We start from the raw sequence: 112071 nt of genomic DNA, 5'->3' as shown, positions 1-112071 counted from the left end.
TTGTCTCTTGCGACGGACAAACTGGGATCATGGCGACGCGATCAAGCGCGCCCACACCGGATATATCGCCGCCACCATGCCGAACGCCGGGCTGCTGATACCTTCCCCGCGTCGGTCAATTCGCCTTCCTGCAGGGCCCCGCATTGTTCAATGCGGCCTTCTGCATTCCATCGATGGCGAGTGACCAACGTAACGTCGGCAGTGCGAGATCGCGGCGGAAAATCGGAGTTTGGCGAGGGAATCCTGAAGTCATTTGGAGCGGGTGAAGGGAATCGAACCCTCGTATTCAGCTTGGAAGGCTGCTGCTCTACCATTGAGCTACACCCGCATCTCGCGTTCACCTAACACGGCCGGGCGGCGGCCTCAACTGCCCCGGCGCGCGTTCTGATTCTCGGTAAAGGAAACCATTTCGGCGCCATCCGGCCGGTTCCTGACGCGGCCGGGTCGGCTTGCGGCCTTAACAGCGGCGGATTCGGCACCTATATTGGGCATCCCATCAACAACGAAAGGAGGTGATCTAGTGTCTTGTCTCAAGCGCTGTCACCTCGCTGGGATCGCCCGCTAGGAGCTGAGCAATCAGCCTGGCATCGGGGCGCTCTCAGCCCTGGACCAGCGAGACATCAAAATCGGGGGCGCGGCGGAAGCTCATCCGCCGCGCCTTTTTTGTTGTTTTGGCCTGCGCGATTCGCCGCCGCCATGCCGGCCGCCGGAATACCTTGTCGCAACACAGAAACCGTGCGATCCGCTCCAGATGAAATGTCGGCTCGGATCGCCGCCAGACGTCCTTGGGCCTGTCGCATCAGAATAAGGAGCACATCAGATGCTTTATGCCATCCTGGCCTATCACGTCGAAGCCGAGGTCAAGTCGTGGAGCGCCGAGGAGGACGCTGCCGTGATGACGGGTCTGCGCGAGGTCCATCAACGGCTGAAGGGCAAGCTCGGCCCGGCTGCGCGGCTCGGCGATACCCGCAACGCCAGCACGCTGCGTGGGCCCGGCCACGGCATGGTGATCGACGGGCCGTTCTCCGAGACCAAGGAGCAATTGCTCGGCTTCTACGTGATCGATTGCGCCGATGAGGCGGAGGCGATCGCCGCGGCGCGCGACCTGCGCAGCGTCAACCCGTCGGCGGTCTACGAGATCCGCGCGCTGAAGCTCTACATCCCCGGCGCGCCGTTTCCGGAGACCGCGGGCCCGCGCGACGCGTAACGCATGATCCCCGCGCAAACGCCTTTGGCGTTTGTCGCGCGGGAAAACCGCTTGGCACTTTTCCGGATCATGCCTTAGCGGCTGGAGCGTTTCGGCAGCTTCGGCAGCTTGCTCGGGTCGAACTTCGGCAGCGGCAGATCCGGCGGCGGCTCGGGCGCCACCTCCTGGCTCGGAATCAGCGTCACCTCGAAGGCGAGATCGGGCACGGCATCCGCCCTGCCCGTGCAGGTCGCGATCGCGCCGGTCCAGATGCCCTCGAGCCGCACCACGAGGTCGTCGGTGCCGAACACGGTCGTGCCGTCCCTGGAGTGCCGCTGCGTGGTGAGCACGGCGGAGAAGCGCTCGCCGTCGACCTCATAGGTGCCGCTGTAGAGCATGACCGCGTCGCTGCCCCACAGCCTGCCATCGGCGACGTGCACGATGCCGGTGCCGTCCGCAAGCGACGTTCGAAACCACGCCGCGTAGGTGCCGTTCTTGAGCATGGAGCCGGTCTCCATCTGCTCCCGTTTCACAGCGCACGATCTGGGCACCGTTGCGTTAACAGGCGATGAAGGAACTCGCGCCTGCGCTCATTGGCCGTCGATCTGCCGCCCCATGATGGCGATCGCCTTCTGGTAGACGCCTGCTGCGTTCCACGCCTCGATCGCAGCGAAGTTGGGTTCCCCGGGCTGATAGCCGGCGCCGGCGCGCCAGCCATGGGCGCGCAGGAAGTTCGCCGTCGAGCTCAGCGCATTGGCCGCGACGTCGAGATTGCCGGTGCCGTAGGCGAGGACGTTCTTCGGCATGAACTGGGTCTGGCCGATCTCGCCATGCATCGAGCCGCGCGTGCTCCCGGACAAAGTGCCGCGGTCGACGAGCTTCAGCGCCGCATAGAGTTGGTCGGTGAAGAACTCCGGACGGCGGCAGTCATAGGCCAGCGTCGCGATCGAGGACAGCATGTTCTGATTGCCGCGCTGGCTGCCAAAACCGCTCTCCATGCCCCAGATCGCGATCAACGGTCCCGGCGGCACGCCATAGCGTTGCTGGATCGAGGCGAACAGCGCCGCCTGCGACTGCTTCAGCGATCGGCCGCGCGCCACGATGGTCGCAGATCCGCGCTTGGCCATGAACTGCTCGAGCGACAGGCCGAAGCTACGCTGGCCGCGATCCGCGGCAATCGTCGCACTGGCATAATGGGTCTGCATCAGCGCGGCGATCGCGGTGGCGCCGATGCCCTCGGCGCTCGCCTCGCTTGAGAACTGCTGCTTCCAGGCTTCGAACCCGCCGGGCCCGTTGCCGCACTGCGCCGCGTTCGCCTCCGCCCCCAGCGTTGCAACCATCACGACGATGGCGAGTGCCGACGTCGCAACCTGCCAGCCCCTGATCATCCGAAACTCCTTCGCAAATGTGCCGCCGCCCCTCGCGGGCGCGGCGCTGACGATGACCGGATTGACATGACCCGGCGATGAACGATCCGCCTCAGATTCGACCGCGGACCGTCACGATATGTCCCCGGCAGCGGATTGGCCATCCCGGCCGCCTCAGGCAGGCCGGGACATTTGGCCCCGGCGCCCGGAAGGCGTCATGCGCCGGGCATGACGCGGAACACGGCGTGCGCGACGATGCGTGGCGATGCAGATCGCGCGTGAGATCAGCGAAATCCGGCGGTGAAAGGTCTGCGATGTAGTAGGTTCTCCGCGGGGACGGCGGCCCCGCTGTCCTCCAACTTGGGAGGCGATGGCTATGATGAAGACCCTGTCACTTCTAGCGGTCCTGCCCGTTATCGGCGCCCTGTCGATGTCGACGGGCCACGCCGCATCCACATGCTCCACGAGCAATTTCGGCATCTCTGCGGTACCGTGCGGCAAGCGCTATGCGGTCAGCTACGAAGCCTGCCGGAAATACGTGATCGAGCATGGCGCATCGGCCGCCGAATCCTGGTGGTACTGCACCAGTCAAGGCTACACGAAATAGCCGGCATTTCCCGGGAGAGGTCTTTCGCCGCCGCGGACAGCGCGTTGAGCTGCCGCGACGCCGAACGCGTATGCCTGCCGATCAGCGTGTCAGAGCCTTTTCCGTTCCGATTGAATCGGAACGGGGCTCTGGATTTTTGTTTTGACGCGTTTTCTTGACGCGAACCGGTATCCACTTCGCTGGAAAACGCTCTAAGGCACGTCGCCTCGCCTCACCGGGCCGACGGTCTGCGGCCGGTTGAGGAAGAACTCACGGTTGCCGAGCGCGGCCTCGGCATACTGGTCGATCGCCACGATGATCGCCTGCACGTGGTGAAAGCACCAGCCTTCCCGCGTCGCCATGTGCCGGACCTGGGCCAGCGCCTTGATCCAGGGCGCGTGATCATCGCTGTCGTGGAAATACCGAAGCGGCTCTCTCATCTTTCCTCCGACACTTCACGTCTTGCAGCTCGGCGTGCAGCCGCCGCATTCCAAGCGCCGTCATGCACGCGCTTCGCCGGCGGCCAGCTCTCGCTTCGCCGGGCGAACGAAGGCCGGCGTCGCGGCGCGACGGCGCGGTGCAACGCCCGCATGCACGATGATCGGATCGCGGTCGCCCAGGACCTCCCGCTCCTCGACCAGACGGCTCATGACCAGCCGCATCTTCAAGAGGTCCCCGGCGACGAAGGCGCAGTCTTCATCGCGGTTGATCTGCTGGCGCATGATGGCTTCGGCCTCGAGCATGCTGACGCGCAGCGCCCTGATCTGCCTGCGAATTTCGCTGATGCGGTTGTCCATGGCGTCCTCCAATTCACGGTGGAGGGCAATTAGAACAAAACAAGAACATCGAGTCAAGCGGTGGAGTCGCCCGTCATGGGTGTTGTTATCACGACGCAACCGGGTGAATTCCGGTCTCCGGCCGTAACAGTTTCACGAATTCAACGTGAGGTACCAGACATCGAGCGAGATCAGGGAAGCCACGGCCGATCGCGCGCAGCGAGGATCGCAGCCGTCAGAGACAAACAGCCGACACACGACTGTGGAACAATGTGGCATCGAACTTGTCTACACAAATAGACAAGTTAAAATGAGTCGATTCTCTTTCGATCATTGCGCAGCAAATGCCCAAGTCCTCAAATGCCCAAGTCCTCCAAGCTGGTAGCCGCGAAGCGCGGCAAGGTTCTTCTGGTTAGACGCCGATCTGACGGGCTGTGGATGTTCCCCGGCGGGCGCAGGCGCGCGCGAGAGACCGGGAAGGATTGCATCAAGCGCGAAATCAAGGAGGAGTTGCCGAAGCTCAAGCTCGGCAGGCTCAGCCTGTGGAAGGAAGTGACGGCCAGGAACAAGCGTTCGGGCCGCAAGATGAGCGACGCGATCTTCATCGCCAAGAACGCCAAGGGCCGACTGGCGATCGGCGACAAGAAGGAGATCGACCGCGCCGCCTGGCAGAAGCCGCGCGGCCTTCGCCTGACGCCGACCTCCCGCTACATCCGCGACCGGCTGTTTCCGAGAAAGCAGCGGCGCCGGAGATAAGACGCACGATCGACCGCGCCCGCATCGCAGCGCGCGCAGGGCTTTCTTTCGGCTCTCGCGCAGGCCACCAGTTCCACCGCAGGAACACCGTACTGATCCGGATTTCTGGAAAGATAGGACGGTCGTAATACCAATCCTGCCGGCGTTACCCGTTCTTTGCAGAGCATTTTTTCACGACTGAGTTCTTACAGACCTATTGTGACCGGCAGAAAAGGGCCGCCGATGCGACGGCCCTTTTCGATTCAGTCCCGTGTCATTCGGGCGGCATCAATCCCGGTGAATTGGCCTTACCCATCTCAGTATCAGGCAGAATGAGGCCGCCAACCGGCGGCCTCCTTGTTGAGCGGCCCCAGCAACCTATGGGGGCCTGGGAGGGCAGGCGCTGGGGCCATCTACCGGCCCGGGTAGCGCGGGTCGGGCCAGGTGAGCGTCCATCAAATGAACAGAGCAACGGCAACCATTGCGATTGGGCACAGTCCCAACACGACGATGCCCGCTCGAACAATCACTTCGGACATGACACGCGCCCTTCAATGGGACGCTCAAAATACGCCGCGGCGGAAGCCGAGCAAAGTGCAGTTTGTGCCAGTTTTTCGCGTCCTTCAGTCATGCGTCACCGCGGCAAAGGACGCGCCAAAGCGGAGTCGTTCGGACACCAAAACTCACGCACGCCCCCCTGAAGATCACCGAAGAGTTGGCCCACAGCCGGTATCGCGCAGTTCGGCCCTGGAGTTTGGCGACTGCGCCCACCGTGCTGATTTCTTGAGCTTCGTATACCGCCGACGCGTGCTAGGAATGACGTGATCCGCTTCGTATCGGACCACGACATGAGCTAAGAATTCGTCAGGATGACCTTCCCCTCCAACCGCCAGAGGCGGCTGTTCAAACTAGTCTCCGCGCGCTGGCAGCGCCGGGCCCTGTTCTTGCTGGGCGGCATTGCGGTCGGTGCGGCGGCCGTCGCCCTCGCACAACTCGCGGATCTGGCGCAGATCGCATTTGGCGCAGTGGTATCCCGTTTCCATTATGCCTCGCTGGTGCTGACGCCGGCCGGGTTCGCGCTGTCGGTGTTTCTGACCAACCGCTTCTTTCAGAACGCGCAAGGCAGCGGGATCCCGCAGGCGATCGCTGCACGTCATCTGACCGACCAGACCGCGCGCGAAAGCCTGGTTTCGCTGCGCGTTGCGGCCGGCAAGATTCTGCTGACCCTGTTCGGCCTGTTGTGTGGCGCGTCGGTCGGGCGCGAGGGACCGACGGTGCAGATCGGCGCCTCGATCATGTTTGCGCTCGGCCGCTTCTCACCGCGGCGCCAACCCGGCCTGATCCTTGCCGGCGCGGCCGCGGGTGTTGCGGCCGCCTTCAACACCCCGCTGGCCGGGATCGTGTTCGGCATCGAGGAAATGAGCCGTGCCTTCGAGACGAGAACCAGCAGCCTGATCATCGGCGCGGTGATCGCTGCCGGCCTGACCTCGCTCGCGCTGATGGGCAACTATACGTATTTCGGCACTAGCGCGACGGCCCTGCGCAACGGCACCGACTGGCTCGCGGTCCCGCTCTGCGGCGTTGCCGGAGGTCTTGCGGGCGGCCTGTTCAGTCGCATCCTGATCGCAGTGGCACGCGGATTTGCCAATCCGGTCGGACGCGCGATCAAGCGCTATCCGATCGGCTTTGCCGCAATCTGCGGATTTGCGGCTGCGATTTGCGGGATTGCGTCCGACGGCGCGATCTACGGCACGGGATATCAGCAGGTCAAATCCGCGCTCGAAGCCGGAGCACAATTGCCGGCGAGCTTCAGCGTCTGGAAATTCCTCGCGACCACGTTCGCCTCGATCAGCGGCATGCCGGGCGGCATCTTCGCGCCCTCGCTCGCGGTCGGTGCCGGGCTCGGCTCCAACATCGCGCCGCTGTTTCACGGCGCGCCGCTGCCGGCCATCATGCTGCTCGGCATGGTCTCCTATTTCGCCGGCGTGGTTCAGGCACCGATCACCGCCTTCGTGATCGTCACCGAGATGACCGACAATCACGCGATGGTCGTGCCCTTGATGGCCGCGGCCCTGATTGCGCACGCGAGCTCGCGCCTGATCTGCAAGGAAGGCGTCTATCACGCCCTCGCCAAGGGCTTCGTCGAGCGGGCCGCGCCGGCGCAGCAGATCACCTCGATCTGAATTTCCGGCACCAAGGGAAAACGGAATCCGGCTTGAATAAATCTGGCCTGAAACAAACGAAATGTTTCAGTGACTCTTCATGCGTGAACGGAGTTCCGGGTTCCTCGGGGAGCGGACTTATCGCGGCGACGTTGGTCTATGGGCAGTCCCCGAGAAAAGGGGGGAAGCGCTATGGTCGAGAAAGTCATGAACAACCCCGCCTATTGGCGGGATCGAGCCGCCAGGACACGTGCCAAGGCGGATTCATTCAGATACCAAGACTCGCGCGCGAACCTTCTGAAGATCGCCGAAGAGTACGATCGGCTGGCAAACTATGCCGAGCAGCAATTGTTGCACGCTCCGACGATGAAACTGTCCGGCCAATCTCCGTAACGGCAGGAGCCTTTTGGACATTGGGCCGTCTCAGCCGGTGCGTGGGCCGCACGTCACGCTGCTTTCGGCCATCGAGCCTCAGCCGCGATACGCAAACAGCTCGATCGGCTCGCTGAAACCGCGCACCGAATGCTCGCCGACATGCTCGAGCGCGAAATCGTGCTCGACCAGATCGGCGAAGGCGCGCGACAGCAGCACGTTTCGTCCCAATTGCTTGGTCAGAGCCTCGAGCCGCGAGGCCATGTTCACCGCGGGGCCGATCACCGTGAAGTCGAGCCGGCTGCGCGATCCGATATTGCCGTACATGACGTCGCCGACATGGACGCCGATGCCGTAATTCATCGGCGCGCGGCCCATCATGCTGTTCTTTTCGCTCAGCGCCGCCATCGCCTGCCGCGCCTCGGACACCGCGTGCAGCAGATTGGCGCAGGCCTTGGGATCGCTGAGCGGGAAAATCGCAAGCAGGCCGTCGCCGATGAATTTCAGGATTTCCCCGCCATGCCGCGCAATCGGCTCCGACATCGCGTCGAAATAGTCGTTGAGCAGATCGATGACGTCATCGCGCGGCCAGCTGTCCGAGATCCGGGTGAAATCCCTGAGGTCGCAGATCATGATCGCGGCACGCACCGTGGTGCCGCTGCCGCGCCGCGTCGCACCGGCCAGGATCATCTCGCCGGCATGAGTGCCGACATAGGTCTCGAGCAGCGTCCGCGCCAGGCGGTTCTTCATCCGGATCTCGCTGACCAGCGCCAGCACCGGCAGCACCTTGCGAAGGTCGGCGATGTCGGCGTCATCGAAGCCGCCGGACCGGTCGGTCGCGAACGTCACGACATGCCGCTTGCCGAGCGTATGCAGCAGCGGCCACGCCACATAGTCGGTCAGGCCTTGCGCGCGCATCTCGTCATAAAGCGCATGCGTGCGGCCAGACGCCCGTTCGAGCCGCTCGCGCACTTCGCCGGCGCCCTGGTGGATTTCGTAGACCGGGCTGCCGATATATTCCGAGCGCTCCCTGACCTCGTAGTCGACCCGCGTGATCTCCGCCTCGCGCTTGCCGTCGCCCCAGATGATCCGGGCGCCGAGCCATTGCGGATGCTGGATCAGGAGATTCATCGTCGCCCGCTTGAGGGGAATACCCGTTTGCTGGAGCCGGACGCACAGTTCGGCGAAGATATTGTCGATGAAGCGCTCGTCGCGGGTCTCGTTGGTCAGCCAGGCCACCACGTCGTCGTCCGATTGCGGCATGACGGACTCGATGTTGGGGGCGTTCATGGCTTGCTCCGGAGCGGCGGGTGGGATCGGCACGCGATATGTCGTGCTTCCGGCCGGCAACGTCAACGTTACCAGCGGTATTGTGATCACCGGCGTCGGGGGGCGGGAACGGTGCCACCCTGTTACAACCCCCCTTCCCTGCCGCCGAGCACAACTCAACTGGTTAGCGGTCGATTAGTCGGATCGCGCGGACGTTGCATCGCGGGCACACTGCGCCTTGTTTCGCTGGGGAACGACAGGCTTCATTTGTCAGCTCACACTGAGTCACATAGCGTGATGCCCATCCGCTGCCGGCGAATGTTTGCGGGAATGCAACCTGCCGGGCGGCGGCAAGAACAAGGGGCTGAGCGCCATGCGCAAATGCATCGGGGCTGCGACGAAACCACGACACGTTGGTGACAATCCACTCAATCCACGCCGGACTGCATCGCCGTCCCGCACCTGCGCACAATTCCAGCGCCTGCTGCTGCTGAGCGCCTCGGTGGCCGCGCTCTCGGCCCTGTCCGCGGGCTCGGCCGCGGCGCAGACCTGGACCGGCGCCACCAGCAACGACTGGACGGTCGGTTCGAACTGGAGCACCGGTACCGCCCCCGCCGGCGGTGCGGTTGTCATTAGTACACCTGGGAACGTCGTCCTCGGCGTCAGCCCTGGAGCGACCGGCACAACGGGTAGTTTTCGGCTTGGTTCGGCAGGAACGACCAGCTTCACGATTCAGAACGGCAGCACGCTAGCCACCACAGGCACCCCCATTCAGATTGGCACCAATGCCGGCGCGACGACCACCATGACCGTGACCGGGGCCGGATCACAATGGACGATCGGCACCGGCACGTTCACCCTGGGCGGTGGCGGTACAGTCGTACTCAACATCAGCGACGGCGCGACCGTCGACAGTACGACTAGGCTCCAGCTCGGCGCCCCGGCTGCCCTCGGCACCGCCACAGTCAATATAAGCAACGCCACGCTGAAGGTCAGCAACATCGCCTTCTTTGGCAGTGCCAGCAATGTGGTGAACTATGACAACGCCACCCTCCGCGCCCGCGCCAACAGCTCTCCCTTCCTGACCGGAACCGCGAACCAGAACAATATCAAGGCGGGCGGGCTGACCTTCGATACCAATGGATTCACTGTCGTCATCGCAAGCAACAACACCGCCGGCTTCAGCGGCGTCGGCGGATTGACCAAGACCGGTGCCGGGACCCTCTCCCTCGCCGGCGGCAACACCTACACCGGCGAGACGGTGATCCAGCAGGGCACGCTCGCGGTGAGCGGCATCGCCGGCGCCAGCGATGCCCTGATCCATTCGAGTCGCGTGGTCGCCAACGCAACGCTGGATATTTCAGGCATCGCCAACACCGCCTCGCACATCCAGAGCCTTGGCGGCAGCAGCGCCGCCAGCGTCGTGCTGGGCACCAAGGACCTGATCATCGCCAATGCGAACGATACGTTTGCAGGCTCGATCAGCGGCACCGGCGGGCTCCAGCTCGCCGGCGGCACGCAGGGGCTGTCAGGCGTGCAGACCTACAACGGCGCGACGACGATCACGGGCGGCACGCTGGCGCTGACAGGTGCCGGCGATATTTCCGCCTCCAGCCAGGTGATCGCGAACGGCACCTTCAGCATCGCCGGCCTCTCCGGCGCGGGCACCAGCATCCAGCGACTGTCGGGCACGGGCGGCGTCGATCTCGGCGCCAAGACGCTGACCATCACAGCCGCGAATGACACGTTCGCAGGCGTGATCGGCGGCAGCGGCGGGCTGACGCTCGCGGGCGGCACCGAGACACTGTCCGGCGCCAACACCTATAGCGGCGTCACCACGATCTCCGCGGGCACGCTGGCGCTGACCGGCACCGGCTCGATCAGCACTTCCGGCCATGTGGTGGCGAACTCGGTCTTCGACATCTCCGGACTCACCAGCGCCGGCACCAGCATTCGGAGCCTCGCCGGCAGCGGCAATGTCGCGCTCGGCGCCAAGACGCTGACCATCACCAATGGCAGCGACAATTTCGCGGGCGCGATCGGCGGCACCGGTGGGCTCGTCCTTACCGGCGGCACGCAGATCCTGTCCGGCGTCAACTCCTACAGCGGCGCGACCACGGTCTCCGGCGGCACGCTGCAAGCCGGCGCGGCCAACGCCTTCAGCGCCGCCTCCGCCGCGATCGCCACCGCGGGCGGCACCTTCGACCTCAACGGCTTCAACCAGACCATGGGCGCGCTCGGCAATGCCGGCACGGTGCGGTTCGGCGCGGCGCCCGGCACGACGCTAACGGTTGCCGGCAACTATGCCGGCAATGGCGGCACATTGCTGTTCAACACCGTGCTCGGCAGCGACGGCTCGGCGACCGACCGCCTCGTCGCGGCAAGCACGTCGGGCACCTCGACCGTGAGGATCAACAATGCCGGCGGCGGCGGCGCGCAGACGGCCGACGGCATCAAGCTGATCGACGTCACCGGCGCCTCCAACGGCAGCTTCACGCTGGCGGGCAACTATTCGCTGCAGGGCCAGCAGGCGATCGTCGCCGGCGCCTATGGCTATACGCTGCAGAAGAACGGCATCGCGACGCCGGCGGACGGCGACTGGTATCTGCGCTCCAGCCTGGTCAATCCGCCTGGTGATCCTGCCGCACCGGCCAAGCCCGCGGGCCCGCTGTACCAACCCGGCGTGCCGCTCTACGAGAACTACGCCCAGGTGCTGCTCGGCATGAACGCGCTGCCCTCGCTGCAGGAGCGCGTCGGCAACCGCTACTGGGGCGGCAACGGCGGCCCGAGCGAGGCCATGGCGCGGATGGGCGTCACGCCGGCGGCGACATCAGACAGTTCATGGACGCAATCGGCGTTCTGGGGCCGCGTCGAAGGCGGTCAGACCAGCCTGCGGCCGTCGAACACGACAGGCTCGACCACCAACAGCGATGACTTCAAGGCGCAGGCCGGGCTCGATGGTCTCGCGCTCGAGAACGACTATGGTCGCCTGATCGTCGGCCTTACGCTGCAATATGGGCTGACCACCGCCTACGTGAATTCGTTGTTCGGCAACGGCCGCATCCGCGCCGAGGGCGCCGGCGTCGGCGCCACTGCCACCTGGTACGGCGACAACGGCGTCTATCTCGACGGTCAGATGCAGACCATGTTCTACCGCGGCGACCTCACCTCCGATCTCGTCGGCAGCATGGCTCATGGCAATGAAGGCCTCGGTTACGCGTTCAGCGTCGAGGGCGGCAAGCGGTTCACAATCGGCAACGGTTTTTCGCTGACGCCGCAGGCGCAGCTCGCCTATTCCAAGGTCGAGTTCGACGGCTTCGCCGACCGCTTCGGCGCGCTGGTCTCGCTCGGCAATGCCGACAGCCTGCTCGGCCGCGTCGGGTTGTCGCTCAATCACCAGAAGAGCTGGAGCGACGGCGCCCGCTCCGACCTCTACGCGATCGGCAATCTGCACTACGAATTCCTCGACGGCACCAAGGTCGACGTCGCGGGCACCGGCTTTGCCAGCACCAACGACCGGCTGTGGGGCTCGATCGGCGGCGGCGGCAGCTACAGCTGGGCGGGCGGCCGCTACACCTTGTTCGGCGAAGCGACCTATCGCGCCAGTGTGCAGGATGCTGGCGACAACCACAGCTACAAGGGCACCGCCGGCCTCCGCGTGGTGTGGTGAGGACGCTTCACCCGCGTGCGGGCCGCCTCGGGAGGAGCGCCTCCATGGCCTCTTAATAGTGCAATAATACCGCCAACTTGCCCCGACGAGTGGAGCCGCCGTGTCTGCCGACTCCTTTGCATGGGGTTGTTTTCGATATTTTGGCAGTCGCCCTCGCGACGGCAGGCCCTGCCGCTCGCGGGGCGTGAAGTGAAGCCTACCCGCCCAGCCGATCGACCTCGGCCTTGCCGGCCTTCATCACCAGCGGGATCTGCTCGCCCTGGCCGAGCAGGCACGTCACGTCGCGCAGCGGGTTGCCCTCGACCACCAGCAGATCGGCGAAGGCCTCCGGCGCGATGCGGCCGAGCTTGCCTTCCATGCCGAGCACCTCGGCACCGACAACGGTGGCGCTGGCGATCACTGCCTGCGGGCCCAGTAGTTCGGCGCGGATTCGGAACTCGTCGCTCTGCAGCCGCTGCGACGGGCCGAGCAGATCGGTGCCAAACCCCATTTTGACCCCAGCCTCGCGGTAGATCGCGAGCGAGCGCAGCCCGGCGTCGCGCACGTCGGCGATCTTGGCGACGCTCGCCGCAGGCAGGCCGTATTTCGCGCCCTCGTTTGCCAATGCTTCGTAGGTGACCAGCGTCGGCACCACATAGGCGCCCTGCTCGGCCATCAGGCGCGCGGTCGGAAGGTCGATCAGATTGCCGTGCTCGATGGTGCGCACGCCGCAGCGTATTGCCCGCTCGATCGCCTCCGCGGTGTAGGCGTGCGCCAGCACATAGGTGTGCCGCGCCCTCGCCTCGGCGACGATGGCGCGGATCTCGTCCTCGGAATAGCCGTAGGCGCCGATCGGATCGGTCGGCGACGCGACGCCGCCGGACGCCATGATCTTGATCTGGTCGGCGCCCATCTGCAGCTCCTCGCGCACCGCCTTGCGCACCGCATCGACGCCGTCGACGACGCGCGCGATCGCGCCGACCCGCACGCAGCAGGAGCAGGTCGGGTCGGCCAGATAGTCGGAGCGGGCGCGCCCGTCGCCGTGACCGCCGGTCTGGCTGAGCGCGCGGCCGGAGACAAACAGCCTGGGACCATCGGTGAGGCCGGTATCGATCGCCTGCTTCAGCGCATAACCGGCGCCGCCGGCATCGCGGACCGTGGTGAAGCCGCGCTTCAGCATGCCCCGCAGCAGCATGGTCGAGCGCAGCGTCACCAGCACGTTGGCCATCCGCGCCTGCTGCGACAGGTCGAGCTCGACGGCAACCGCATGCACATGCAGGTCGATCAGGCCGGGCATCAGCGTCTTGCCCTTGAGGTCGATGACCCGGTCGGCGGAAGCCTCGATCGGCCGATCGGACACTTCCTTGATCAGGCGATCTTCCACCAGCACGTGGTGGCCTTCCAGCAGATCGGGCCGCGACGGATCGAGCAGCGCGGCATTTTTGAAGAGGATGGTGGACATGATCGTCTCCTGGCCTGCGTGATCACGCAGCCTCGCTTGCGATGTCTTCGAGCGACCGTCCGCGCGTCGGCACGCCCATCAGCACGACGGTCAGCGCGCCGATCAGGAGCACCGACGTGGTGACGCCGAACACGCCGGCAAAGCCGAAATTCGGATAGAGATAGCCGACCAGGATCGGCGCCACGATCGCGCCGATGCGGCCGATCGCGGATGCGAGCCCGGCCCCCGTGGTCCGGATCGATGTCGGAAACACTTCGGCCGTGTAGGCATAGACGCCAGCATAGGTGCCGTTCATGAAGAACGACAGCAGCAGGCCGGCCGTCATGATCTCCGCATCGCTCTTGGCAAAGGCGAGCCCGAGCGCGCTGGCGCCGCCGAGCAGCATATAGGTCGCAATCGTCGCCTGCCGTCCGATCCGCTCGTTGAAGAAGGCGGCGGTGAAATAGCCCGGCACCTGCGCGCAATACATCGCGAGCGAATAGCCAAAACTCTTGGTGATGCTCATGCCGTTCTGCACCAGGAGGCCGGGAATCCAGACGAAGAAGGAATAGTAGCTGAAGGTGATCGACAGCCACATGATCCAGGTCATCGTGGTGATGCGCGCCTGCCGGCCGGCGAGCAGCGCGGCAAAATTGCTCAGCAGCGTTCCCGACGATGCGGCGGGCGCAGCCGGCTCGGCGACGGGCGACGGCAGCGCGCGGCCCTCGCGCGCGAAGCCGGCCTCGATCCTGTCGAGCACCGCCTCGGCCTCCTTTGCCCTGCCCCGGCTTTCCAGCCAGCGCGGCGATTCCGGCAACGATCTCCGCCACCACAGCAGCATCACGACCGGGATGGCGGTGATGACGAGCACGATGCGCCAGCCGTTCTCGTAGGCGGGCACGATGAAATAGCCGAGCAAGGCGGCGGCAACGAAGCCGAACGAGAAGAAGCCCGCCAGCGCGCCGGTGAAGGCGCCGCGGTAACGCCGCGCCACGAACTCCGCGAGGTACGGCGCGATGATCGCGCTCTCCGCGCCTGTCCCCATGCCGGCGACGACGCGCGCGGCAAAGAACGCCGGCCAGCTGTCCACCGCCGCGCTGACCAGCGAGGCCGCGCTGTAGAGCGCGAGCGCCGACATCATCACCGCGCGTCGGCCGATCAGATCACCCAGCGTCCCCGCGAGCAGCGCGCCGAACAGATAGCCGACGAAGGTGCTGGAGCCGAGCACGCCGGTCTCGACATTGGTCAGTCCCCAGGCGGTGCGCAGCACCGGCAGGATGAACGCCAGCACCGCGGCATCCATCGCGTCAAAGAGATAGCCGAGGCCGCCCATCAGCAGCAGGTGCACATGGAACCGCGCGAACGGCAGGCGCTCGATGCGCGCCGAGATCATCGACATGAAAGTCCCCCTCGCCCCGCGGTCGGCACGCGCCACGGGGTCAGCCGGGGAATGATAGACAAACCAAGATTATCCGAATAATTTATAATCGTTATCTGGCACATCACCATTGTGAATATAGCTCGTGTCCTTCCGCACGCTCGACCTCAACCTCCTGAAAGTCTTCGAGGCGCTGATGACCGAGGGCAGCGTCACGCGCGCCGCCAGCGCGCTGACCATGACACAGCCCGCGGTGAGCAACGCGCTCGCGCGGCTGCGCGACGCGCTCGGCGATCCCCTGTTCGTGCGCACCGCGAGCGGGATCCGCCCGACGCAGCGCGCCGTAGCGCTGTGGCAGCCGATCGGCGATGCCCTGGAACATGTTCGCCACGCCCTCGATGAGGACGCCTTCGATCCACGACAGACCCAGGCCGAATTCATCCTGTCGATGTCGGATTACGTGTCTTCACTGGTGATGCCGCGGCTGCTCAACCGCTTCAGCGAAGTGGCGCCGTCCGCGCGCATTCACACCGTGCCCAACACCATCCTGGAGATCGGCGACCGGCTCGAGGACAACCGGGTCGATTGTGTGCTGAGCGTCTATGTCAACGAGGCGCAGCAGCCGCCGGCGGTGATCCGCTCACGCTCGCTGTGGACCGTCGAGTACGCCTGCATGATGCGGCGCGACCATCCGCTGGCCAGGCAGAAGCGGCTCAGCACCCGGAGCTTCCTTGCCGCCAAGCATGTCGATGTCAGCCTCGCCGGCAAGACACTGCCGACCTACGACCAGTTTCTCGCCTCGCGCGGGCTGTCGCGCAATCTGGTCGCGACCGTCAACCACTACAACGCCGCCTACGAGATCGTGCGCCAGTCCGACCTGATCGCGGTGCTGCCGCGCGATCTCAGCGCGCAGTCCCGCCACGCGCCCCATCTGTATGCCATGCCGGTGCCGCTGCCGGCGCCGCCGCGCATCGTCAGCCTGTTCTGGCACCAGCGCAACGACACCGTTCCCGCGCAACGCTGGCTGCGCGAGGCGCTGGTGGAGATGTTCGCAAGGATGGAGTGAGGGGCTGGGATTGGCGCATGCGGACTAACCCAGCTCCCGGACACCCGTGATCCCCGTAGCGGCACGGGGATGCTGATTAACGCTCCCGCAACTCGGGTTTCGTTTCCGATTGACGCCATCGGGGACCGCGGTGGTAGGCTGTCGCCATTTCACGTGGCCATTTGAATGCGCGCGTTATTGGAACAATACCAGCTTTTGCTGGCGCCCCTGATCTTCGTGCCGTTCGAGCAACTCTTTGCAGCGAGGCAGCAGAAGATCTTCAGGCGTGGTCTGTTGACCGATATGGCCTTCCTGTTTCTCAACGGCTGGCTGGTGTTCGTCGGCGTGACCGCGATCATCGCAGTGGCGACGCTCGTCAATCAATCGATCCTGCCCTCGGCAGTCAAGCAGGCGGTCAGCGATCTCCCGTATTGGGCTCAGGCACCCATTGCGATCGTGATCGGGGATCTCGGCATCTACTGGACCCACCGCATCCTGCATGTCGTGCCGGCCATGTGGCGCATCCATGCCGTTCATCACGCCGTCGAAGATCTGGACTGGCTCGCCGCGATCCACCAGCACCCGCTTGACGTGACCTTCATGAAGGTTGGTTCGCTGTTTCCGCTGTTCGCGCTTGGTTTCTCCGCTGAGGCGATCGGGACCTATCTTGCGATCTACTACTGGCAGTCCTGGCTCGCGCACGCCAACGTGCGCCTGGGCTACGGCCCGCTACGCCATGTCCTGGTGTCGCCGGAGTTTCATCACTGGCACCACAGCAGCCAGCGGGAAGCCAGGGACAAGAACTACGCCGGGCTGTTCTCGTTCTACGACGTGCTGTTCGGCAGCCTCTATCTTCCGGAAGGGCAGAAGCCGACGGCATTCGGCGTCGATCATCCGATGCCCAAGAGCTACTTGGCGCTCTTGGCCTATCCATTTTTCGCCTGGGCCTCGATGCTCAAGCGCGACGATCCGTCGGGCACCAGGCACCCGGTTGGCGCGGAGGCTGTGCCCGGCACGGCAACACCGCCGGCGCACCAGGACGGCTGATCCTGACGTTCTTCGCGACTGTTCGCGATCGGAACACTAGCCTCCGACGGTCGCAGATTTTCGCAACTCCTCGCCTGGAGCTGTCTCGCCGGCCTCTTGCCGGTATCTCATCCAGATCAGCGCGATCACGGTTGCGCACATCATGGGGCCGAGAGGCGTGCGCACGAACGGGAAAGCGTATCCCAGCACGAAGATGACGCTGACCGCGATCCGGAAGGCGCTTCGACCCGAACGCGACGCGAGGCGGCCCGCGGTGTCGTTCATGAGAAAGAGCAGCGCGACCACCAGGATCGGCATATCGTAGATCGCGAAGTAAGGAGAAATCAGCGGCGTTGCCGCCAGCAGGCTTGCGGCCTTTACGGCGAAGCTGACATGGCCGCGCCACAGGATCAGCACCCCAATCGCAACCACCGATGCGATGGCGACGTGGACCGCCATCGCCAAACCGTAGCCAAGGCCGGCGTCTCTCAAGAGCCCATAGATACTCTGAAGTTTGAACCATGGCAGCGCGCCACTGAGGTGAAATTGCGTAGTGGCGAAGGTGGCGGCGGCGCGGAATCCAACGAAGGTATCCCAGCCGAAGATCAGTCCGGCGAGCAGCAGCAGGACCGGAATCACCAGGGCGGCGGTGATGACGACGCGCCAACGCCCGGTGGCGATCAGCACGAAGGGAAGCAGAACGCCATATTGAGGTTTGAAGATGAGCAGCGCGATCAGGGCCCCGCTGAGAAGCGGACGCCTGTCCAATGTCAGCAGGATGCCGCCGAGCAGCGATGCGGCGAGCAGTGCGCTTTGGCCGGAAATGAAGTCATAGAATACAGGCGGAGCAACGAGTGCCAGCAGCAGCGCGCCGAAGCGTGGCCGGATGGCATAAGCGACCAGCAGCCAGCAAGACAGCTTTGCCGCGCTCCAGACCCAGAACGCAATCGGAAACGGCAACAGCGCCAGCGGCGCCAGAACCAGGAAAAACACCGGCGGATAAAAGAACGGAACCGGTACCTGATCGTAAGGATACGGAGCGTGGTTGAGGGATTGCACCCGGAGAACAAGGTGCTGGTGCAGCTGCTCCCAATCGTAGGCCGCCGCCGCATGGCCTTCGAGCGCCATCGCGCCCGCGCCCCAGAAACATGAAAAATCGATTCCGGCCTGGCCGCCACCACCGAAAAATGCCGGTATCGAAACCAGGATCGAGACGCCAAGCAAGATGACGCAGGCAACCGTCAGCGCCGGGTCATCTCCTGCAGAAACGTCCCAGTGCACAATTTTCTTCATGTCGTCTGAAACGGCTCAATCATGAAATGGCGCAATCTACCATTGCACTCGCGGGCCGAGCAACGGAACGCCGGCGGCGGCCGGAGATGTTTGCGCGGATAGAGTGAAGACGCAGGTGTCGAATGGACGAGCAGGTTGTGGCCGACCTTCGCTTACCTCGCTGCGATGGAGTTTTCGCGGCTTGTCGAGCCGTGGGGCGCGAATGTCAGTCCATCTTCGCTTCGCTGGCGCTCCAGCTACGCCGGACACGCTTCGCCCTGACGGGGCCAGCGTGGCTGCGCCACGCGTAGCCCGTCGGGGCGAAGCGTGGTGGGGGAGGCAGGACTCGAACCTGCGAAGCCATGAGGCGGCTGATTTACAGTCAGCTCCCTTTGCCACTCGGGACACTCCCCCGTCCAACAGCATCAGACCGGCCGCGCGAGTGGCGGCGGACCGGGTCATCGAAATGACGCTGATAACCGGCATCGACCCGAAGCGGGTGCGCGGTCGGGCGCGTTTATGGGGGAAGGCGGTCCCCAAAGTCAACCAAGCCGGCCGCCTATTTGCCGGTTAAATTGCCATTCTGCGATATCAATGACACAAGCCTCACATGAGCGATCGCGACCGCAAACCCAATTTCCGAGGCAAGGGCGGTAAACCCTTCCAAAAAGGGCCGAAATTCGGCCGTCCGCCGGCCTGGCGGGACCGCGAATCCGGTTCCGACGGGCCGGTGATTCTGTATGGCTGGCACACTGTGTCGGCGGCGCTTGCCAACCCCGACCGCCATATCCGCAAGCTTTACCTCACCGAGAACGCGGCCAAGCGCCTCGCCGACGAGAACATCGCGACCCGCGTCGCCCCCGAGATCGTCCGGCCCAGCGAGATCGACCGGCGCCTCACCCCCGATGCGGTGCATCAGGGCCTCCTGGCGGAGGCCGATCCCCTGCCCTCACCCGGCATCGACACGCTGGCGCTGGAGGGCATCGTGCTGGTGCTCGACCAGATCACCGATCCGCACAATGTCGGCGCCATCCTGCGCTCGGCCGCGGCGTTCGCGGTGAAGGCGATCGTCACCACTGCCCGTCACAGCCCGGAGGCGACCGGCGTGCTGGCGAAGTCCGCCTCCGGCGCGCTCGAGTTGGTGCCTGTTGTCACCGTGCAGAACCTGGCGCGCGCGCTCAACGAGTTGAACGAGCGCGGCTTCCAGACCGTCGGCCTCGACAGCGAGGGCAGCGAGGACCTCGGCAAGGCCGCGCTGCAAGCGCCGCTCGCGCTGGTGCTCGGCGCCGAAGGCAAGGGCTTGCGGCAATTGACGCGCGAGACCTGCCGCCTCGTCGCCCGCCTCGACATGCCCGGCGAGATCAAGAGCCTCAACGTGTCGAACGCCTGTGTGCTCGCGCTCTATATCGGCGCCAGCCGGCTCGGGCTGATGTGAACGACAAACGCCCGCTCGCCAGAGCCCGTTCCGATGGAATCGGAACCGGGCTCTGGATTCTTGCTTTGACGCGTTTTCTTCACGCGAACCGGTAGCCACTTCACTCGAAAACGCTCTGGGACGCGAACGGGCGCTGATCTCTCGAACTGACGATCGGATCAGTAGTAGCGGCGCAGCACCGGATGGCCGTAGCGGCCGTAGCGATAGCCGTAGTGCGAACGATAGCCGTAGTGATGGCGGTAGCCGTAGTGACGGTAGCCATAGCGGCGATAGCCGTAATACGGACGGCCGTAGCCTTCGCGGTAGTACGGACGCGGTGCCCAATTTCCCGGACCGGTGTAGGTCGGCCCCTGGTTGACGTAATAGTACTGCTGCGCCGCGCTGGGATAAGCGGCATCCGGGTCGGGCAGACGTTCGACCGCGCCGTAGCCGTAGCCGTAACCCCCGCAACCACCGCAGCCGTAATTCACGACGGGCGCGGAATAGCCGCAAGGGTTGAAACCGCACGCCATTGCGGGCGCGGCCACCATGACGGCCACCGCCGCAATCAGTCCTTTGATCATTTGACGCATTACTCTCTCCTGTAGGTCTCTCTGTTCGTCGCGTAGCTCTTGATGGCTGTTCAGGACCCCCGTTTCGCGGAGCTCTTGATTTCGGGCAGCTGATTTCAGAATCCTCTAGGTCGCGGTGGCCGCGGGAACGGGCCCGGCAGCGGCCGCGGCCCGTTGAACTCCGGAGCGTAGATCACCGGCGGCGGATCGACCGGCACGTTGGACTGTGCCGGCAGCGGAGCCGATTCCGCGCCCCACGATTGATGATAGCTCTCGGCCGGCTTGGGCAGGCGGCGGTTGGCCGGCGGCTCGATCTCGAGGCGTCCGTAACCCGGCATGCGGCCGAGGCTCGGATAATAGTGGCCGACATTCGGCTGGGGATCGATCGGGCGGCCGCCATAGACGGTCGGCACCATCGACTCGTTGCGGGCGAGCCCCATCGCGCTTTCGACCACGGCGTAGGAGGCGTCGACGCCGTTAATGATGATCGGCACGCCGGGCCGCACCGGCACGACAATGTCGAAGCCGCCGCCGGCCAGCGCCGTCGAGGTCATCGCAGCCAATATCGCCAGCGCAAGACTTGCGCGCATGTTTACCCAGCGTCCCGAATTGTTCCACCCGCAACCTAATCCAACGGCTTGGCGGAAGGGTTAAGGACGCCGGCCAAACTGCCGGTAAGCCTAACGCGTAAGCATCGGCATCCGGCCAATGCGGCCAAGCACGATCAGAAATCGTTAACGGCCGACCGGGCGACGGCCGGGCGTCAGGTGAAGGCGTTCTCGACGATCGAGTGGACGCCGATCGCAATCGTGACCGCGCCGACCGCCACTTGCAGGCCGCGATTGGCCCAGGTCAGCCAGCGCGCCGAGGCTGCGAGCGGTACCGCGATCATGCTGGACAGCACGCCCATGCCGATCATCGAGCCGATGCCGAACAGCGCGACATAGCCGAGCCCGATCACTGGACTTGGGGCCTGCGACACCGTCAGCACCAGCAGCGCCGCCGAGCCGGCCATGCCGTGCATCAGGCCGACCAGGAGCGTGCGCCAGCGGAAGCCGTGCGCATGGCTGTGCGCGGCGCGGACGTGCGGCACGGTGGACGCAAGCGCCACGGTGGACGTAACCGCCACGGCTTCACCGGCATGGCTGTGGGCGTGGAAATGCGTGGTGCCGTCGCCATGCGAATGGGTGTGGAAGTGCACGCGGTCGCGCCACAGTCGCCACCACACGTGCGCGCCGAGGCCGACCAGCATGATGCCGACCGCGGTCTCGATCGGCTGTGCGACCGTTTCCGGGATCGCGCGCCCGAGCAGAATCGCGGCGCCGGCAAAGATGAACAAAGTGAGCGTGTGGCCAAGCCCCCAGGTCAGCCCGTGCTTGACGATGTCACCGACATGGGTGCGGCGGGCCGCGATGCTCGATACCGCCGCGATATGATCCGGCTCCAGCGCATGCTGCATGCCGAGCAGAAAGCCAAGACTCAAGATTCCGAACATCAATCCCCCGCGTCGGCACCCACATCAGTTCGCTCACCGCTGTACACGCAATTCTCGTCGATGGCAGCATGCTCCGGAACGCATCATGCGCACGGGCCCGCGGAACTTCACACTGGTTTGAACGCAGGGCAAGGCCGCGGCGGAACGAGCGCTGCACGGCGAAATTAGCCGTCCACCACGACGAGAGGAGGCCTTGCATGACACATATCAGAATCCTCGGCGCAGCAGCCCTGCTCGCCACGGCACTGGCGAGCCCGGCGATGGCGCAACAGACGATCGGCACCGCCGTGCGCTGCTCGAATGCCTGGCCGGACGCCCGATGCCAGACGATGGCACCGGCCGCCACCCGCACCGCCTATCACCAGCGCATCGATCGGCGGGACCGCGACTGGCAGAGCAGCTACAACCGCTACGACCCCGGCCCGTTCGCGCCTGTCGACGCCGCGGCCCGCGTGGCCGGTGGCGTCGTCGGCGGCGCGGTCGGCACGGCGGCTGCGGTCGCCACGGCCCCGTTTGGCGGCCCCGACTATGACCGCAAACCGATCGGCGGCGCCGAATATGCCCGGCAGAACGGCTTTGTCTGCACCCCCGGCACCTGGTTCCGTGGCAGCGACGGCCGCCAGCATCCCTGCCAGTAGCTCAGCTGACAGGCCGGGCACGCTCCGGCGTTCGGGCTCGTGGCCTTGGGGTTCTGGCCTTGCTTCTGGCTCTGGCGCGCCAAGTCTGCTATGCGAGCGCGCAAATCATTCGCAATTCGCCGGCTTAGCTCAGCGGTAGAGCAGCAGTTTTGTAAACTGAAGGTCGGGGGTTCAATCCCCTCAGCCGGCACCAATTGGCTTTGATTTCCGGCATCCTGGCCGCCGCGATACTGCTTCAGTCTGCCGAGATGGATCGCCGACCACAGCAGCCACGCCAGCTCGCAGGCGAATACGGCAGTTCCGAGCATGGGGAATCGTGCTTCGATGCTGCAGAGCTGTCCGGAGCATGCTTCTTCGATGCCGAAGCCGAAGCAGTCCGCTGCTGCAAATCTCTGGATGATCCCGTGAACGCCGAACGTCCTGCTGCGGATGTTGTCTTCAAACCGAAGTGCCTGGGCATCGCGTCCTCCATCCAGATCCACGTGGTTCACGCCGTGCGTCGCCCCCAGGTCCAATCCGAACACGTCGTTGCGATTCAATCAAAGCGCTTCGCTTGATTGCCCACAAGTACAGAGAGAACCGTATTATTCCGGTTGTCGGGAGCACCATCACGTCATCAATCGCGCATTTTCTCGGGACCTTCCGAGCGGACGTCGAGCGCGGCGGCTTCGTCGCCTCGCTGTGGATTCGGCGTACCCGACGCTGAGCCGTCACAGGAAACAATTACGTTCAGGCGATCCGCCTCACCGCGGCCATTTCATGGTTCCCGATTGCCGAGAAAGAGAGCGTGAATGTGGAGATCAGCTTTGGCGATCATGGTCATCGCCTGCATGATGTCGCGTGTCGCATCGGCGCAGGACATCATCTTGCCGGACCCCCAGAAGATCGATTCCATGACGAGGAATTGTGTCTACAACAGTGCGTTTTATTCGCAGGGAGCGATCGTCTGCCTCGGCGGAGGTCGCGGCCTCCAGTGCAGCAGCGGGAGTTGGGTCGCTGCTCAGGACCCCGCTGCCTGCAAGGACCAAACCCCCACACCATCCCCGCGGTAAAAGGGAAATTCCGGCGAAGTCATTTTGCGAACCACTTTTGCGGCGCTTTTGCTGAGCAATTCGTCGGCCTCGTTCGCCTACCGGCTCAACGTACCAGTCCGTTCGGCTGCTCGGCCGCGCGCGGCGCATCCTCCTACTACGGGTGCCCGGCTTGCTGGGCGGTTCCGCGCCCTGGCAGGAATCGTGGGATCCTTCCCGTAGGATCACCCATCCCTCGCCTTGCTTCTGTTCTTGCGGCCCCAAACGGGGTATGCAGAATGCGGGGTGGGACTCAGCCAATGACCTATTTGATCCTTGCCCGAGATGGCACCAGCCAAATCGTGCTGAAGCGCGACAGCGAAGACGCGGCCGAGAAGAAGGCACGCGAGCTGAAGGAGATGGGCTGGTTCGAAGTCGAGGTCCGCGAGGACAAGACGGGCCCCGCCGCGTCGGCTCCGCCGGCGGATCTCCCACCGACGCTGCAATGACGCCTTGATGAACCTTTGCGGGGTGGCCCTTACAGATATGTGAGGAGCCGCCACCATGTCCGACACAGCACATTACCGCTTCCAATCCGATCAGGCGCGACGGCTGGCCCGGCAGGTGACCGACGCCGCGGTGCGCGAGAAGCTGCTCGAAATGGCCGAGGAATATGGTCGCTACGCCGACCTGATCGAGGCGCGCAGCACCGAGCAGGTACCGGCCGCGGTAGCGGCCCATTAGGCCGAACCCCGCCCGTTCCTGCCGGCACACCGGTTCGCGCTCTCCTGATGCTCGTTCTTAAGACGAGACGAAATCCGCGCGAAAACGTCTGAGGATTTGTTCGGAACGTTATGCCCTCTCACGCGATTTTCCTCGCATGAGGGTTCGCGAATCCGACCGCAATTTGCTGCTTCTGGGCACGTTCACGCTGCTCAGCGTGGCCGTGGCCGGCCTCGTCGCCCTGCTCGATCCGACACCCGCGCCGGCGAACCCCGCGCCCCGGCCGGCCACGAATCAAGCATCGGCGGGCGGTCAGCCTCCGGTCCGGATCGTCGGTACCCCGTTCGTCCCGAACACCAATCCCCGTCAGCGCTGACCCGTCCACCATCCACCACACGCGGCCTGTCACAATTATGTCACCGCGCCTACCAAACAGGCGTCTTCGTCAACCATCATGATGGCGAGCGCTTGATTCCGCACGGTTGCTTTGCTGGAATCCGCGCGCTCAAGGTGCGCCATGAAGTGGATGAAAGAACGCGATCTCCTGATCGCGCAGACAATGGCTTTCGTACAGTCGGTGAAGGGCAAGCTGCCCGACGCCGAGCCGCCGGTGCCTGCCCCGCAGACGGCGGTGCCGCCTGCCGCAAAGCCGACCGCCGCGCCACCCGCAGCAGCACCACCTGCACCCGCCGCCACGTTGCCGACCGCCGCTGAGCAGGCCTTGGCCGAGGCGATCGCCACGTTCAGCGTCAAGCCTGCGGCCGAGGTGCGGGCTGCGGTCGTGCCGCCTCCGTTTCCGGTGCCGACCGTGATCGAGGGCCTGCCCCCCGCTCCGTCGCCTTTGGCGGTGACGGTCGTCGAAGTCCCGGCTCAACCGGCGCAGCTGCCGCACTTTGCCAGGCTCGACATCAGCGGCGACTTCGGATCCGAGGTGCGGGAGCGGGTTGCCAATTTCCGCGCCCAGCAGCAGCGCTTCCTGAAGGAGCGCGAGGAATACTGCACCACGACCATGGCCAAGGTCCGCGCCGCGATCAACGAGCTGCCGCGCTCGGGCAAATAGACGGCCCCGTTTCGCCGGATCGGTCCGGGTCCGTTGGGCTTCAGCCGCGCTCGCCCGATTTCACCGGTTCGGTCAGAAAGCGTCCGCCCGATCGCGTCAGCGTCGGCTCTTCCACTGCGTCGAGGGCAGGCTGCTTCCCCTCCAGCATGGATCGCAAACCGGCGATCGCCTTGGTCATGCGTTCGGCGTATTTGGCTGCGGCGCCATCGACAAACTCTCGATCCTTTGGCTTGGGCTTGGCGACCCGCAGCTCCAGATGCGTCATTCCGTCTGGACCGTCCAGAACGGCGCGAGTCATCACGATCCGCGGCGCGCCGGGAATTGGAAGCGTGATGCCCACCGTAAAATAATCGGTCGGGCGCCAATCGAGCATCTCCTCAACGACGGTATGGTTGCCGTGCATACAGTGGTTCTTGGTGCCGAGACCGCGTCGTCCCTTGCCCGAATCCTCGACGATGGCGTCGGCGTCCCACCACTTCTGCCATTGCCCGGGCACGGTGAAAAACTCCCACACCGTCTGCCGCGGCGCCGCGATGTCGAATTCCAGCATGGCGTAGGCATCGTCACGCGTCACCTGCATCCGAGTTTGCGCGTCTTCCTGCCGCCACGCCGCTTCGAGATCGCGCGCCCACAGCGTCACGTCGCCGATGACGTCGATGGTTTCGTGATGCGCGATGAGTCCTTGCGCGACCGGATCGACGCCCATCGCGCGGATGGCCGCGTCGCTGTAGAGCGCGTACGCGCGCCCGCCGATCTTCTCACCAATCGTGTTCTTGAGCAGCCGGTGGACCAGAATGACGTCACGCCCGGCGAGCTCCTCTCTGCCGCCCATCTTCTGCTTCACCATCTCGCCATGATGAATAACGAACTTGAAATCGAGATCGCCCATCGCGACGCAGGCCTGACACTCGCAAGTCGAGGCTTGGCGCACACTGCGCAGGCGCCGGCGGAATTTGAAATAGGCGCCCTCGATCGCGTCCTGCAGCAGCGAACCGTCGATTGTCTCGGCGATGGTGTAGACGAACGCGGCGTCGCCTTCGAACTTGGCGAGGCGGAATGGCGGGCGCAGCGCTTTCACCACCGTATCCATGAAATCGGCGATGATGTCCTGCGCATGGTCGAGTTCGACCGCCGCGAGGAAGTTGGTATAGCCGGAGATGTCGGCAATCGCGAAATAGGCCGCTTCAGCCTTCGGAAGCATGGGGACCTCCTGCGCAACCGGTTCGTGCGGATCAACAGTTTGTCATACCGCACGGCCCGCAGTCGAGGATCAAAGCAACCGCCCTGCGCTCGCAAGCTCGAAAGCATCTGCCTCTAGCGGCCGCCGATCCTCTCCAGCACGGGCAGCAGGTGCTTTAGAAACTCGCCCGGATTCTCGCTCATCGGGAAATGGCCGAGGCCCTTCATGATGGTGACCTCGGCTCCGGCGATGCTGGTCGCCACCGCCAGCGTCTCTTCCGGGGTGCAGGAATAATCGTACTCGCCCGACAGCAGGAACAGCGGGCAACGTCTCGTGTCGATCTCGGCGACGCGGGCGCGAATGTCGCCGTCGACCTTGTAGAAATAGAGGTCGCCCTTGAACACGCCGGGCCCGCCCTGCATGTAGTGCCACAGCGTCTCCCATCGCTCCTTGTCGGGCGCGTCGGGGCCGACGAGGCCCGAAACGATGGCGGCGGCGACCTCGCCGCCATGCACGTCCGGCCGGTGCAGGAAATTCAGGTCGTAATAGGGATCGACATGCGCGCCGGCCTGCAGGCCGATGATGGCGCGGAAACGTTCGGGATGCTCGAGCGCGAGATGCAGCGCGATCCGGCCGCCGATCGAGCAGCCGATCACGATCGGCCTGTCGAGGTCGAGCGCGTCCATCACAGCGAGGATCATGGTCGTGTATTGCGCGGAGGTGAGCTGGTACTCCTCGTCGTGCCAGCCCTGCGGCGGCGACGACTTGCCGTGCCAGGGCATGTCGAAGGCGATGACGCGGTGGTTGCGCGTGACCCGCGCATCGTTCATCAGGCCGCGATATTGCCGCCCGTCCGCGCCCGCGGTGTGCAGGCAGAGCAGCGGCGTGCCCTCGCCCGCCTCCTCGACATAGACGCGGTGGGCCCGGCCGAACAGCTCCAGATGCATGTAACGGCCGACGATCGGTTCGAACCTGGCGCTCATGCGGCCACTCCCTCGCGGCGCAGCTTGCCCAGCGCCTCCTTGAAGTAGCGCAGGTTCGCCATGAAGATCTGCAGCTCGCCCTCGGCCTTCAGCACACGGCGCTTGATCAGCGCCATCAAGTCGTTCGAGCCCGGCGGCGGCCGCTTTTCGCAGAACCGCTCCCACTCCTCCTCCGAGGTGCGTAGCGCGAACGACGACGACGGCATCACGAACGGGCCCTTCGTGACCGCGACGATCCGGCCCTCATGGATCGCGATCAGCCAGGCGGCGGCGCCGATCTCGAGCAGGAATGTCGTGGTGAGGTAGCGGCCGCGCCGCACCAGGCCAGCGTCGCCGTTGACCTGTTCCTTCAGCGTTTCGATCATATCGGCTCCCCTGATCGCGGCCCGTCCGCGCAGGGCGCAGCGGGCGCTTGTTCTGCCGGCAATGATGGGAGGAATGCAGGTGCCGTCAATCGCCAGGGGCGCCGCGCGGCTCCGGCGTTTTCGCGTGGCCGCCACATCCAGATTTTGGCGAGAGCCGGGAGATTCTAAAGCCAGGACCAGACCAGCGCCACGTTCGCGGCGCAGGCCGCGAGCAGCGCAACCGCAAGGGTGAGTTGCATGCGTTCGTAAGGGGACTGGTGGATCGCTCTCATGGACCGGAGCATCCGGCGATTCTACCCGGAGAGTCCCGGGGATTCTTTTTTCGGGGGTTTACCACCCGTTAAGGACTCAGGGCCCCTCCGCGAAAGGGCCGAAATGACTCATATTTTCAGATGCTTGCCGCGGATACTCGCTCACGGTTCCGTGACCGGAACGGCGATATTGCCTGAAACCCAGAACGGCTGCTGGCGTTGTCGGTTGTTTGGGGAACGACGAATGCCGTACGCGCTGTTTTATCAGGACGCCAAGCTGAGCAAGGCCTACCCGACCGAGGCGGATGTCTGGACGCTGGCCAGGAAATCGGGCTTGGTGGTGGATACCGTCTCCGAGGAGGAGAAGTCCGCGCCCCGCCCGGTGCTGGATAACGACTACGAAATCCGGCCGTGTCAGCTCGACCCGAACGAGGATCCGGCCAAGAACAAGGCCGATGCCGATCGCGAAGCGCGGCTGGAGCCGCGGTTGAACTAGCGAGAGTCAGTCGGTTGTGCCGGCGCGCAGCGGCGGACCGGGGATGCAATGGGTGCGGTCGCCCCGCGCCTACGGCGTTGCCGTCGCCAGCGAGGCCTGTTCGGCGGCGAGCGAAACGCAAATCTTCCGCCGATGCAGACCCCGGATCGCGCCGGTCACCTTGAGCACCTTGCCAGCCGAGCAGGACGCGTCCTGCACGAACACGACCTCGTAAGGCGCGAGCGCCAGGGGTTCGGATTTGAGGATAGTCTGGGCAAGGCACGGCACGGAGACCGCAGAGAGGATCAGCCCTAACGCAAAACTACGCATGTTCGTTTGTCCACCAGCCCGGCGATCGCATAATAGCGCAACACGATGAAAGTTCCGTGCAATGCAGGAATTATTTTTTGCATTGCACGATCAGGCGTGAACATCAGCTGAATGGGACAGCGTCCGACAAACAAAAAGGCCGACCCAAAGGCCGGCCTTTTCATTGATGCGATGAAGCCGCGATCAATAGCGGGAGCCGACCGGGCCGCCCCAACCGAAGCGGTAGTTGACCCCGAGCTTGACGGTATGTTCGTCGTTCCGGAAGCTCGTGCCGACGAGGTCGGCCGGGCCGCTGGTGAAGTTGGTCTTGCCGAAATTGTAGTACTGGTATTCGGCCTTCGCCGACCAGTTCGGCGCGAACATGTATTCGAGGCCTGCGCCGACCGTATAGCCGTCCTTGTGACCGCCATCGGTGGTGAAGGACGCCGGCACGCCGCCGACCGACGCGGTGATGTTGTTGTTGTCGCGCCAGGCATAACCGCCCTTGGCGTAGAGCAGCGCCGGACCCCAGGTGTAGCCGAGGCGGCCGGTCACCGAACCGAGCTGGTCGGTGTTGCCGGTCACCAGCGTTCCGCCCGGGAGCAGCACGCCATTGTTCGAAGAGCTGGGCAGCCAGGAATACTGCGCCTCGACGCCCATCACCCAGTTCGGGGCGAACTGATAGTCGAAGCCGCCCTGCACGCCACCCATGAAGCGCGCGTCGCTGCCCATCAGGTTGTTGCCGTCGGTGAACGCGCCGCCGACATGGCCGCCGAAATAGAAACCGGTCCAGTTGTAGACGACTGCGGGGGCGGTATAGGGCGGCGGTGCCTTGGTATAGGTGCGGGCCGGCATATCAGCCGCAAACGCCGGGCTCGCGAGAGCGGCCAGCGCGACCGTGCCGAACAAAAACTTCTTCATTTCTGGTCCCCGTTACTAACGCTGCGCTGTTAAGCCAAACAACGTGACCTCAATTAGGTTGCTTTGGGGCAATGCCGGACCCGTGATGTTTCCGAGCTGTGCCAGGGTCGCAACAACGCCCGTTTGTTCCTTGGCACAGCGAGATTTTTCATCGGTTAAGCAACCGCAACTCGGCTGGATGTAAGTCGCAGAGGGCTAAAGTGAAGTTCAACCCTCCCCGAAAAGTGATCGGATTTCGCTAACGGTTCGATCAGGCTTGCGACAAGCCGCCGCGCTTCACCGCGACATCTTTTCCAGTTCCGGAAATGCCGCGTAGGACGCGCCGGCGCAGGGCTCGGCGGGGTTGTCGAGGATGCGGTCGAGCCGGCCGTCGACAAACAGGACGCCGCGCTCCCGGGCCGGGCGGTAATTGCCGTCGGTATCCTTTGCGCTGTAGCGCAGGCACACGACGTAGCGCAGCCGGCCGCCGACCGTGCGCTGCGCCGGCTCGGCGATAGCAGCCTCGCGAACCCCGACCGGATTGTTCAGGTAGGTCCGCATGAACGCGAGGATCTGGTCGCGGTACCGGTCCGGGAACGGCTGGTTGGCGACGCCCCGATCGTCGGTGAAGGTGGTCGGCCCGCTGCCGTCATCGCTGGTGAGGCAGCCGGCGAGCGGAAGCGAGAGCAGCAGGATGGCTGCAAGTTTTGCTGAAGTCCGAAAGCGTCGCTGTTTCATGTTGCCCCGGTTGCGTCTCATAGACCGCCAGGCGGCGGAAGGGAATTCGCAACTCGGTTATTCCGGACCGGTTCACAACGGAAGCGGACGCACTCCGGCCCGCCGCCATTGGGGAAGCAATGGACGGACGGGCCGGTCTGCATCCAAACGGCGCAGCGGGGCAATGTGGATCGAAACTACGCCCCTCGGATCAGGGTCAGCCGCGCTTGATCAGCCACGTTTGGCTGGCGCGACGTGCTTGATCGCGACCTTCGCACGGACGTGCTTGGTCGCATGCTTCGGCGACTTCACATTCAGCATGCCCATGTGCTTGTGGTGGCGGTGATGACGATAGTGCTTGTGGTGCATCTTGGCGTTGGCGTTGCGCACCTTGGACGGCAGCTGCTCGCTCTTGATGACCGGGGCAGCCTTGGTCGCCGGGGCAGTCGTGGTCGCCGGCGCGGGCGCGGCAGCCTTGCCGGTCTCGGCGGCGAGCGCGGGCGCTGCGATCACGGACATGGCGAGCAGCGCGGCGGAAATCGTCTTCAGCATGATGGTCCTCCTCGTCGGGATCGAGAGGTTACCGGCCGGATGGTCGGCCTCACCGATCAATGCACGTGACCTTAGGGGCCGCGCACTGAACCCGTTCTGAAGGACCCTGACGGACTTCATTCATGTGCATGACATCTCTGTCATGTTCTCCTCTACCGCCGGAAAAGCAGGATCACGCAATCGTGGGATCGGCCGGGAATGTTCTGCACCCCTGGGTGTTCAAGTCATCAGGCTTCGGTGTAGGATTACCGAGCACGATCAGGAACGATCAGGAGCAACCAGGAATGAGCAGGAAGACGAAGTTTTTGGGCCTCGCAGTGCTCTCGATGACGCTCGCCTCCGGGCCGGTCATCTCGGCCTATGCGGCGGGCAGCGACAATCCCTCGCCGCCGGCTTCCGACAGCGGCAGCAGCAAGGGCAAGAAGGCGAAGAAGGACAAGAGCTCCGCGATCGACGATCAGAAGTTCCTGGCCGGCTATCGCGCCGCCTACACCACGATCTACGACAAGCACGACTACACCGCCGCGATCGGGCAGCTGAAGGCGCTCGGCCAGGATGATCGTGCCGACGTCGCCAACCTGATCGGCTACTCCTATCGCAAGCTCGGCGACTACAAGGTCTCGCAGATCTGGTACGAGCGCGCGCTCAAGGCCGATCCCGCCCATGTGCGCACCTGGCAGTATTACGGCCTCTGGCAGGTCGAACAGGGCAACCGCGATCAGGCGCAATACCACTTGAACCGCATCGCCCAGCTCGCCGGCACCAACAGCGACGAATATCGCTCGCTCGCCGCAGCGCTGGAGAAGCCCCCGGGCACCGGCCTGGTTTACTGAGCTAAGGCAACCGCTTTCGAGCCGGCGTGGTCGCGACGACTGCGCCGGCTTTTTGCTGCGCTGTAGGATGGGTAGAGCCAACGGGTCCGCGCAAAGCGCGGCCCCGTTGGCTCTACCCCTCCTACGAGTTGCGAGCGAGATCGGCCATTCTCGCAGCATACGCATCGAGCACATCGTCGGCGCTGTAGGCCTGGCGCGCCGCGAAATCATCGCGCAGGCCGAGCCGCGCCGATGTCCTGAGCCGCGCGGCGGTCGCTTCCGTCATGATCGGTTGCAGGCCGATCTCGCGCAGCCCATCGGCGACGCCATCCATCTCGACGGCGCGGCGCTCGGCGTGCAGCACATCGGTGCGCACGCACATGTCGACGAATTTGCTGTAGCGCGTCGCGTCCATCGGTTCGCAAATGCCGCGCAGCGCTTCGCTGCGCACCCCGGCGAGCGAGGCGGCGGTCAACGCCTCCACGATCAGCGCCTCCATGCCCTTGGTCACCACGCTCCGCAGCATCTTCACCGCGGCGGCGGTGCCGGCCTCTGGACCGGCGAGCTCGATCGTGAGGCCCAACGGCGCAAACAACTCGGCGAAGCGCGCGGCGCCATCGCCGGAGCAGTACAGCGGCACCGCCGCACCGTAAATGCTGACCGCGCCCATCAGATTGGCATCGACGAAGGCACCACCGTTCGCCGTCACCGCATCGCCCACCAGCCGCTTGGCCCTCGGCGTGGAGGCGTTGACGTCGACCACCAGCATTCCGGGCCGGACCAGGCCGGCGATGGCTTGGCCGACCGGCGCGGCGGTCGCAATCACGACGGCGGAGAACACGATGTCGGCGCGCGCCATCAGCGCGACAGGCTGTCCACCAGCTCAACGCCGCGCGCGGACGCGATGCTCCGGAACGCTTCCGAATATGGCGGCCGATTGGTCTTGCCCTCGCAAAACACCAGCGGCGCGGATTCGTGTCGGCCTGCGAGATGCGCCGCGAAGCATTGCGCGGCCTCTCCGAAGCCGACGAAGCCGATACGCCGTTGGGTCATGGAACCTCTCGCGTCATGGCTCGAGCGCACGCGCAGTCGCCGTCGCGACGCGCGTCACTTCACAGCTGATACAAGGCAAGAACCGTGCCTCGCTTCGCGGTGCGATGACGGGCCGCACGGCCGCTCAGCGAAGCAGCCACGGGCCGCAGGATCGTCACGACGTCGCGGCGATCCCGACGACGGGCCGACGGCGGCCGAGGATGGTGAGCATCACCAGCGCACCGATCGAGCAGATGAGCGCCACCTCCAGCACGGCGTTGCTGCCGAACCGCGTCAGCAGGCCGGCCAGGACCGGGGGCGCCACCGCCGAGATCAGGTTGAGCGGCAAGGCGATATGCGACGTCGCCTTGGCGAACGCGCTCTTGTCGTAGAACACCAGCGGAATCGTCGCGCGTGCCACCGCAAGCGCGCCGCTGCCGAGGCCATAGATCAGGATGAAAGCCGCAATCGCCAGATGGCTGCCGTGGCCGACGATCAGGAGCAGCATCGCGACCGGCAGCAGTGTGCCGGCGACGAGCCCCGTGGTGATGCCGTCCCAGCGGCCGCCGCCCAAAAAGTCGATCGCGCGTGCCGACACCTGCACGACGCCGAGCACCGAACCGAACGCGACCGCCTCGGGTACCGACAGCCCCTGCGCCTTCAACAGTTCGACCAGCACCGCGCTGAACCCGAAGCTGACGAAGGCGTTGAGCGCGATCGCCGCAACCACCAGAAAGAACGTGCTTCGGGCCGGCGGCGGCGCGGCCGACCGGTCCGGTGGCAATGCCGTTTCGGCCGCGTTGGCCGCCCGGCGCGGCAGCCCGAAGCTGTAGAGCGGCAGGCAGACAAGAACCATCGCCGCGGCATAGAGCAAGCAGGTGCTGCGCCAGCCGATGACTCCGGTGAGCAACGCGGTTGTCGGCCAGAAGATGCTGCTGGAAAGTCCGGTGACCAGCATCAGAGCGCCGATCGCCCCCTTCGCGTTCCGCCCGGCCACCTCGTTCAGCATGATATAGGCGGCCGTGCTCAGCGCCGCGCTGCCGGCAATACCGAGGACTGCCCAGGCGACGAAATAGAGCGCGGCCTGATGCGCGCGGGCCAGCACGACGAAACCGAGCGCCCCAATCACGCTGCCGATCATCATGACGCGCCGCGCGCCAACCCGCCGGAACGGTTCCGCCAGCAGCGGCCCGCACAGGCCCATCGCCACGTACAGGGTCGACGTGCCGGCAAACACCATCGGGAGCGAGATGTGGAGATCAGCCGCAATCCGGTGACCGGCGATAGCCGGCAGGCCAAGGGTCCCCCAGCCGAATACTTGCGCCACGGCAAGGACAAGAAGCACTCCGGCGGTCCGCCGATCCATTCCCGGGAATTGAGCCCGGTTCTTCCCCGCCATGAACCTGTCCACCTCGTTTCAGCCAAGCGCCTTGGCTAGCCGATGCGGCCTGACGGTATCATGACTGATGCCGGCCGAACCGGCTCGAACGCGGCGAGGTCCCCGGGATTCCGGGCGACTTACGGATAATGCTCGAGGCGACGATCGGGCTTTGGCGGGCGGCTCGCCCCCACCGTGTTGCCCGCAGCGCCGGCATCCGGCTTTGCCGGACGCGCGGCCTTCTCCACCGGCGGCCCGCTGTCGCCGGTCTTCTTGGCGCTGTTCAGCGCCTGGCCGGTGGTGGTCACATTGGCGGCCTGCCCGGCCCCCGCCGAGCCGGCCGAAGGGCCGGAGCTTTGCGCCAACACGGTTCCCGACAGCACCAATGCCGCCATCAGTATTGCCGCGTTGATTGTCATGAGGGAGCCTTCTGCACTCGAATGATGCACAGCAACGCGCCGCCGCCACGGACGTTCCCCCGGAGCCATCATTTAAGGTAAATGCGCGGCAAATTTCTGCCCTGCCGCGGCCCGTCGCAGGAAGCACCGGGCGCTTGTTGCTTTATCAGCCATGCGCCGCCGACGGGCTGCGTAGCGCGGCCTCGCGATATTCGGCCCATGCCTGCCGCAGGATTTGCACCGACGAGCTGAGGAATATGATCGCCATCACGGCGGCGACGGCAAGGTCAGGCCAGGCCGAGACCGATCCCCACACGCCGAGAGCGGCCGCCATCACGATGAGGTTTCCGATCGCGTCGTTGCGCGAGCAGAGCCAGACCGAGCGGACATTGGCGTCGCCGTCCTTGTACGGCAGCAGAAGCAGAACCGAGCCTAGATTGGCCGCGAGTGCCAACGTGCCGATGGCGCCCATCACCTCGGCCTTCGGCACGCCGAGCACGAACGTCTGGTAGACGGTCGAGCCGAACACCCACAGCGCCATCAAGCTCAGCGACACGCCCTTCAACAGCGCAGCGGAGGCGCGCGCACGCAGGCTGGCGCCGATCACCGCAAGGCTCAATCCATAGGTGAGCGTATCGGCAAGGAAGTCGAGCGCATCGGCCTTGAGCGCCTGCGATCCGGCAAGCTGACCCGCGATCATCTCGGTCAGGAACATCGCGCCATTGAGGCCGATGACCGTCCAGAGCACGCGCCTGTAGCGCGGATCGAGACCGTCGAAGACGGGAACGCCGCCTGAGCAGCCGCACGAATCGGCCGCGCGATCGCGGTTCCCCGCCCGCACACGAGCCTTGGCCGGCAGCGTCAGCGGCGGCGGTGCGCAGCATTCGGTCGTCTTCTGCTCGCAGCAATCGTTCATGGCTCGTCCTTCCAGGCGACAGGATAAGGCCGGCCACGTAACGCATTCAAGCCGATCCGTCTGGAACAGCTCTGGCGATCATGCGTCGCGGTCAAGGGCTGCCGGCTGGGTTCAGCCGACAGCCCAACCTGTTGATGCGGGCCGTCGCCTCACTTTGCCTTCTGGATCGCGGTGACGGTGTAGCCGCCGTCGCCCTCCTTGGCCTCGAACCGGACCTTGTCGCCGACCTTGACCTGCTTCAGCAGCGCCGGATCCTTGACCCGGTAGACCATCGTCATCGGCTCGTCCATGCCGAGGCTCCTGGCCGGGCCGTGCTTGAGCGTGATCTTCCCCGCGCCCTCGTCGATCTTCTTGACCTCGCCATCGATATCAGCGCCCTGCGCGAACGCCGCGCCCCACGGCGCACTCCATGTCAACGCCAGCGCAAGCGAGGCGGCGCGCGCAATCAGGATGATCCTGTTCATGGTTGTTGTCCTTTCTTTCGTTGATCGTTTCATTTCACGATGACGCGGCCGGTCATCCCGTAGTCGCGGTGATCCGGGATCAGACAGGAATATTCGAACGTTCCGGCCTTGGTGAATTTCCAGACGATCTCCGCACTCATCTTCGGTGCGAGGCGAACGCCGTTCGGATCGTCATGCTCCATATGCGGATGCTTCTTCATCACTTCGGCATGCTTCAAATTCTCTTCGGTGGTCGCGAGCAGGAATTCGTGATCCTCGGTGCCGGCATTGCGGATCACGAATCGGATCTGCTCGCCGCGCTTGACCTCGATGCGGAACGGCGTGAACTCCATCTCCTTCATCTCGACCTCGACCGTGCGCGAGGGCTTGCTCGGATCGCCGGGCTCGCCGGCCGAATAGGATTCGTGACCATGTTTTTCGTGACCGCGCGACGGCACTGCCGCGACCGACAGCGCAATCAGCGCGATGCCGATGCTGGTAAGTTGCTTCACTGGATTCTCCATTCCGTGTTAGATGCTTGTGGTTGGTGAGTGAGGGATCCGCTACATCTTCATTCCCTTCATCGATGGCTTGGCTTTTCGCCCGGGCGCCGCCGGCGGTTGGCGCGCGGGCTCGGCGGCGGGCGCCTCGACCTCATAGGCAACCGTGCGCGGCGGATATTCGTAGGGACCGGGGTCGGTGTAATCGTCGCGGCCGAGCCCCTCGCGGATCTTCATCACCGTGAACATGCCGCCCATCTCGATCGGCCCGAATTGTCCGGTGCCGGTCATCATCGGCAGCGTGTTGTCGGGCGCGGGCATCTCCATGTTGCCCATCGCCATGCCGGTCGATCCCATCACCATGGCGTCGGGCGCGAGCTTGCCGACCGCCTTCGCCAGATGCTGGCGCGACACGCCGATGAAGTTTCTGACGTCGTGGCCCATCGCGTTCATGGTGTGGTGCGACTTGTGGCAGTGGAACGCCCAGTCGCCCGGATTGTCGGCGAGCATGTCGAACGCCCTGACCGCGCCGACCGGCACGTCGGTCGTGGTTTCCGGATATTGCGCCGACACCGGCACCCAGCCGCCGTCGGTGCAGGTCACCGCGAAATTGTGCCCGTGCACATGGATCGGATGGTTGGTCATGGTCAGGTTGCCGATCCGCACTCGGATCCTGTCGCCGAGCCGGATCGGCATCGGATCGATGCCGGGATAGACGCGGCTGTTCCAGGTCCACATGTTGAAGTCGGTCATCTCGCTGACCTTCGGCAGATAGGTGCCGGGGTCGATGAGGTAGCTGCTCATGATGAAGACGAAGTCGCGGTCGACGGGACGGAACGCCGGATCGCGGGGGTGCACGATGAACATGCCCATCATGCCCATCGCCATCTGCACCATCTCGTCGGAATGCGGGTGGTACATGAAGGTCCCGCTGTGCTTCATCTCGAATTCGTAGACGAAGGTCTTGCCGGGCTTGATGTGCGGCTGGCTGAGCCCGCCGACGCCGTCCATGCCTGACGGCACGATCATGCCGTGCCAGTGCACCGTGGTGTGCTCCGGCAATTTGTTGGTGACGAAGATGCGGACCTTGTCGCCTTCGACCGCCTCGATGGTCGGCCCCGGCGCCTGGCCGTTATAGCCCCAGAGATTGGCCTTCATGCCGTCGGCGAATTCGCGCACCACGGGCTCGGCGACGAGATGGAATTCCTTCCAGTCGCCGTTCAGCCGCCACGGCAGCGACCAGCCGTTGAGCGTGACGACCGGCCGGTAGTCCGGCCCGCTGGTGGGATGCAGCGGCGGCTGCATCACCACCTTGTCCATGGTCGGTGCTTCGGGAATGGCGGCGGCCTGGACGCGGCCGCTCACCGCGCCTGCCGTGACCAGCGCCGCGCTGCCGAGAAATCCTCGTCGTGAAAACATGTGCTGCTCCATTCAATGACCGCCGCTCGCCGCGGGCTGCGCGGCCGAGGCGATGGAAGACGGTGTCGATGCTGCGCCGGCCGAGCCGCCGCCGTTGATCGCGGTCTGCAGCTCGGATTGCGCCAGCAGGAAGTCGCGCTTGGCGTCGATCGCCGCGCGCAGCGAGGCGAGCCGCTGCCGCGCTTCGGTCAGCAGCGCGAACACGTCGACCTGCATGCTGGAGAAGCGCAGCTGCATCTCCTCGGTGATGATCTGCCGCAACGGCAGCACCTCGCGCTGATAATGGCGTGCGATGTCGTAGGTCGAGCGGTAGACGCGGTAGGCGTCGCGCGCCTCGGAGCGGACGTTGACCGCCTTCTCGGTCAGGCGATTCATCGCCTGGCGGTAGGTCTCCGCCGCCTGGCGCAGGCGCACCTCGCCGCCGTCGAAGATCGGAATCTGGAACTGGACGTCGAAGCCGCGCTCCCTGAACGGCGGGGCTTCGGGATCGTGCGTCCGCTTGTCGATGCCGGCGACGTCGAGCAGCGTGACGAAGCGCGTTGCCTCGGTGAGATCGAGCGCCTTGGCGAGCGCGACGATTTCCATCCGTGCAATCTGCAGATCGACGCGCTGACCGACCGCGGCGATCTCGATCGATGGCTGCTGCAGCGGCCACTTCGGCAGCGGCGGCAACCGGTCCGGAAGCCGGAAGCCGAGATCGCCGTCCCACAAGCCGAGCAGGCGCGCCAGCCGCTCGCGCGAACTCGCCGCATTCTGCCGCGCGCTGGCGAGGTCGGCGGTGATCTCGGCGTAGAACACCTGCTCGCGGGCCTGGTCGAGCTTGTTCATGCCGCCGGTCTCGCCGAGCTTCCTGGCGAGTTGCGCGGTCGACTCCGCGGTTGCCTTCGCGTCCGTCAGCAGCGCGACCATCTCATTTGCCGCGACGGCCGCGACATGGCTGCGCCGCACCTCGGCGGCAAGCCGCAGGGTGGCGAGCGCGGCCTTGAGCTGCGCCTGACGGAAGCGCTCGCGCGCGATCTCGGAGCGGGCCGGAAGCGTCGCCAGCGCCAGGATGTCGCCGACCACTTGCCGCTCGACCTCGCTGGCGCCGTTTCCGGTGATGCGGGAGACCGAGAAGGTCGGGTTCGGCGGCAGGCTGTCGGCGACGTAATCGGTCTGCGCCAGCGCCAGCTCGTTATAGGCGGCCTGCAGCCCCTTGTTGTTCAAGAGCGCGACCTGCACGGCGGCATCGGCGGTCAAATTGCGCGCGAGCAGCCGTTTCACCGCGGCGTCGACGCTCGCCGCCCCCTCTCCGCTGCGAACGAAGGCGACGTCCCTGCCGATCGCCTGCTCGGTCACCTCGGAGACGACGCCCATACCGCTGTCGGGCGAGAACGACGCGCATCCCGCGAGCGCGGATGTCAGCAGCAGGATCGGCGCCATGGCCGGATATTGCATGGCGCCCTCCTACCGATCCGACTTCGAACTGGCCGGCGGCGTCACGCCGTCATTGCGCTCGCGCCAGGGCAGCGGCGTCAACGGACGCAGGCTGCTGTAGGGTGCGATCGTCGAGCGGTAGCTGACGCCAGCCGTCCCTGCCGCCGGGTTCGCCGGATCACTTGCGACGGCAAGCGGCCGGCCGTCGGCCATGCAGCCGGCCAGCGGCGCAGATGCGAGGACGGCGGCGGCCATCCGCGGCAGCAATGTGGGTGGCGCGCGCCGGCCAAGCCTGTTGGCAAGCCTGGTGGCCACGGCGGCGAGCCTCGCCCCGAGATGCGAATACATGGATCTGTCCCGATCATCAGATGAGCAACAGGCAGGCGCGCGAGCACGCGGCGCAGCCACGATGTCAGCGAACGATCAGGCGATGGGGGGACGATAGAGGCGCGTAGGCGCCTCGCTCCGCAGGCTCTGATGAGCCTCGCAAAGGCGCGTGCTGATCGGGTGCAAGGGCGTTGCGACGAAGGGAAGATCGGCCGGCAGCGCCGATACGCACATCAACGCGCAGCATGGCCCCGACGAATTCTTGCCGTCGTGGCTGTGCTTCGCGGGTGGTTCGGCGGCATCGGCCGCGTGCTGCATGTGCATGCCGACATGATCGTGGGCGGCAGCTTCGGCATGCGCCATCGGCATCGACGCGTCGTGCACATGCACCGCCACGCGCTGGACCTCATCGGTCAGGCACGGAAACGGCGCGCCGCACGCGAGCGCGAAGGACGGCGCGAGCACGCAGAACAGGTAGGCCAGGATGATGGAACATCCCGCCCGCACCCGCCCCGACCTCGTCAATCGCACCAACACCCGCTTCGCATCTCCCACCACCGGCAAGCTAACCGCAAATCAGCCCGCCGCAAACCGCTATCGTATATACCCCCGCAGGGTATCATTCAATCCGGTTTGAATCCGCGAACCTGCGTCATGGTCGCGTCACAACCGCGCCTGCTTGCGCACCGCGACCGCAGGGATATCTCGCTCCGATACTGCCGCGCGAAGCCCAAAGCCCTTCACGACGGCGAAGATCGCGGGAATCACGATCAATGTCAGCAGTGTCGACGAGATCATGCCGCCGATCATGGGCACCGCGATGCGCTGCATGATCTCCGAGCCGGTGCCGGTGCTCCACATGATCGGCAACAGCCCGGCCATGATGGCGACCACCGTCATCATCTTCGGCCGGACCCGCTCGACCGCACCCGCGATGATCGCGCGATTGAGATCGTCACGATCGATCGTGCCCCCCTCGGCAGCGCGACGCGCCGTGATCTCGCCCAGCGCCTGGTTGAGATACATCAGCATCACGACGCCGGTCTCGGCGGCGACGCCGGCGAGCGCGATGAAGCCGACCGCGACCGCAACCGACAGGTTGAAGCCGAGCGCCCACATCAGCCAGAGGCCGCCGACCAGCGCGAACGGCAGCGACAGCATCACGATCATGGTCTCCGCCACCGAGCGGAAGTTGAGGTAGAGCAGCAGGAAGATGATCGACAGCGTCACCGGCACCACGATCCTGAGCCGCGCGGCGGCGCGCTCGAGATATTCGTACTGCCCGCTCCAGACCACGTAGGTGCCAGGGGGAAACTGCACGTCGGCCTGCACCGCGCGCTGCGCGTCCGCGACATAGCCGCCGAGGTCGCGATCGCGGATGTCGACATAGATGTAGGTCGCGAGTTGCCCGTTCTCGGTCCGGATCGTGGTCGGCCCGCGCGCAGGCGCGATGTCGGCGACCTCGCCGAGCGGCACCGCCCCGCCCGCCGGCATCGGCACCAGGATGTCGCTGGCGATCGCGCCCGGATTGTCGCGCAGGTCGCGCGGATAGCGCATGTTGACGGTGAAGCGCTGGCGCCCCTCGACCGTCGTGGTCACGCTCTGGCCGCCGAGCGCGGTCGCGATGGTATCCTGCACGTCCTGCACCGCGATGCCGTAGCGCGACAACGCCTCACGGTTCGGCGTGATCTCGAGATAGTAGCCGCCGAGGCTGCGCTCGGCATAGGCCGACGAGGTGCCGGGCACGCCCCGCACGACCTGCTCGACCTGGCGCGCGAGCTTGTCGATCACGGCAAGATCGGGACCGATCACCTTGACGCCGACCGGCGTCCTGATCCCGGTCGACAGCATGTCGATGCGCGCCTTGATCGGCATGGTCCAGGCGTTGGAGACGCCGGGAAATTGCAGCGCCTTGTCCATCTCGCCGATCAGGCGGTCGAGCGTGAGGCCGGCGCGCCATTGCTGTTTCGGCTTCAGATTGATGACGATTTCGAACATTTCCGACGGTGCCGGATCGGTTGCGGTCGCGGCGCGGCCGGCCTTGCCGTAGACCGAGGCGACTTCCGGAAAGCCGCGGATGATTCGGTCCTGCATTTGCAACAGCTCGGCCGCCTTGGTCACCGAAATCCCCGGCAGCGTGGTCGGCATATAAAGCAGCGTGCCCTCATTGAGGTCAGGCATGAACTCGGTGCCGAGTTGCCGGGCCGGCCAGATCGAGACGGCGACGGTACCGAGCGCGAGCAGGATCACCAGCATCTTGGCCCGCAACACACCGTTGATGACCGGACGGTAGATCCAGATCAGAAAGCGATTGATCGGATTTCTGTGCTCGGGGACGATCTTGCCGCGGACGAAGATCACCATCAGCGCCGGCACCAGCGTCACCGACAACAGCGCTGCCGCCGCCATCGCAAACGTCTTGGTGAAGGCGAGCGGCGAGAACAGCCGCCCCTCCTGCGACTCCAGCGTGAAGATCGGCATGAAGGACACGGTGATGATGAGCAGGCTGAAGAACAGCGCCGGCCCCACCTCCGCCGCAGCCTGGATCAGGATCGCGACCCGCGACCGCCCGGGCTCCGCCCGCTCCAGGTGCTTGTGCGCGTTCTCGATCATCACGATCGCCGCGTCGATCATGGCGCCGATCGCGATCGCGATGCCGCCGAGGCTCATGATGTTGGAGCCGATACCGAGCAGCTTCATCGCGCCGAACGCCATCAAGACGCCGACCGGCAGCATCAGGATCGCGACCAGCGCGCTGCGGACATGCAGCAGGAACACGATGCAGACCAGGGCGACTACCACGCTCTCCTCGAGCAACGTCCGCTTCAATGTGTCGATCGCCGCATAGATCAGGTTGGAGCGGTCATAGACCGGCACGATCTCGACCGATTTCGGCAGGCTGGTCGCGATCTCCCTGAAACGCTTCTTGACGTTCTCGATCACGTCGAGCGCGTTGACGCCGAAGCGTTGCAGCACGATGCCGCTCGCGACCTCGCCCTCACCGTTCAGTTCAGCGATGCCGCGCCGCTCGTCGGGGCCGAGCTCGACGCGGGCGACGTCGCGCAGCAGCACCGGCGTGCCGCCATCGGTCTTCAGCACGATGTTGCCGAGATCGTTGATGTCCTTCAGATAGCCTTTGCCGCGGATGACATATTCGAACTCGGACAGCTCGACGGTGCGGCCGCCGACGTCGGCGTTGCTGGCGCGGATGGCATCGCGCATCCGCTGCATGGTGATGCCGCGATCGCGCATCCGCTGCGGGTCGAGGATCACGTTGTACTGCTTGACGAAGCCGCCGACGCCGGCGACCTCGGCGACGCCCTCCGCCCTGGCCAGCGCGAACTTCAGGTTCCAGTCCTGGATCGTGCGGGTGTCCGCAAGGTTCAGCTCTTTCGACATCACGGCATATTGGTAGACCCAGCCCACCCCGGTGGCGTCGGGTCCAATGGTCGGTGAAACGCCGGCCGGCAGCCGCGACGCCGCGCCGTTGAGGAATTCGAGCACCCGCGAGCGCGCCCAGTAGATGTCTGTGCCGTCCTCGAAGATGACATAAACAAAAGACACGCCGAAGAACGAGAAGCCGCGCACGACCTTCGACTTCGGCACCGTCAGCATCGCCGTGGTCAGGGGATAGGTGACCTGGTCCTCGATCACCTGCGGCGCCTGGCCGGGATACTCCGTGTAGACGATGACCTGGGTGTCGGAGAGATCGGGAATCGCATCGAGCGGCAGATGCAGCAGCGCGTAAAGGCCCGCGGCCGCCGCGAAGCCGGTGCCGAACAGCACCAGCAGCAGGTTGCGCGCCGACCAGGCGATGATGCGGGCAATCATCGGCGGTCCCCCGTCTTGTCGCCCTCACCCGTCTGCGCAGCACCGGCCTCGGCAAAGCCCTTGATCGCCGCTTTCAGATTGCTCTCGGCGTCGATCAGGAAGGTGGCTGAGGTCACCACCGCATCGCCCTCGGCGAGGCCGTCGCGGATTTCGACATAGCCCTCGCCGCGCCGCCCGAGCTTGACCTCGCGCGGCTCGAACCGTCCGTTGCCGCGGTCGATCAGCACGCTCTGGCGGCTTCCAGTGTCGAGGATGGAATTATCAGCCACGGTAAGTACCGGTGCCGCGCCGCCGGTGTCGATCTCGGAGTCGACATACATGTCCGGCAGCAGTGCGAGGTCGGCGTTCTGCAATTCGATCCGCACCCGCGCTGTGCGTGTCTCCTTGTTGACCTGCGGATAGATCACGCTGATCTGGCCCGCGAAGCTGCGGCCGGGATAGCTGCGTGCCCGCACCGTGACCTTTTGCCTGACCACGATGTTACCGAGATCGCGCTCGGCGACATCGACCAGTGCCCACACGACAGAGACGTCGGCAATCCGAAACAGCACGTCGCCGGGCTGGGCGCGCATGCCCTCGATCGCGGCGCGCTGCAGCACGATGCCGTCGCGCGGCGACAGCCACTGGATCGCGATCGGGACCGTCCGGCTCTTCTCCATCTCGGCGATGACGGGTTCGGGAACGTCGAGATTGGTCAGCCGCTGCTTGGAGCCGCGTCCGTAGGGCTCGATACTCGCGGTCGCCTTCGACGTGATGGTCGCGACATATTCGGCCGCGGCGGACGATATTGCCGGGCTGTAGATCTCCATCAACGGCTGGCCTTTTGTCACCCGGCTGCCGGTCGTGACGTCGGCGATTTTCTGCACATAGCTCTCGGCCCGCATCGCGATGACGGAGACGCGACGCTCGTCGAGTTGGATCGTGCCGGGGGCACGGACCAGCGTGCGGATGCGGCGCATCTGCGCGGCCTCGGACTTGACGCCGCTGCGCTGGATCCTGCCGGGCGACAGCGTGATCGAACCGTCGTCGCTGTCATCGCCGTCATAGACGGCGATGTAATCCATCCCCATGGAATCCTTCTTCGGCACCGGCGAGGTGTCGGGAAGTCCCATCGGATTGCGATAATATTTCACCTTGCGCTCGCCTTTCGCGGCGGGCGCGCTCACCTCTGCCGATCGCCCGGGCTCGCCGGCAGCGGCCTCGTCATCCGCAAACACCGGCAGATAGTCGCGCCCGTCAGGCGTCTTCTTCGGTGTCGCCGAATAGAGCGACTTGCCCTCGGGATCGCGGTAGTAGATCGGTGCAGCAGTCTCCGCCGCCCGCGCGGCGGAGACGATGGCAGCGGTCACCGGCCGCGGCGGCAGGTCGCGGCCGATCCATGCGGCGCCTGCCGCTGCGGCGATCGCAGCGGCGGCGCCGGCCCATGTTAAGGGGCCGATTGCGCGGCGGCTCATTGCTCGGCCGTGACGACGAGCTTGCTCTCGACCGCGCCGGTCTCGCCCTGCACCTTGGCGCCGAGCGACAATTGCCAGCGGCCGGCCATGCCGAAGGTCGCCTTGAACCGGTAGGTGCCGGGTTCGGTGCCCGGCATCGGCGTCACCTTGGTGGCCATCTCCTGCATGCCGTCGGGCGCCATGTCGAGCCGGGTCGAGAAGATGACCGCGTCGGGCACGGCTCTCCCGCTGGTCTTGTCGACCAGCCGCACCGTGACGATGCGATCGGCACCCGCCTTGACCGTCGGCTGCACCAGCTGGAATTCGTAGTTCTTGATCTCGGCGTGGGCAGCCATGCCCGTTACGGCAACGCCGATCAGTGCGGCGGCAGCGGCGCGCGCCAGGTGGACAGACTTCATGGTAAAGATCCTCGATAGGTCTGATGAACCGCGCGAGCGGCATGCAAAGGCACGCGCGCCGTCAGGCGCACGCGTCAGCGATCAGGCGCTTGAGCGCCCGTCAGACGTGGGTTCGAGGCGGATGGTCGGGAGGTCTGGCGCCAAGGCCGTCAAGCAGACGGTCGTCACGGGCGGCGATCCGGCTCCGCAGCGGCTCGCGCTCGACCAGCGACGCTGTGCCGGCGGGCACCGGTAACGAAACGCTCAGCATGCAGAGCGCGAGGAACGGACAGTCCTCGCAGCCCTTGCTTTTGCTCTGGTCCGGACAGCACGGCATGTCGTCGGCCATCTCCTGCCCGGACATGATCCCGTCGGACTCGGCCTGATGCGACATGGCCTGTCGAGACATGGCGTGATCGGACATCGCCTGCATCGCAGCGGCCGATGCATCCGGCATCATCCGGGCAAATGCCGGCGCCACGGGCGCGAGCAACAGCCCGGCCGCGACGAGCAGCAGAATCCAGAGATTGGCGAGCCGCCTCAAATGCATGCCCGCTTCTCGCACGGATCTGTGCACGGCGCAAATCCGTCCGGCTTCACGATCGCGCCAGCACCCCGGCTGACATTCTCACCCGCGGCTTACGTCTGCTTCAACACCGCCGGATCGACCGGCATCTTGCGCAGCCGCTTGCCGGTCGCCGCGAAGATCGCGTTGCTGATCGCCGGCACGATGCCCGAGGTTCCGGTCTCGCCCATGCCGCCGGGCGGCTCGGTGCTCGGGACGATATGGACCTCGATCGCCGGCGCCTGATCGATGCGCAGCATCTGGTAACTGTCGAAATTGCCCTGCTCGACGCGGCCGTCCTTGAGCGTGATCTCGCCGTAGAGCGCCGCCGTGACGCCGAAATTGATGCCGCTCTGCAGTTGCGCCTGCACCGTGTCGGGATTGACCACGGTGCCGCAATCCATCGCGCAGACGACGCGGTGGACGCGGACCGAACCGTCCCTGGCGACCTCGACCTCGGCAACCTGGGCGAGGTAGCTGCCGAACACGAATTGCAGGGACACGCCGCGGCCGCGCCCGGCCGGCAGTTTGCCGCCCCAGCCGGCCTTGGCCGCCGCGAGCTCGAGCGCCGCCTTGGCACGCGGCGACTTGCCGAGCAGCGCGCGGCGATAATCGAGCGGATCCTGCTTCGCGGCCGCCGCCAGCTCGTCGATCATGCTTTCGGTGACGAACACGTTGTGCGAGGGGCCGACGCTGCGCCAGAACGCTGTCGGAATGCCCGGCGGTTCGACCCGGACATATTCGACGTGGAAGTTGGGGATGTCGTAGACGAGATCGATCGCCCCTTCCGTCGTGTCGGGATCGAGACCATTGCGGAACGCCGGCGGCGCCCATCGCGCCAGCACCGACGAGCCGGCGAAGCGGTTGTTCCAGGCGACCGGCTTGCCGGACGCATCGAGGCCGACCGCAATCCGGTCGCACCAGTACGGCCGGTACATGTCGTGCTGGATGTCCTCCTCGCGGGTCCACACCACCTTGACCGGCGTGTCGACCTGCTTTGCGATCTGCACGGCGCGAATGACGCCGTCGACCTCGAGCCTGCGGCCGAAGCCGCCGCCGAGCAGATGATTGTGCACCACCACCTTCTCCGGCGGCAGGTCAAGCATCTTGGCGGCCACTGCCTGCACGCGCGAGAGCGCCTGGTTGCCGACCCAGATCTCGCAGCCGTCGGCGCGAACATGCACCGTACAGTTCATCGGCTCCATCGTGGCATGGGCGAGGAACGGCAGCTGATAGGTCGCCTCGACTTTCGTCGCCGCGCCCGTCATCGCCTTGTCGGCGTCGCCGATATTCTGCGCGACCGCGCCCGGCTTCGTGGTGGCGGCTTCGAGCTCGCGCGCGATATCCGATGTGGCGAGCTTGGCGTGGACCCCCTCGTCCCATTCGATCGTGAGCGCCGCGAGACCCTTCTTCGCCGCCCCCATGTGGTCGGCCACCACCGCGACGGCGTCGTCGAGCGTCACGATCTGGCGCACGCCCTTGACGGCTTTTGCCGCTGCATCATCGACGCGCTTCACCCGCCCGCCGAACACCGGCGACTGCGCCAGGGTCGCGACCTTCACCCCGGGCGGCCGGGCGTCGATGCCGTAGACCGTCGTGCCGTTGATCTTGGAGGGCGTATCGAGCCGCTTGGCCGGCGTGCCGATCAGCTTGAACTCGGACGGGCTCTTCAGCGTGACATTCTCCGGCACCGGCATCTGCGCCGCGTCAGTCGCCAGTTCGCCGTAACCCAGCTTGCGTCCCGAGGCCGCGTGATGCACCTCGCCGTTCTCGGCGCGGCATGTCCCCGGCTCGACGTTCCAGCGCTTCGCCGCGGCCGCGACCAGCATCGCCTTCGCAGTGGCGCCGGCTTTCCGCATCGGCTGCCAGGCACCGCGCATTGCGTTCGAATTGCCGGTGGCCTGCACGCCGAGCAGCGGATTGGCGTAGAGCTTGTCGCTCGGCGGCGCGTGTTCGAGCCGGACCTGCGTCAGGCCGATCTCGAGCTCCTCGGCGATCAGCATCGGGATCGAGGTATAGGTGCCCTGCCCCATCTCGACATAGGGCATGGTCAGCACGACCTTGCCGTCGCCGCCGATCCGGACGAAGGCGTTCGGCGCGAAGCCATCGGCGGTCGCCGCCTCGCTCTCGCGGCTCGCGAACGGCAGGCTCACGCTGAGCAGCAGGCCGCCGCCCGCGATCGCGCCGGCACGGAGGAAGTTGCGCCGCGACAGATCGGCGGCGCGCTCGGACAGATTGTCGATCAGCGTCATGACTCAACCTCCCGACTGCGCAGCTTGCTTGATCGCTTCGCGAATGCGGACATAGGTGCCGCAGCGGCAGATGTTGCCCGACATCGCGTCGTCGATATCGGCATCGGTCGGCTTCGGCTTGCTCGCGAGCAGCGCGGAAGCCGACATGATCTGCCCGGACTGGCAGTAGCCGCATTGCGGCACCTCGTGCGCGAGCCAGGCGTCCTGGATCTTCTTGCCCGCCGGCGTTTTGCCGACCGCCTCGATGGTCGTGATCTTGGAGTCGCCAATGCTGTCGATCGTCGTGATGCAGGAGCGCACGGCGCTGTCATCGAGATGCACCGTGCAGGCGCCGCACAGCGCCATGCCGCAGCCGAACTTGGTGCCGGTCATGCCCAGCACGTCGCGTAGCACCCAGAGCAGCGGCGTGTCGCCATCGGCATCGACCTGATAACTGGTCCCATTGATCGTGATCTGGAAAGGCATCCTGACACTCCTGTCCTGGTTCGAGGCCCCGCGCGGTCCGCGCCCCTCCGGGCGCGACCGGCCACATTCCAAAGCAAATCGCACGGATCATCGCGCCGATTGCTCACTTATGGTAATAAGTACAGTTCCAACGCCCTATAAGCGGTGCTTTGATCTGCAGTGAAATAACTATCAGTTTATAATCATGGATCGACTGACCAGCATGTCCGTGTTCGCCCGCGTCGCCGATCTGGGCTCCTTCACCGCGGCGGCCAAGGAGCTGCGGATGTCGCCGACCATGATCGGCAAGCATATCCGTTTTCTCGAGGACCGGCTCGGCTCGCAATTGATCAACCGGTCGACCCGGCGGCAAGGCCTCACCGAGCTCGGCCGCAGCTATCTCGATCACTGCAGGCAATTGCTGGAACAGGCCGAGGCCGGCGATGCGCTGGTCGAGGAGGCCCTGAGCGCGCCGCGCGGCAAGCTCCGGGTCGCGACCTCGGTCGCCTTCGGATCGTACAGCCTGGCGCCCGCGCTGGTCCGCTTCATGAAGAAATATCCGGAAGTCTCGGTCGACCTCATCCTCAGCGACAGGATGGTCGACCTGCTCGAGGAAGGGCTGGACGCGGCGATCCGGGTCGGCACCCTGACCGATTCCACCATGATGTCGCGCTCGCTGTCGCCCTATACCGGCGTGGTGTGCGCCGCGCCGAGTTATCTCGCCGAACGCGGCACGCCGACCCATCCGGCGGATCTCGCCCGCCATGAATGCCTGCGCTACCCCGGCTGGTCGGACGGGCAACGATGGACCTTCTCCGGGCCGGAGGGCGAAGTGCATGTCGACGTCGCGAGCCGCCTCTTCATCAACAGCGCGTTCGGCATCCGCTATGCGGCGCTGGCGGGCGCCGGCATCGTGCTGATGCGCGACGAGCTGCTTGCCGACGATATCGCCGCGGGACGGCTGCAGGTCCTGCTGCCGAACTACACGACGCGAGCCCGCGCGCGCCAGATCCTGTGGCCGAAGCACCGCAAGATGACGCCGAAGCTCCGCGCCCTGATCGACTTCATCGTGGAGACGTATGGGTGAGCCGGATCGATCCTTCGGTTCACGGTCGAAACGTGAATCGAGGTTAGTTCGTGCCTGCGATGATGAGAAGATTATTGAGTACCGGCGTGGCGCAAAACGCCGCCACAATAGCGATATTGTAAGGGTTGTTGCTGCGCCAAAGCAGCCACATCATGAAATAGGTCAAACCGAGCTTCGGGATAAGCCACCAGGGGCCGAGCCACGTCTGGGCGACATGCATGAACGGGTTCAACTCGCCGAGGCCGAGATTCAGGATCGTGTTGGTGGTGTAGAGATCGGCGATGCCAAGAAGCAGGACGGACAGCACGAGGAGCGTCTTGGCCAGGTAACGCGGCCCCAGAATAATCTCGTAGGCAAATGCGGCGCCCTCGGGAACGTTCTGCTTGAACCACGACTGCGCGGCGTCATTGGTCGCGAAGATTTTCAGATGATCCGGCTCGCCAACGGGCTTGCTTGTGTCGGTATAGACCCAGACTTTCATTCGATTGCTCAAATCACTCTTTTCAAATCACAAAAAAGTATCATCTGCCGAGATGGTCATCTCGGGAGACCAAGGTAGCTCTGCCGTCGCCGTAAGGATGATTCCGGAGAGTGGCGTTGCGTTGGCCTCGAGGTGCCGCTTCAGGGCGGTTCAATCGTTGCGGCGCTTCAGGTCCAAGCGTCCGATGCGTTCATCAATCAGTCGATTTAGTTTCTCGTCCCGCAGTGAATTCTTCCTAAACAGCCCGCCATGCAGCCGATAGGCAAGAAGGAGCAGGACAATAGCAGTGCCCCCGAGATAGTAGGACCAGTCCATTCTTGAACCGCGCCTCGCTGCAGCGATGGACGGAGCTTAGGGCCTGCCTGTCCTACTTGTCCAACGCTATCCTGTGCGCCGCATCTTGTCCGCGCCCGAATGGATTGGCCTGATTTATGCTTGGATGTGGCCACATACGGAGGACGCGCGATGAGGCGGGACCTTTTGGTGATTTGCGGCGGAATGCTGGCCACCGGCGCTATCGCCTGGATCTTGTTGGGCAACCCGGCGAGCGTGCCACGTATGCACGGGCTCCAGACGATGTCTGCCGATCAAGACGACCAAGACCTGAGACGCGTCTCCCAGCGAAGTCCGTATATGCGAGACGAGCGCTAGGGCCGTCCCCAGCGGGTGCCCCGCGAAATTCAATCACTGAGTTGTCCGACGGCGCAAGGCGGCTGTCGATTCGCATGCGTCCGGTCAGTGGGACTGAGCATAGGGTGCAGCATTCATCAGCAGCGCCCCGAAAAGCAGGACCAGGTAGAGCATCGAAAACACGAACAGGCGACGAGCGGGCCGCCTTTCCTTGTCGTGGCTTCGGCGTACCTGCCATGCGAGAAAAATCATGATCGCTCCCAGCGTCGCCGCAGCCGCGCCGTAGACGGCTCCCGCAAACCCCAGTGCACAAGGCAGCAGTGAGGTCGAAACCAGAAGCGCGCTGTAGAGAAGGATCTGGCGCTTTGTTTCGGTCTTGCCGGCCACGACCGGCAACATCGGCACTCCGGCGCGGGCATACTCTCCAGCAAGATTGAGCGACAGTGCCCAGAAGTGGGGTGGCGTCCAAAGGAAGATGATCAGGAACAGGATGAGCGGCTCGAGCCCGACATATCCTGTGACCGCGACCCAGCCGATCACCGGAGGGAGTGCACCAGCGGCACCACCAATGACGATATTCTGCGGGGTTCGGCGTTTGAGCCACATCGTGTAGACGACAACGTAGAAGAAGATTGTAAAGGCAAGCAGCGCAGCAGCGGCCATGTTCAGCAAGGTGCCGAGGGCGAGAACGGCGCACGTGCCGAGCATCAATCCGAAGACCAATGCTTCCGGGCGCGATACGCGGCCGCTGGGAATTGGACGGATGGCGGTACGTGCCATCACCGCATCGATGTCGGCGTCGTACCACATATTGAGCGCGCCTGCAGCGCCGGCGCCCGCAGCGATGCAAACAAGAGCAGCGAACCCGATGAAGGGATCGATGCCGCCCGGTGCGACCATGAGACCGACCAGTGCGGTAAAGACGACCAGCGACATCACGCGCGGTTTCGTCAGTGCGACGTAGTCTCCGATGTTGGCATAGCTCCGGCGACGAATTGAACGATTGATTTGCACGAGATTAATTCCTCGTCAGTTCGAAAAGCCATCGGTTGAAGGCCCTCTTCGCAGGGTGCCGGACGATGCGGCGAGGCCTCCGCCTTCAGGATGTCTTGCCTCGTCCAGCACGACCCATGTGGTCATGGCCGCCCCATTTCTAGCTTGCTGGCGCAAAGAACATGACCCGAAGCAGGTGCGTATAGTCGGATTCGAACACCATGATCCCTACAAAAACCAGCACCAGCACTGGCGGCAACAGGATGGCATAGGCCAATGCCAACCGCTCCCAGGCCATGTGCATGAACACGGCGACGATCAGGCCGGCCTTCAGCACCATGAACAGCAGGATGAGCGACCATCGCAGGTGGCCATGGATACCAAAATAGTCGACGAGGTAGGAGCAGGTGCTGAGCACGAACAGCCATCCCCAGACCACCAGATAGAGCTTGATCGGGTGCTGCTGGCCCTCTGCATGCGTGGCGCCTGATGCCACCGCACCATGCACATAGGTGTGTAGCGCGTGCTGTGCTGCCTGCCCTTCCACATGTACCGCTGCTTCTGTCATGCGCGACCTCACCAGAGATAAAAGAAGGCAAAGATGAACACCCAGACCAGATCGACGAAATGCCAGTACAGGCCCATGATTTCGACGATCTCGTAATAGCCCTTGCGGCTCGTGAAAAAGCCGCGCCGCTCGACGTCGAAGTCTCCCCGCCAAACCTTTCGCGCGATGGCTATCAGGAAGATCACACCGATGGTCACGTGGGTGCCGTGGAAGCCGGTGATCATGAAGAAGCTAGCGCCAAATTGCGGTGCGCCCCACGGGTTGCCCCAGGGTCGCACGCCCTCCATGATCAACTTGGTCCATTCGAAGGCCTGCATTCCGACGAACGTCGCGCCAAATGCCGCGGTGGCCAGCATCAAGGCTGCGGTTTTGACGCGATCCCGGCGGTAACCGAAGTTGACGGCCATCGCCATCGTCCCGCTGCTGCTGATCAGGATGAAGGTCATGATCGCGATCAGGATCAGCGGGATGTGCTGGCCGCCGATATTGAGCGCGAAGACTTCGCTGGGGTTGGGCCACGGCACGGTCGTCGACATTCGCGCCGTCATGTACGACAGCAGGAAGCAGCTGAAGATGAAGGTGTCGCTCAGAAGGAAGATCCACATCATGGCCTTCCCCCACGACACGTTCTTGAACGCGCGTTGGTCCGAGGCCCAGTCGGCGGCGATGCCGCGCAATCCGGGTATCGTTCCGGGCAGCGCCTTGGGGGTTGCGAGTGTGGTTTCGGTCATCGCGTCCTGCCTCGCTAGGTGAGCAACTGGCGACAGATGTCGACGAAATTGTCGGTCCAGCCCGTCAGCAGACCGAGCAGGACCAGCCAGACCAGCAACAGGAAATGCCAGTAGATGGCACAAAGCTCGACGCTCAGGCGCATCTGCGTCATCGGCGCGCCGCGCCACAGTCTTACGGTCGCCCTGCCGAGCGCCACCAGGCCGCCGGTCACGTGCAGCCCGTGGAGCGCGGTGATCAGATAGAAGAAGGAATTGGCCGGATTCGACGCCATGACATAGCCGGCGATGTTGAGCTGCTGCCACACCACGAGCTGCCCGATCAGGAACATCACGGCCGATGCACCGCCGACCAAGAGGCCCGCGATCAAGCCCTCATGGTCGTCGTGGCGCGCGGCCATCAGCGCCCATTGCAGCGCCACGCTGCTGATGACGAGGACGCCGGTGTTGAACCACACCAGCCTCGGCAGCGGCAGCTCGCGCCAGTCCACCATGGTGGTGCGCATCGAGTAGGCGCTGATCAGCAGCGCGAACAGCGAGCCGACCACCGCGAGAAAAACACCGAGGCCGATCTTCGCCGCCGGCACCGAAGAGCCGCGATCGCCGCGAAGATCGACGGCAATGCCCTGCTCCAGCCACGGCTTGGCGGCCAGCCGTTGCTGCGAGAGCCACCATCCCGCGATCGCTGCAATCGTAGCAATGAACAGGACGATGGCACTCACGGATGGGCCCCCTGGGCCAGCACCTTGGCCGGCGGTTCATTCTGCGGGATGAAGTCCCTGGCGGCACCGGGCACGCTGTAATCGTAGGCCCAGCGATAGACGACGGGGAGCTCCTTGCCCCAGTTGCCGTGGCCCGGCGGGGTCTCCGGCGTCTGCCATTCCAGCGAGGTGGCACCCCAGGGATTGCCGCCCGCCTCCCTTCCCTTGAGCAGGCTCCAGACCAGATTGAACAGGAAGACGAGCTGGGCGAAGCCGACAATCAGCGCCGCCACGCTCATGAACGCGTTGAGGTCATGGGCGGAGGCCGGGACGAAGGAGGTCTCGCCGATGTCGTGATAGCGGCGCGGCATCCCCAGCAGGCCGAGATAGTGCATCGGGAAGAACACCGCATAGGCGCCGATGAACGTCACCCAGAAGTGGAAGCGTCCGAGCGCATCATTGAGCATCCGCCCGGTGACCTTCGGATACCAGTGATAGATCCCGCCGAACACGGCCATGATCGGGGCAATCCCCATCACCATGTGGAAGTGCGCGACCACGAACATCGTATCGGACAGCGGAACGTCGACGACAACGTTGCCGAGGAACAGCCCGGTCAGGCCGCCATTGACGAAGGTGACGATGAAGCCGAGCGCAAACAGCATCGGCACCGTGAGATGGATGTCGCCGCGCCAAAGGGTCAGCACCCAGTTGTAGACCTTGATCGCGGTCGGGATCGCGATGATGAGCGTCGTGGTCGCGAAGAAGAACCCGAAATACGGGTGCATGCCGCTGACATACATGTGGTGCGCCCACACGACGAAGCTCAGCGCCCCGATCGCCACGATCGCCCAGACCATCATGCGATAGCCGAAGATGTTCTTGCGCGCGTGCGTGCTGATCAGATCCGAGATGATGCCGAACGCCGGCAGCGCGACGATGTAGACTTCGGGGTGGCCGAAGAACCAGAACAAATGCTGGAACAGGATCGGACTGCCGCCGCCATACTTGGTCAGCTGGCCCATCTCGACCAGTGTCGGCATGAAGAAGCTGGTTCCAAGGAGGCGGTCCAGCAGCAGCATCACCGAGGCCACGAACAGCGCCGGGAACGCCAGCAGCGCCATGACAGTCGCGGTGAAGATGCCCCACACCGTCAGCGGCATGCGCATCAAGGTCATGCCGCGCGTCCGCGCCTGCAGCACCGTCACTACATAATTGAGCCCGCCCATCGTGAAGCCGATGATGAACAGGATAAGCGAGGCCAGCATGAGAACGATGCCCCAGTCCTGTCCGGGGGTACCGGACAGAATCGCCTGGGGTGGATAAAGCGTCCAGCCGGCGCCGGTCGGCCCGCCCGGCACGAAGAACGTCGCGGCCAGCACCAGCACGGCGAGCAGGTAGACCCAATAGCTCAGCATGTTCACGTAGGGGAAGACCATGTCCCGCGCGCCGACCATCAGCGGGATGAGGTAGTTGCCGAAGCCGCCGAGAAACAGCGCCGTGAGCAAATAGATCACCATGATCATGCCGTGCATGGTGATGAACTGAAGGTACTGATTGGCATCGATAAAGGAGAATGTGCCGGGAAATCCCAGTTGCAGCCGCATCATCCACGACAGCACCAGCGCAACCATTCCGATCGACATCGCCGTGATCGAGTACTGGACGGCGATCACCTTGGCGTCTTGCGAAAAGACGTACCTCGTCCACCAGCTGTGCGGATGATAGAGCTCGACCTCACCCACTTCGGCGGGCGGGATGCCTGCGACCTGATCAAACGGGATATCGACCATCGGAATACCCTCCCTGGTCTTCCGCTCAGCGACGAGTTCACGTCATATCCGGCCGATCCTCGTCGGCATGTTCATTCGCTGCCAGTCTTGTACGCCGCCTTCGCGACGTTGCGCTGGCCGGACAAGGCGGCGAACGTGTGCTGCTTGTCCAGCCACGCGTGATATTCCTTCTCTTCTTCGACGACGACCTTGCTGCGCATCTGTGCGTGCGCGGCACCGCACAGCTCCGCGCAGAGGACGTCGAAGGTTCCGGTCCGGGTCGGCGTGAGCCAGTAGTAGGTCACCGAGCCGGGGATCATATCCATCTTCGCCCGGAACTCGGGCACGTAGAAATCATGCAGGACGTCGATCGAGCGGAGCAGCACCTTCACCGGCTTCCCGACCGGCAGATGCAGATCCTCGTTTTGCACGACGATGTCGTCCTGCCCGTTCGGATCATTGGGATTCAACCCGAGTGGATTGTCGGAGCTGATCAGGCGTGCGTCTGACGTGCCGAGCCGGCCGTCCTTTCCCGGAAGCCGATAACTCCACATCCACTGTTGTCCAACGACCTCGACGTCGGTCGCGTCGTCGGGAACGGTGACGAACTGGTGCCAGACGACGAGGCCGGGCGCCAGCATGGCGACGACGCCGATCGCGGTGCCGATGCTGAGCCACCATTCGAGCTTCTTGTTCTCGGGATTGTAGTGGGCGCGCCGTCCCTCGGTGTGGTGAAAGCGCAGGACGCAATAGGCCATGAACGCGATCACCGCGCAGAACACCGCTCCGGTGATCCAGAATGTCAGGTTGATCGTGTGGTCGATATAGCTCCAGTTCGAGGCAATCGGGGTCCACCACCAGGGGCTGTAGAGGTGAAACAGCACCGAGGCGACGGCAACCAGGAGCAGTAAGATCGCTACAGCCATCCCTCCTCCTTGCCATCGAAGGCTGCGGAGACGAACGAAAGGGCGGAGCTCACGTCAGAGGGATGGTCTTGCGTTCACCATCACCGTGGCTTTTGCCTCGCCCCATTCTGCCGGTCGCGACGCTGGGACATGACAAAAACTCAACGTCACGGCCGCAACCTCATCGGAGCTGGGGGCGCCAATCATCAACATGGTACCCATCGAGCCGGACGTCAATAGAGGAGTAATGCCCGCCGCTGTCCGGCGCGTGTTGGCGGGAATGCATTGGAGGCCGCGAACACTGATCGGCCCTCCCCCATCGCATGGTGCATCGCAAGACATCGTTTGTGCAGCTGCACAATTCTCCCGACCGCATTCGCCACCTTGCTTCTGCCGCGCATCGGACTAGTTTTACCGGACCGGTTGCGACGGATGTCGTCCGGCAAGCTCCTTCTGGTTGAATCTGATTTGCCGGACTCAGTCGCGATTTTCGCGCATGAGGCGGATGTGCGTGTGTTGATGGCGCTCCGTTCCCCTGCGGCCACAAGCAAGGAGACCGGAACCATGACCACGGTGTTCGCACGACCCAAGCTGCAATTGTTTGGCGTCTCTACCGCCTTCGTCGTTCGCAAGATCAGCCTTTCCGACCTGGGCGACGCGCTGCGCCTCGGCTGGGAAGACTTCAAGGCCATCCCGACCCACGCAATCGTCCTGTGCGTGATGTATCCCGTGCTCGGACTTGTCCTGTTCAGACTTGTGCTTGGCTATTCGGTGCTGCCGCTGCTGTTTCCGCTCGCCGCCGGCTTCGCCCTGATCGGTCCTTTCGCCGGACTAGGACTCTACGAACTGAGCCGACGCCGCGAACGCGGAGAGGAGCCAGGAGCCTGGGATGCAATGCAGGTGCTGCGCGCGCCGTCGTTCGGCGCCATGTTCGAACTTGGCGTTCTCCTGTTCGTTCTGTTCGGGGTCTGGATCGCCACCGCGGACGCGATCTACATCATGACGTTCGGCTATGCGCCGGCTGCGAGCATCCCTGATTTCGCAAAGCGCGTGTTGACGACGCCCGAAGGCTGGTCGCTGATCATCGTCGGATGCGGCGTCGGCTTCCTTTTCGCCCTGGTTGCCCTGTGCGTCAGCGTCGTCTCATTTCCACTGATGCTCGACCGTCATGCGACAGCGATTGACGCGATCCGCACGTCGATACGGGCCGTGATGATGAATCCAATTGAGATGGCCGCGTGGGGATTGATCGTTGCGGTATTGCTGGCCGTGGGCTCACTGCCATTCTTCGTCGGCCTCTGCGTCGTTCTGCCGGTGCTTGGTCACGCGACCTGGCATCTTTACCGGAAGGTGGTCGAGCCTGATCGGAATCCTGTGCAAGAAGAGCCCCGCCCGCCGATCGGTCACCGCTACGCGGCCGATTTCCCGGCCTCCCTCTTCCCGTGGAGCCGTGAGCGCTAGTGTTAGCGCCGCGAACTTGACCGCTAGAGCTCGGACAAATCAGGTCGCGAGAATGCGGTCGTATGACTCACAGACCGTGCAAACACATTCGATCTCGTCCCCGCTTCGCATGCTTTCGCAGGGACGACGGCCATGGGCGGGCGCGGGTGACGTTGTCCGACCCGCTATGTCCCCCCCTCACCTCATCAGCGCCTCGACCTCCTTACGGAAGGCCTGGCGCGAGCCGTCGCGGGAGTAGAACATGTGGCCGCCGGGATAGACCGCGAGCCTGGTGCGGCCCGGACCCGCGAAGGCCGGCAACTGGTCGAGGATGATCTTCGAGGCGAAGTACGGGGTGGCGAGATCGAACAGGCCGTGGCCGATCAGGAGTTTCAGTTTGGGATCGAGCGCCAGCGCCTGGCGAAGCTGCGTCACCGATTCCGCGGGACTGATGCCGTGACCGAACTCCCAGGCCTTGTTCACGCTCTCGCTGAGCAGATGATAGGAGCCGTCCGGCCGCCAGTTCAGCTTGCGCGTGGTGAGGTCGACGGCGGCGCTGGTCAAGGGCGCCATCAGGGGATCGCCGGACGGATCGTTGAAGCGGAAGTAGCTGGAATCCGGATAGGGATCGAAACCCTCGATCGAGGCATCGTAGCGGCCGGTCACCTTGCCGTTCTTGCGATCGAACTCGCGGCGGAATTCGCCGATGTCGAAGCGGCCGGCGAGCCTGCGGCTCACCGCCTGATCGATCCCGGTCAGGCTTGCGACCTTGTCGGCGAGCCGCGCGGTGGCCTCCGTGTCGGCCTGCCCCTTGACGAGGTCGAGCAGGAAATCGCCGCGTGCGTAGCTCTCGACGTCGGCGAGATCCTCGCGCGTCACCGGGCCCTTCGCCTGTCGCGCGACCGCCGCCATGGTCGGCAGGCTTGCGACATATTGCATGAGGCTGGAGCCGGTATATTCGCGGAAATCGAGCACCGGCGAGATCAGCACCAGGCCACGGACGCCGACGCCCTGCTGCATCTGCAGATTGCGCACCACCTTGGGCCCGCGAATGCCGCCATAGCTTTCGCCGACGAGATATTTCGGCGAAGTCAGCCGGTCGTATTTCTCCAGCCAGCGACGGATCACCAGCGCGACCGAATTGGCGTCGCCGTCGACGGTGAAGAAGCGCTTGCGCGCATCCTCCGACGTCGTGACGAAACGGCTGTAGCCGGTGCCGACAGGATCGATGAAGACGAGATCGGTGAAATCGAGCCAGGTGTCGGCATTGGCCTGCAGCTCGGGCGCGGCCGAGGACACTGCGCCGTCGAACGGCAGCCGCCACGGCCCGACATTGCCGAATTGCAGCCAGGCCGACGCGGAGCCCGGACCGCCGTTGAACAGGAAGGTCACCGGCCGGTTCGCCTTTTCGGCACCGTCGAGCTGGTAGGACGTATAGGCGATGTCGGCGAGCGGCTCGCCCTTGTCGTCGAACACGCGGATCGACCCCGCGGTCGCGCTGAAGTCAAGTGTGCGGTTCGGCAGCGCGACCGATTGCCTGGTCGTGGAGTCCGGCGGCAGGCGGTGCTGCTCGGCGGTCGAGCCGCTGGCCGCAGCGTTGGCGCCGGAGCCGGCCTCGCCGCCGCGTCCTGCCCGCCCCTTCTGACCGCTCGGGTTCTGGCCAGCTGGGTTCTGGACGCTTGGGGCCTGCGCGCTCGGCGACGGCGATGGCTGCGGGGTCTCGTCGTCGGCCCGCGCCGCGGTCGCAAGGCAGGCCACCAGCAACGCCGCGGCGAGCCGTGTCGCAACACTGTTAGCCATACCATTCACTCCCTGCGCCCCGATTTACGCAATCCAGCGGCAAACTACGCTAGTTTGGCGGCGTCGGCGTGGCATGCGGTCCGTTCCCGGACCATCTCGACAAGGCCGCCCGGGATGTATAGACGAGCGCGGCGTGTTCCGTGCCAAACGAGTTCGTGAGCGATGGCCAGCTCCAAGCGGTATGACAAGATCGCCTTCGTCGCCAGCGCCAGCGCGGAAGCGCAGTCGGCGCTCGAGCAGCTGACGGAAATGTACGGCAATCATCCACCCGCCGATGCCGACGTCGTGGTCGCGCTCGGCGGCGACGGTTTGATGCTGCAGACGCTGCACGCCAACATGCGCAGCGGCAAGCCGATCTACGGCATGCATCGCGGCACTGTCGGCTTCCTGATGAACGAATATTCGACGCATGATCTGCGCACCCGGTTGGCCGCCGCGCGGGAGTCGCTGATCAATCCGCTGCTGATGCGCGCCACCGACATCCACGGCGCCGTGCATCTGCATCACGCCATCAACGAGGTCGCGCTGTTCCGGCAGACCTACCAGGTCGCCAAGCTGCGCATCCTGATCGACGAGCACGAGCGGATGCCCGAGCTGATGGCCGACGGCATCCTGGTGGCGACGCCGGCCGGATCGACCGCCTACAACCTCTCCGCCCAGGGGCCGATCCTGCCGATCAACGCGGCGCTGTTGGCGCTGACCCCGATCAGCGCGTTCCGGCCGCGGCGCTGGCGCGGCGCGCTGCTGCCGAATTCCGCCTTCGTGGTGATCGAGGTGATCGAGGGCGAGAAGCGCCCGGTCGCCGCGGTCGCCGACCATGACGAGGTCCGCGACGTCCGCCGGGTCGAGGTGCTGTCCGACAAGACGATCGCGATGCGGATGCTGTTCGACCCCGGCCACTCGCTGGAAGAACGCATCCTGCGCGAGCAGTTCGGCTACTGACGACGGCTCCCCTTGCTCCCCCCCGCCCGGCAACCAATCATTAACCCCGGGCGGGATATGGTTAACGTCGGGTAATACCGCATTGGCGAGGTAATGCCCTATCAGGGCCGGACCATGTATCGCATCGATTTCAACAAGCTGCGATTTTTGATTTGCGACGACAATCCGCACATGCGCCGCATCCTGCGGACGCTTTTGCATTCGTTCGGCGCGCGCGAGGTGTATGAGGCCGAGGACGGCGCCACCGCGCTCGAGATGTATACGCACTACGTGCCCGACATCGTCATCACCGACTGGTCGATGCCGATCTTCGACGGGCTCGAGCTTGCGCAGATGATCCGGCAGCCGGAATCCAAGGGCAACCCTTACGCGCCGATCATCATGCTGACCGGGCATTCCGAGAAGCGCCGCGTCACGGTGGCGCGCGATGCCGGCGTCACCGAATTTTTGGCCAAGCCGATCTCGGCCAAGGGCCTCTACCAGCGCATCATGAACGTGGTCGCCAATCCGCGCCCGTTCATCAAGACCAAGACTTATTTCGGCCCCGACCGCCGCCGCAACACCACCAACACCTATATCGGCCCCGAACGCCGCGGCAGCGGCGAGGTCGAGGTGCTGCAACAACCGTCGCTGCTCGAAAAGGCGCGCTCGGCCATCTAGGATATCGCTATGGCGAAAGACAAACCCGGGACGATCGAGGTCAAGAGCTTCGGTACGCACCACGTGATCACGCAGCCCAATCCGCTGCGCAAGATGCTGCTGCGTGTCCCCGAGAGCGATCTCGACGATCCGGTCGGCCGCGCCGAAAAGGCGCTCGCCGGGCTGTCGGGCGAGTTCAAGGAGTGGATGACGATCGAGGCCGACCGTCTCTCCGCCGCGCATGCCACCGTGCTGCGCGAGGGCTTCAGCGACAAGACGCGCGAGGAGCTGTTCCGCGCCGCGCATGACATCAAGGGCGACGCCGCGACATTCGGCTATCCGTCGGCGGCCGCAGCCGCGGAGAGCCTGTGCCGCATCATCGAGCACGCGCCGGATCTCGGCGCCGTGCCGCCGCAGCTGATCGCCCATCACATCAACGCCGTGCAGGCGATCGTGCGCAACCGCACCAGGCTCGACACCGCAGTCGTCGCCGGCGTGCTGAGCAAGCAGCTTCGCGGCATCGCCGATGAATTCCTGACCCACGCCAACCGCGACCGGCCCGAGCACCTCGAGGCGATCCTCGCGCCGAGCATCGTGCCCGGCGAATAGCCGCGCGGCCGGCTGCTCGCGTTGCGGCAGCCACTCAAGCATCCATCGATCGGAAAGAATCGCGGCGCTCAGGCCGCGATAAGATCGTCGTCGTAAGGCAGCACCGCGATCGCGTCTTCCGCGGCGAGCTCCTCGCAGAACATCCGTGCGTCCTCGCGGGCCGATTCGGTCGCGAAGCGGCGCAGCAGGATCAAGAGCGGCTCGGCCGCGGAATGATCGGTCTCGCAATGCGTCAGCACCCGCTCCACCATGCGGCGATGCAGCCGCGCCGCACCGTCGCCGCTGTCGACATAGCCGACCTCGTGGCTGGCCTCGAGCGCGACGCGGAACGCGGCGTAGGTGGATTCCGGCAAGCCGGCGCGGCGCAGCAGCGCCTGCAGGCCGTTGCCGCCGCGGTCGTTCAACAGCGCGGAGACGCGGCCATAGGGCAGTCCGGACAGTTCGGCGAGCGCCGCCCCAAACAAATCGAGATTGCCGGACAGCAGCGCGCGCAGGATCAGCCCGGCGGTCAATTGCCCGGTGGCGCGCAGATGCGTGATCAGGTTCTGCATGTCGTCGCCAAAGGCACGCGCGGCGATGTTCACGGTGGAGCGTTCCCTGGCCTCGCCGGCGACGCGGTCGGCCCGATCGCTGCCGAGCCAGTTTCGCGCGACGACGAACTGCGCCAGCGTGTCGGAGAGCTTTGCGACCAGCGCCAGCCGCGTCGCCGACGGCAGGTCTTCCAGCTGCAACATCGATTCCCTGATGGCGGCGAGATGGCCGTGGCGTTCGACGATGCGATCCCAGGAGAACGGCGCGAGGCCGGCGCAAGGATTTTCGATCAGCTCGAGCGCGGCCGCCGCCGAGCCGACCTCGGCAATCGCGGCGGCGACGGAGGCCGGCAGATTGATGCGTCGCGCGATCGCGCACTGCATCTCGTCGGAACCGGTGGCGACGATGTCGACGAGGTCGGCATCGATCAGAAGCGGTGAATGTTCCAGTACCGGGAGCGCGATCGCCGACTGGTCGGCCGACAGCGCCTGCACGATTGCGGCAGGCGCGTCCGCACTGCGCGCGAACACCTCGGCCATCGCCTGCCGTACCAGCGGCGACGGGTCGTCGAGCAGCATCAGCAGCGCGCCTTCGGCTGCGATGCGGTCGTCCTCGGTGAGATCCGAGATGAGCCAGGCGCGGGCCAACGCCCGTGTCGCCTCTGCTCGCTCACCTGCTGGAGCGGTCCTAATCCAACTAATAAACTGCCGAACGATCATGGTCCTGCCGGCTTACGCAACGAAACGGCATCGACATACGACGCCACTACAAGGAAAAATAGACCATGACGCTTAATAAAGGGTTCACCATAAATGTTTGGGATTATTGACGTTTCGTTAAGACGGCAACGGCGTGCGGCTTCGCGCGCGCGGCAGGGCGGCTAGCCGTTGCTGTAGGTGCCGCTCGGATCGCTGAACAGGTCAAGCCGTCCGGGCGCGCGGACCTTTGGCGTCGCCGACGTGGTCAGCGAGGAGGAATTGCCCCACAGCTCCTGCACCGCCGGCGAGATCGGCTCCGAGCGGTCGCCGGCCTGGTAGAGCGAGCGGAAGGTCGGCGCCGGCTGCGCCGATGCGACGGCCGAGGTCGCACCGACGGGCGTCGCCGACCGGGAGTCCGGGAAGGTCGAGAGATAGGACGCGGTGTCCATGGTCGGCGCTTGTGTGGGCGCGGCGCTTGCGATCGCGTAAGGCGACATGGTGTCGCCGCCCGCTGCGGCGAAGGCGGTGCGCGTATCCTTGGAATTCGCTGCCGCGGCGTAGCGCGTGGTCAACACCGAATAAACCTGGCTGACGCTGCGCGCGCTGCCCGACCTGTCGTAGAAGATCGACTGGTTGGCGGCCGCCGCCTTCGGAAACATCGCGGCCGCGTTGGCGCTCGGGCTGTCCTCGGCGCTCGAGATCAGCTTGCCGGCGCCGCCGACGCCCATGAAGTGGGCCATATAGAGTTCGGCATCGGTCGGACGGCGGCCGAGCTTGCCGGTCAGCTTGAAGCTGTTGGACTGCGTCAGCACCGCCGCCATCGAGGACGCCGCGTCCGGATCGTCGCGCAGCTTCATGACCGCGGCGCGCGCGGAGGGATCGCCGACCGAATAGCTGCCGTCGGAATTCCTGCTGATGGCGTCGGCATACTGGCCGTAGCCGAGCTGGCTTCCCGCCTCCTTGACGGTGCCGAGCCAGGTCTGGTCGATGAATTGATAAAGTCCATGCGCCGACGAGGTCGTGGCGCCGGCCCGCGGATCGAAATTGGATTCCATCTTCGCGGTGGTGAGCAGATATTCGAAGCTCGTGCCGGTGGTCGCGGCCGCCTGCTTGATCGAGCTCGCGACCTTCAGGCGCGAGGGATCGACACCTGCCGAAGCCGTCGCATTGAAGAGGTCGACCGCCATCTACCCGGGTGCCTTGCCGGGTGCCGGCAATCGGCACCCATGTCCCGTCAACCTGCCGTAATTATGGTTAATGGCGCGTTAATGGCTCAGGGCTGGGCGTCGGAGTAAGTGCGCGACATCGAAGATGCGGCTCGACGCGTCGCATTTGATTCAGATCAAACGCGCTATTTGCGATAGACCTGCGCCGGATCGAACAGCTGCTCGGCGTCGACAAAGGACAGGCTGACATTGCCCCCCTCGTCCTTCACCACGCGATAGAAGCAGGTGCGCCGTCCGGTGTGGCAGGCGGCGCCGATCTGCTCGACCTTGATCCACACCGCGTCCTGATCGCAATCCATCCGGATCTCGACCACGCGCTGGGTCTGGCCCGAGCTCTCGCCCTTGCGCCACAGCGCATTGCGCGAGCGGCTGAAGTACCAGCCTTCGCCGGTCGCGATCGTCTTGCGCAGGGCCTCATCGTTCATGTGCGCGACCATCAGCACATCGCCGGTCGCGGCATCGGTCGCGACGCAGGTCACAAGACCTGCTGCGTCGAATTTGGGCTGGAAAGCCAGCCCCTCCTCGCGGTCGTGATCGTGGGTCGCTGCGGACACGGAAAACCTCGCTCAGGAAATGCGAGGTTACCGGCTCGGTCCTCGCACGAGGGACAGGAAACGCTGCTGCTCCGCCGGATTGTCGCGGAACATGCCGGTGAAGCGACTGGTGAAGGTCGATGCACCATGCTTGGCGACGCCGCGCACCGACATGCAGGTATGCTCCGCCTCGATCAGCACTGCAACGCCGCGCGGCTTCAGCACCTCGTCGATCGCGGCCGCGACCTGCGCGGTGAGATGCTCCTGGGTCTGCAGACGTCGGGCAAAGATGTCGGTCAGGCGCGCCAACTTCGAGAGACCCACGACGCGCTCCACCGGCGTATAGGCGATATGGGCCTTGCCGTAGAACGGCATCATGTGATGCTCGCACTGCGAGGTGAACTCGATGTCGCGGACGAGGACGAAATCGTCGTAGCCGGCGGTCTCGCCGAAGGTGCGGTTCAGCACCTCGGCCGGGCACTGGTGGTAGCCCTGATAAAGTTCGTCATAGGCCTCGACGACGCGGCGCGGCGTATCGAGCAGGCCCTCGCGGCTGGTGTTCTCGCCGATATAGGCGAGCAGCGTCTTGACGGCGTCCTCCGCCTCCGCCCGCGACGGGCGCGGCTGGTCGGCACGAACGGCCGCCGTCATGAATTCCGAGGGGTCGAGCTCGCCGGGCTTGGCGTCGGCCGGCTTGCTGGGGCGAATCGATTTGATCAAGGCGTCCATGTCTTCTCCGTTCGACCGGCCCTCGGATTTGACCTTGGTCCGGATGTGTCACCGGGCAGACGGGGCGGATGGCTCGAACCGCCGGGCGCCTGAGTCCCATTATTGTAGCACCGCCGCGGCGGAGGTGGGCCGCGGTGGCTGCATGGCCGGGCTATGTTTCCGGCGTTGCCGCCCATATATAGGGCGGTGCAACCCAGCCGCCAAGAGCGCCCGGCACGGCCGGAACCAGGCATCTGTCCTCATGCTGAACGACATTTACAACAAGCGGATCATCGAGTTGGCCGGCAATATTCCGCGCCTCGGACGGCTGGCCGACCCGGACGCCAGCGCCACCGCCCACTCCAAATTGTGCGGTTCGACCGTCAAGGTCGACCTCAAGATGGATGGTCCCGTGGTGACGGACTTCGCCCATGACGTGAAGGCCTGTGCGCTCGGCCAGGCCTCCTCCTCGATCATGGCGAGCCAGGTGGTGGGCTCGACCGCGGACGAGCTGCGCGAATTGCGCGAGACGGTCCGCAAGATGCTGAAGGAAAACGGCCAGCCCCCGCAGGGCGGCAAATGGGCCGATATCGCGCTGCTCGAGCCGGTGCGCGATTACAAGGCCCGACATGCCTCGACCCTGCTGACCTTCGATGCCGTGGTCGATGCGATCGGCCAGATCGAGGCCAAGGCGAAGCAGCCGGCGTAAGATTGCATGTCAGCTCATTCCGGGGCGATGCGGAGCATCGAACCTGGAATCTCGAGGTTCCGGGTCCGCTCACGTGTCCCGGAACGACGCGACAATGTGCGTTCTTACTGCGCGGGCTGGACCGGCGCCGGCGCGGGCGCAGCGTTGCCGCCGGTCGGCACCACGGCCTCGGCGGTCTTGGTCGCCCTCGCCGCCTGTGGCGCCTCACCCTCCATCGTGCTGCTCACGAAGCGATCGTTGTTCTTCGGCTTCGCCTCGGCGACGGGAATTGCGTTGTCCTTGCTATTGTCCTGCCGCGGCAGCACGTCGGCAACCGCATCGGTGGTGATGAGGTTGGTCAGCCGCAATTCGGCAGCCGACAATTCGTGCAGGTCTTCCCACGGCGGCACGCTGAGCGAGAGCGCCAGCAGATCACCGGCGCCGCCCATATCGAAGGTGTACTTGGCAAGACGGCCGATATCGCGCTCGACGATCATCAGGTCCTGCGCGGTGTAGCTCGCGGCCTTGGCGTCGTCGGCACGATCGCCCATCCAGATCTGATGCACGCGGACATGGGCGGCCGGCGGAACATAGCGCGTCTTGCCCGACAGCAGAAGGAACACGCACATCGACTCGCAATAGGCATCCGGCAGAACGCTCGCGCGGCCGCCTTGCGCGGCCTGATTGGCAACGCTGGTGCCGACCGTGGTCAGCACGCCGAGACCGCGGAAGCGGCGGCCGAGCGCGATCGCGTCATTGACCGAGCCGCCGCTGGAGTCGAGCACGATGGTGGCGCCGTTGAGCTGGCGGCCGCGCGCGAACTCGTCGAATTCCCTCGGACTATCGGCCGTGATGATGCCGACCGCGGACACCCAGCCTCGGCAATTCGGCTGGCAGGCGATCCAGCTGAACTTCATCGGCAGCTTGCGCTCCTCGAGAGTCGAATTGGCCTGCGCGGAACCGCCCGCCATGGCGGCGGTGCCGGAAGCTGCGAAGCAAAGAGCAACAGCGCCGGTAAGCGCCCAACTGCGCAACGAGAGCGACTTGACGAGCCTCAATTTGGTTCCTTCCCCCAAGCCCTTGGTGATGCGAGCGGTGGCAATGGCCCCATGGCAATGCGCCACGACTCTGTCAGCGGCGCCATATGGGAACGGTAGCGTTGCTGACCCGGACCGTCCATAGAGCCCTTGCTGCAGCGCCATCGGTGCTGTGCAATAATAACGAACTGTGGCGTAAATATCTGCAACAAAACAGTTCCTCGGCTTGGAACCCCCGCAAGACTACGTACATACTTGCGTATGCCGCCGACAGACCATTCAACGACACACCATCCACGATGCATGGACTGTGCCAGCACCATGCGCCGCCTGCCACGCAACTTCGGCCGCGCCGTGATCTGGATCTACCGGCACACGCTGTCGCCGCTGGTCGGCTACAACTGCCGGCATTTGCCGACCTGCTCGGTCTATGGCGACGAGGCGATCGAACGCTTCGGCCTGTGGGGCGGCGGCTGGATGACGCTGGCGCGGCTGCTGCGCTGCCAGCCCTGGGGAACATCCGGGATCGATAATGTCCCGCTGACGAAGCCGCCCGGGGCACGCTGGTACTTGCCCTGGCGCTATGGCCGCTGGCGCGGCGTCAACGAAGGCTGACGCGGCGTCAACGAGGGTTGACGCGGCGTCAACGACAAATGATCGGTTGCTGCCGCACGTCCAAGCACGGCGCGCATTGCTGCCCAGCGGAACTGTGACGATTGTTGGCGCATTGTTTCGTTGCCCCTTTGGGGAGGAAACAACAATGCGCTGGAAAATCAGCCACAATGGTCATGATCCTCGGCAGATCGACTTGCTGGCCGTGCTTGCCTTGCTCGTCGTCATCGTCGCCGCCTACGGCTACTTCACCCACAATCCGAACAAGCCGAGCACGACGGCGTTCATCGTGCCCAGCCAGAGCGTGAGGTGGTGACGCGCAGCGCGTCGGAGAGTGGCGCCTCAGCCGAGGCCCGACCTCGGACGCGATTCACACGGAGAAGCGCGTCACGACGAGAAGCTCACTCGGCTGCGGCAGCCTGCGCAACCCGTCGCGGCCGCGTGACGACCACGACCGCGAGCGCCGCCGCGACGAAGGCCGTGGCCACGTAGCCTGCGCTGTGCAGCCATTCGCGGGCGAACAGCAAGCCACCGATCGCGGAGCCGATGGCCTGGCCGATATACAGCACCGAGGTATTGAGCGAGACCGACGCCGAAGCGAGCGCCGGCGCCGCGCCGACCAAGCGTACCTGCTGCATCGAATTGGTCGATGCAAAGCCGAGGCCCCACACCGCGACGGAGGCGGCCATCAGGGCGTAGGCGCCGGCGCTCAGCGCCCAGCCGGCTACGCCTGCGAGCAGCAGCACGGTGAACAGGACCGAGGTTTTCCAGGCGCCCCAGGAATCCACCACGCGCGTTGCAATCGCGATGCCGACGAACCCGAAGATGCCGTAGAGCGCGAACACGATCCCGACGGCGTCAGCATTGGCGCCGGTCAATTTGGACAGCAGCGGCCCCATGAAGGTGAACACCACGAACTGGCCGGACATCTGCAGCGTCGTGATCGACAGCAGCAGAATGACCATCGGATTACGGCCGAGATCGACCCAGGTTCTGAGGTCAACCGGCGCGCCGTGCAGTCCGCCTGGTAACCGCCACCACAGCAGCAGGGAGCTCACAAGCCCGGTCAGCGCGATCGCGCCATAGGTCACGCGAAAGCCGTAGCGGCTTGCGATGAAGGTGATCAGCGGCAGCCCGATCGCGGCGGCAAGCGACCAGCCGAGGAAGATGTAGGCAATCGTGCTGCCGCGCTTCTCCACCGGCACGATCAGTGCCGCGGTGCCCGCCGCCTGCGGCGTGTAGAGCACGCCGACCGCGAGCATCACCAGCCGAATGATCAGGAGGCTGTCGTAGTTCGGCGCGAAGGCGGAGGCCGCATTGGTTAGCGTCAGCACCAGCAGCGTCGCCGTCAGCAGCGCCCGCCGCTCGATCCGGCTGGTCAGCCACGCCGTCACCGGCGAGCCCACGCACAGCACGATCGCGCCGAAGGTGATCAGGAGACCCGCGGTATGGATCGTGACGCCGAGTCCATCGGACAATTCCGCCAGCATGCCGGCCGGCGCCAGCACCGAGCAGCCGGTGACGATGTTGCCGAGCATCAATGCGGTGGGAGCGAAGCGTTTCACGCCGCGTTGTTAGCAGACTCCAAGATCAATGCAACTGCATCTAAATGCATGACACCTGATCGAACGCGCGCCTTGCGCTCATGGCGACGGCGACGCCGCCGGCACGGCGCTGACACTCGGCGACACGGCAGCCGGCAACGGGCTCGCAGGCTTCGGGCCGGCGGTCGCCGCCGGGCACGATGCCAAAAGCTGCGTCCACCCCTGCTCCAGCCCGGTGGTGTCGATATCGAATGTCGCAGGGCCGGACTTGGTGTCAGACTTGACGTCAGACTTGCCGTCGGTTGCCGGCGCGCCTTCGCCGATCTGCAGATGCGGGGCCGCGAGCATCGCCTTGACGGTGTCCGAGGTCACCGCCTCGCTCCAGACCTCGTATTTGCCGAACCGCGCCGACCGGCCGAATGCGACGGTCCTGGTCGCGCCGGCCATCATCGCCACCGTGCTCTTGCCGGCTGCCCCCTCCTCGAACTCGCGCACGAACATCAGCCGCCCGCGATCCTTGCTCTCGCAGAACAGCCGCCACTCCATCATGCGGAACGAGCTGCCGTCGGCTCTTTTCTGCTGCACGATCTTGCGAACATAGGGCCGTGTCTCCTTCTCCACCGCCCACAGGGTTTCCGGCAGCGGCCGCGTATCGATGCCGAATCGATAGAGCTCCGGCCGCGTCAGCACGTGCAGGTCCTCGAACTTCACGGACTTGATGAGGTCGCTGAGCTCATGGCTGATGCCCATCGCCGCGAGGAAGACATTGCGGTCGCGGTCGGCGCTCACCATCTCGCGCCGCCTGAAGTCGGCGACGACCTGCGCCGGCGGATGCCCGTGGATTACGAACATCAGCTTGGAGTTATGCACCGCGAGCACCGAGTCGGGCGCCACTTCGCGGCTGGTCGCGCCCAGGAACAGATAGGCGCAAGCCGACACGCACATCGCGTTGCGCGTGGTGAGCTCGGCCTCGACCTCGCCTTTGGCAGCCTTGATCTTCAGGCAGGCGGCGTCGACCTGCGTGCCTGTGGAACAGGCCGGCACGATGGTACGGCCGACCCGGGCAATGGCCTTGTGCGCGCGCAGGAACCGCGCGATCCCATAGGACTGCTCGACGTTTCCGCCCGGCGAATGAAGGTAGATCGGAAGCTGCCGGTCCTTGATCGGAAAGAGGAAGGTGCGAATCCGCTGCGCGGCTTCCCGATCGATCTCGCCCTCGATCGCGATCCAGCGATCGCAACCAGCGCCGCAGGCATTCGCCGGTCCCTTGGCGAGATAGATGGTCAGCTTTTTCGCAAATCCGGCCTTCTGGACCGGTGTTTCTTCCGCCCGCAACACGCCCGGGATCAGAAGCAACGCCACGAAAAACAGGAGTCGGGAAAACATGAACCTTGCGGATCGCGCGATGGCGGGAAAATGGACGCCGGACGTTAGACGATGATCGGCAGCGTCGCAACGCGCCAGCTGCAGGCAAGCGTCCCTCGATTCGGTGCGGCCGGAGGCCCATTTTCTTGATATTGCCGGATTGCAGGCGTCAAATCCCCTGCTATACCGCTGCTTTCCGCTTACCTGCGCTCGTTCGCAGGAGTGAGCTACAGGAGACACCATGGCCGATACGCCACCCAAATCCGAATCCGGATTCCAGTACAGCCTCTCTAACCTCAAACCCGCAGAACCCGTGAACAAGATCGCCCTCACCTTCCCTGACGGAGCGAGGCGCGACTTCCCGAAAGGGACCACCGGTCTCGACATCGCCAAAGGCATTTCGCCCTCACTCGCCAAGCGCACCGTCGCGATGGCGCTCGACGGCACGCTTGCCGACCTCAACGATCCAATCGAGGCCGACGCCAAAATCGAGCTGATCGGCCGCGAAGACCCGCGCGCGCTGGAACTGATCCGGCACGATGCCGCGCATGTGCTGGCGGAAGCCGTGCAGTCGCTGTGGCCGGGCACCCAGGTCACGATCGGCCCGGTGATCGAGAACGGCTTCTACTACGATTTCTTCCGCAACGAGCCGTTCACTCCGGAAGATTTTGCCGCGATCGAGAAGCGGATGCGCGAGATCGTCGCGCGCGACAAGCCGTTCACCAAGGAAGTCTGGGATCGCGAGAAGACCAAGCAGGTGTTCCGCGACAAGGGCGAGGCCTTCAAGGTCGAGCTGGTCGACGCCATTCCCGGCAACGAGCCGATCAAGATCTACTTCCAGGGCGACTGGTTCGACCTGTGCCGCGGCCCGCACATGACCTCGACCGGCAAGATCGGCAACGCCTTCAAGCTGATGAAGGTGGCGGGCGCGTATTGGCGCGGCGACTCCAACAATCCGATGCTGACCCGCATCTACGGCACGGCATTCGCCAAGCAGGAAGACCTCGACGCCTATCTCAAGCAGATCGAGGAAGCCGAGAAGCGCGACCACCGCAAGCTCGGCCGCGAGCTTGACCTGTTCCACTTCCAGGAGGAAGGCCCGGGCGTGGTGTTCTGGCACCCCAAGGGCTGGACCATCTTCCAGCAGCTGATCGCCTATATGCGGCGCCGGCTGCTTGGCGACTACAACGAGGTCAACGCCCCGCAGATCCTCGACAAGGCGCTGTGGGAGACCTCGGGCCATTGGGACTGGTATCGCGAGAACATGTTCGCGGCGCAGTCCGCCGGCGACGAGGCCGAGGACAAGCGCTGGTTCGCGCTGAAGCCGATGAACTGCCCGGGCCATGTGCAGATCTTCAAGCACGGGCTGAAGAGCTACCGCGACCTGCCGTTGCGGCTCGCCGAGTTCGGCGTCGTGCATCGCTACGAGCCGTCGGGCGCGATGCACGGCCTGATGCGGGTGCGCGGCTTCACCCAGGACGACGCCCATGTGTTCTGCACCGAGCAGCAGCTCGCCGACGAGTGCCTCAAGATCAACGACCTGATCCTGTCGACCTATGCCGATTTCGGCTTCGACGGCGAGCTCACGGTCAAGCTCTCGACGCGGCCGGAGAAGCGGGTCGGCACCGACGAGATGTGGGATCACGCCGAGCGCGTGATGGCGACGGTGCTGTCGGAGATCAAGGCCAAGGGCAGCAACCGCATCCGGACCGAGATCAATCCGGGCGAAGGCGCGTTCTACGGACCGAAGTTCGAATATGTGCTGCGCGACGCCATCGGCCGCGACTGGCAGTGCGGCACGACCCAGGTCGACTTCAACCTGCCGGAGCGGTTCGGCGCGTTCTACATCGATCACGACGGCTCGAAGAAGGCACCCGTCATGGTGCACCGCGCAATCTGCGGTTCGATGGAGCGCTTCATCGGCATCCTGATCGAGCACTATGCCGGCAACTTCCCGCTCTGGCTGGCGCCGACCCAGCTCGTGGTCACGACCATCACCTCCGAAGGCGACGAGTACGCCAAGGTGGTGGCGGCCGCGGCGCGCCGCGCCGGGCTGCGGGTCGAGATCGACCTGCGCAACGAAAAGATCAACTACAAGGTCCGCGAGCACTCGCTGGCCAAGATCCCGGCCCTGCTCGTCGTCGGCAAGAAGGAAGCCGAGACCCACTCGGTCTCGGTCCGCCGCCTCGGCAGCGAGCGGCAGACCGTGATGCCGACCGATGAGGCGATCGCCGCGCTGGTGGATGAGGCGACGCCGCCCGACGTGAAGCGGGCGCGATCCGTCGCCTGATCCTCACAATCGGTCTAAACTGGCTTTCATTGGCCTGGTCGTGCCCCCATCTTGGGGGCACGACTCCCCTTGAAGGACTTTTCCGTGCCCGATGCCATTGAACTCCTGAAGACGCGCCGCTCGATGAAACCGCGCGAGATGATCGGCCCGGGCCCGTCCGCGGCCGAGCTCGAGACCATTTTGACGATCGGCGCACGCGTGCCAGACCACGGCAAGCTCGCGCCCTGGCGCTTCATCGTGTTCGAGGGCGATGCCCGCGCGCGGGCCGGCGACGTGATCGCAAAGGTTTTCGCCCGGAAGAATCCCGGGGCGCCGGCCTCCGACATCGAGATCGAGAAGAAGCGCCTGACCGACGCGCCGCTGGTGATCGGCGTGGTCTCGTTCACCAAGCCGCACCCGAAGGTGCCGCCGTGGGAGCAGGAATTGTCGGCGGGCGCCAGCGCGATGAACATCGTCACCGCGGCGACCGCGCTCGGCTACGGCGCCTGCTGGCTGACCGGCTGGTTCGCCTTCGACCGCGACGTGCTCGACGGCCTCGGCCTCAAGCCGGACGAGAAGCTCGCCGGGCTCATTCACATCGGCACCCCGACCAAGCCGAGCGAGGACCGCCCGCGCCCGGCCTTGTCGGATCTCGTGACGCGGTTTTAGACGGGGGGCGCCCCTGTAGCCCGCATGAGCGCAGCGACATGCGGGGCTTCGGCCCCGGGTATCGCTTCGCTCACCCGGGCTACGAAGGCCATCCTTATTGCCAGATTTGACGATCGCGGAAACGATTAAGCCGCCTTCGACGCCCGTTCCGCAAAACCGCTCAGCAGCTCCGCGATCTCGCCTGCCGGCCTCGCCGCGCTGAACAGAAATCCCTGTACCTCGTTGCAGCCTTCAGCGCGCAGCCAGTCGAGCTGGTCTGTGGTCTCGACCCCTTCCGCGGTCGTGGTGATCTTGAGGCTGCGGCCGAGCCCCGAGATCGCGCGCACGATCGCGAGGCAATCGGAGCGCCGCGCCAGATCCTTGACGAAGGAGCGGTCGATCTTGATCTTGTCGAACGGGAAGCTGCGCAGATAGCTCAGCGAGGAATAGCCGGTGCCGAAATCGTCCATCGAGATGCTGACGCCGAGCTCGCGCAGTTGATGCAGGATCGCGAGGTTGGCCTCGGTCTCCGCCAGGAACACCGACTCGGTGATCTCGAGCTCGAGCCGCCGCGCCGGCAGGCCGGAATGCGCCAGCGCCGAGATCACGGCCTGGACCAGATTGCGGCTGCGGAACTGTACCGGCGACAGATTGACGGCCACCTTGACGTCGGCGGGCCACTTGATCGCCTCGGAGCAGGCTTCGCGCAACACCCATTCGCCGAGCGCGACGATCAAGCCGATGTCTTCGGCAACCGGGATGAACTCCGCAGGCGAGACCATGCCTTTTTGCGGGTGCCGCCAACGCAGCAGCGACTCGAAACCAGAGATGCGGTCGGCCGCGATATCGACCAGCGGCTGGTAGTACAGCTCGAACTCGCCATTGCTGAAGGCCGCGCGCAGATCGCGCTCCATGTCGCGGCGCTTCTGCGCCTGCTGATCCATCTCCGGTTCGAAGAAGTGATGCACGCCGCCGCCCTCCGACTTGGCGCGGTACAGCGCCATGTCGGCATTGCGCATCAGCTCTTCCGACGTCGTGCCGTCTCCCGGTGACAGCGCGATGCCGACGCTGGCGCCGACCACGACCTCGAGCCCGTCGATGTTGTAGGGCGCGCTCAGCGCATCGATCAGCCGTTCGGCGAAAGCGCTCGCCTCGTTCGGCGAAACGTCGGCCGCAAGCACGATCGCGAACTCGTCGCCACCGAGGCGGGCCGCCACATTGTCGTCGCGGACCACCTCCCGCAGCCGCTCCGCCACCAGCTTGAGCAGCCGGTCGCCCATCGGATGCCCGAAGGAGTCGTTGACGTTCTTGAACAGGTCGAGGTCGATGCACATCACCGCGACACGCTTGTTGCCGCTCCGGCCGCGCTCCAGTGCCTCACGCAGGCGCTCCTGGTAGAAATCGCGGTTCGGCAAATTGGTGAGCCCGTCATGGTGCGCCATATGCGCGATCCGCGCTTCGGCGGCACGGCGCTCCGTGATGTCGACCACCGCGACCAGATAGCCGTCGCGGCCCTCGAACGCCACCTTGCGTCCGAAGGTCAGCACATGGATCTCGCTGCCGTCGGCCCTGATGTGCCGCCAGTCGCGGCTCGATTGATAGACGTCGCCGATCTCGCGCAACGCGGCGCTGTGCACGCTCCACTCGTCCACCGGCCAGATCTGGCGCAGCGTCATGCCGAGAAACTTCTCGCGGCTGTATCCATAATGCTGAACGGCGGCGTCGTTGACGCTGAGGAATTCCATCGTGCCGGCGTCGAACACCCACATCGGCATCGGATTGTTCTCGAACAGCAGGCGGAACGACAGCTCGCGCTGCTTCAGCGCGGTGACGTCGGAGACGGTCAGCGACAGCATGTCGCCGAACGCCGTGACGCCAAGCCTGAGGCAGCGATCGCCGCTGTCGATCTCGAACTGCCCGCCCGGGCCGCCGCCGACAAATCCACGCAGACGGCTCATCACCGCCGGCGCCGCAAGCGGATTGCCGCCGGCGCTGAGCCGGCGCCACAGCAAGTCGGTCGCAGGCTGCATCAGCAGCCTTGCGGCGCCCTGGTTGAGATGCACGATCTGGAAGTCGGCCGGCTCGCCGCGCGCATCGCGGATCGCTGCGAGCGACAGCACGCCCTCGTCGGCGGCCGAGAAAATCGTATCGAGCAGATTGTACTGCGCATTGCGCTCGTTGACGTAAACGCCGACCAGGATACCGCCCCAGCGCGACCGCGTCGGCAGCGCCAGCACATCGAAGGTCCGCACCAACCCGTCGCGGACGCAATGCGCTGACGCCAGATAGGGCCGGCAGTTCTCGCGCGCGTTTGCGGCAGCCTCGGTCAACGCGGTGGCGCAATCCGGCGGCAGCGCGCTGAGCGGAATGTCCCAGCGCTCGTCGTTCAGCCATGTCTGGACATAGCGGCCGGCGTGCGAGACGCCGAGCATGCCATCGACGCTCCGCAGCAGCACGATATGATCCGCGAGCCGGCCGAGACTGCCGAGCATCACGTCTTCATAGTGCGGCAGCCTTTCGCCGGGACGGACCGCGGCCTGCCACTTGCGTTGCAGAACCGGTACGTCGGCGAACATCTCGGAATTGAATTTGGCCGATGCCCTTGCTGATTTCTTGTTGGCCATGACCATGGCGCGCCCCACGCAAACACTAGTCCCCACGGCATCCAAGTCATGCCGCGGCTTAACGTCGTGTAAAAATAGGCAGGCTTGGCATCGCCGCGAGCGATTATGACGGCTCAAATTCGCGCGATGGTTAGTTCACATTAGAAACTATGACAGCTGCATGAAATGCAGGCCGGTCGGACGTCAGCGCGCCACGACCTCGACTTCGCCATCGACGCCATTGACGACGTTGAAGGGACGCTCGAACACCTTGCCTTCGTTCTTGGCGATCGCGCGATACTCTCCTTCGGAGAGCACGACGCGCGGGAACGCGCCGATCGATTCCTTGATCACGTCGCCGCCCGGCGTGATCACCGACCAGGCGGTGTTGGCCAGCGCCTCGCCGCCCCGCTCGCTGACCAGCTTGAGGGTGATGACGGCGGCGCGATGGGTGACGGTGACGTCGGTCAGCTTGCCCGCCGCGACGCGAATGTCGGAGCGCACCACCGAGTTGGCGTCGCCATAGTTGGAGACGATGTAGTAAGTGCCCTCGGGCAGCAGCGCGACGTCGCCGGCGGCAACGTTCGGCACCATTGGTCCACGGTCCGAACCGTCGAACTGGCTGCCCTTGTAGATCGCAAACGAGATCTGGTTGGCGGGGATCTTGCTGCTGCCGACCCGGCCCTCGATCCGCAGGCCCCCGGCCGGCAGCACGAAGGACTCGCGGTCGGTCTCCGACTTCAGGCTGACGGCGCGCACCGCGCTGACGAGGCCGAGCGCGACATGGACGACATAGTTGCCGGGCGGCAGCACCACGTTGGGCGTCGCCCCGCGCTCTTCGCGGATCAGCTTGTAGGTACCGTTGTCGTCAGGCTTGTCGGCGAACACCCGCCACACTAGCCCGGCATTGATGACCGGCAGGTCCTTGCCGTACCGCGCCGTCAGCGACAGCACCGCCTGCCCGGCGGCCGGCGAACCGGCCGGCGGCGCTGCTACGACCGGCGGCACGGTCGCAATCGAGGGCTGGACGATGGTCGGCTGGTTCAGCGGGCCGGGCAGAACGGGCCCTGAACCGCCGCCCGATGGCGGCGCCAGGTTGAGCGCCGGACCGGACGGCACCTCCGGGACCGAGGCGGGCGGAATCGGCGGCGGCCGGTCGCTGAAGAACTGCGCAGATACGGAATCGGGGATCAGGGCCAGCAAAAATGCCGCAAGCGTCAACAGCGGAAGGAGCCGCACGCCCCGCCCGCATCCGCCGATGCCGTTGCCCCTCGAAGTCATCACCATGCTTTTCAACGAAAACGCGGCAAATTCAAGCCTTCGTCCAAGGGGATCCAGGCGGCGTCCAAGGCTTTGTCACAGTCCGGGCGGGCGGGCGTCCGCCTTTGGAACCGCGCGATCAAGCCGATGTTAGCCCTGTCGTCGCGGTCCAGTCACATTCCCTGCCTACCGCGGACCACCCGGGCATGAATCATGCCTGTGGGAATAACCATGAAGACGGACGACGCTGGCGCAGCCATGCTGCGCGGCCTAGTCTCCCGCTGGCAGGAGATTTGTCGTGTTGGATAGCTGGATGGGCCGAGGCCACAAGAGCTCCGACGGCCCCGACAAGGTAGGACTGGGTACGGTTCGCCGGCCGGTCATCGGGCTTGCGCTCGGCGGCGGCGCCGCGCGCGGCTTTGCCCATATCGGCATCATCAAGACCCTGCTGGCCCACGGCATTGTCCCCAATGTCGTGGTCGGCACCTCGATCGGCTCCGTGGTCGGCGGCGCCTACGCGGCCGGCCATATCGAGACGCTGGAACAGTGGGCGCGCGGCCTGCAGCCGCGCAGCGTGCTCGGCTACCTCGACATCCGCCTCAACGGCTCCGGCCTGATCCGCGGCGCCAAGCTGGCCGCCGAGATCGAGGCCGCGCTGGGCCAGGTCATGATCGAAGACCTCACGGTCAAGTTCGCCAGCGTCGCCACCGAAGTGCGCACCGGGCACGAGATCTGGCTGACCCAGGGCCGCGTGGTCGACGCCATGCGTGCCTCCTACGCCCTGCCCGGCATCTTCGCGCCGGTCCTGATCGGCGACCGCTGGCTCGTCGACGGCGCGCTGGTCAATCCGGTGCCGGTCTCGGCCGCGCGCGCGCTCGGCGCCGAGATCGTCATTGCGGCGAACCTCTCCAGCGACGTGTTCGCGCACTCGACCACGATCTACAATCACGGCCCGTCGGCCGCGCCCGAGGTGACGGTTGCGGTGACCGCCGATGCCGAGCTCGAGCCGGAGCCGCCGAAGCGCCGGTTTGGCCGCTTCTTCTCCGCCGAACGCACCGTGAAGCGGGAGTTTTTCGGCAGCGCCAGCCGGCCCGGCATATCGAGCGTCATGGTCGACGCCTTCAACATCATGCAGGACCGCATCACCCGCGCACGCCTTGCCGGCGATCCGCCGGACATGCTGATCTCGCCGCGGGTCGGTCAGATCGGCTGGTTCGACTTCCACCGCGCCGACGACCTGATCGCGCACGGCATCCGCGCCGCCGAACGCTCCATCAGCGCGATCGAGGAAGCGATCGACATCCTGGTGCCGCCGTCGAGCGGCGCGGGCAGCACCGGAAAGTAGCACTCAGGCGGTCTTGATGTAGTCGCGCAGCGCCTCCTGCTCGCGCTCATATTCCTCCACGCGCCGCTTGACGATGTCGCCGATCGAGATCAGCCCGACCACCTTGCCGTCCTCGACGACAGGAAGATGGCGGAATTTTCCCGTGGTCATCATCTCCATGATGCCGCTGACCGTATCGGACTCGCGGCAACTCACGACTTTCCTGGTCATGACAGCGCTGACCGGTTCGTCCAGCGCGCCTGCGCCGCGCTCGCTGAGCACGCGCACGATGTCGCGCTCCGACAGAATGCCCTCCATGCGGCTCTGCTCCATCACAAGCACCGCGCCGATCTTGCGCTCGCCGAGCAGCTTGACCGCGGCCGAGAGCTTCGCGCCGGGCGCGACGCTCATGACCTGATGGCCTTTTGCATCGAGAATGGAACGTACCGTCATTGTCGGCCTCCCTGAATCCGTTCGTGCCCCGCCTTGGGCGGAGCCGAGCCTGTTCGCCAGAGTCTTCAATCAACAGTTCCGCGCCGATTTCGGTTCCGGGGCGCGGTGAGTAGCAGGGCCCGATTTGTCGGCCCGCCTTGTTTCTGCTTCGCAAAGATGATGGAGGAATTCGATCCAGCCCGCAAGCGGCGATCAGACGCGCCCCGACTGATCAACCGACGACGCATCTGCAGCATCGTCCCGCGTGCGCGGCACCGGATCGAACAACGAGAACAACAGCAGTCCGGCAACGAAGCCGCCGATATGCGCCTGCCAGGCGACGCTCGCGCCCTCGCCGCCGAGCGACAGCGAGGTGGCGCCGAACAGGATATTGACGCCGAACCAGATCGCCAGGAAGGCGAGCACCCGTCCGTTGCGCAGCGCCCGCCACAGCGACAGCGCAGGCACCCTGGCCGCCGCCTCGGCATCGCCACGGCTGAACGAGAGGAAGCTGCCCTTCACGAAGGCAAAGCGGATCGCCGCCGCCATCGTCCCCGACACCGAAGCCGACGCTCCGATCATCGGCGCAATCGCGTGCTCATGGGTCAACAGATGCGCGAGCGCGCCGGCGGCCGCCGTCACCGCCATGAAGACGAAGAAACGCAGCGCACCGAAGCGGCGCGCCAGCGCGCTGCCGAACGGCAGCAGCCACAGCACGTTGAAGCCGATATGGGTGAGGTTGGCGTGCAGCAGCGAATAGGTGACGAAGGTCCAGACCTTGGCGCCTTCGCCGCCCGGAAAGGTGATATCGAGCAGCGTCGAATCGTAGCGCTTCGGGATGAAGCCGAAGACGTCGATGGTCCAGTTCTCCAGCTCCGGGGGCAGCAGCACCCTCAGATGGATCACCGCGATCAGGAGGATGTAGGCGGTGAGCGCCGGCGGCAAGGTCAGGATCGGCTCGCGCGGCGCCTCCGGCGGCGGCGCGAGCGGGGATTCGGGATGGGAGTCCAAGGGGTCGGCGACCTCGATGCGGCGGTGGATCAGAGATAGGCGGCTTTCGCCCCCCTGTGCAAGTGCACAATCCCGAAATCGGACACCGGGTGTCGCGCAGCGCGGAATCGGGACAAAAGAAAAGGGAGGGCGCTGAGAACGCCCTCCCTGATCGGCTGGTCTTCTCGTGCCCCGGAGGGATCGGGAGAACATCCCCACCCCTCCCCGCACGGTGACCAAACTGTTTGACGCCACCTGTGTACCAACGGCACCGACGCTTGGGGCAGCCGGCGCGAACGGGAACGCGCGGACCCTACCCGCAGGTTCCACGGGCACCAAGGGCATAGTTAAATTTACGTTAACGACACAAACCTGCCGATAAGCCGGCCAAAGCGCGGCCACGGCATGGACGCTGCACAGCCTTCCCTGCACAAGAGAGAAGGGAAGGCGCCTGAGCAAAACCGGGACAGATGTGTCCCGCTGAGACAGGCGCCGGGCAAGGTTTAGATGAAACACAGCTCGAGCCGCGCGTTCTTCGCCTATTGGAATGCGAAGCGCGGCAACGCACGTGCACCTGAGAGGAGTGAGTTCGAGCCGTCCGCGGTCCGCGACCTCCTGTCCGACATCTTCGTGCTATCCTATGACGGCGAGACCCGCTTTCCGTTCCGCGTCGCCGGCACCCGCACCTCCGCCCTGCTCGGCTGCGATCTCAAGAACCGGAGCTTTTCCGCCCTGTTCACCGGCGAGAGCCGCGGCGAGATCGAAGACATCATCACCTGCGTCGTCGAAGAGACCCTGCCGGCCATCGCCGGCATCACCGCCACGACCGAGGCAGGCGCCAAGGCGCATCTGGAATTGCTGCTGCTGCCCTTCACCGCCCGCGTCCATATGCCGGCGAGCCTCACCGGCCTGCTCGCCCCGTTCGAGGACGACGTCAGCCGGCTGCACGACCTGGTGCTGACCTCGTGGCGTTACCTGCATCCCCAGGAGCGGTTCGTGCCGCGGACCCTGCGCAAGCTCGCCATCGCCCGCGGCCTGATGGTCTACGAAGGCCTGCGCTAGCCGCCGGCGCCCGCCTTGGGACGCGATGGCAGGCGCCGGTCCTTGCACCGCGCCCCGCGGAACTCTATTAGCTGTCTGGCCGCCACGGCGGGGTGGACCCGCTCATTGCAGCTGCGGCCGGGCTGGGCATGTTTCGAAATTCGATCAGGCAGAAGATCGTCGGCATTGCCGCGGGACTCATCATCCTCGCGGTGATCACCTCGCTGCTGTCGATGGTGATGGCGGGCCAGGTCGGCCATCTCCTCGACGAGCTCACCAACCGCTACATCCCCGCCTATGGCCACCTCGCCCGCGTCAACATCCGCGCGCTGGAGCGGTCGCTCGCCATGCGCCGGATGATGATGGCGAAGATGCAGGCGCCGGCCGAGGACTCCGGGTACGAAAGCGCGCGCAAGGCTTTCGAGGAGATCGAGCCCCTGATCAAGCGCGAGGCCGACGCGGCGCGCACGCTGATCGATGCGATCATCGTCGATCCCTCGACGCCATCCGACAACGCCGCGCTCGGACGCCTCGACGACCGCATCGACAATGCCGTCAACGATCTCCTGATGCGGCTGAACGCAGAGAACAAGACGCTGCTCGAGCAAATCGAGGCCAAGGACTTTGCGGCGGCGAAAGCGACCACGCTCCGCGCCGACGGCCTGCGCGACGACTTCAACACCAGGATCGAGGGCATCCGTTCCGACATGCTGGCGCAGGTCGCCTCGGCCGCCGCGAAGGTGATGAGTGCCCAGCAGCGGGCGATCATCATCTCCGGCGTCGTGACCGCGATTGCCGCGATCCTCGGCTTCGTGTTCGCGATGCTGGTCGGCAGCGGCATCACGCGTCCGGTGATGCGCCTGCTCGAAAGCACCCGCGAAGTCGAGGCCGGCCGCCTCGACGGCGCCATCACCATCACGACCCAGGACGAGATCGGCCAGCTGTCGGCCGCCTTCAACCGCATGATCGAGACGCTGCGCCACAACCAGCGCATCCGCGAGACGTTCGGCCGCTACATCAATCCGCGGATCGCCGAGGGCCTGCTCGAACAGCCGGCGATCGCCGCGACCGAAGGACAGCGCCGCGTCATGACGGTGATGTTCTGCGACATGAAGGGCTTCACCAGCCTGAGCGAGGGCGTGACGCCGAGCGGCCTCGTCAAGATCATGAACCTCTATCTGTCGACGATGTCGGCGCCGGTCCATGCGCATCGCGGCATCATCGACAAATATATCGGCGACGCCATCATGGCTTATTGGGGTGCGCCCTTCGTCGAGGAAGCCGAGCAGACCCATCTGGCCGCGCTTGCCGCCATCGACATGATCGGCCAGGTCAACCAGCTGCGCAAGGATCTGCCCGAACTGCTCGGCGTGCGGGTGATCCCGGCCGATTGCGACATCCGGATCGGGATCGCCACCGGCGAGGCCCTGGTCGGCAGCATCGGCTCCGAGTTCATGATGAGCTACACGGTGCTCGGCGACACCGTGAACCTCGCCTCGCGGCTGGAAGGCGCCAACAAGTTTTACGGCAGCCGCAGCCTGATCTCGGATGCAACCGCGGCCGCTTGCGCGGCGACGATCGAGCTCCGCGAGATCGATCGTCTCGTCGTGATGGGGCAAACCCAGCCGGTCGCGGTGTTCGAAATCCTCGGCAAGAAGGACGAACTGACGCCGGCGCAGACAGAATTGCGGCAGCGTTACGCGGACGGTCTCGCCGCCTATCGCGACCGCCGCTGGGATGACGCCGAGCAAGCCTTCGCCGCGGCGCTGGCGGCGGCGCCCGGCGACGGCCCGTCGATCGCCATGAAGGCGCGCGTCGCAGCCTTCAGGCAAGATCCGCCGGCGGCCGATTGGGACGGCGCCTGGCATCTGGAGCGGAAGTAACCGCATCACGCTCAGCTCCGCCGCTACAGCTGGGCCTCGATCGCAGCCTTGTCGATCACCGACCAGACCTGCACGATCTTCCCGTCGCGGAATTCGTAGAACACGTTCTCGGCGAAGGAGACGCGTCTGCCGTCGATAGCGAGGCCCAGAAATCGTCCCTTCGGCGAACAGTCGAACGCCAGCCGGCTCGCGACATGAGACGCATCCGACACCAGCAGTTCGATGTTGAAGCGAAGGTCCGGGATGTCGCGAAAGTCCCGTTCCAGCATCTCGCGATAGCCGGACAATCCGAGCCGCCGGCCGTTGTGGCACACATCCTCGTCAACGAACCGACCGAGTTGCGGCCAGTCCTGGCGATTCAAACAAGCGATGTAGCTCCGGTAGATCTCGGCGAGCTCCGTCTTCATCATCGATCGTCCTTCTTGCCGCGGGTGCAGATGGCCATTGAGCATTTGAGTGCGATTCTAACACCGATGTTAGTTTCGACTCCGATGTCCGATGGCGCCAACAAAACACTCAGCCAGCGTGCACGCGAAAGCGCGACGTCCCGAAGAGACAGTGCGATTGCCGCTTCGGCAAACAATTTCTCGGAACGCGCGGAATGTCTCTCGCGATCGGGAGTTAGTGCTTCAGGCCAATGACTGTCCTTGTCAAATCGGGAGGTGTCCATGATCAAGTCACCGATGATGCTTGCGGCATTTCTGACAGCGCCGATCATTCTGTTCCCACCGCAGACCGCCATCGCGGCTGGCGGAGGTGGCGGCGGCGGTGGTGGTGGCGACCCATACGGGTCGAGCTACGGCACTCCCGCGCCGTCCTATCCCCAGGAGAAGGACAAGAGGACCACGCAGAAGAGAAAGCCCGCCAAGCAGTCCAACTTCGACGATCCGGCATTCCGCGAGGGCTATCGCGCGGCCTATGCGACAATCTACGAACACAACGACTACGCCGCCGCGATCGATCAGTTGCACGCACTCGGCCGCGATGATCGTCCTGATGTCGCGAACCTGATCGGCTATTCCTATCGCAAGCTCGGCGACTACAAGCAATCGCAAGTCTGGTACGAACGTGCGCTCAAGACCGATCCGAACCACGTCCTGACGTGGAACTACTACGGCCTGTGGCAGATCGAACAGGGAAACCGCGACCAGGCGCAGTATCATCTGCAGCGGATCGCCGAGATCTGTGGCACCGACTGCGATGAGTATCGGACGCTGGCGGCGGCACTGGAAAAGCCGCCGGGTACGAACCTCGTCTACTGAGCGCGTCGCGTAGCCCGCGTGGGCGGAGCGGCATGCGGGGAAGCACCGGCCCCGGATGTCGCTGCGGCTCGTCCGGGCTACGCGTTTGAGCCGCGTTGTTGGCATGTCCGTTTTTGCGGGAATTTCGCCGTTTTGGTCGACGTGACCGGCGAGTAGCTTGCGTGCCGGGCGAGGCACGCGGATACGTTGAGATCGATCATCATGACCTGGCGGCTTCTCGCATGGAGCGGCATCACCGTTGCCGCGCTGGTTCCAATCATCGGCGGCATCTGGCTCTTCACCCTGCCCGCCGCATCGGCGTTCCGGGTTCCGCCTCCGATCGCCAAGGCCGAGCAGGATGCAACGCTCGCGGCGCTGAAGCCGCCGAAGCGGGCGCGACCGCTGATCGCGATCCTCGGCATCAACGACATGACCGAGACCACCGACTATCTGATGCCCTACGGCATCCTCAAGCGCGCCGATGTTGCCGATGTCGTCACGCTGGCGACGGGACCCGGTCCGGTCGCGCTGTTCCCGGTGCTGAAGGTCGAGCCCGATGCGACCATCGCCGCATTCGATGCCGCACATCCCGACGGCGCCGACTACGTCATCGTGCCGGCGATGAGCCGCGACGACGATCCCACAGTCATGCAATGGATCCGGCAGCAGGCGGAGAAAGGCGCTGTGATCGTCGCCGTCTGCGCCGGCGCCAAGGTGCTCGCCTCGACCGGCCTGCTCGACGGCAGGCGCGCCACCACGCACTGGTTTTACCTGAAGAACTGGCGCAACAAACATCCCGAGATCCGGTACGTCGCCGACCGCCGCATCGTGGCGGACCACGGCGTCGCGACGACGACGGGGATTTCGGCGTCGATGCCGATGTCGCTAACCCTGATCGAGGCGATCGCCGGCCGCACCAGGGCCGAGGCCGTCGCCCGCGAGATCGGCCTGCCCGGCTGGGACGCGCGGCATGACAGCAACGCCTTCAAGTTCACCCGTCCTTTCGCGCTGACCGCCATCCAGAACACGCTGGCGTTCTGGAACCGGGAACAGCTCGGCCTCGCGCTTGCTCCCGGCGTCGACGAGGTCTCGCTGGCGCTGGTCGCCGACAGCTGGTCGCGCACCTATCGCTCGCACGCCGTGACCTTCGCCGCGACCGGCGACGCCGTGACGACCCGCAACGGCCTGCGCGTCTATCCGCAGGTCGTGGCGTCGGCCTGGTCCGCAGATGGACTGCTGCCCGCGGTCGGAACCGCACCGCCCGCGCAGGCAATCGACCGGGCGCTTGCCGGGATCGAGACACGCTATGGCCGTGGTACGGCGGACTTCGTCGCCATGCAGCTCGAATATCCACGGGCTGACGCCGTGCAGTGAGGGATTGCGTCCCCAACACCGTATTCGATCCTCGATCCACCCCATTGTCATCTGCCTGTCATGAATTGTGCCGACACGTCAGCGCCGGACCAGTTCGGGGACACGCATGGACTATTTCAAACGCTTCAACTTCCTGTTCGCAGCGCCGGTGTTCGAGGCCGACGACCTCGAGGGCATCCGCTTCAATCAGATCATCGCCGAGATCGAGCGCTCCGGCTTCGAGGTGGTTCGCGCCCGCAAGCTGGAGGATGCCGAGATCGCGGTGCAGACCGATGCCGCGATCGGCTGCATGGTGGTCGACTGGGGCAAAAAGGGCCTTGAAGGCAAGACCGCGGCGCTGATCAATCTGATGCGCCGGCGCGGCCTCGACTTCCCGATCATCCTCCTGATCCGCCGCAAGCGGTTCGAGGACCTGCCGGTCGAGGTGCTCGACTTCATCGACGGCTACGTTTTCTTGTCCGAGGAAACCCCGCCCTTCATCGCCAAGAACCTGATCTCCAGGCTGAAGCAATATGCCGAGAACTTGAAGACGCCGTTCTTCGGCGCGCTGGTCGACTATGCCGAGGAAGGCAACCAGCTCTGGACCTGCCCGGGCCATAATGGCGGCGTGTTCTACAGCCGCAGCCCGATCGGGCGGGTGTTCGTCGAACATCTCGGCGAAGCGGTGTTCCGCGACGACCTCGACAATTCGGTGCTCGACCTCGGCGACCTCCTCACCCATGAGGGTCCGGCGCTGCGGGCGCAGAAGGAGGCGGCGAGGATCTTCGGCGCCGAGAAGACCTATTTCGTGCTCAACGGCACCTCAACCTCCAACAAGGTCGCGCTCGGCTCGCTGGTCACCGACGGTGACCTCGTGCTGTTCGACCGCAACAACCACAAGGCCGCGCATCACGGCGCACTGCTGATCGGCGGCGGCATCCCGGTGTACGTGCCGACGGTGCGCAACGCCTGGGGCCTGATCGGACCGATGCGCTGGGACCTGCTCGACGAGGGCACGCTGCGCGATCACATCCGCAAGCATCCGCTGGTGCGGGACGAGAACGCCTGGAGGAAGGAGCGTCCGTTCCGCGTCGCCGTGGTCGAGCAGTGCACCTATGACGGCACCATCCATTCGGCCGAGATGATCCTCAAGCGGATCGGCCATCTCTGCGACTATATCCTGTTCGACGAGGCCTGGGCCGGCTTCATGAAATTCCACCCGATCTATTCCGGCCGCTTCGCCATGGGATTGTCCGATCTCGGCCCCGAGGCGCCCGGCATCATCGCGACCCAATCCACCCACAAGCAGCTCGCGAGCTTCTCGCAGGCCTCGCAGATCCACATCCGCGACCGCCACATCAAGGGCCAGAAGCGCCGCGTCGAACACCGCCGCTTCAACGAAAGCTTCATGCAGCACGCCTCGACCTCGCCGTTCTATCCGATCTTCGCCTCGCTCGATGTCGGCGCGCAGATGATGAAGGGGCGCTCGGGCGAAGTCTTGTGGGACGACACGATCCGGCTCGGCATCGAGCTGCGCAAGAAGATCCGCGCGGTGAAGCGCGAGTTCGAGGAGAAGGAGACGCGCCCCGAGCGGCGCTGGTTCTTCGAGCCGTTCGTGCCGGACCGTGTGAAGATCCCCGACGTCGCGCGCGAGAACGGCGCGCACAATGTCGCCTGGGAAACCATCTCGACCGACCAGCTCGCGACCAATCCGTCCTACTGGCAGCTCAGTCCCGGCGAAACCTGGCACGGCTTCCCCGAGCTGACCGCGGGCTTCGCCATGACCGACCCGAACAAGCTCACATTGCTGACGCCGGGCTTCGATCACGCCACCGGCGCCTACGCCGATCACGGCATCCCCGCGCCGGTGGTGGCGCAATATCTCCGAGAGAACCAGATCGTCGCCGAGAAGAACGACCTCAACTCCCTGCTGTTCCTGCTGACGCCCGGCGTCGAGGCCAGCAAGGCCGGCACGCTGGTGTCGGGGCTGGTCGCCTTCAAGAAGCTGCACGACGACAACGCGCTAATCGAGGACGTCATCCCCGAATTCTTCCGCCGCCGCCCGCAACGCTATAGCGGCGTGCGGCTGCGCGACCTCTGCGGCGACATGCACCGCTTCTTCCGCGACGGCGGCGTCAGCACGCTGCAGGCCAGGCAATTCCTGCCCGAGCACCTGCCCGAGATCGCGATGTCGCCGCGCCAGGCCGCACAATATCTGATCCGCAACGATGTCGACTACCTGCCGATCGACCAGATCTTCAGCCGCGTCGCCGCGACGCCGTTCGTGGTCTACCCGCCCGGCATCGCCACCATCGTGCCCGGCGAGCGGCTGTCGGAACGAAGCAAGCCGATGATCGATTACCTCAAGATGTTCGAGGCGAGCTTCAATGCGTTCCCCGGCTTCGAGGTCGAAGTCCAGGGCATCTACAAGGAGATCGACGACTCCGGCCGCGTCCGCTTCTACACCTATGTCGTGTCCGAATAGGCGAACGGGCGCAACACAATGGAGAATGATCACAAGATCACCGTCCGTCCGTCCCGCGACGGCGACGTCGACGCCATGCTGTCGATCTACCGCCACCACATCCGCCGTGGCGTCGAGGAAAGCGTCGACGACAGCGGCACGCCGGAGCCCGACGATCTGCGCGACCGCCGCAAGAATCTGCGCAACACCCGCCTGCCCCATCTCGTCGCGATCTGTGACGGCGAGGTGGTCGGCTACGCCTATGTCGTACTGTTCCGCAAGCGTCCGGCCTACCGCTACACGGTGAAGCATTCGATCTATGTGCATCACCGCTTCACCGGCCAGCGCGTCGGCGGCCGGCTGCTGCAGGAGTTGATCGATACCTGCGCCGCCGCCGGCTTCCGCCAGATGATCGGCTACATCGACAGCGACAACGCCGCCTCGCTCGCGCTGCACGACCGCTTCGGCTTCGCCCGCGTCGGGCATTTGCCCGGTGTCGCCTATCGCTATGGCCGCTGGTCCGACACGGTGATGGTGCAGCGCTCGCTCGCCGCCGGCGCCACCGCCCCGCCGCCGCCCGCGCCGCTGTCGCGACGGTGATGGGCACGGCACTTCCCATTCGTCGTCCTGGCGAAAGCCAGGGGACCCATAGCCACCGAATTTCAGCGGATGGGATTGTGGCCCAAGCGTCGCGCAACAATTGAGAGTTGGAGCAATGGGTCCTGGCTTTCGCCTGGCTTTCGCCTGGACGAAGATGAGGCGCATTCAAGACATCAAACAACGGTGTCATCGCCCGGAAATGCGGGCGATGACGGCTGTGATGGGGATACGGCTTCGCAGTCTCGCGACATCATTTGCCCGAGCTTTGACAGCCCGTAGGATGGGTCGAGCGCCTGAACGCCCTACTCCAGCGTAAAGCCGACCCGCAGCGCCACTTGATAGTGCCGGATCTTGCCGTCCTCGATATGGCCCCGCGTCTGCACCACCTCGAACCACTTCATTTCCCGGATCGTCTTTGACGCGCGGCTGACGGCGTTCTCGATCGCCGCCTCGATGCTCTTGTCCGATGATCCGACCAGTTCCAGGATTTTGTAGACGTGATCCTTGTCGTGCGTGGCGGGCATATCGACCTCCTCTGTGGATGCGCGATCCGGACCGCTTGCGCTGCGGTTCGGACAGTCCATCGTCCGATGCGGGCCGGCCGTCGTCAAACCGACGAATGCTGCGCGGCAACACACCGGACGAGCTGAATCAACGTGTCGCGGCGCCTTTGGTGCCAGCATGCATTTCGTGCCAGCTGCGCACCTGCCCTTGTCCGTGGCTTGACCTATGGTAGCATGGTTTCATCAAGTATTCGGGAGCGATACGATGTCCACTGCGTCCAGCTCACCCGCCACACCTCCTCACAGCCTCGGATCCGGGCTTTCCAACCTCCGCGCCAAGTGGGGCTGGATCGTTGCCCTCGGCGTGATCTACCTGATCGCAGGCGTGCTCGCCTTCGGCAGCGTCTTCTTCGCCACCGTCGTCAGCGTGCTGTTCGTCGGCGCCATGATGATCGTCGCCGGCGTCGCCGAGATCATCAACGCGTTCCAGTTCAAGACCTGGGGCAAGTTCCTGTTCTGGCTGCTGCTCGGCGCGCTCTATGTCGTCGCCGGCTTCGTCACCTTCGAGAACCCCCTGCTCGCGGCAGCGACGCTAACGCTGTTCCTCGGCGTTGCCCTCGTCGTCTCCGGCATCGTCCGCATCTTCCTCGCCTTCGGCATGAACTCGGAAGCGCCGTGGGGAATGGTTGCGGTCTCCGGCCTGATCACGCTCGTGCTCGGCGCCATGATCCTGGCGCGCTGGCCGGTGTCGAGCCTCTACGTGCTCGGCATTTTCCTCAGCGTCGATCTGATCTGCGCCGGCGTGAGCTGGATCAGCATGGGCATGGCGCTGAAGCGCAGGGCGTGAGGCGCGATCGTCGCCTCAGGCACGATCGAACGGTATGTTAACGTCAGCGTAACCCGCCGCATGTTTTGCGTGCGGAGAGACGGCGGGTTGCGCTTGCGCTAACCCGCCGTGCGCTCAATCCGCCCGCAAGCCCTCAGGGCTGCGCGAGGTGCCAGGCGCCGTTGAGGAAGCCGTCGCCGGTGATGTCGCCGGCCTTCTGGTCCTTGGCGAAGGTATAGAGCGGCTTACCCTTGTAGGCCCACTGCTTGGAGCCGTCGTCACGCGAGATGATGGTGAAGCCGCCTTCGGCCTTGTCGCTGGCGTCCGCCTTCAAGACCGGCCAGTTCGTCGCGCACGGACCGTTGCAGGCCGACTTGCCTTCTGAATCCTTATCGAAGGTGTAGAGCGTCATGCCCTTGGTGTCGGTGAGGACGGAGCCCTTCGCGCTGGTTCCGGTCTTGGTCGGCGGCGCGGCAAAGGCGGTCGAGGCGAGCGCAAGCGACATGGCGGTGGCGAGCGCGAGCGAGATCGATGTCTTCATGATGTCTCCTTTTCGAATGCAAATGGCTTGCATGCGTAAGGACGCCGGAGGGCGCGCGCTATTCCGGTGATCGCGCGTGAAGAATTTTCGGGACGGCGATCAATGCGAGGGGAATAAAGCCGCAGACGCGTACCGATACCGGCAGCCAGCGCTTCTTGTTTGACGCGTTTTCTTCACGCGAACCGGCGCCCGCTTCGCTCGAAAACGCTACCGTTTGATCTCCTCGACCGCGCGGACCAGCGGGCGGTCGGAGAGCTGGATCGGGCCGGAGAACGGCGTGCTCATTTCGAGGATCAGGTAGATCGCGGCCGAGATCAGCGCCGCTGCGGCGACCGTGGTCGAGATCACCACTGCGTTGCGCGGCGCGCGAAAGCCGAGGGTTGCGAACATCAGCGTCAGCCACCCGACCAGGATGCAGATCAGCGGCGACGGAAACGAGCCGTCGGACTGCTCGACAAAGGTCCAGCGCTGCTGCACCGCCTGCCGATAGACCGAGCGCGCGTCGTTCCACAGCGCGACCTTCTGCTCGTCGTCGAACCGCAGCTCGCGCAGGCTGGTGCCGACCTCGTCGAGCAGGCGCTCGGACACCGCGCTTGCCCTGGAGATCGGAACATCCTTGAGCACCTGCTCGACATAGGCGAGCAGCCGCTTGCGCGGCTCGTCGGCGCTCGGGCCGAGCGGTCGCAGGCTGCGGTCGAGCAGGATGAGGTCGGTGGCGAAGACATGCAGATTGCGGTCGACCGCCACATAGGTGTTGGCGGCACTGTTCATCATCAGGCCGAGCAGCAGCGACGGCATGGTGACGAACAGCGTCGCAACCAAGCGTACCGAGGTGTTGGTCTCGTCGCTGCGGTGATGATCGGCGAGCCGGGCATGGATCGCCATGGTCGCAAGCGCGGCGCCGCCGAGCAGGATGAAGATCAGGACGGCGACGATGAATGCAACCACGGCTTGCGAGAACCTGCGAGAGAATCAGGTCCGCAGGATAGCAAGGGACGCCCGGCGGTGCATGTCCGGTTGACTAGCCGTCCCCACGCGCTATCCAGTCCGGACAGGTTTCGGGGACGTCCGGCGAGAGCGCGAGGGGCGCTCCAGGGGAGATAGCACGTGCATATCGTCGACGACAGCGAGGTCAACCGCGTCCTGAGCTTTCCGGTCCTGATCGAGGCGATCGAGGCCGCGCACCGGCGGCCGAAGATCGCGGTGCACGACGGCTATCTCGGCGACGACAAGGGCCAGCAGCTGGTGACGCGCAGCGCGGTCGACGCCGGCCGCTTCATGATGACCAAGCTCTACACCAGCTTTCCCGGCAACCTCGCCCACGGCAAGCTGCCGGCGGTGCAGGCGGTCTGCGTGCTGTTCGACGGCAATGACGGGCGGCCGCTCGCGGTGATGGACGCCGCCGAGATCACCCATTGGAAGACCGCCGCGGATTCCGCCCTCGGCGCAAAGCACCTGGCGCGGCCGGATGCCGAGACGCTGCTGGTGGTCGGCGCCGGCGAGATGGCGCGCTGGCTGGTGCGCGGCCACCGCACCGTGCGGCCGCAGCTGAAGCGGGTGCGGGTCTGGAACCGGACGGTGGAGCGCGCGCGGGAGCTCGCGACGCTGCTGGAAGGCGACGGCATCGCGGCCGAGGCCGTCACCGATCTCGACGCCGCGACACGCGAGGCCGACATCATCACCACCTGCACCCGCTCGCGCGAGCCGCTGGTCAAGGGCGCCAACTTAAGGCCCGGCACCCATCTCGATCTGGTCGGCGGCTTCACCCCGGAGACCCGCGAGTCCGACGACGAGGCGGCGCGCCGTTCGCGCATCTTCGTCGACCGCCGCGAATCCGCCTTCGACGGCGTCGGCGACATTTTGCAGCCGATCAAGAGCGGTGCGATCACCGAGAGCGACGTGCTGGGCGATCACTACGACCTCGCGAGCGGCACCGTCGCCGGCCGGCTGTCGGATAGCGACATCACCTTCTTCAAGAACGCCGGCGGGGGGCATCTGGATCTGATGACCTGCGAGACGGTGTTTGCGCAATTGGGGAAGGAGTTAAGGTGAGCGGCGAGAACGTAGGCGGGTTAGCGCAAGCCTAACCCGCCCACTACTCCCTACTCTGCCGCCTGCTGCGTCGGTGCGTCCAGCACCTCCGACACCTTCGGTGGCGACATCGGCAGGCTGTAGAAGCGTTTGCCGAGCGCGTTGTGGACGGCGTTGGCGACGGCGGCCATGACCGGCACCAGCGGCACCTCGCCGACGCCCTTGACGCCCTGCGGATGCTTCGGGTTCGGCACCTCGACCAGCGCGCAGTCGAGCATCGGCAGATCGGAACAGACCGGCATGCGATAATCGAGGAAGCCGGGATTATCGACCTTGCCGTCCTTGTCGTAGATGTACTCCTCGTTCAGCGCCCAGCCGATGCCCTGCGCGACGCCGCCTTGCAGCTGGCCTTCGACATAGCTCGGATGGATGGCGCGGCCGACATCCTGCACCGCGGTGTAGCGGATGACGCGGACGATGCCGAGATCGACATCGACCTCGACGTCGCAGATATGGGTGCCGAAGCCGCCCTCGGCACCTTGCGTGTTGAGCTGCACGCTGGCGCCGATCGGGCCGCCCTGCGACGGCGCCTTCTCGGCGAGGTCGGCGAGCGTCAGCGGCTCGAACTGGCCGGCATTCGGGCTCACCGGATGCGCGGCGCCGTTCTCCCATTTCACCGCCTCAGGGTCGATCTCCCAGATCTTCGCCGCGCGCTCGCGCAAGGTTGCGATTACCTTGTCGGCCGCCTGCGTCACCACCATCGAGGAAGCGAACAGCACGCGGCTGCCGCCGGTGAGGTTGGAGAAGCCGACCGTCTGGGTGTCGCCGATGATGACGGAGACGCGCTTGTAATCGATGCCGAGCAGCTCGGCGCAGATATTGGCGATGCCGGCGCGCGAGCCGCCGATATCGGGATGCCCTGTCGTGACGACGACGTTGCCGTCCTCGGTGATGTTGACCTGCGCGGAGGATTCACCGCCGGCGTTGAACCAGAAGCCGGAAGCGACGCCCCTGCCCTGCAGCTTGCCGAGCGGCGCGGCATAATGCGGATGGTTCTTGGCGGCTTCCAGCGTCTCGATATAGCCGATGCGCGGGAATACCGGGCCGTGGGCGGCCTTGGTGCCTTCCTTGGCCGCGTTCTTCAGCCGCAGCGCTAAGGGATCCATCTTGAGCGCCTCGGCGAGCTCGTCGAGCACGCATTCCACCGCATAGGCGCCGATCGGCGCGCCGGGCGCGCGATAGGCCGCGACCTTGGAGCGGTTGGAGCAGACGTCGAACCCCTCCGACAGCACATGCGGAATGTCGTAGGGCGCGAAACTGCACCCGACCGCGCCGCGGATCGGCGAGCCCGGGAAGGCGCCGGCCTGCAGATAGAAGCTGCCATGGGCGGCGACGATGGTGCCGTCCTTCTTCGCGCCGATCTTCACCGTGCTCTTCGAGCCCGAGGTCGGCCCGGTGGCGCGCATCACCTCCTCGCGGGTCATCACCATCTTGACCGGGCGGCCGGATTTTTTGGCGAGCAGGGTCGCGAGCGGCTCGAGATAGACGATGGTCTTGCCGCCGAAGCCGCCGCCGATCTCGGCGGGGATGGCGCGGATGTCGCTCTGCGGGATGCCGGTCAGCATCGAGGTCATCGCGCGCACCATGAACTGGCCCTGGCTCGACGACCAGATCGTGGTCTTGCCGTCGGCGGCAACCGAGATCAGGCAAGCATGCGGCTCGATATAGCCCTGGTGCACCGGGCGCGTGGCGAAGGAGCGCTCGATGACGACTTCGGCATCCTTGAAGCCCTGCGCGATGTCGCCTTTCCTGGATTCGAGGCGGCCCATGATGTTCGAGGGCTTGCCGTCGAACTTGTTGAACTCGTGCAGGATCGGCGCATCAGGCTTCAGCGCGTCGTCGATCTCGATCGCCCAGGGCAGCACCTCGTAGTCGACCTCGATCAGCTTGCAGGCCTCGGCCGCGATCGCCTCCGTGGTCGCGGCGACGGCGGCGACGGGATGGCCGGGGAACAGCGCCTTGTCGCGCGCCATCACGTTGCGGCACATCCAGCGCATGTCCTGGATGCCGAGCATCACGGCACCCTTCTCGATCGTGAAGTCGACGATGTCGCGCGAGGTGACCACCGCCTTGACGCCGGGCAGCGCCTCGGCCTTGGCGGTGTTGATCGACTTGATGCGGGCGTGCGGATGCGGGCTGCGCAGCACCTTGCCCCAGATCATGCCGGGCATGGTGGTGTCGGCGGCAAACGCCGCGCGGCCGGTCACCTTGTCGACGCCATCGGGCCGGATGGTGCGCTGGCCGATCCATTTATTGTTGACGACGTTCATGGGCGCATCTCCCGCATTTCGGCAGCGGTCTCCATCACCGCGCGGACGATCTTGTCGTAACCGGTGCACCGGCAGAGATTGCCGGCCAGCCAGAAGCGGACTTCCTCTTCGGTCGGATTGGCATTTTTGGCGAGCAGCGCCTCGGAGGCGACCAGCATGCCCGAGGTGCAGATGCCGCACTGGAGCGCGGCGTGCTCGAGGAACTTCTGCTGCAGCGTATGCAGCTTCTCGCCCCTGGCCATGCCCTCGATGGTCCTGATCTCGTGGCCCTCGGCTTCGGCCGCGAGCATCAGGCAGGAGCAGACCAGGCGGCCGTCGAGCGTGATCGAGCAGGCGCCGCAATCGCCCGACGCGCAGCCTTCCTTGGAGCCGGTGAGCCCCAATTGCCCGCGCAACGCGTCAAGCATGGTCTCGTACGGCTCGCACAGGAATTCGACCGGCTCGCCGTTGACTGAGGTGGTGACGTGCAGTTTCGCCATGGTGCTAGTGTCCTCCCGCGCGCTGGGCGGCGATCGCGGCGGTGCGCTTGAGCAGCACGCCGGCGGTTTTGGTCCGGTAGGCGATGGTGCCGCGCTTGTCGTCGATCGGACGACAGGCGGCGCGACACGCGGCAGCGGCGGCTTCGAGCGCGGCATCGTCGAGCTTCGAGCCGATCAGCGCCTGGGCGGCAGGCTCAACCAGCAGCGCAGTCGGTGCCACCGCACCGAGGCCGACACGGGCCGCGGTACAGACGCCGTCCTTCAAGGTCAGGCTGACGCCGATGCCGACCACCGCGATGTCCATCTCGGTGCGCGGGATCATCCGCAGGTACGCATCGCCCGAGCCTTTCGGCCGCGGCGGCAATGTGAAGCTGACCAGGATCTCGCCCGGCTTGAGGTTGGTGCGGCCAGGTCCGGCCGGCACATCCTCAACCTTCATGTCCCGCCGGCCGCTCGGACCCTGCACGGTGACGACGGCGCCCGCCGCGATCATCGCCGGCACGCTGTCGCCGGCCGGCGAGCCGTTGCAGAGATTGCCGCCGGCGGAGGCGCGGCCCTGCACCTGCTTGGAGCCGATCAGGTTCACGGCCTCGAGCACGCCGGGCCACACTTTGCCGAAGCGCGCATGTTCGGCGAGCTCCATGCCGGAGACGGCGGCGCCCACGCGGAAACCGCCATCGGCGGTTTCGCTGATTTCGGTCATCTCGCCGATCTTCTTGATGTCGACGATCAGTCCCGGCCGCACCAGGCCGGAGCGCATTTGCACCAATAAGTCGGTGCCCCCTGCCATAATGCGGGCGACACTCCCGGCGGCAGCAAATGCGCCAATCGCTTCGTCAAGCGTGCGCGGTGCTACGTATCGGATATCGGTCATGACGGTTCTTTCGGTCTCCCTCGACTGCTTGTTCGCGCTGCTTGTTCCCTTGGGGATATGGCCTTATTGCTGGCCGGCAGGACCACAAGCCTACACGGCCGAGCAGCGTCCGAACAGCCTGCGAGGTGCGGTCAAAAGCGCAGGCTCCTATGCAGGATGCGCCCTTGCGCCGTGCCGGAGGTGGCGCGCGACGGCCGCAGTCATCGCATGTTCACGTCACCGATCCAGCCGAGCCCGCCGCCGAAATTCCGAGATTGGCGGCACGCCGCTTGCTTGCTTTGCGTAACGGATTGGTGAAGCATGCCGGCCGCTGTGGCATCCGTGCCGGCGCAACGACAGATCGGGAGACGGCGAATGGTCGAATTCTCGCGCAGAAAGCTCCTCAAGCTTGCGGCCGGCGTGCCGCCGGCGATCGCGGCGCCGGCCATCCTGTCATCGCGCGCCTTTGCCGCCGGCAAGGGCAAGACCATCACCGCCGTGATGCATTCGGACCTGCGCATCATCGATCCCGGTTTCACCACCGCCTACATCACCCGCGACCATGGCTACATGGTCTACGACACGCTGCTCGGCATCGATTCAAGCTTCAAGGTCCGCCCGCAAATGGCGGACTGGGCGATCTCCGACGACAGGCTCACCTACACCTTCACGCTGCGCGACGGCCTGAAATGGCACGACGGCGCGCCCGTGACCGCGGAGGACTGCATCGCCTCGCTGAAGCGGTGGACCGCCGTCGACGGCATGGCGCAGAAGCTGGCCGAATTCACCGCTTCCCTCGAGGCGAGCGGGCCGAAGACGATCGTGCTCAAGCTCAAGGAGCCGTACGGCCTCGTGCTGGAGTCGCTGGCAAAGCCCTCCTCCTACGTCGCCTTCATGATGCCAAAGCGGCTCGCGGAGACGCCGCCGGGCAAACAGATCGCCGAGCAGATCGGTTGCGGGCCGTTCAAGTTCGTGAGCGCGGAATTCCAGCCGGGCGTCAAAGCCGTCTATGAGCGCAACGCCGACTACGTGCCGCGCAAGGAGAAGCCGGATTGGCTGTCGGGCGGCAAGGTCGCGAAGGTCGATCGCGTCGAATGGGTCACGATGCCCGACGCGCAGACCGCGATCAACGCGCTGCAATCCGGCGAGATCGACTTTTTGGAACAACCGTCGGTCGACCTGCTGCCGGTGCTCGAGGCGAACTCCGATCTCACCGTGGCGGTGCTGAACAAGTTCGGCTTCCAGATCGAGGGCCGGATGAATTTCCTGCACCCGCCATTCGACAACGCCGCGATCCGCCGCGCCGCATTCCTGGCGATGAACCAGAAGGACGTGCTCGACGCCACCGTCGGCAATGCGAAATATTACGAGATCTGCGGCTCCTATTTCGCCTGCGGCACGCCGCTCGCCAGCGACGCCGGCGCGGAGACGCTGATCAAGGGCAACGGCATGGCCGAGGCCAAGAAGGCGCTCGCTGCCTCTGGCTATGACGGCACGCCCGTCGTGATCATGATCCCCGGCGACGTGCAGACGCTGAAGGGGCCGCCGACGGTCGCCGCGCAGCTGTTGCGCGCGGCCGGCTTCAACGTCGACGCGCAGGTGACGGACTGGCAGACCGTGGTGAGCCGCCGCGCCAGCCAGAAGCCGCCCAAGGAAGGCGGCTGGAACCTGTTCTTCACCTTCACCGGCGCGACCGAGGTGATGAACCCGATCGTCAACAACCAGATCGCCGCGAACGGCAAGCGGGCGTGGTTCGGCTGGCCCGAAGACGCCAAACTCGAGCAGATGCGCGACGCCTATGCGCGCGCCACCTCGCCCGAGGAGCAGAAGAAGGTCGCGGTCGAGATTCAAAAGCAAGCCTACGAACAGGTGATCTATATCCCGCTCGGCCAGTTCCGCTTGCCGAGCGCCTGGCGCAAATCGCTCACCGGCGTGCTGGAAGGCCCGGCGCCGCCGGTGTTCTGGAACGTCGACAAGACCGAATAGTGACCGGCGGCGCGAGCGACGCGCGCCGCCGGTCGACGTTGGGCCAGCTGGGGCACGTCGGAAGGTTGATCGTTTCAGCCGCCGAGGCGCTTCACCGCTCTCGTCTGCGGGCGCTGCAAAATATCGAAAACAACCCCATGCAAAGGAGCCGACGGCCGCCGGCGTTCGACCGGGCAACTTGACACGTCGGGCAAATCAGGAATACATTTCCAATATTCCGAAATTCGCTTTCCCCTCCGGCCGGCAATCCGGAGAGGGAGCGCAGTTGCTTTCGGCTGCTATTCGACCTCGTCGCACTACTATCGCCGCGTCACTGGCCGTTGGCCTTGCGCGTGGCCTTCGGTGCCTCGTCCTTCAGCTTCTCCAATGCGCCGGGCATCATTTGCCCGAACATCGAACTCAGCATCGCGGTCGGGATCAGGCCGGCGCTGTTGCTCTCCGCGCCCTGCCCGCCCGACATCAGGAATTGCGGCACCAGCGGCTGGTTGATCCGGGTCAGCGCTTCGGCGAACTTCGCGAAGTTCTGCTCGGCCAACCGATACTCCGGCCCGCCATAGGCGTCGACCGACAGTTTGGTCGCCTGGGCGTTGGCGGCGCCGACCGCGAGCACCCGATCGGCCTCGCCCTGGCCCTCGAGCCTGGATTGCTCGCCGACCGCGGCCGCCGTCACCTTGCGGGTCTCGGCATCCTTCTGCGCGCGGGCGAGCGCCGCGGCGCCCTCGTTCTCGTTGACCTTGACCTGGATCAGCGATTGCGTCAGCGCCGTTTGCGCCGCGGCCGTCGCCTTGGCCTCGTTGAGCGCCCGCTCCTGCACCGCGGCCTTCTCCTGCTCCTGATAGGTCTCGATCTGCTCGCGCGCGATCTGGCGCGAACGGAGCTGGATCAGGATGTTCTCGATCGTGTGGTCGCCGGTCGCCGCGCGCGGCGTGCCGATCAATACCTCCTGGAGGTCGAGCGAATAGCTCTCGAACTTGGCCTTCATGTCGAGGGCCGCTTCCGCCTGGATCGCGGCGCGGTTCTGCAGCAGCTCGATCAGCGTCATCTTCTGCGCGATGTTCTTGAAGAACGCGCTGACCATCGGGTCGAGTGTCTGCTCGACCAGTTTCTTCACGTCGCCGAAGCGCTGGATGATCATCGGCGCCTTCTTGTAGTCGATATGCATCACGACCGAGAGCGGCAGCGTCGGCTCGAAGGCGTCCTTGGTGATCAGCGAGATCTCCGACAGGTTCTCGTCGAGCTTCATCGCGCCGACCTCGCCGCGCATCCATTTCAGGATGAAGTTGACGGTCGGGATGATCTCGATCTTGCCGGCATAGGTGTTGAAGGCGTATTTGCCCGGCAACAGCGGATCCTTCCAGACGCCGCGGCTGCCGTTGAGCACGAGCTCGCCATGACGGTACTGCTCACCCGAGACGTCGTCGGTGCGCGGGCCGGTGTAGAAGATGACGACGCCGACATTGCCGACCGGGATCACCGTCTTCGGCACCGCCTCGACGGTCGCGAACAGGCGGTTGATGTACCAGGTGCCCTCGACGATGACCTGGAGCTGGCGGCCGCGATAGCCGCCGGCGCTCAGGAATTTCTCGGGCTCCTGGAAGTTGTTGTGGAAGGTCGCGGCGTCGCGCAGCTCGGTACCGACCTCGGGCGCGATGATCTCGCCCGGAGGCAACGACGGGCCGTCGTGCACGGTAACGATGCCGACCAGATCGTGATCGGCCGCCAGCACCACCGGCGCAAAGCCCCAACGCTCGGTGATCGTGAGCTGCATGCTCTCGAGCACGCCGCGCTCGCGCTCGCTCAGCGCGTGGCCGTAGACGCGCTCGTCGGTGATGACGGCGAACTGCGTCGTGTTGATCGCATAGGTACCCTCGCGCAGGATCTTGCGCTGCGGACCCTTCTGGCCGCCGCCAAGCAGGAAGCGGCGCGCGTCCTGGAAGTCCGACTTGTCTTCGGTGTCGTTGGCGCCAAGCACCTGCGAAGGCTCCAGCGCCGCGCCGTCGCGCGCGAACACATAGGCGATCTTGCCCTGGCCGACGGTCACGAGGTCAGAGCGGTGGATCCGGTACATGAAGGGAAACATCACGTGCAGGCCGCCGCGCAGCACCTCCGGCTCGTAGCCGGCTTCGCCGTTCAGCGCGATGAAGCCGTCATCGATCGAGCCCTTTATCGCCCACAGCTTCTCGACGATGCCGACCTGATTGTTCGGAATGTAGCGAAATACGTTCGATATGCGCAGCACGATCACAAGCGCGATCGCTGCAGCGATCCAAATGGCAGGCTGGGTTGAACCTGAACCATTAAGAAGACCGAGGAAGTCCATAGTCTGTCTCCACAATTCGCAACTGGGCGGTTTGGGAACCAAACCTCACCCAAGAATTGCGGTGCGGAGATGTGGTGCGCGGCCTGGGGCGCAAGGCGTGAACATTATTCGTACTGCCGATCTTTTTTTGATGACCGTCTGAACCGCCAGGCGAGTCGCGCGACATTGATCGGCGCGAATAATTGCTGCGATTGCGCATCATTCGCGGCCAACATGCGAGATCGCTCTAGCGCGAGCCATGTTGGGCGCGATCGCAAGGATCAGTCGCGTTCGAAAACCTTGGCACCAGGGTAGACCCGTCGGGCGTACGCGACGACCCGCGCTCGCTCCTGCGTCTCCAGGAACGGAGTTTGGATCTTGCACGATCCGACGATGAGGTGCCACAGGCCATTGAGCTTCTGAATGTTGATGATCATTTTGGCTGCTCCTCGAAGAACCCGCGTCCAGTTGCGCTTGGTCCACTTGGTCTGGCGTTTGCTTTCTGCCCGGTTCTTGCCGGGAGTGCTATTCCGGTCGACTACGTTCGGGGAAAGTACGTAAGGTGGACGCACCTGCACTAGCTCATGCGTGGCGACAACTCGATGCAATTGACAGGAAGCAAAAACCCGGCGGCCTCTAACAGGCCGCCGGGTGCGCTCAAGTAATGTCTTGGGGATGAAACGTGTCTGTCTTCTGCCCGGTTTTGGCCGGGCGCGCTATCCGGGCGACTACGTCCGGGGAAAGTACGTGGGTTGACGAAGCCGTGGCACAGCAACCGATCGTCTGGATCACGTCGCGAGGACGAAGCCGACACGGGTTTGCGAGCACGCGCCCCCCATCTCGGGTGCCACCAACGGCCGCCGATCACGACACCCGCGGATGCTCGCCGACCGCGCCGACATAGTCGAACTGCCCTTCCCTGACCGACAACGGCATGAACGCCAAGCGAGTCGCGACATCGATCGGCGCGAACAACTTGCCACGATTGCGCATCATTCGCGGCACCCCGACCTGCCACGAGAGCCTGGACTCACCGAGGTCCGCTCCTGACGGCGACGCAGTAATTGCTGTGCTCGATGGTCGGCGACTGCTTTTGACTCAATCGAGGCATCGTTCCGCGCGGCCCTCTTTGCTCGTTCCCAGGAAAAGTTGACCCAGATCAACATGGCTCGCACGAGAGCGCGTTACCTGCGAGCCGGTTCGGGAGGCGCTTACCTGAAGGAGGAGCAAATGAAGCCACTTTCTGAACAACTCGCCGAATTGTCGGTGCGCGCAAAAAATGCCGAAACTGCCTTTGCAGCCGCACAAAAGGAAGCGCGTGACAAGATCGAAGCGCGGAAGGCAGAGGCGCTTTCGGCTGCAAAGATGGCAGTCGAAAAGGTGAGCCAGCAAATCAAGTCGGTCGGCGAGTCTGCTGACAGAGACAGGCAGGCGCTGCAAGCAAAAATCACCGCGGACGTGAACACCTTGAAGGCGTACGCGCTCAAAGCAAAGCATGATATCAAGGCCAACCTTGCCGAGGAGCGCGCAACGCTTCTGGAAGAAGACGCCGGTTTCGCGATCGATTACGCCATAGCGTCGGTTGAACAGGCACAACTCGCCGTCCTGGACGCGATCGACGCTCGCCGCGCCGCCGAGCAGGCCAGGCGCAGTTAGCATCAGGAACTCTGCAAACCGAGGCCGCCTCCGTTGGCGGCCTCTTTCATTTTGGGCCAAGCTGCGACGTCCCTATTGGCCCGAATCCGAAGGTCCACCCGTCCGTCAACAGGTCAGTTCATTTGGGCAGAGCAGACGCCGCCGTGTTGGCCCGCCACGGACGTCTTTTGACCCTGACCCGACTTCGAGAACACCATCATTGAATAACTTGGTCGGCCTTCTCGAGGATTTCGGAGGGGACGTTTATGCCAAGTCGCCGAGCGGTCTGAACGTTGACCACCAGCTCGTGCGCCAGCGCCGCTCTTATGGGTAGGTCGCCAGGATTGGCTCCTCGAAGGATGCCGTCCGCATAGTGTGTGCCATGTGTCGCGCCGCTTCGCAAAGGCTCGTGCCGTAAGCAATCAGGCCGCCGGCATCGAGCATGGATATGGGAAGGACCGTTGGCAGACGATGGGCAGCAGCGAGATCTGCTATCTGCTTTCGGCAAGCTTGGTTGATCGGCTCCTCTAGGACGACGAGCGCCTACGCGCGCTCCTGCTCCATCGCCGCAAAGGCTTTTTCGTGTTCCGGAGAAGGTGCTTCGACGCGGATCACTTGTGGTTCCAACTTCAACCGGTGAGCTGCCTCTCGGTTCGACCTCGACATGCAGTCCGATACGCCGAGGTCACTCAGGATAGCAACCCGCTCAAGACCAGGTTTCACCGCCTTGAGGAATTGCAATTGCGTTGTGGCCTGCTGTGGATCAAACGTCGTCACCCCTGTGAGGTTTCCACCAGGGCGCTCCAGGTTCGTGGCCAAGCCGTCGCCGATCGGCTCGACAACCACCGTGAACACGGTCGGAATGGTTGAAGTCGCTTGGCGAACAGCTCGCACCGTGACAGCTCCGATGACCGCGATGAGGTCGACTCCGATATTGACCATTTCGGCGGCGAATTGAGACAGCCGGTGCAGCTGCCCTTCGGCTGCTCGAAGTTCAAAGCTGATGCGTTCACCTTCAATCCAGCCAAGGTCCTGGAGGCCAGACTTGAAGCCATCCATCGGGTAGGCAGAACCGGCGACGATGATGCCAATGCGCTTCATGGTGCAGCTGACGACGATAGCACGAAGTCAGCCGCCATCGCCACGGCAGCCCTTGGCCCATCGACGAAGACCGCGGTTAGGGCTGGCACGTCCCCACTTGAGGCAAGACCGGAAATGCCCAAGACAAGGCCAAAGCGGCGCGATTGACCCGTTGCAGAAGTTAGCGGCTTCGCCGACCAGCTTTCCACGCGAGGAGTATCGTTAGAAGATATGCCGGCGCGAGAACAAAGATCGCGTCGAACAAGTAAATCGTGAAATCTCGACCGAACGACGCTCCGGCCCCGAACGAAAATTCTCGCGCGTCAGAAAACAGTATCGGCAGGTTGAGAACCGTCGAGATGAGTTGACCGACCCAACCGTCTCCACAGGTGAAACTTTGCTGTTCCTCGGTCAAGCTGCACCCGATGGCTTTCAGCATAGGATATGCGACAAGCTCCAATGGGGCTATGACAACGGCAATTCCCACGATGCATAGGCAAAGCAGGCCCACACCTCGAAAAACCTTGAGCACTATCGATTTCAACATTCACGAAGCGTACCAATATCGATAACCAGTTGCGATCCGCCTTGATCCGCTCACCGAATAGCGTCGGGCTGCTGGTAAATGAACCCTTGCGGCGGATGACCTCCTGCTCTTGGCCCATCGCGTCAGTTGGCGCAGTGCAGCGGGTAGACCTGAAGTAGCTGGCCGACTGCAAAAACGACGCTGCTGAACCCGAACGGAAATCAGAGCTCGATCGCTGGCGAAAATCACCGAACGCAGCAGCACGCGCCGCGCCGGGTTGCTCGCGGCCGCGCGTTGCGGTCGGGCAACACCTTCTGAAAAAGCGTAGCGCCAACGGCTTCCGCCCATTGCGCGTTTCCATTTTGATCCGAATGATCGATGCCGTCGCGTGCTGGGCGGTACAACAGGGCTCGGATCGAGCCTTTGGAGGCTACGGGGTGATGAACCCGCGGCGAATTGCGACTCCGGAGTTGTGCGGGACGGTCGTTCTCGCAGGTTGGCTTGTTGCCTGGCTTGCCGGCTCTGCCGGCATCGGGAACAGCGGCGCAGTGTCCGTCGAGGGCCTCGCACCATCGCTCGCCGCCAACGCTGAACCGGCTGTTGCGCAACAGGCCACTGCCGTCGGCAACGCCACCAAAGTGGATGCTGACGCGGCGGTGGCTGCAGAACCCGTCACGGGGCCCGCGTCCGACGCGGTGGCCGCCCCGCAGGCAGGCGTCTTGGGTAACGCTGTCGCCAACGCCGATGCGGCGATGGCGGTTGAACCGGCGCCGGCGGCGGCCCCTGATGCGACGGCGACCTCGAGCGAGCCGAAGTCAATCGTCGTGGCTGCGTTGCCGGATTCGTCGCAGACGCTGCCGGCCGAAACATCGCCGGTGCACGCGGCGACGGCGAGCCCGCCTCCAGCGTCTGGTGACACCGAGGAGGCCGCGAGACCCCTGGATATTTTCGAGGAGTGCCTCGTCGTCGATGTCTGCATCGACCGGTACCTGTGGGCGCTCTACCAGCGGACGCCGAAGCAAGACACGATCAGCGTACAAGAGCAGCGGAAAGTGACCGTCAAGAAGAAGCGCAAGACGGTGACTGTCACCAGGACGTTCACCAGGCGCGTCGATAACGATTTCACGTGGAAGGATCCGAAGGCGGCGGAACGAATGGGCATGCCGATGATCGACTACGTGATTGGAGGGGTGGATCGGAGCTTCAAACTCAAGATCTTTCACGCGCTTTACGCGGCCGAGCAGGCCGGGTTGGCGCCCGGCATCACCAGCGCGTTCCGCGATGACTACCGTCAATCGATCGCGAGCGGCCTGAAGGCGGCGTCCGACAAGTCATACCATGGAGGGAGCTTCCGCGGCGGCTATGGCCACGGGCTGGCCGTCGATATCGTGAGCGTCAAAGGCGCGACGCGGGCGGAGCGTTGGGTCTCCACCGAGGCCCTTTGGAAATGGATCGATGCGCGTGGACCGGATTTTGGAATCGGGCGACCGTATCTCGATCGAGATCCACCGCATGTCGCGCCGATAGACGGCAAGGAATACGCCGCTCACCGTGGCGGGACGAAAGCTCAGCACGCGGAAGCGGATCGCAAGAAGCGCGACCGGGGCGCTGTGCGGGTCGTAGCGAAACGATCAAAGACCGCAAAAGCGTCGAAGGGGAGAACGATCTGATCGGGTTCAGCTGCGCCTTCCAACACGACGCGGGCAAGAATGCCTAGCAATCCCATCATCGTGCAAAAATACGGCGGCGTCTGTCTCGAAACACCGGAAAAAATCCGCGCGGCCGCGAGCAGTGTCGCCGATTTGCATGGCCGTGGTCATCGTGTCGTGGCGATCGTTTCCGCAATGGGCAAGACCACCGATGAACTCGTCAGGATGGCCTATCAGGTCAGCCCGCATCCCAATCGCCGCGAACTCGATATGCTATTGACCACCGGCGAGCGCATCAGCATGTCCTTGATGAGCATGGCGCTGTCTGATCTCGGCGTGCCGGCGATCAGCTTTACCGGCAGTCAGGCCGGCGTCATGACCGACGGGTCCCATTCCTCCGCACGCATTCTGGACGTGCGGCCCATTCGCGTGCGCGAAGAACTCGATCGTGGACGCATCGTGGTTCTGGCGGGCTTTCAGGGCGTGAACCCGCTGACCAAGGAAATCACGACGCTTGGCCGGGGCGGCAGCGATACCACCGCGGTCGCCATGGCTGCGGCGCTCAAGGCGGAGTGCTGCGAGATTATCAAGGAGGTCGACGGAGTTTGCTCGGCTGACCCGCGCATCGTCGCGGACGCAAAACCCTTGCGTCAGCTGGATTTCGCATCCCTGTCCGAAATGTGCTTCTGGGGTGCCAAAGTCCTGCACTTTCGCAGCGTGGAACTGGCCCACAGCCAAAACGTGCCTTTGATCCTGAGAAAGTGGGGCGGCGCTCGACACAGCACGCAAGTGATGAAGGAAGTCGCAGACATGGAGAACGGAAAAGTCCTGGCCGTCAACTCGATGGCTCGCATTGAGCATGTGGAGATCGATTCGGCGGACCTCAATCAAGGCTTTGAGAAGTTCGCGCAGCATCTCCAGCAAAATGGCTTGCCTTGGCCGCAACTCCTCGCCTCGGCTTTCACCGCCGAAAAAACCCGCATCATGATGACTTGCGATTCTGAGACACTCGACGCGTTGCTGCGCACACTGGAACGGAGCAAAGACCTGCGCAAACAGCGCGACACGCTGAGTTCGGTGAGCCTCACTTGCTTCGGCGGCATTTCCTCGGACCTGCCATACAAGGCGGTTCAGATTCTGCAGCGTCACGGAATCATCGCCGACAAGTATGTTTTGTCATCGCATTCGGTAAGCTTCTTTGTTCCGGTGGAGAGCCGCGAGGCCGCGGTCATGGCTTTGCATTCGCTGATCTAGTCGAAATTTGGCAAGGGACGACGTCGCCCGTCGGCCCTTGGCACCGGCAAGGTGCAGGCCGCCTACTTCCGGATGATCAACGAGCGGGGCGGCATCGACGGCCGCCGGATCAATCTGGTCTCCTACGACGATGCCGCGACGCCGGCGAAGACGGTCGAGCAGGTCGGCAAGCTCATCGAAAATGACGAAGTCCTCGCCGACGAGAGCGCCGTTCCGATGGAATCGGAACGGCAGTAGATGCACCAAACCAATGCAGCGCAGCCGACCTGGCGAAGACAAAGTTCTGCGAAGCGGAGCACCTGAAAGATTGGTCGATCCACGCAGATCGGTTCTGCGTTTTGGATGCAGAGTTTCCCTGCTAGATATTGACGCATATCAACGTCGTGTTGGGATGCCGCATCCATAATTTATGCTGTTATATGGAGACTTGTCATGGACAATCGCCAGTTGCAGCAGATGGTTCTCGATGAACTCGATTTCGAGCCCAGCATCGATTCAGCGAATATTGGTGTTGTAGCGGACTGTGGTGTTGTGACCTTGACGGGCCATGTTCCGAGCTATGCGCAGAAGGTTGCGGCCGAGCAGGCAGCGCGCCGCGTTAAGGGCGTCCACGGCGTCGCGCAGGAAATTGAAGTGCGCTACGCGAGCGACAAAAGGACCTCCGACGATGAAATCGCGAAACGAGCGTTGAGTATCATTCGTTGGGACACGACCATCCCGGACGATGCGGTTCAGGTCACTGTCCAAAAAGGGCTAGTGACTCTCACAGGAAAGGTCGCCTGGCAATTCCAGAAGAATGCTGCCGAGAAGGCGGTCTGGAGACTGTCCGGCGTCGTGGGCGTGCTCAACGATATCGAGCTCATTCCCCGGCCGATTGCTTCGGATATCAAAAAGAAAATCGAGCAAGCACTGACTCGCCGCGCTCACATTGAAGCGGACGCTATTCGTGTGAACGTGACGGATGGGAACAACGTCAAGCTCGAAGGCAAGGTGGACTGCTGGGACGAAAGACAGGCGGTCGAGCGGGCGGCCTGGTCGGTGGATGGCGTTCAATTCGTTCAAGACCGGCTGACAATCGGCCGATGATGTAGCGACCGTGAGGCGGCGCGGTCATGTCGAGCCGCCTCACGAGCCGCCTTCCATCGATCCGCTGGAGGTTGATTCCGTGCGACGAGGCTTCACCCTTCCCGATCTGGAGCAAAAGCTCGCCTCGCTTTCGGAGGGCTCGTTGCACCAGATTGCACATCGCGATTACGAACGATTGTTCGGCACGAACGACGCAGCTGTAGCTCGTGTTCGAAATTTCGCGCGAAGTCATCGATGCGTCGCAGTTTTCGCGGACCACGCCGTCCTGTTTCGAAAAGGCTTCGAAACGTCAGTCGACCAAACAAGATCTGGCTCGCAAACTTAGGTCTGTTCACCTCGCAGGGCAGCGTTTTGCATTGAAGCTGCGGCACATTTTACATGTTTCGTACGATAGGAGATCACATATGGCAGCACCATTGCCAGTTTCGATCACGCAGCAGAAGTCTCTCGTCGCCCGTCCGAACGTGGATTTTGCAAGCTCGCTTCATCGCGAGATTGAGCGCATTTTCGATACTTTCCCGCGAGATTGGCCATCTCCGGACTTCAGAGCGTCGCCGGGTCTTACGTTGAACATGGACATCGCCGAGACCGACAAAGATATCGAAATTACGGCCGAGTTGCCGGGTCTTGAACAAAAAGATGTCCAGGTCAACGTGGCCGACGACGTTCTCACCATCAAAGGAGAGAAGAAGGCGGAAAAGGAAGAGAACGATAAGAACTACCATCGCATAGAGCGCAGCTACGGCTCGTTCTATCGGTCTCTTCAGCTTCCGTCGGGCGTGAATGCCGATGCCATCAAGGCATCGCTCAAGAACGGCGTACTCAAGGTGACAGTGACCAAACCCGCCGCGGCGCTGCCTCAGAAGATTGAAGTCAAGGCGGCTGCTTGAAGTTGTGCGTGCGCTCTACTTGTCGAACCAGGTGGAGCGCGCTTCACATTTTCCGGATCGGAGGCGTCGGAAATCCGCGATGGCACTCATTGTGACACGGTGCCCTGATACGCTTAGAACCGTCGCGACTGGCTTGCGCACGGACATGGTTATATTCGCAAGCCTTCCGGACGTCGCCCTTCCCGTTCTCTGTCCCGCGTGTCTTCGGCAACATCACTGGCGACCAGCCGATGCGTGGCTCGAAGAATTTCCTGCACGTGGCGCGCGGTTGCGTAAGGACCGACACCCTAAAGCCAAAGAGCCAGTTCCCCGCCAGCGTCGGGACGCCGGCGTCATCCTGACGAACGTTCCGCTCGAGTGATACTCAAGCCTGCCTTTACCAACGCTCGACCGGCGTTGCCTTGGAGGCGCAAAGCGGACGCGGGCTTCTATGATTAAGCGCCCTATTTCGGATGCCACCAGCGTCCGCCGATCACGACGCCTTCGGATGCGATCTTGCGATCGCCCGCCAGATGCTCGCCGACCACATCGACATAGTCGAACGTCCCCTGCCTGACCGAGATCAGCGTGGCGTCGCCGACGCTGCCCGGCTTGAGGCTACCGAGCTCCGGCCGCCGCAACGCCATCGCGGCATTGACGGTGGACGCCGCGATCACGTCCGGCAGCGGCATGCCCATGCAGAGAAATTTCGACATCGTCGTCACCTGGTCGAACGCCGGGCCGTCGATGCAGAGCTGATGGATATCGGAGGAGATGGTATCGGGGTAGAAGCCGTTGGCGAGCATCGCGCGCGCCGTCTTGAAGGCGAACGAGCCCTTGCCATGGCCGATATCGAACAGCACGCCGCGCTCGCGCGCCTCCAGCACGACCTTCTTCACCGTGCCCTGCGCGGTCGCGGGCGTATTGGGGAACGGACGGAACGCATGAGTCAGCACGTCGCCCGGATGCAGGCGCGCGAGCACCTCCTCATAGCTCGGCGGCGGATGGTCGATATGCGCCATCAGGGGCATGCCCACCTGCTCGGCAACCTCGAGCGCGATCTCGAGCGGCACCAGCCCCGAGGTGCCCGAGGCGAACAGGCCGACCCGCACCTTGATGCCGACGATCAGGTCGCGGTTCTCGTCGGCGACCCGCGCCGCGTCGATGGGATTCATCAGCCGCAGCTCCTCGCTCTCGCCGACCATCACGCGATCCGAGAAGCCGAAGATGCCGGCATGCGAGACGTGCAGATAGGCGAGAATGCGGACCTGGCTCGGCTCGATCACATGCTTGCGGAAGCCCGCAAAATTGCCCGGGCCGGCGCTGCCGGTGTCGACCGAGGTGGTGACGCCGGAGTTGCGGCAAAACTTCTCCGCATCGATGCCGAGCGAGGTGCCGCCCCAATAGACATGGGTGTGCAGGTCGATGATCCCCGGTGAGACGATCAGCCCCGAGACGTCGCGGACCTCGGTGGCGGGATCGGCTTGCAACTCGCGGCCGAGCGCAGCGACCTTGCCCGCGGCAAAGCCGACATCGGTCACGGCATCGAGTTTTTGCGACGGGTCGATCACCCGTCCGCCGCGCAGGATCAGATCGAAAGGCATCGTGTTCTCCGGATTCGGTCCGGCACGATGGTCGAGTTCGCCGGCGCCTGCAAGCCGGTCAACCGACTCGGGCCTGTTGGGAAACCGGCGCGGTCGCTGTCGCGCGATCCGCGCCCCTGTCAGCAACCATCTCCGTTGCCTTGTCCGCTCCGTTGGCCGACGCGACGATGGCCGCTATCGCCGGATGATGCGCCGCCTCAGAGGCAGCAATGGTCTCGCGGGCCCAGCGGTACGAGGACTCGAAGATTTCCTGATGGCGGTCGAAATCGGTGACGTCGATGCCGTCGGGCGTCGGCGGACGCATCACCATGTCGAGCGGTGTGGTCGGCAGCGTATCATAGCGCTGATGCGCAACGAGGCTCCGCCACAGCACGTTGACGGCGCTCGGCGCGGCCGGAAGCAATTTCTTGCGGAACGGCGTCAGCAGCGATGCAAGCAGCTCAAGCCGGCCCGGCAGCGCGGCATAGTCGACGTCGAACATCTCGGTGGCCGGGTCGCCGAAATGGACCACCAGATTCGGTCCGCTCTTCATCTGGTGCATCTGCGCCAGCGGAACGTTGTCGACGAGGCATCCGTCGACCAGCATCGAGCCGTCCCTTGTATAGAACGGCGGCAGCAGACCGGGGATGGCGCTCGACGCCCGCACCGCCTGCCACAGCAGACCGGTGCGGATCAATTCGAGATTGTGCGTCGACAGATTGGTCGCGACCGCCGCGAACGGCCGCCAGCAGTCCTCGATCCGGCAATTGTGGCCGTACTGATCGGCGAGCGCCGCATCGAACGCCTTGTGATCCAGCAAGGCGTAGCGCGGCCAGGTCGGGCGGCGGAAGCTGCGGCTGGAGACGAAGATCTCATGCGTGCCGCGCTCGAGATGCTCGGCGTCGTAGTTCTTGGCAAAGCCCGCCGCCATCGCCGAGCCGACGCTGGTGCCGACAAAGATGTCGAACGTCGCGCCGCGCTCGCGAAACGCCTTGTAGACGCCGACATGCGCCGTGCCGAGGCTGCCGCCGCCACCGGCGACAAATCCGACGGCGCGACCGCACAGAAAGCGAACCAGGCTGTCGATGTCGAGCTGGTCCTCGAGCGCGACATGATGATGCATGAAGCAGGGCAGCCGCGCCAGCCACGCCGCGGTGCCGCTGACCTCGTGGCGCCTGACATCGTGAACCCGAACGAGGCGCCGCGTCGACGCCGGATGCACGCCGCAGGCGAAGCGCTCGATCTCCGTCAGATCGGGCGTGGGCGCATGGCCACGGCAGGCGAACACGACAAGGTCGGCCTGACGGATGGTTTTCCGCGCCCAATCCGACGCGTCAGGACCACCGAAATAGGCCACCAGTGGCGCATCGTACTCGATCCTGTTGAGCCAGTCGGCGACTTCGGATGCGTCGAGCGCGCGGCCGGGAAACATCGCCTGAACGCGCGCGAGGTCGACGATCTCGGCACCCGCAGCGGCAAGGCCTTCGCGCAACCTGTGCTCAAAGGCGGCAGGCATCGGTTCGCGTCCGCCCGAGATCAGCGCGACGGTGCGCGCCTTCGGTGACGCCCGGACCGGCAACAGGCGCGCGGTCTCGGTGGCAAACCGCCGCGCGAGCGCAGCCAGCAGCGCCTCGACGATCTCCGGCGTTTCCCGCGCCAGCGTCGTATAGGCGGCGCGCGTCAACACCAGCACGCTGGTATCGCGGATCGCAATCACATTGGCC

The 112071-nt window shown here is 64.8% G+C and carries 112 protein-coding genes, 3 tRNA genes and 1 pseudogene; 44 read left to right on the top strand and 72 right to left on the bottom strand.

Translation table 11 applies throughout. The annotated features are described in order from the left end of the window. Nucleotides 1-254: 254 nt before the first annotated feature. Nucleotides 255-328, bottom strand: a tRNA-Gly gene (locus tag E2I15_RS02945). A 492-nt stretch (nucleotides 329-820) separates the two neighbouring features. Here E2I15_RS02945 and E2I15_RS02940 point away from each other — a divergent pair. After that, the gene (locus E2I15_RS02940; RefSeq protein WP_018272221.1) at nucleotides 821-1207 is read left to right on the top strand and encodes a YciI family protein; all 387 of its coding nucleotides are present in this window, start codon (nucleotides 821-823) and stop codon (nucleotides 1205-1207) included. Nucleotides 1208-1281: 74 nt separating this feature from the next. On the opposite strand, the gene E2I15_RS02935 is transcribed toward E2I15_RS02940, so the two are convergent. Then, complete coding sequence (locus tag E2I15_RS02935) at nucleotides 1282-1689, bottom strand: hypothetical protein (protein WP_026192921.1); 408 nt, start codon at nucleotides 1687-1689, stop codon at nucleotides 1282-1284. 87 nt (nucleotides 1690-1776) lie between these two features. Beyond that, a complete protein-coding gene (locus tag E2I15_RS02930) occupies nucleotides 1777-2574 on the bottom strand; it encodes a lytic murein transglycosylase (RefSeq protein ID WP_137479869.1) in 798 nt (265 codons plus the stop codon). Nucleotides 2575-2929: 355 nt separating this feature from the next. Between E2I15_RS02930 and E2I15_RS02925 the strand changes: the two genes are divergently transcribed. After that, nucleotides 2930-3160, top strand: coding sequence for a hypothetical protein (locus tag E2I15_RS02925; RefSeq protein WP_246668168.1), 231 nt, complete (start codon nucleotides 2930-2932; stop codon nucleotides 3158-3160). A gap of 191 nt (nucleotides 3161-3351) precedes the next feature. Here E2I15_RS02925 and E2I15_RS02915 read toward each other — a convergent pair whose 3' ends face one another. Both E2I15_RS02915 and E2I15_RS02910 read right to left on the bottom strand, forming a co-directional pair. Continuing rightward, nucleotides 3352-3579, bottom strand: coding sequence for a hypothetical protein (locus E2I15_RS02915; RefSeq protein WP_137479871.1), 228 nt, complete (start codon nucleotides 3577-3579; stop codon nucleotides 3352-3354). Nucleotides 3580-3639: 60 nt separating this feature from the next. Further along, complete coding sequence (locus E2I15_RS02910) at nucleotides 3640-3936, bottom strand: hypothetical protein (protein WP_137479872.1); 297 nt, start codon at nucleotides 3934-3936, stop codon at nucleotides 3640-3642. 339 nt (nucleotides 3937-4275) lie between these two features. Between E2I15_RS02910 and E2I15_RS02905 the strand changes: the two genes are divergently transcribed. The 3 genes from E2I15_RS02905 to E2I15_RS02895 all read left to right on the top strand — a co-directional run bounded on the left by E2I15_RS02905 (nucleotide 4276) and on the right by E2I15_RS02895 (nucleotide 7205). Next, a complete protein-coding gene (locus E2I15_RS02905) occupies nucleotides 4276-4671 on the top strand; it encodes an NUDIX hydrolase (RefSeq protein WP_137479873.1) in 396 nt (131 codons plus the stop codon). Between the two features lie 848 nt (nucleotides 4672-5519). Continuing rightward, entirely contained in the window at nucleotides 5520-6833 is a 1314-nt protein-coding gene (locus E2I15_RS02900; RefSeq protein WP_137479874.1) for a chloride channel protein, read from the top strand. 171 nt (nucleotides 6834-7004) lie between these two features. Then, nucleotides 7005-7205, top strand: a complete 201-nt coding sequence (locus E2I15_RS02895; protein ID WP_137479875.1) for a hypothetical protein — start codon at nucleotides 7005-7007, stop codon at nucleotides 7203-7205. 78 nt (nucleotides 7206-7283) lie between these two features. Here E2I15_RS02895 and E2I15_RS02890 read toward each other — a convergent pair whose 3' ends face one another. Further along, a complete protein-coding gene (locus E2I15_RS02890) occupies nucleotides 7284-8474 on the bottom strand; it encodes an adenylate/guanylate cyclase domain-containing protein (protein WP_170991595.1) in 1191 nt (396 codons plus the stop codon). A gap of 481 nt (nucleotides 8475-8955) precedes the next feature. Between E2I15_RS02890 and E2I15_RS02885 the strand changes: the two genes are divergently transcribed. Then, on the top strand, nucleotides 8956-12123 hold the full coding sequence (locus E2I15_RS02885; RefSeq protein ID WP_170991596.1) for an autotransporter family protein: 3168 nt from the start codon (nucleotides 8956-8958) through the stop codon (nucleotides 12121-12123). Nucleotides 12124-12319: 196 nt separating this feature from the next. Here the strand turns inward: E2I15_RS02885 and E2I15_RS02880 are convergent, their stop codons facing one another. Continuing rightward, on the bottom strand, nucleotides 12320-13564 hold the full coding sequence (locus tag E2I15_RS02880) for a metal-dependent hydrolase family protein (protein WP_137479877.1): 1245 nt from the start codon (nucleotides 13562-13564) through the stop codon (nucleotides 12320-12322). 22 nt (nucleotides 13565-13586) lie between these two features. Continuing rightward, complete coding sequence (locus E2I15_RS02875; RefSeq protein WP_137479878.1) at nucleotides 13587-14942, bottom strand: MFS transporter; 1356 nt, start codon at nucleotides 14940-14942, stop codon at nucleotides 13587-13589. A gap of 124 nt (nucleotides 14943-15066) precedes the next feature. On the opposite strand from E2I15_RS02875, the gene E2I15_RS02870 reads away from it, so the two are divergent. Then, entirely contained in the window at nucleotides 15067-15987 is a 921-nt protein-coding gene (locus E2I15_RS02870) for a LysR family transcriptional regulator (protein WP_137479879.1), read from the top strand. Between the two features lie 165 nt (nucleotides 15988-16152). After that, nucleotides 16153-17013, top strand: a complete 861-nt coding sequence (locus tag E2I15_RS02865; RefSeq protein ID WP_246668169.1) for a sterol desaturase family protein — start codon at nucleotides 16153-16155, stop codon at nucleotides 17011-17013. A gap of 36 nt (nucleotides 17014-17049) precedes the next feature. Here the strand turns inward: E2I15_RS02865 and E2I15_RS02860 are convergent, their stop codons facing one another. Continuing rightward, the gene (locus E2I15_RS02860; protein WP_137479880.1) at nucleotides 17050-18285 is read right to left on the bottom strand and encodes a glycosyltransferase family 87 protein; all 1236 of its coding nucleotides are present in this window, start codon (nucleotides 18283-18285) and stop codon (nucleotides 17050-17052) included. Between the two features lie 307 nt (nucleotides 18286-18592). Next, nucleotides 18593-18678: transfer RNA gene (locus E2I15_RS02855), tRNA-Tyr, on the bottom strand. 196 nt (nucleotides 18679-18874) lie between these two features. Between E2I15_RS02855 and rlmB the strand changes: the two genes are divergently transcribed. Then, nucleotides 18875-19699, top strand: coding sequence for a 23S rRNA (guanosine(2251)-2'-O)-methyltransferase RlmB (gene rlmB / locus E2I15_RS02850; RefSeq protein WP_137479881.1), 825 nt, complete (start codon nucleotides 18875-18877; stop codon nucleotides 19697-19699). A gap of 158 nt (nucleotides 19700-19857) precedes the next feature. Here rlmB and E2I15_RS02845 read toward each other — a convergent pair whose 3' ends face one another. From E2I15_RS02845 to E2I15_RS02835, 3 genes are all read right to left on the bottom strand, one after another. Continuing rightward, entirely contained in the window at nucleotides 19858-20271 is a 414-nt protein-coding gene (locus E2I15_RS02845) for a hypothetical protein (protein WP_170991597.1), read from the bottom strand. Nucleotides 20272-20366: 95 nt separating this feature from the next. Continuing rightward, nucleotides 20367-20840: a hypothetical protein gene (locus E2I15_RS02840; protein ID WP_137479882.1), complete on the bottom strand. Its 474-nt coding sequence runs from the start codon at nucleotides 20838-20840 to the stop codon at nucleotides 20367-20369. 173 nt (nucleotides 20841-21013) lie between these two features. Then, nucleotides 21014-21745 carry a sulfite exporter TauE/SafE family protein gene (locus tag E2I15_RS02835; protein WP_137479883.1) on the bottom strand — a complete coding sequence of 244 codons (732 nt, stop codon included), beginning with the start codon at nucleotides 21743-21745 and terminating at the stop codon, nucleotides 21014-21016. 197 nt (nucleotides 21746-21942) lie between these two features. Between E2I15_RS02835 and E2I15_RS02830 the strand changes: the two genes are divergently transcribed. The 3 genes from E2I15_RS02830 (at nucleotide 21943) to E2I15_RS02820 (ending at nucleotide 22940) form a co-directional block, all read left to right on the top strand. Further along, complete coding sequence (locus E2I15_RS02830; protein ID WP_137479884.1) at nucleotides 21943-22383, top strand: hypothetical protein; 441 nt, start codon at nucleotides 21943-21945, stop codon at nucleotides 22381-22383. 118 nt (nucleotides 22384-22501) lie between these two features. Further along, nucleotides 22502-22576, top strand: a tRNA-Thr gene (locus E2I15_RS02825). Nucleotide 22577: 1 nt separating this feature from the next. Next, on the top strand, nucleotides 22578-22940 hold the full coding sequence (locus E2I15_RS02820) for a hypothetical protein (RefSeq protein ID WP_137479885.1): 363 nt from the start codon (nucleotides 22578-22580) through the stop codon (nucleotides 22938-22940). 200 nt (nucleotides 22941-23140) lie between these two features. On the opposite strand, the gene E2I15_RS02815 is transcribed toward E2I15_RS02820, so the two are convergent. Beyond that, complete coding sequence (locus E2I15_RS02815; protein WP_155262192.1) at nucleotides 23141-23278, bottom strand: hypothetical protein; 138 nt, start codon at nucleotides 23276-23278, stop codon at nucleotides 23141-23143. Between the two features lie 435 nt (nucleotides 23279-23713). On the opposite strand from E2I15_RS02815, the gene E2I15_RS02810 reads away from it, so the two are divergent. The 4 genes from E2I15_RS02810 (at nucleotide 23714) to E2I15_RS02795 (ending at nucleotide 25176) form a co-directional block, all read left to right on the top strand. After that, the gene (locus E2I15_RS02810) at nucleotides 23714-23902 is read left to right on the top strand and encodes a hypothetical protein (protein WP_137479886.1); all 189 of its coding nucleotides are present in this window, start codon (nucleotides 23714-23716) and stop codon (nucleotides 23900-23902) included. 55 nt (nucleotides 23903-23957) lie between these two features. Continuing rightward, nucleotides 23958-24137, top strand: coding sequence for a hypothetical protein (locus E2I15_RS02805; RefSeq protein ID WP_137479887.1), 180 nt, complete (start codon nucleotides 23958-23960; stop codon nucleotides 24135-24137). 136 nt (nucleotides 24138-24273) lie between these two features. Further along, nucleotides 24274-24492, top strand: coding sequence for a hypothetical protein (locus E2I15_RS02800; RefSeq protein ID WP_137479888.1), 219 nt, complete (start codon nucleotides 24274-24276; stop codon nucleotides 24490-24492). Nucleotides 24493-24633: 141 nt separating this feature from the next. After that, a complete protein-coding gene (locus E2I15_RS02795; RefSeq protein ID WP_137479889.1) occupies nucleotides 24634-25176 on the top strand; it encodes a hypothetical protein in 543 nt (180 codons plus the stop codon). A gap of 40 nt (nucleotides 25177-25216) precedes the next feature. On the opposite strand, the gene E2I15_RS02790 is transcribed toward E2I15_RS02795, so the two are convergent. The 3 genes from E2I15_RS02790 to E2I15_RS02780 form a co-directional block, all read right to left on the bottom strand. Beyond that, nucleotides 25217-26377: a DUF2652 domain-containing protein gene (locus E2I15_RS02790; RefSeq protein ID WP_137479890.1), complete on the bottom strand. Its 1161-nt coding sequence runs from the start codon at nucleotides 26375-26377 to the stop codon at nucleotides 25217-25219. Between the two features lie 113 nt (nucleotides 26378-26490). After that, complete coding sequence (locus tag E2I15_RS02785; protein ID WP_137479891.1) at nucleotides 26491-27339, bottom strand: alpha/beta fold hydrolase; 849 nt, start codon at nucleotides 27337-27339, stop codon at nucleotides 26491-26493. Then, on the bottom strand, nucleotides 27336-27704 hold the full coding sequence (locus tag E2I15_RS02780) for a hypothetical protein (RefSeq protein ID WP_246668171.1): 369 nt from the start codon (nucleotides 27702-27704) through the stop codon (nucleotides 27336-27338). The genes E2I15_RS02785 and E2I15_RS02780 overlap by 4 nt, the downstream gene beginning before the upstream one ends. A 495-nt stretch (nucleotides 27705-28199) precedes the next feature. On the opposite strand from E2I15_RS02780, the gene E2I15_RS02775 reads away from it, so the two are divergent. After that, entirely contained in the window at nucleotides 28200-28451 is a 252-nt protein-coding gene (locus E2I15_RS02775; RefSeq protein WP_137479893.1) for a hypothetical protein, read from the top strand. Nucleotides 28452-28520: 69 nt separating this feature from the next. Here the strand turns inward: E2I15_RS02775 and E2I15_RS02770 are convergent, their stop codons facing one another. The 4 genes from E2I15_RS02770 to E2I15_RS02755 form a co-directional block, all read right to left on the bottom strand. Next, nucleotides 28521-28760, bottom strand: a complete 240-nt coding sequence (locus E2I15_RS02770; protein ID WP_026192929.1) for a DUF6719 family protein — start codon at nucleotides 28758-28760, stop codon at nucleotides 28521-28523. Nucleotides 28761-28943: 183 nt separating this feature from the next. Then, complete coding sequence (locus E2I15_RS02765) at nucleotides 28944-29660, bottom strand: outer membrane protein (RefSeq protein WP_137479894.1); 717 nt, start codon at nucleotides 29658-29660, stop codon at nucleotides 28944-28946. 276 nt (nucleotides 29661-29936) lie between these two features. Next, nucleotides 29937-30377, bottom strand: a complete 441-nt coding sequence (locus E2I15_RS02760) for a hypothetical protein (RefSeq protein WP_137479895.1) — start codon at nucleotides 30375-30377, stop codon at nucleotides 29937-29939. Nucleotides 30378-30587: 210 nt separating this feature from the next. After that, complete coding sequence (locus E2I15_RS02755) at nucleotides 30588-30908, bottom strand: His-rich protein BRANT (RefSeq protein ID WP_170991598.1); 321 nt, start codon at nucleotides 30906-30908, stop codon at nucleotides 30588-30590. A 284-nt stretch (nucleotides 30909-31192) separates the two neighbouring features. Here E2I15_RS02755 and E2I15_RS02750 point away from each other — a divergent pair, with 284 nt between their 5' ends. Beyond that, nucleotides 31193-31741 (top strand): tetratricopeptide repeat protein, encoded by a 549-nt coding sequence (locus tag E2I15_RS02750; protein ID WP_016842359.1) that lies wholly within the window; start codon nucleotides 31193-31195, stop codon nucleotides 31739-31741. Nucleotides 31742-31862: 121 nt separating this feature from the next. On the opposite strand, the gene E2I15_RS02745 is transcribed toward E2I15_RS02750, so the two are convergent. The 17 genes from E2I15_RS02745 to E2I15_RS02670 all read right to left on the bottom strand — a co-directional run bounded on the left by E2I15_RS02745 (nucleotide 31863) and on the right by E2I15_RS02670 (nucleotide 48493). Next, nucleotides 31863-32579: an NAD(P)-dependent oxidoreductase gene (locus E2I15_RS02745; RefSeq protein WP_246668172.1), complete on the bottom strand. Its 717-nt coding sequence runs from the start codon at nucleotides 32577-32579 to the stop codon at nucleotides 31863-31865. Beyond that, complete coding sequence (locus E2I15_RS39105) at nucleotides 32579-32773, bottom strand: hypothetical protein (RefSeq protein ID WP_246668173.1); 195 nt, start codon at nucleotides 32771-32773, stop codon at nucleotides 32579-32581. Before E2I15_RS39105 ends, E2I15_RS02745 begins: the two co-directional genes overlap by 1 nt. 154 nt (nucleotides 32774-32927) lie before the next feature. Next, nucleotides 32928-34151, bottom strand: a complete 1224-nt coding sequence (locus E2I15_RS02740; RefSeq protein WP_246668174.1) for an MFS transporter — start codon at nucleotides 34149-34151, stop codon at nucleotides 32928-32930. A 119-nt stretch (nucleotides 34152-34270) separates the two neighbouring features. Continuing rightward, nucleotides 34271-34549 carry a hypothetical protein gene (locus E2I15_RS02735; RefSeq protein ID WP_137479897.1) on the bottom strand — a complete coding sequence of 93 codons (279 nt, stop codon included), beginning with the start codon at nucleotides 34547-34549 and terminating at the stop codon, nucleotides 34271-34273. 145 nt (nucleotides 34550-34694) lie between these two features. Continuing rightward, nucleotides 34695-35444, bottom strand: coding sequence for a cation efflux transmembrane domain-containing protein (locus E2I15_RS02730; protein ID WP_137479898.1), 750 nt, complete (start codon nucleotides 35442-35444; stop codon nucleotides 34695-34697). Between the two features lie 149 nt (nucleotides 35445-35593). Then, nucleotides 35594-35908: a copper-binding protein gene (locus E2I15_RS02725; protein WP_137479899.1), complete on the bottom strand. Its 315-nt coding sequence runs from the start codon at nucleotides 35906-35908 to the stop codon at nucleotides 35594-35596. Between the two features lie 29 nt (nucleotides 35909-35937). Then, nucleotides 35938-36411 carry a cupredoxin domain-containing protein gene (locus E2I15_RS02720; protein WP_137479900.1) on the bottom strand — a complete coding sequence of 158 codons (474 nt, stop codon included), beginning with the start codon at nucleotides 36409-36411 and terminating at the stop codon, nucleotides 35938-35940. Between the two features lie 39 nt (nucleotides 36412-36450). Then, complete coding sequence (locus tag E2I15_RS02715) at nucleotides 36451-37806, bottom strand: multicopper oxidase family protein (RefSeq protein WP_137479901.1); 1356 nt, start codon at nucleotides 37804-37806, stop codon at nucleotides 36451-36453. 12 nt (nucleotides 37807-37818) lie between these two features. Further along, nucleotides 37819-39243, bottom strand: coding sequence for a TolC family protein (locus tag E2I15_RS02710; RefSeq protein WP_137479902.1), 1425 nt, complete (start codon nucleotides 39241-39243; stop codon nucleotides 37819-37821). Nucleotides 39244-39252: 9 nt separating this feature from the next. After that, nucleotides 39253-39570 carry a hypothetical protein gene (locus E2I15_RS02705; protein ID WP_137479903.1) on the bottom strand — a complete coding sequence of 106 codons (318 nt, stop codon included), beginning with the start codon at nucleotides 39568-39570 and terminating at the stop codon, nucleotides 39253-39255. 75 nt (nucleotides 39571-39645) lie between these two features. After that, nucleotides 39646-40086, bottom strand: a complete 441-nt coding sequence (locus tag E2I15_RS02700) for a hypothetical protein (RefSeq protein WP_349629359.1) — start codon at nucleotides 40084-40086, stop codon at nucleotides 39646-39648. 126 nt (nucleotides 40087-40212) lie between these two features. Further along, nucleotides 40213-43380, bottom strand: coding sequence for an efflux RND transporter permease subunit (locus tag E2I15_RS02695; protein ID WP_137479904.1), 3168 nt, complete (start codon nucleotides 43378-43380; stop codon nucleotides 40213-40215). Next, on the bottom strand, nucleotides 43377-44834 hold the full coding sequence (locus E2I15_RS02690; protein WP_137479905.1) for an efflux RND transporter periplasmic adaptor subunit: 1458 nt from the start codon (nucleotides 44832-44834) through the stop codon (nucleotides 43377-43379). Before E2I15_RS02690 ends, E2I15_RS02695 begins: the two co-directional genes overlap by 4 nt. Then, nucleotides 44831-45232, bottom strand: coding sequence for a FixH family protein (locus tag E2I15_RS02685; protein ID WP_137479906.1), 402 nt, complete (start codon nucleotides 45230-45232; stop codon nucleotides 44831-44833). The genes E2I15_RS02690 and E2I15_RS02685 overlap by 4 nt, the downstream gene beginning before the upstream one ends. A gap of 100 nt (nucleotides 45233-45332) precedes the next feature. Then, nucleotides 45333-45761 (bottom strand): hypothetical protein, encoded by a 429-nt coding sequence (locus tag E2I15_RS02680; RefSeq protein ID WP_137479907.1) that lies wholly within the window; start codon nucleotides 45759-45761, stop codon nucleotides 45333-45335. Between the two features lie 89 nt (nucleotides 45762-45850). After that, nucleotides 45851-48028: a xanthine dehydrogenase family protein molybdopterin-binding subunit gene (locus tag E2I15_RS02675; protein WP_137479908.1), complete on the bottom strand. Its 2178-nt coding sequence runs from the start codon at nucleotides 48026-48028 to the stop codon at nucleotides 45851-45853. Nucleotides 48029-48031: 3 nt separating this feature from the next. Further along, a complete protein-coding gene (locus tag E2I15_RS02670; RefSeq protein ID WP_137479909.1) occupies nucleotides 48032-48493 on the bottom strand; it encodes a (2Fe-2S)-binding protein in 462 nt (153 codons plus the stop codon). 202 nt (nucleotides 48494-48695) lie between these two features. Here E2I15_RS02670 and E2I15_RS02665 point away from each other — a divergent pair, with 202 nt between their 5' ends. After that, nucleotides 48696-49559: a LysR substrate-binding domain-containing protein gene (locus tag E2I15_RS02665; RefSeq protein WP_246668175.1), complete on the top strand. Its 864-nt coding sequence runs from the start codon at nucleotides 48696-48698 to the stop codon at nucleotides 49557-49559. Nucleotides 49560-49602: 43 nt separating this feature from the next. Here E2I15_RS02665 and E2I15_RS02660 read toward each other — a convergent pair whose 3' ends face one another. From E2I15_RS02660 to coxB, 8 genes are all read right to left on the bottom strand, one after another. Further along, complete coding sequence (locus E2I15_RS02660) at nucleotides 49603-50040, bottom strand: DUF5658 family protein (protein ID WP_137479911.1); 438 nt, start codon at nucleotides 50038-50040, stop codon at nucleotides 49603-49605. Nucleotides 50041-50190: 150 nt separating this feature from the next. Then, complete coding sequence (locus E2I15_RS38620; protein WP_167350399.1) at nucleotides 50191-50355, bottom strand: hypothetical protein; 165 nt, start codon at nucleotides 50353-50355, stop codon at nucleotides 50191-50193. Nucleotides 50356-50775: 420 nt separating this feature from the next. After that, the gene (locus E2I15_RS02655; protein WP_137479912.1) at nucleotides 50776-51684 is read right to left on the bottom strand and encodes a heme o synthase; all 909 of its coding nucleotides are present in this window, start codon (nucleotides 51682-51684) and stop codon (nucleotides 50776-50778) included. A 139-nt stretch (nucleotides 51685-51823) separates the two neighbouring features. Beyond that, nucleotides 51824-52231 (bottom strand): cytochrome C oxidase subunit IV family protein, encoded by a 408-nt coding sequence (locus E2I15_RS02650; RefSeq protein WP_137479913.1) that lies wholly within the window; start codon nucleotides 52229-52231, stop codon nucleotides 51824-51826. A gap of 8 nt (nucleotides 52232-52239) precedes the next feature. Further along, nucleotides 52240-52962, bottom strand: coding sequence for a heme-copper oxidase subunit III family protein (locus tag E2I15_RS02645; RefSeq protein ID WP_057019651.1), 723 nt, complete (start codon nucleotides 52960-52962; stop codon nucleotides 52240-52242). 14 nt (nucleotides 52963-52976) lie between these two features. After that, a complete protein-coding gene (locus E2I15_RS02640; protein WP_137479914.1) occupies nucleotides 52977-53681 on the bottom strand; it encodes a cytochrome c oxidase subunit 3 in 705 nt (234 codons plus the stop codon). Continuing rightward, on the bottom strand, nucleotides 53678-55453 hold the full coding sequence (gene ctaD / locus E2I15_RS02635; protein ID WP_137479915.1) for a cytochrome c oxidase subunit I: 1776 nt from the start codon (nucleotides 55451-55453) through the stop codon (nucleotides 53678-53680). Before ctaD ends, E2I15_RS02640 begins: the two co-directional genes overlap by 4 nt. Nucleotides 55454-55524: 71 nt before the next feature. After that, a complete protein-coding gene (gene coxB / locus E2I15_RS02630; RefSeq protein WP_137479916.1) occupies nucleotides 55525-56358 on the bottom strand; it encodes a cytochrome c oxidase subunit II in 834 nt (277 codons plus the stop codon). A 543-nt stretch (nucleotides 56359-56901) separates the two neighbouring features. Here coxB and E2I15_RS02625 point away from each other — a divergent pair. Next, complete coding sequence (locus tag E2I15_RS02625) at nucleotides 56902-57798, top strand: DUF2189 domain-containing protein (protein WP_069275742.1); 897 nt, start codon at nucleotides 56902-56904, stop codon at nucleotides 57796-57798. Between the two features lie 177 nt (nucleotides 57799-57975). Here the strand turns inward: E2I15_RS02625 and E2I15_RS02620 are convergent, their stop codons facing one another. Continuing rightward, complete coding sequence (locus E2I15_RS02620) at nucleotides 57976-59577, bottom strand: S10 family peptidase (RefSeq protein ID WP_137479917.1); 1602 nt, start codon at nucleotides 59575-59577, stop codon at nucleotides 57976-57978. Nucleotides 59578-59739: 162 nt separating this feature from the next. Between E2I15_RS02620 and E2I15_RS02615 the strand changes: the two genes are divergently transcribed. From E2I15_RS02615 to E2I15_RS02605, 3 genes are all read left to right on the top strand, one after another. Next, nucleotides 59740-60519 (top strand): NAD kinase, encoded by a 780-nt coding sequence (locus E2I15_RS02615; RefSeq protein ID WP_016843906.1) that lies wholly within the window; start codon nucleotides 59740-59742, stop codon nucleotides 60517-60519. A gap of 114 nt (nucleotides 60520-60633) precedes the next feature. Further along, nucleotides 60634-61179 carry a response regulator gene (locus E2I15_RS02610; protein ID WP_028336173.1) on the top strand — a complete coding sequence of 182 codons (546 nt, stop codon included), beginning with the start codon at nucleotides 60634-60636 and terminating at the stop codon, nucleotides 61177-61179. A 9-nt stretch (nucleotides 61180-61188) separates the two neighbouring features. Beyond that, on the top strand, nucleotides 61189-61767 hold the full coding sequence (locus E2I15_RS02605) for an Hpt domain-containing protein (protein WP_137479918.1): 579 nt from the start codon (nucleotides 61189-61191) through the stop codon (nucleotides 61765-61767). A 68-nt stretch (nucleotides 61768-61835) separates the two neighbouring features. Here E2I15_RS02605 and E2I15_RS02600 read toward each other — a convergent pair whose 3' ends face one another. The 4 genes from E2I15_RS02600 to folE form a co-directional block, all read right to left on the bottom strand. After that, nucleotides 61836-63017 (bottom strand): DUF2336 domain-containing protein, encoded by a 1182-nt coding sequence (locus tag E2I15_RS02600; protein ID WP_137479919.1) that lies wholly within the window; start codon nucleotides 63015-63017, stop codon nucleotides 61836-61838. 161 nt (nucleotides 63018-63178) lie between these two features. Beyond that, a complete protein-coding gene (locus E2I15_RS02595) occupies nucleotides 63179-64183 on the bottom strand; it encodes a lytic transglycosylase domain-containing protein (protein WP_137479920.1) in 1005 nt (334 codons plus the stop codon). A 164-nt stretch (nucleotides 64184-64347) separates the two neighbouring features. Continuing rightward, complete coding sequence (hisI, locus tag E2I15_RS02590; protein WP_137479921.1) at nucleotides 64348-64776, bottom strand: phosphoribosyl-AMP cyclohydrolase; 429 nt, start codon at nucleotides 64774-64776, stop codon at nucleotides 64348-64350. A gap of 27 nt (nucleotides 64777-64803) precedes the next feature. Next, on the bottom strand, nucleotides 64804-65484 hold the full coding sequence (gene folE / locus E2I15_RS02585) for a GTP cyclohydrolase I FolE (protein ID WP_137479922.1): 681 nt from the start codon (nucleotides 65482-65484) through the stop codon (nucleotides 64804-64806). Nucleotides 65485-65725: 241 nt separating this feature from the next. Here folE and E2I15_RS02580 point away from each other — a divergent pair, with 241 nt between their 5' ends. Further along, a complete protein-coding gene (locus tag E2I15_RS02580; RefSeq protein WP_028342685.1) occupies nucleotides 65726-66172 on the top strand; it encodes an iron-sulfur cluster assembly scaffold protein in 447 nt (148 codons plus the stop codon). Nucleotides 66173-66276: 104 nt separating this feature from the next. On the opposite strand, the gene E2I15_RS02575 is transcribed toward E2I15_RS02580, so the two are convergent. Continuing rightward, nucleotides 66277-67122, bottom strand: coding sequence for a COG3904 family protein (locus E2I15_RS02575; RefSeq protein ID WP_137479923.1), 846 nt, complete (start codon nucleotides 67120-67122; stop codon nucleotides 66277-66279). A 369-nt stretch (nucleotides 67123-67491) separates the two neighbouring features. Here E2I15_RS02575 and yidD point away from each other — a divergent pair, with 369 nt between their 5' ends. Together yidD and E2I15_RS38615 are read left to right on the top strand one after the other, a co-directional pair. Next, nucleotides 67492-67803 carry a membrane protein insertion efficiency factor YidD gene (gene yidD, locus E2I15_RS02570; protein ID WP_137479924.1) on the top strand — a complete coding sequence of 104 codons (312 nt, stop codon included), beginning with the start codon at nucleotides 67492-67494 and terminating at the stop codon, nucleotides 67801-67803. Between the two features lie 145 nt (nucleotides 67804-67948). Further along, the gene (locus E2I15_RS38615; protein ID WP_016843922.1) at nucleotides 67949-68116 is read left to right on the top strand and encodes a hypothetical protein; all 168 of its coding nucleotides are present in this window, start codon (nucleotides 67949-67951) and stop codon (nucleotides 68114-68116) included. Nucleotides 68117-68201: 85 nt separating this feature from the next. Here E2I15_RS38615 and E2I15_RS02565 read toward each other — a convergent pair whose 3' ends face one another. Together E2I15_RS02565 and E2I15_RS02560 are read right to left on the bottom strand one after the other, a co-directional pair. Further along, complete coding sequence (locus E2I15_RS02565) at nucleotides 68202-69338, bottom strand: MFS transporter (RefSeq protein ID WP_137480012.1); 1137 nt, start codon at nucleotides 69336-69338, stop codon at nucleotides 68202-68204. A 105-nt stretch (nucleotides 69339-69443) separates the two neighbouring features. Next, a complete protein-coding gene (locus tag E2I15_RS02560; protein ID WP_137479925.1) occupies nucleotides 69444-70730 on the bottom strand; it encodes a COG3904 family protein in 1287 nt (428 codons plus the stop codon). 220 nt (nucleotides 70731-70950) lie between these two features. Between E2I15_RS02560 and thrS the strand changes: the two genes are divergently transcribed. Both thrS and E2I15_RS02550 read left to right on the top strand, forming a co-directional pair. After that, nucleotides 70951-72999, top strand: a complete 2049-nt coding sequence (thrS, locus tag E2I15_RS02555; RefSeq protein WP_137479926.1) for a threonine--tRNA ligase — start codon at nucleotides 70951-70953, stop codon at nucleotides 72997-72999. Nucleotides 73000-73083: 84 nt separating this feature from the next. Then, the gene (locus tag E2I15_RS02550; protein ID WP_170991600.1) at nucleotides 73084-73647 is read left to right on the top strand and encodes a nitroreductase family protein; all 564 of its coding nucleotides are present in this window, start codon (nucleotides 73084-73086) and stop codon (nucleotides 73645-73647) included. A gap of 125 nt (nucleotides 73648-73772) precedes the next feature. Here E2I15_RS02550 and E2I15_RS02545 read toward each other — a convergent pair whose 3' ends face one another. Further along, nucleotides 73773-76256 carry a putative bifunctional diguanylate cyclase/phosphodiesterase gene (locus E2I15_RS02545; RefSeq protein WP_137479928.1) on the bottom strand — a complete coding sequence of 828 codons (2484 nt, stop codon included), beginning with the start codon at nucleotides 76254-76256 and terminating at the stop codon, nucleotides 73773-73775. Between the two features lie 177 nt (nucleotides 76257-76433). Further along, the gene (locus tag E2I15_RS02540) at nucleotides 76434-77510 is read right to left on the bottom strand and encodes an RgsD C-terminal domain-containing protein (protein WP_137479929.1); all 1077 of its coding nucleotides are present in this window, start codon (nucleotides 77508-77510) and stop codon (nucleotides 76434-76436) included. Between the two features lie 277 nt (nucleotides 77511-77787). Here E2I15_RS02540 and E2I15_RS02535 point away from each other — a divergent pair, with 277 nt between their 5' ends. Beyond that, nucleotides 77788-78834: a patatin-like phospholipase family protein gene (locus E2I15_RS02535; protein WP_028342694.1), complete on the top strand. Its 1047-nt coding sequence runs from the start codon at nucleotides 77788-77790 to the stop codon at nucleotides 78832-78834. A 3-nt stretch (nucleotides 78835-78837) separates the two neighbouring features. Here E2I15_RS02535 and E2I15_RS02530 read toward each other — a convergent pair whose 3' ends face one another. Both E2I15_RS02530 and E2I15_RS02525 read right to left on the bottom strand, forming a co-directional pair. Further along, on the bottom strand, nucleotides 78838-79266 hold the full coding sequence (locus E2I15_RS02530; RefSeq protein WP_137479930.1) for a CBS domain-containing protein: 429 nt from the start codon (nucleotides 79264-79266) through the stop codon (nucleotides 78838-78840). Nucleotides 79267-79458: 192 nt separating this feature from the next. After that, entirely contained in the window at nucleotides 79459-80256 is a 798-nt protein-coding gene (locus E2I15_RS02525) for a rhomboid family intramembrane serine protease (RefSeq protein ID WP_137479931.1), read from the bottom strand. A gap of 486 nt (nucleotides 80257-80742) precedes the next feature. Here E2I15_RS02525 and E2I15_RS02520 point away from each other — a divergent pair, with 486 nt between their 5' ends. Together E2I15_RS02520 and E2I15_RS02515 are read left to right on the top strand one after the other, a co-directional pair. Further along, a complete protein-coding gene (locus tag E2I15_RS02520; RefSeq protein WP_137479932.1) occupies nucleotides 80743-81297 on the top strand; it encodes a PAS domain-containing protein in 555 nt (184 codons plus the stop codon). Nucleotides 81298-81425: 128 nt separating this feature from the next. Further along, nucleotides 81426-83159 carry an adenylate/guanylate cyclase domain-containing protein gene (locus E2I15_RS02515; protein ID WP_137479933.1) on the top strand — a complete coding sequence of 578 codons (1734 nt, stop codon included), beginning with the start codon at nucleotides 81426-81428 and terminating at the stop codon, nucleotides 83157-83159. 23 nt (nucleotides 83160-83182) lie between these two features. Here E2I15_RS02515 and E2I15_RS02510 read toward each other — a convergent pair whose 3' ends face one another. Then, the gene (locus E2I15_RS02510) at nucleotides 83183-83569 is read right to left on the bottom strand and encodes an ester cyclase (RefSeq protein ID WP_137479934.1); all 387 of its coding nucleotides are present in this window, start codon (nucleotides 83567-83569) and stop codon (nucleotides 83183-83185) included. 258 nt (nucleotides 83570-83827) lie between these two features. Between E2I15_RS02510 and E2I15_RS02505 the strand changes: the two genes are divergently transcribed. The 4 genes from E2I15_RS02505 (at nucleotide 83828) to E2I15_RS02490 (ending at nucleotide 88817) form a co-directional block, all read left to right on the top strand. After that, nucleotides 83828-84421, top strand: a complete 594-nt coding sequence (locus tag E2I15_RS02505; protein ID WP_137479935.1) for a tetratricopeptide repeat protein — start codon at nucleotides 83828-83830, stop codon at nucleotides 84419-84421. A gap of 201 nt (nucleotides 84422-84622) precedes the next feature. Next, the gene (locus tag E2I15_RS02500) at nucleotides 84623-85774 is read left to right on the top strand and encodes a DJ-1/PfpI family protein (protein ID WP_137479936.1); all 1152 of its coding nucleotides are present in this window, start codon (nucleotides 84623-84625) and stop codon (nucleotides 85772-85774) included. A 106-nt stretch (nucleotides 85775-85880) separates the two neighbouring features. Further along, nucleotides 85881-88238: an Orn/Lys/Arg family decarboxylase gene (locus E2I15_RS02495; protein ID WP_137479937.1), complete on the top strand. Its 2358-nt coding sequence runs from the start codon at nucleotides 85881-85883 to the stop codon at nucleotides 88236-88238. 18 nt (nucleotides 88239-88256) lie between these two features. Next, nucleotides 88257-88817: a GNAT family N-acetyltransferase gene (locus tag E2I15_RS02490; protein ID WP_018272300.1), complete on the top strand. Its 561-nt coding sequence runs from the start codon at nucleotides 88257-88259 to the stop codon at nucleotides 88815-88817. A gap of 302 nt (nucleotides 88818-89119) precedes the next feature. Here E2I15_RS02490 and E2I15_RS02485 read toward each other — a convergent pair whose 3' ends face one another. Continuing rightward, nucleotides 89120-89341 carry a dodecin gene (locus tag E2I15_RS02485; RefSeq protein WP_026192947.1) on the bottom strand — a complete coding sequence of 74 codons (222 nt, stop codon included), beginning with the start codon at nucleotides 89339-89341 and terminating at the stop codon, nucleotides 89120-89122. A 244-nt stretch (nucleotides 89342-89585) separates the two neighbouring features. Between E2I15_RS02485 and E2I15_RS02480 the strand changes: the two genes are divergently transcribed. Further along, entirely contained in the window at nucleotides 89586-90167 is a 582-nt protein-coding gene (locus E2I15_RS02480) for an HdeD family acid-resistance protein (protein ID WP_170991601.1), read from the top strand. A 133-nt stretch (nucleotides 90168-90300) separates the two neighbouring features. On the opposite strand, the gene E2I15_RS02475 is transcribed toward E2I15_RS02480, so the two are convergent. Together E2I15_RS02475 and E2I15_RS02470 are read right to left on the bottom strand one after the other, a co-directional pair. Then, nucleotides 90301-90687, bottom strand: coding sequence for a COG4315 family predicted lipoprotein (locus E2I15_RS02475; RefSeq protein ID WP_155262179.1), 387 nt, complete (start codon nucleotides 90685-90687; stop codon nucleotides 90301-90303). A 207-nt stretch (nucleotides 90688-90894) separates the two neighbouring features. Beyond that, the gene (locus E2I15_RS02470; protein ID WP_137479938.1) at nucleotides 90895-91635 is read right to left on the bottom strand and encodes a bestrophin-like domain; all 741 of its coding nucleotides are present in this window, start codon (nucleotides 91633-91635) and stop codon (nucleotides 90895-90897) included. 159 nt (nucleotides 91636-91794) lie between these two features. On the opposite strand from E2I15_RS02470, the gene E2I15_RS02465 reads away from it, so the two are divergent. Beyond that, nucleotides 91795-92739: an ornithine cyclodeaminase family protein gene (locus E2I15_RS02465; protein ID WP_137479939.1), complete on the top strand. Its 945-nt coding sequence runs from the start codon at nucleotides 91795-91797 to the stop codon at nucleotides 92737-92739. Between the two features lie 50 nt (nucleotides 92740-92789). Here E2I15_RS02465 and E2I15_RS02460 read toward each other — a convergent pair whose 3' ends face one another. The 3 genes from E2I15_RS02460 to E2I15_RS02450 are packed head-to-tail and all read right to left on the bottom strand — an operon-like array spanning nucleotide 92790 to nucleotide 96392. Further along, nucleotides 92790-95048 (bottom strand): xanthine dehydrogenase family protein molybdopterin-binding subunit, encoded by a 2259-nt coding sequence (locus E2I15_RS02460; protein WP_137479940.1) that lies wholly within the window; start codon nucleotides 95046-95048, stop codon nucleotides 92790-92792. After that, complete coding sequence (locus E2I15_RS02455; RefSeq protein WP_137479941.1) at nucleotides 95045-95527, bottom strand: (2Fe-2S)-binding protein; 483 nt, start codon at nucleotides 95525-95527, stop codon at nucleotides 95045-95047. Before E2I15_RS02455 ends, E2I15_RS02460 begins: the two co-directional genes overlap by 4 nt. Before the next feature lie 4 nt (nucleotides 95528-95531). Continuing rightward, nucleotides 95532-96392 (bottom strand): FAD binding domain-containing protein, encoded by an 861-nt coding sequence (locus E2I15_RS02450; RefSeq protein ID WP_137480016.1) that lies wholly within the window; start codon nucleotides 96390-96392, stop codon nucleotides 95532-95534. Nucleotides 96393-96755: 363 nt separating this feature from the next. Between E2I15_RS02450 and E2I15_RS02445 the strand changes: the two genes are divergently transcribed. Beyond that, nucleotides 96756-98366: an ABC transporter substrate-binding protein gene (locus E2I15_RS02445; RefSeq protein ID WP_137479942.1), complete on the top strand. Its 1611-nt coding sequence runs from the start codon at nucleotides 96756-96758 to the stop codon at nucleotides 98364-98366. Between the two features lie 310 nt (nucleotides 98367-98676). Here the strand turns inward: E2I15_RS02445 and E2I15_RS02440 are convergent, their stop codons facing one another. The 3 genes from E2I15_RS02440 to E2I15_RS39515 form a co-directional block, all read right to left on the bottom strand. Beyond that, the gene (locus tag E2I15_RS02440; protein ID WP_137479943.1) at nucleotides 98677-100686 is read right to left on the bottom strand and encodes an SPFH domain-containing protein; all 2010 of its coding nucleotides are present in this window, start codon (nucleotides 100684-100686) and stop codon (nucleotides 98677-98679) included. A 260-nt stretch (nucleotides 100687-100946) separates the two neighbouring features. Then, nucleotides 100947-101102 (bottom strand): hypothetical protein, encoded by a 156-nt coding sequence (locus tag E2I15_RS38610; protein ID WP_170991602.1) that lies wholly within the window; start codon nucleotides 101100-101102, stop codon nucleotides 100947-100949. Nucleotides 101103-101529: 427 nt separating this feature from the next. Beyond that, complete coding sequence (locus tag E2I15_RS39515) at nucleotides 101530-101661, bottom strand: hypothetical protein (protein WP_276486711.1); 132 nt, start codon at nucleotides 101659-101661, stop codon at nucleotides 101530-101532. Nucleotides 101662-101895: 234 nt separating this feature from the next. Here E2I15_RS39515 and E2I15_RS02435 point away from each other — a divergent pair, with 234 nt between their 5' ends. Then, nucleotides 101896-102321, top strand: a complete 426-nt coding sequence (locus E2I15_RS02435; RefSeq protein WP_137479944.1) for a YtxH domain-containing protein — start codon at nucleotides 101896-101898, stop codon at nucleotides 102319-102321. 196 nt (nucleotides 102322-102517) lie between these two features. Here the strand turns inward: E2I15_RS02435 and E2I15_RS39800 are convergent, their stop codons facing one another. Together E2I15_RS39800 and E2I15_RS02425 are read right to left on the bottom strand one after the other, a co-directional pair. After that, complete coding sequence (locus E2I15_RS39800) at nucleotides 102518-102703, bottom strand: ABC transporter substrate binding protein (protein ID WP_170991603.1); 186 nt, start codon at nucleotides 102701-102703, stop codon at nucleotides 102518-102520. Between the two features lie 140 nt (nucleotides 102704-102843). Further along, nucleotides 102844-103401 (bottom strand): ABC transporter substrate-binding protein, encoded by a 558-nt coding sequence (locus E2I15_RS02425; protein WP_137479945.1) that lies wholly within the window; start codon nucleotides 103399-103401, stop codon nucleotides 102844-102846. An 876-nt stretch (nucleotides 103402-104277) separates the two neighbouring features. Between E2I15_RS02425 and E2I15_RS39100 the strand changes: the two genes are divergently transcribed. The 5 genes and pseudogenes from E2I15_RS39100 (at nucleotide 104278) to E2I15_RS02400 (ending at nucleotide 108785) form a co-directional block, all read left to right on the top strand. Continuing rightward, nucleotides 104278-105576 carry a peptidase M15 gene (locus tag E2I15_RS39100; protein WP_246668176.1) on the top strand — a complete coding sequence of 433 codons (1299 nt, stop codon included), beginning with the start codon at nucleotides 104278-104280 and terminating at the stop codon, nucleotides 105574-105576. Between the two features lie 39 nt (nucleotides 105577-105615). Next, the gene (locus tag E2I15_RS02415) at nucleotides 105616-106809 is read left to right on the top strand and encodes an aspartate kinase (RefSeq protein ID WP_137479946.1); all 1194 of its coding nucleotides are present in this window, start codon (nucleotides 105616-105618) and stop codon (nucleotides 106807-106809) included. A gap of 39 nt (nucleotides 106810-106848) precedes the next feature. Beyond that, nucleotides 106849-107004: pseudogene (locus E2I15_RS02410) on the top strand (ABC transporter substrate-binding protein); the annotation flags it as partial. 237 nt (nucleotides 107005-107241) lie between these two features. After that, entirely contained in the window at nucleotides 107242-107895 is a 654-nt protein-coding gene (locus E2I15_RS02405) for a BON domain-containing protein (protein WP_137479947.1), read from the top strand. 404 nt (nucleotides 107896-108299) lie between these two features. Next, nucleotides 108300-108785: an Hsp20/alpha crystallin family protein gene (locus E2I15_RS02400; RefSeq protein ID WP_137479948.1), complete on the top strand. Its 486-nt coding sequence runs from the start codon at nucleotides 108300-108302 to the stop codon at nucleotides 108783-108785. 443 nt (nucleotides 108786-109228) lie between these two features. Here E2I15_RS02400 and E2I15_RS02395 read toward each other — a convergent pair whose 3' ends face one another. Both E2I15_RS02395 and E2I15_RS02390 read right to left on the bottom strand, forming a co-directional pair. Then, nucleotides 109229-110368 carry an amidohydrolase/deacetylase family metallohydrolase gene (locus E2I15_RS02395; RefSeq protein ID WP_137479949.1) on the bottom strand — a complete coding sequence of 380 codons (1140 nt, stop codon included), beginning with the start codon at nucleotides 110366-110368 and terminating at the stop codon, nucleotides 109229-109231. 58 nt (nucleotides 110369-110426) lie between these two features. Next, nucleotides 110427-112071 (bottom strand): patatin-like phospholipase family protein (locus E2I15_RS02390; protein WP_155262190.1); only part of this gene is annotated, 1645 nt, incomplete at its 5' end.

It is taken from the genome of Bradyrhizobium sp. BR2003 (assembly GCF_009720285.1).
Classification (GTDB): domain Bacteria; phylum Pseudomonadota; class Alphaproteobacteria; order Rhizobiales; family Xanthobacteraceae; genus Bradyrhizobium; species Bradyrhizobium elkanii.
This window is presented reverse-complemented; position numbering and strand designations above follow the sequence as displayed.

Bases quoted from the DNA above. Each gene is read 5' to 3' on its own strand.
- E2I15_RS02940 (WP_018272221.1), top strand. From the start codon at position 821: ATGCTTTATGCCATCCTGGCCTATCACGTCGAAGCCGAGGTCAAGTCG.
- E2I15_RS02935 (WP_026192921.1), bottom strand. From the start codon at position 1,689: ATGCTCAAGAACGGCACCTACGCGGCGTGGTTTCGAACGTCGCTTGCG.
- E2I15_RS02930 (WP_137479869.1), bottom strand. From the start codon at position 2,574: ATGATCAGGGGCTGGCAGGTTGCGACGTCGGCACTCGCCATCGTCGTG.
- E2I15_RS02925 (WP_246668168.1), top strand. From the start codon at position 2,930: ATGATGAAGACCCTGTCACTTCTAGCGGTCCTGCCCGTTATCGGCGCC.
- E2I15_RS02915 (WP_137479871.1), bottom strand. From the start codon at position 3,579: ATGAGAGAGCCGCTTCGGTATTTCCACGACAGCGATGATCACGCGCCC.
- E2I15_RS02910 (WP_137479872.1), bottom strand. From the start codon at position 3,936: ATGGACAACCGCATCAGCGAAATTCGCAGGCAGATCAGGGCGCTGCGC.
- E2I15_RS02905 (WP_137479873.1), top strand. From the start codon at position 4,276: ATGCCCAAGTCCTCCAAGCTGGTAGCCGCGAAGCGCGGCAAGGTTCTT.
- E2I15_RS02900 (WP_137479874.1), top strand. From the start codon at position 5,520: ATGACCTTCCCCTCCAACCGCCAGAGGCGGCTGTTCAAACTAGTCTCC.
- E2I15_RS02895 (WP_137479875.1), top strand. From the start codon at position 7,005: ATGGTCGAGAAAGTCATGAACAACCCCGCCTATTGGCGGGATCGAGCC.
- E2I15_RS02890 (WP_170991595.1), bottom strand. From the start codon at position 8,474: ATGAACGCCCCCAACATCGAGTCCGTCATGCCGCAATCGGACGACGAC.
- E2I15_RS02880 (WP_137479877.1), bottom strand. From the start codon at position 13,564: ATGTCCACCATCCTCTTCAAAAATGCCGCGCTGCTCGATCCGTCGCGG.
- E2I15_RS02875 (WP_137479878.1), bottom strand. From the start codon at position 14,942: ATGTCGATGATCTCGGCGCGCATCGAGCGCCTGCCGTTCGCGCGGTTC.
- E2I15_RS02865 (WP_246668169.1), top strand. From the start codon at position 16,153: ATGCGCGCGTTATTGGAACAATACCAGCTTTTGCTGGCGCCCCTGATC.
- E2I15_RS02860 (WP_137479880.1), bottom strand. From the start codon at position 18,285: ATGAAGAAAATTGTGCACTGGGACGTTTCTGCAGGAGATGACCCGGCG.
- rlmB (WP_137479881.1), top strand. From the start codon at position 18,875: ATGAGCGATCGCGACCGCAAACCCAATTTCCGAGGCAAGGGCGGTAAA.
- E2I15_RS02845 (WP_170991597.1), bottom strand. From the start codon at position 20,271: ATGCGTCAAATGATCAAAGGACTGATTGCGGCGGTGGCCGTCATGGTG.
- E2I15_RS02840 (WP_137479882.1), bottom strand. From the start codon at position 20,840: ATGCGCGCAAGTCTTGCGCTGGCGATATTGGCTGCGATGACCTCGACG.
- E2I15_RS02835 (WP_137479883.1), bottom strand. From the start codon at position 21,745: ATGTTCGGAATCTTGAGTCTTGGCTTTCTGCTCGGCATGCAGCATGCG.
- E2I15_RS02830 (WP_137479884.1), top strand. From the start codon at position 21,943: ATGACACATATCAGAATCCTCGGCGCAGCAGCCCTGCTCGCCACGGCA.
- E2I15_RS02815 (WP_155262192.1), bottom strand. From the start codon at position 23,278: ATGGAATCGATCTTCTGGGGGTCCGGCAAGATGATGTCCTGCGCCGAT.
- E2I15_RS02810 (WP_137479886.1), top strand. From the start codon at position 23,714: ATGACCTATTTGATCCTTGCCCGAGATGGCACCAGCCAAATCGTGCTG.
- E2I15_RS02805 (WP_137479887.1), top strand. From the start codon at position 23,958: ATGTCCGACACAGCACATTACCGCTTCCAATCCGATCAGGCGCGACGG.
- E2I15_RS02800 (WP_137479888.1), top strand. From the start codon at position 24,274: ATGAGGGTTCGCGAATCCGACCGCAATTTGCTGCTTCTGGGCACGTTC.
- E2I15_RS02795 (WP_137479889.1), top strand. From the start codon at position 24,634: ATGAAGTGGATGAAAGAACGCGATCTCCTGATCGCGCAGACAATGGCT.
- E2I15_RS02790 (WP_137479890.1), bottom strand. From the start codon at position 26,377: ATGCTTCCGAAGGCTGAAGCGGCCTATTTCGCGATTGCCGACATCTCC.
- E2I15_RS02785 (WP_137479891.1), bottom strand. From the start codon at position 27,339: ATGAGCGCCAGGTTCGAACCGATCGTCGGCCGTTACATGCATCTGGAG.
- E2I15_RS02780 (WP_246668171.1), bottom strand. From the start codon at position 27,704: ATGATCGAAACGCTGAAGGAACAGGTCAACGGCGACGCTGGCCTGGTG.
- E2I15_RS02775 (WP_137479893.1), top strand. From the start codon at position 28,200: ATGCCGTACGCGCTGTTTTATCAGGACGCCAAGCTGAGCAAGGCCTAC.
- E2I15_RS02770 (WP_026192929.1), bottom strand. From the start codon at position 28,760: ATGCGTAGTTTTGCGTTAGGGCTGATCCTCTCTGCGGTCTCCGTGCCG.
- E2I15_RS02765 (WP_137479894.1), bottom strand. From the start codon at position 29,660: ATGAAGAAGTTTTTGTTCGGCACGGTCGCGCTGGCCGCTCTCGCGAGC.
- E2I15_RS02760 (WP_137479895.1), bottom strand. From the start codon at position 30,377: ATGAAACAGCGACGCTTTCGGACTTCAGCAAAACTTGCAGCCATCCTG.
- E2I15_RS02755 (WP_170991598.1), bottom strand. From the start codon at position 30,908: ATGCTGAAGACGATTTCCGCCGCGCTGCTCGCCATGTCCGTGATCGCA.
- E2I15_RS02750 (WP_016842359.1), top strand. From the start codon at position 31,193: ATGAGCAGGAAGACGAAGTTTTTGGGCCTCGCAGTGCTCTCGATGACG.
- E2I15_RS02745 (WP_246668172.1), bottom strand. From the start codon at position 32,579: ATGGCGCGCGCCGACATCGTGTTCTCCGCCGTCGTGATTGCGACCGCC.
- E2I15_RS39105 (WP_246668173.1), bottom strand. From the start codon at position 32,773: ATGACCCAACGGCGTATCGGCTTCGTCGGCTTCGGAGAGGCCGCGCAA.
- E2I15_RS02740 (WP_246668174.1), bottom strand. From the start codon at position 34,151: ATGGCGGGGAAGAACCGGGCTCAATTCCCGGGAATGGATCGGCGGACC.
- E2I15_RS02735 (WP_137479897.1), bottom strand. From the start codon at position 34,549: ATGACAATCAACGCGGCAATACTGATGGCGGCATTGGTGCTGTCGGGA.
- E2I15_RS02730 (WP_137479898.1), bottom strand. From the start codon at position 35,444: ATGAACGATTGCTGCGAGCAGAAGACGACCGAATGCTGCGCACCGCCG.
- E2I15_RS02725 (WP_137479899.1), bottom strand. From the start codon at position 35,908: ATGAACAGGATCATCCTGATTGCGCGCGCCGCCTCGCTTGCGCTGGCG.
- E2I15_RS02720 (WP_137479900.1), bottom strand. From the start codon at position 36,411: ATGGAGAATCCAGTGAAGCAACTTACCAGCATCGGCATCGCGCTGATT.
- E2I15_RS02715 (WP_137479901.1), bottom strand. From the start codon at position 37,806: ATGTTTTCACGACGAGGATTTCTCGGCAGCGCGGCGCTGGTCACGGCA.
- E2I15_RS02710 (WP_137479902.1), bottom strand. From the start codon at position 39,243: ATGCAATATCCGGCCATGGCGCCGATCCTGCTGCTGACATCCGCGCTC.
- E2I15_RS02705 (WP_137479903.1), bottom strand. From the start codon at position 39,570: ATGTATTCGCATCTCGGGGCGAGGCTCGCCGCCGTGGCCACCAGGCTT.
- E2I15_RS02695 (WP_137479904.1), bottom strand. From the start codon at position 43,380: ATGATTGCCCGCATCATCGCCTGGTCGGCGCGCAACCTGCTGCTGGTG.
- E2I15_RS02690 (WP_137479905.1), bottom strand. From the start codon at position 44,834: ATGAGCCGCCGCGCAATCGGCCCCTTAACATGGGCCGGCGCCGCCGCT.
- E2I15_RS02685 (WP_137479906.1), bottom strand. From the start codon at position 45,232: ATGAAGTCTGTCCACCTGGCGCGCGCCGCTGCCGCCGCACTGATCGGC.
- E2I15_RS02680 (WP_137479907.1), bottom strand. From the start codon at position 45,761: ATGCATTTGAGGCGGCTCGCCAATCTCTGGATTCTGCTGCTCGTCGCG.
- E2I15_RS02675 (WP_137479908.1), bottom strand. From the start codon at position 48,028: ATGACGCTGATCGACAATCTGTCCGAGCGCGCCGCCGATCTGTCGCGG.
- E2I15_RS02670 (WP_137479909.1), bottom strand. From the start codon at position 48,493: ATGCCTTTCCAGATCACGATCAATGGGACCAGTTATCAGGTCGATGCC.
- E2I15_RS02665 (WP_246668175.1), top strand. From the start codon at position 48,696: ATGTCCGTGTTCGCCCGCGTCGCCGATCTGGGCTCCTTCACCGCGGCG.
- E2I15_RS02660 (WP_137479911.1), bottom strand. From the start codon at position 50,040: ATGAAAGTCTGGGTCTATACCGACACAAGCAAGCCCGTTGGCGAGCCG.
- E2I15_RS38620 (WP_167350399.1), bottom strand. From the start codon at position 50,355: ATGGACTGGTCCTACTATCTCGGGGGCACTGCTATTGTCCTGCTCCTT.
- E2I15_RS02650 (WP_137479913.1), bottom strand. From the start codon at position 52,231: ATGACAGAAGCAGCGGTACATGTGGAAGGGCAGGCAGCACAGCACGCG.
- E2I15_RS02645 (WP_057019651.1), bottom strand. From the start codon at position 52,962: ATGACCGAAACCACACTCGCAACCCCCAAGGCGCTGCCCGGAACGATA.
- ctaD (WP_137479915.1), bottom strand. From the start codon at position 55,453: ATGGTCGATATCCCGTTTGATCAGGTCGCAGGCATCCCGCCCGCCGAA.
- coxB (WP_137479916.1), bottom strand. From the start codon at position 56,358: ATGGCTGTAGCGATCTTACTGCTCCTGGTTGCCGTCGCCTCGGTGCTG.
- E2I15_RS02625 (WP_069275742.1), top strand. From the start codon at position 56,902: ATGACCACGGTGTTCGCACGACCCAAGCTGCAATTGTTTGGCGTCTCT.
- E2I15_RS02620 (WP_137479917.1), bottom strand. From the start codon at position 59,577: ATGGCTAACAGTGTTGCGACACGGCTCGCCGCGGCGTTGCTGGTGGCC.
- E2I15_RS02615 (WP_016843906.1), top strand. From the start codon at position 59,740: ATGGCCAGCTCCAAGCGGTATGACAAGATCGCCTTCGTCGCCAGCGCC.
- E2I15_RS02610 (WP_028336173.1), top strand. From the start codon at position 60,634: ATGTATCGCATCGATTTCAACAAGCTGCGATTTTTGATTTGCGACGAC.
- E2I15_RS02605 (WP_137479918.1), top strand. From the start codon at position 61,189: ATGGCGAAAGACAAACCCGGGACGATCGAGGTCAAGAGCTTCGGTACG.
- E2I15_RS02600 (WP_137479919.1), bottom strand. From the start codon at position 63,017: ATGATCGTTCGGCAGTTTATTAGTTGGATTAGGACCGCTCCAGCAGGT.
- E2I15_RS02595 (WP_137479920.1), bottom strand. From the start codon at position 64,183: ATGGCGGTCGACCTCTTCAATGCGACGGCTTCGGCAGGTGTCGATCCC.
- folE (WP_137479922.1), bottom strand. From the start codon at position 65,484: ATGGACGCCTTGATCAAATCGATTCGCCCCAGCAAGCCGGCCGACGCC.
- E2I15_RS02580 (WP_028342685.1), top strand. From the start codon at position 65,726: ATGCTGAACGACATTTACAACAAGCGGATCATCGAGTTGGCCGGCAAT.
- E2I15_RS02575 (WP_137479923.1), bottom strand. From the start codon at position 67,122: ATGGCGGGCGGTTCCGCGCAGGCCAATTCGACTCTCGAGGAGCGCAAG.
- yidD (WP_137479924.1), top strand. From the start codon at position 67,492: ATGGACTGTGCCAGCACCATGCGCCGCCTGCCACGCAACTTCGGCCGC.
- E2I15_RS38615 (WP_016843922.1), top strand. From the start codon at position 67,949: ATGCGCTGGAAAATCAGCCACAATGGTCATGATCCTCGGCAGATCGAC.
- E2I15_RS02565 (WP_137480012.1), bottom strand. From the start codon at position 69,338: ATGCTCGGCAACATCGTCACCGGCTGCTCGGTGCTGGCGCCGGCCGGC.
- E2I15_RS02560 (WP_137479925.1), bottom strand. From the start codon at position 70,730: ATGTTTTCCCGACTCCTGTTTTTCGTGGCGTTGCTTCTGATCCCGGGC.
- thrS (WP_137479926.1), top strand. From the start codon at position 70,951: ATGGCCGATACGCCACCCAAATCCGAATCCGGATTCCAGTACAGCCTC.
- E2I15_RS02545 (WP_137479928.1), bottom strand. From the start codon at position 76,256: ATGGTCATGGCCAACAAGAAATCAGCAAGGGCATCGGCCAAATTCAAT.
- E2I15_RS02540 (WP_137479929.1), bottom strand. From the start codon at position 77,510: ATGACTTCGAGGGGCAACGGCATCGGCGGATGCGGGCGGGGCGTGCGG.
- E2I15_RS02530 (WP_137479930.1), bottom strand. From the start codon at position 79,266: ATGACGGTACGTTCCATTCTCGATGCAAAAGGCCATCAGGTCATGAGC.
- E2I15_RS02520 (WP_137479932.1), top strand. From the start codon at position 80,743: ATGAAACACAGCTCGAGCCGCGCGTTCTTCGCCTATTGGAATGCGAAG.
- E2I15_RS02515 (WP_137479933.1), top strand. From the start codon at position 81,426: ATGTTTCGAAATTCGATCAGGCAGAAGATCGTCGGCATTGCCGCGGGA.
- E2I15_RS02510 (WP_137479934.1), bottom strand. From the start codon at position 83,569: ATGATGAAGACGGAGCTCGCCGAGATCTACCGGAGCTACATCGCTTGT.
- E2I15_RS02505 (WP_137479935.1), top strand. From the start codon at position 83,828: ATGATCAAGTCACCGATGATGCTTGCGGCATTTCTGACAGCGCCGATC.
- E2I15_RS02500 (WP_137479936.1), top strand. From the start codon at position 84,623: ATGACCTGGCGGCTTCTCGCATGGAGCGGCATCACCGTTGCCGCGCTG.
- E2I15_RS02495 (WP_137479937.1), top strand. From the start codon at position 85,881: ATGGACTATTTCAAACGCTTCAACTTCCTGTTCGCAGCGCCGGTGTTC.
- E2I15_RS02490 (WP_018272300.1), top strand. From the start codon at position 88,257: ATGGAGAATGATCACAAGATCACCGTCCGTCCGTCCCGCGACGGCGAC.
- E2I15_RS02485 (WP_026192947.1), bottom strand. From the start codon at position 89,341: ATGCCCGCCACGCACGACAAGGATCACGTCTACAAAATCCTGGAACTG.
- E2I15_RS02480 (WP_170991601.1), top strand. From the start codon at position 89,586: ATGTCCACTGCGTCCAGCTCACCCGCCACACCTCCTCACAGCCTCGGA.
- E2I15_RS02475 (WP_155262179.1), bottom strand. From the start codon at position 90,687: ATGAAGACATCGATCTCGCTCGCGCTCGCCACCGCCATGTCGCTTGCG.
- E2I15_RS02460 (WP_137479940.1), bottom strand. From the start codon at position 95,048: ATGAACGTCGTCAACAATAAATGGATCGGCCAGCGCACCATCCGGCCC.
- E2I15_RS02455 (WP_137479941.1), bottom strand. From the start codon at position 95,527: ATGGCGAAACTGCACGTCACCACCTCAGTCAACGGCGAGCCGGTCGAA.
- E2I15_RS02445 (WP_137479942.1), top strand. From the start codon at position 96,756: ATGGTCGAATTCTCGCGCAGAAAGCTCCTCAAGCTTGCGGCCGGCGTG.
- E2I15_RS02440 (WP_137479943.1), bottom strand. From the start codon at position 100,686: ATGGACTTCCTCGGTCTTCTTAATGGTTCAGGTTCAACCCAGCCTGCC.
- E2I15_RS38610 (WP_170991602.1), bottom strand. From the start codon at position 101,102: ATGATCATCAACATTCAGAAGCTCAATGGCCTGTGGCACCTCATCGTC.
- E2I15_RS39515 (WP_276486711.1), bottom strand. From the start codon at position 101,661: ATGATGCGCAATCGTGGCAAGTTGTTCGCGCCGATCGATGTCGCGACT.
- E2I15_RS02435 (WP_137479944.1), top strand. From the start codon at position 101,896: ATGAAGCCACTTTCTGAACAACTCGCCGAATTGTCGGTGCGCGCAAAA.
- E2I15_RS02425 (WP_137479945.1), bottom strand. From the start codon at position 103,401: ATGAAGCGCATTGGCATCATCGTCGCCGGTTCTGCCTACCCGATGGAT.
- E2I15_RS39100 (WP_246668176.1), top strand. From the start codon at position 104,278: ATGATCGATGCCGTCGCGTGCTGGGCGGTACAACAGGGCTCGGATCGA.
- E2I15_RS02415 (WP_137479946.1), top strand. From the start codon at position 105,616: ATGCCTAGCAATCCCATCATCGTGCAAAAATACGGCGGCGTCTGTCTC.
- E2I15_RS02405 (WP_137479947.1), top strand. From the start codon at position 107,242: ATGGACAATCGCCAGTTGCAGCAGATGGTTCTCGATGAACTCGATTTC.
- E2I15_RS02400 (WP_137479948.1), top strand. From the start codon at position 108,300: ATGGCAGCACCATTGCCAGTTTCGATCACGCAGCAGAAGTCTCTCGTC.
- E2I15_RS02395 (WP_137479949.1), bottom strand. From the start codon at position 110,368: ATGCCTTTCGATCTGATCCTGCGCGGCGGACGGGTGATCGACCCGTCG.